103 protein-coding genes and 3 pseudogenes (2 of these 106 cut by a window edge) are annotated in these 115,343 nt (G+C 39.5%); 30 read left to right on the top strand and 76 right to left on the bottom strand.

The window, feature by feature from the left end; translation table 11 throughout:
- Both HXT57_RS02590 and HXT57_RS02585 read right to left on the bottom strand, forming a co-directional pair.
- A protein-coding gene (locus HXT57_RS02590) for an MFS transporter (protein WP_012914034.1) crosses the window boundary here: on the bottom strand, positions 1 to 774 show its 5' portion. The gene continues 630 nt to the left of window position 1, outside the view; 774 of the gene's 1,404 nt are visible here — the first part of the coding sequence; it begins with the start codon at positions 772 to 774; its stop codon lies beyond the left edge, outside the window.
- Positions 775 to 904: 130 nt separating this feature from the next.
- Complete coding sequence (locus HXT57_RS02585) at positions 905 to 1,861, bottom strand: nucleoside hydrolase (RefSeq protein WP_012914033.1); 957 nt, start codon at positions 1,859 to 1,861, stop codon at positions 905 to 907.
- Positions 1,862 to 2,202: 341 nt separating this feature from the next.
- Between HXT57_RS02585 and HXT57_RS02580 the strand changes: the two genes are divergently transcribed.
- Entirely contained in the window at positions 2,203 to 4,479 is a 2,277-nt protein-coding gene (locus HXT57_RS02580) for a HelD family protein (protein WP_076002773.1), read from the top strand.
- Positions 4,480 to 4,540: 61 nt separating this feature from the next.
- Here HXT57_RS02580 and nrdR read toward each other — a convergent pair whose 3' ends face one another.
- Positions 4,541 to 4,996 (bottom strand): transcriptional regulator NrdR, encoded by a 456-nt coding sequence (nrdR, locus tag HXT57_RS02575; protein WP_012914031.1) that lies wholly within the window; start codon positions 4,994 to 4,996, stop codon positions 4,541 to 4,543.
- Positions 4,997 to 5,228: 232 nt separating this feature from the next.
- Positions 5,229 to 5,606: a LysM peptidoglycan-binding domain-containing protein gene (locus tag HXT57_RS02570; protein WP_012914030.1), complete on the bottom strand. Its 378-nt coding sequence runs from the start codon at positions 5,604 to 5,606 to the stop codon at positions 5,229 to 5,231.
- A 217-nt stretch (positions 5,607 to 5,823) separates the two neighbouring features.
- Between HXT57_RS02570 and lexA the strand changes: the two genes are divergently transcribed.
- Complete coding sequence (gene lexA, locus HXT57_RS02565; RefSeq protein ID WP_102155756.1) at positions 5,824 to 6,498, top strand: transcriptional repressor LexA; 675 nt, start codon at positions 5,824 to 5,826, stop codon at positions 6,496 to 6,498.
- 127 nt (positions 6,499 to 6,625) lie between these two features.
- Here the strand turns inward: lexA and HXT57_RS02560 are convergent, their stop codons facing one another.
- The 5 genes from HXT57_RS02560 to HXT57_RS02540 all read right to left on the bottom strand — a co-directional run bounded on the left by HXT57_RS02560 (position 6,626) and on the right by HXT57_RS02540 (position 12,810).
- A complete protein-coding gene (locus HXT57_RS02560) occupies positions 6,626 to 7,105 on the bottom strand; it encodes a GreA/GreB family elongation factor (RefSeq protein ID WP_004110818.1) in 480 nt (159 codons plus the stop codon).
- A 71-nt stretch (positions 7,106 to 7,176) separates the two neighbouring features.
- The gene (locus HXT57_RS02555) at positions 7,177 to 7,584 is read right to left on the bottom strand and encodes an FKBP-type peptidyl-prolyl cis-trans isomerase (protein ID WP_004107148.1); all 408 of its coding nucleotides are present in this window, start codon (positions 7,582 to 7,584) and stop codon (positions 7,177 to 7,179) included.
- 280 nt (positions 7,585 to 7,864) lie between these two features.
- A complete protein-coding gene (locus tag HXT57_RS02550; RefSeq protein ID WP_004110820.1) occupies positions 7,865 to 9,373 on the bottom strand; it encodes an L-serine ammonia-lyase in 1,509 nt (502 codons plus the stop codon).
- An 85-nt stretch (positions 9,374 to 9,458) separates the two neighbouring features.
- Positions 9,459 to 12,083, bottom strand: a complete 2,625-nt coding sequence (locus tag HXT57_RS02545) for an HAD-IC family P-type ATPase (protein ID WP_004110823.1) — start codon at positions 12,081 to 12,083, stop codon at positions 9,459 to 9,461.
- Positions 12,073 to 12,810: a hypothetical protein gene (locus HXT57_RS02540; protein ID WP_004110825.1), complete on the bottom strand. Its 738-nt coding sequence runs from the start codon at positions 12,808 to 12,810 to the stop codon at positions 12,073 to 12,075. The genes HXT57_RS02545 and HXT57_RS02540 overlap by 11 nt, the downstream gene beginning before the upstream one ends.
- A 284-nt stretch (positions 12,811 to 13,094) precedes the next feature.
- Between HXT57_RS02540 and nox the strand changes: the two genes are divergently transcribed.
- Both nox and HXT57_RS02530 read left to right on the top strand, forming a co-directional pair.
- Positions 13,095 to 14,435 (top strand): H2O-forming NADH oxidase, encoded by a 1,341-nt coding sequence (nox, locus tag HXT57_RS02535; protein ID WP_033888677.1) that lies wholly within the window; start codon positions 13,095 to 13,097, stop codon positions 14,433 to 14,435.
- A gap of 186 nt (positions 14,436 to 14,621) precedes the next feature.
- Positions 14,622 to 15,746, top strand: a complete 1,125-nt coding sequence (locus HXT57_RS02530) for a 4-hydroxybutyrate dehydrogenase (RefSeq protein WP_004110831.1) — start codon at positions 14,622 to 14,624, stop codon at positions 15,744 to 15,746.
- A 185-nt stretch (positions 15,747 to 15,931) separates the two neighbouring features.
- On the opposite strand, the gene HXT57_RS02525 is transcribed toward HXT57_RS02530, so the two are convergent.
- The 3 genes from HXT57_RS02525 to HXT57_RS02515 all read right to left on the bottom strand — a co-directional run bounded on the left by HXT57_RS02525 (position 15,932) and on the right by HXT57_RS02515 (position 20,160).
- A complete protein-coding gene (locus tag HXT57_RS02525; protein ID WP_033888676.1) occupies positions 15,932 to 17,152 on the bottom strand; it encodes a hypothetical protein in 1,221 nt (406 codons plus the stop codon).
- A gap of 163 nt (positions 17,153 to 17,315) precedes the next feature.
- Complete coding sequence (locus HXT57_RS02520; protein ID WP_421783680.1) at positions 17,316 to 19,394, bottom strand: YhgE/Pip family protein; 2,079 nt, start codon at positions 19,392 to 19,394, stop codon at positions 17,316 to 17,318.
- Positions 19,384 to 20,160, bottom strand: a complete 777-nt coding sequence (locus HXT57_RS02515) for an ATP-binding cassette domain-containing protein (protein WP_004110838.1) — start codon at positions 20,158 to 20,160, stop codon at positions 19,384 to 19,386. Before HXT57_RS02515 ends, HXT57_RS02520 begins: the two co-directional genes overlap by 11 nt.
- 533 nt (positions 20,161 to 20,693) lie before the next feature.
- Between HXT57_RS02515 and HXT57_RS02510 the strand changes: the two genes are divergently transcribed.
- Together HXT57_RS02510 and HXT57_RS02505 are read left to right on the top strand one after the other, a co-directional pair.
- A complete protein-coding gene (locus tag HXT57_RS02510; protein WP_033888675.1) occupies positions 20,694 to 22,034 on the top strand; it encodes a Na+/H+ antiporter NhaC family protein in 1,341 nt (446 codons plus the stop codon).
- A gap of 592 nt (positions 22,035 to 22,626) precedes the next feature.
- Positions 22,627 to 24,693, top strand: a complete 2,067-nt coding sequence (locus tag HXT57_RS02505; RefSeq protein ID WP_421783678.1) for a hypothetical protein — start codon at positions 22,627 to 22,629, stop codon at positions 24,691 to 24,693.
- A gap of 219 nt (positions 24,694 to 24,912) precedes the next feature.
- Here HXT57_RS02505 and HXT57_RS02500 read toward each other — a convergent pair whose 3' ends face one another.
- Complete coding sequence (locus HXT57_RS02500) at positions 24,913 to 25,662, bottom strand: nucleotidyl transferase AbiEii/AbiGii toxin family protein (protein ID WP_410310485.1); 750 nt, start codon at positions 25,660 to 25,662, stop codon at positions 24,913 to 24,915.
- 90 nt (positions 25,663 to 25,752) lie between these two features.
- Positions 25,753 to 26,301, bottom strand: coding sequence for a type IV toxin-antitoxin system AbiEi family antitoxin domain-containing protein (locus HXT57_RS02495; RefSeq protein WP_415697767.1), 549 nt, complete (start codon positions 26,299 to 26,301; stop codon positions 25,753 to 25,755).
- A gap of 538 nt (positions 26,302 to 26,839) precedes the next feature.
- On the opposite strand from HXT57_RS02495, the gene HXT57_RS02490 reads away from it, so the two are divergent.
- On the top strand, positions 26,840 to 27,112 hold the full coding sequence (locus HXT57_RS02490) for a type II toxin-antitoxin system Phd/YefM family antitoxin (RefSeq protein ID WP_410310487.1): 273 nt from the start codon (positions 26,840 to 26,842) through the stop codon (positions 27,110 to 27,112).
- Positions 27,099 to 27,425 (top strand): type II toxin-antitoxin system RelE/ParE family toxin, encoded by a 327-nt coding sequence (locus tag HXT57_RS02485; protein WP_410310488.1) that lies wholly within the window; start codon positions 27,099 to 27,101, stop codon positions 27,423 to 27,425. The genes HXT57_RS02490 and HXT57_RS02485 overlap by 14 nt, the downstream gene beginning before the upstream one ends.
- A gap of 271 nt (positions 27,426 to 27,696) precedes the next feature.
- Here the strand turns inward: HXT57_RS02485 and HXT57_RS02480 are convergent, their stop codons facing one another.
- The 3 genes from HXT57_RS02480 to HXT57_RS02470 all read right to left on the bottom strand — a co-directional run bounded on the left by HXT57_RS02480 (position 27,697) and on the right by HXT57_RS02470 (position 31,090).
- Complete coding sequence (locus tag HXT57_RS02480; protein WP_410311164.1) at positions 27,697 to 29,463, bottom strand: ABC transporter ATP-binding protein; 1,767 nt, start codon at positions 29,461 to 29,463, stop codon at positions 27,697 to 27,699.
- A 248-nt stretch (positions 29,464 to 29,711) separates the two neighbouring features.
- On the bottom strand, positions 29,712 to 30,521 hold the full coding sequence (locus HXT57_RS02475) for a nucleoside phosphorylase (RefSeq protein ID WP_421783675.1): 810 nt from the start codon (positions 30,519 to 30,521) through the stop codon (positions 29,712 to 29,714).
- A 146-nt stretch (positions 30,522 to 30,667) separates the two neighbouring features.
- Positions 30,668 to 31,090 carry a GNAT family N-acetyltransferase gene (locus HXT57_RS02470; RefSeq protein WP_064621771.1) on the bottom strand — a complete coding sequence of 141 codons (423 nt, stop codon included), beginning with the start codon at positions 31,088 to 31,090 and terminating at the stop codon, positions 30,668 to 30,670.
- A gap of 646 nt (positions 31,091 to 31,736) precedes the next feature.
- Between HXT57_RS02470 and cysK the strand changes: the two genes are divergently transcribed.
- Positions 31,737 to 32,669 (top strand): cysteine synthase A, encoded by a 933-nt coding sequence (cysK, locus tag HXT57_RS02465; RefSeq protein WP_415697766.1) that lies wholly within the window; start codon positions 31,737 to 31,739, stop codon positions 32,667 to 32,669.
- Positions 32,670 to 32,796: 127 nt separating this feature from the next.
- A complete protein-coding gene (epsC, locus tag HXT57_RS02460; RefSeq protein WP_421783673.1) occupies positions 32,797 to 33,636 on the top strand; it encodes a serine O-acetyltransferase EpsC in 840 nt (279 codons plus the stop codon).
- A 168-nt stretch (positions 33,637 to 33,804) separates the two neighbouring features.
- Here epsC and sstT read toward each other — a convergent pair whose 3' ends face one another.
- From sstT to HXT57_RS02440, 4 genes are all read right to left on the bottom strand, one after another.
- Positions 33,805 to 35,061, bottom strand: coding sequence for a serine/threonine transporter SstT (sstT, locus tag HXT57_RS02455; RefSeq protein ID WP_103013954.1), 1,257 nt, complete (start codon positions 35,059 to 35,061; stop codon positions 33,805 to 33,807).
- 427 nt (positions 35,062 to 35,488) lie between these two features.
- Positions 35,489 to 41,356: a sugar-binding protein gene (locus HXT57_RS02450; protein WP_415697765.1), complete on the bottom strand. Its 5,868-nt coding sequence runs from the start codon at positions 41,354 to 41,356 to the stop codon at positions 35,489 to 35,491.
- 185 nt (positions 41,357 to 41,541) lie between these two features.
- Positions 41,542 to 42,825: an MFS transporter gene (locus HXT57_RS02445; RefSeq protein WP_415697764.1), complete on the bottom strand. Its 1,284-nt coding sequence runs from the start codon at positions 42,823 to 42,825 to the stop codon at positions 41,542 to 41,544.
- Positions 42,826 to 42,847: 22 nt separating this feature from the next.
- Positions 42,848 to 44,110, bottom strand: coding sequence for a YcaO-like family protein (locus HXT57_RS02440; RefSeq protein WP_421783670.1), 1,263 nt, complete (start codon positions 44,108 to 44,110; stop codon positions 42,848 to 42,850).
- A 791-nt stretch (positions 44,111 to 44,901) separates the two neighbouring features.
- On the opposite strand from HXT57_RS02440, the pseudogene HXT57_RS02435 reads away from it, so the two are divergent.
- A pseudogene (locus HXT57_RS02435) lies at positions 44,902 to 45,544 on the top strand (relaxase/mobilization nuclease domain-containing protein); the annotation flags it as partial.
- Between the two features lie 141 nt (positions 45,545 to 45,685).
- Here the strand turns inward: HXT57_RS02435 and HXT57_RS02430 are convergent.
- From HXT57_RS02430 to HXT57_RS02390, 9 genes are all read right to left on the bottom strand, one after another.
- Positions 45,686 to 47,062, bottom strand: a complete 1,377-nt coding sequence (locus tag HXT57_RS02430; RefSeq protein ID WP_421783668.1) for an LlaJI family restriction endonuclease — start codon at positions 47,060 to 47,062, stop codon at positions 45,686 to 45,688.
- A gap of 13 nt (positions 47,063 to 47,075) precedes the next feature.
- Positions 47,076 to 49,037 (bottom strand): McrB family protein, encoded by a 1,962-nt coding sequence (locus HXT57_RS02425; RefSeq protein WP_288868296.1) that lies wholly within the window; start codon positions 49,035 to 49,037, stop codon positions 47,076 to 47,078.
- Positions 49,030 to 50,103, bottom strand: a complete 1,074-nt coding sequence (locus tag HXT57_RS02420) for a DNA cytosine methyltransferase (RefSeq protein WP_033888671.1) — start codon at positions 50,101 to 50,103, stop codon at positions 49,030 to 49,032. Before HXT57_RS02420 ends, HXT57_RS02425 begins: the two co-directional genes overlap by 8 nt.
- Entirely contained in the window at positions 50,104 to 50,823 is a 720-nt protein-coding gene (locus HXT57_RS02415) for a DNA-methyltransferase (RefSeq protein WP_004110918.1), read from the bottom strand.
- Positions 50,824 to 50,849: 26 nt separating this feature from the next.
- Positions 50,850 to 51,035 carry a helix-turn-helix domain-containing protein gene (locus HXT57_RS02410; RefSeq protein ID WP_004110921.1) on the bottom strand — a complete coding sequence of 62 codons (186 nt, stop codon included), beginning with the start codon at positions 51,033 to 51,035 and terminating at the stop codon, positions 50,850 to 50,852.
- A 1,050-nt stretch (positions 51,036 to 52,085) separates the two neighbouring features.
- Positions 52,086 to 52,265: a hypothetical protein gene (locus HXT57_RS02405; protein ID WP_421783666.1), complete on the bottom strand. Its 180-nt coding sequence runs from the start codon at positions 52,263 to 52,265 to the stop codon at positions 52,086 to 52,088.
- A 270-nt stretch (positions 52,266 to 52,535) separates the two neighbouring features.
- Positions 52,536 to 53,834: a hypothetical protein gene (locus HXT57_RS02400; protein WP_415697806.1), complete on the bottom strand. Its 1,299-nt coding sequence runs from the start codon at positions 53,832 to 53,834 to the stop codon at positions 52,536 to 52,538.
- Positions 53,835 to 54,146: 312 nt separating this feature from the next.
- Entirely contained in the window at positions 54,147 to 54,653 is a 507-nt protein-coding gene (locus HXT57_RS02395; RefSeq protein ID WP_415697807.1) for a GNAT family N-acetyltransferase, read from the bottom strand.
- A 413-nt stretch (positions 54,654 to 55,066) separates the two neighbouring features.
- Positions 55,067 to 55,384: an integrase gene (locus HXT57_RS02390; protein ID WP_415697810.1), complete on the bottom strand. Its 318-nt coding sequence runs from the start codon at positions 55,382 to 55,384 to the stop codon at positions 55,067 to 55,069.
- 288 nt (positions 55,385 to 55,672) lie between these two features.
- Here HXT57_RS02390 and HXT57_RS02385 point away from each other — a divergent pair, with 288 nt between their 5' ends.
- Positions 55,673 to 55,846 carry an IS3 family transposase gene (locus HXT57_RS02385; RefSeq protein ID WP_415697811.1) on the top strand — a complete coding sequence of 58 codons (174 nt, stop codon included), beginning with the start codon at positions 55,673 to 55,675 and terminating at the stop codon, positions 55,844 to 55,846.
- A gap of 128 nt (positions 55,847 to 55,974) precedes the next feature.
- Here the strand turns inward: HXT57_RS02385 and HXT57_RS02380 are convergent, their stop codons facing one another.
- The 8 genes from HXT57_RS02380 to HXT57_RS02345 all read right to left on the bottom strand — a co-directional run bounded on the left by HXT57_RS02380 (position 55,975) and on the right by HXT57_RS02345 (position 62,280).
- Positions 55,975 to 56,199, bottom strand: a complete 225-nt coding sequence (locus HXT57_RS02380) for a hypothetical protein (protein ID WP_410310504.1) — start codon at positions 56,197 to 56,199, stop codon at positions 55,975 to 55,977.
- Positions 56,200 to 56,212: 13 nt separating this feature from the next.
- Positions 56,213 to 56,776, bottom strand: coding sequence for a hypothetical protein (locus tag HXT57_RS02375; protein ID WP_410311171.1), 564 nt, complete (start codon positions 56,774 to 56,776; stop codon positions 56,213 to 56,215).
- A 543-nt stretch (positions 56,777 to 57,319) separates the two neighbouring features.
- Positions 57,320 to 58,258: an ABC transporter permease gene (locus tag HXT57_RS02370; protein WP_410311172.1), complete on the bottom strand. Its 939-nt coding sequence runs from the start codon at positions 58,256 to 58,258 to the stop codon at positions 57,320 to 57,322.
- Positions 58,255 to 59,034, bottom strand: coding sequence for an ABC transporter (locus HXT57_RS02365; protein ID WP_410311173.1), 780 nt, complete (start codon positions 59,032 to 59,034; stop codon positions 58,255 to 58,257). The genes HXT57_RS02370 and HXT57_RS02365 overlap by 4 nt, the downstream gene beginning before the upstream one ends.
- 10 nt (positions 59,035 to 59,044) lie before the next feature.
- Positions 59,045 to 60,145, bottom strand: a complete 1,101-nt coding sequence (locus HXT57_RS02360) for an ABC transporter ATP-binding protein (RefSeq protein WP_410311174.1) — start codon at positions 60,143 to 60,145, stop codon at positions 59,045 to 59,047.
- Positions 60,146 to 60,653: 508 nt separating this feature from the next.
- Positions 60,654 to 60,812 carry a hypothetical protein gene (locus HXT57_RS02355; protein ID WP_415697808.1) on the bottom strand — a complete coding sequence of 53 codons (159 nt, stop codon included), beginning with the start codon at positions 60,810 to 60,812 and terminating at the stop codon, positions 60,654 to 60,656.
- A 175-nt stretch (positions 60,813 to 60,987) separates the two neighbouring features.
- The gene (locus HXT57_RS02350; protein WP_119504692.1) at positions 60,988 to 61,560 is read right to left on the bottom strand and encodes a hypothetical protein; all 573 of its coding nucleotides are present in this window, start codon (positions 61,558 to 61,560) and stop codon (positions 60,988 to 60,990) included.
- Between the two features lie 423 nt (positions 61,561 to 61,983).
- Entirely contained in the window at positions 61,984 to 62,280 is a 297-nt protein-coding gene (locus HXT57_RS02345; protein WP_004110949.1) for a type II toxin-antitoxin system RelB/DinJ family antitoxin, read from the bottom strand.
- 199 nt (positions 62,281 to 62,479) lie between these two features.
- On the opposite strand from HXT57_RS02345, the gene HXT57_RS02340 reads away from it, so the two are divergent.
- Together HXT57_RS02340 and HXT57_RS02335 are read left to right on the top strand one after the other, a co-directional pair.
- Positions 62,480 to 62,683, top strand: coding sequence for a helix-turn-helix transcriptional regulator (locus tag HXT57_RS02340; protein ID WP_004110950.1), 204 nt, complete (start codon positions 62,480 to 62,482; stop codon positions 62,681 to 62,683).
- Positions 62,680 to 63,081 (top strand): hypothetical protein, encoded by a 402-nt coding sequence (locus tag HXT57_RS02335; protein WP_012913990.1) that lies wholly within the window; start codon positions 62,680 to 62,682, stop codon positions 63,079 to 63,081. Before HXT57_RS02340 ends, HXT57_RS02335 begins: the two co-directional genes overlap by 4 nt.
- Positions 63,082 to 63,329: 248 nt before the next feature.
- Here HXT57_RS02335 and HXT57_RS02330 read toward each other — a convergent pair.
- Together HXT57_RS02330 and HXT57_RS02325 are read right to left on the bottom strand one after the other, a co-directional pair.
- Positions 63,330 to 63,566 (bottom strand): annotated as a pseudogene (locus HXT57_RS02330) (hypothetical protein); the annotation flags it as partial.
- Between the two features lie 21 nt (positions 63,567 to 63,587).
- On the bottom strand, positions 63,588 to 64,574 hold the full coding sequence (locus tag HXT57_RS02325; protein WP_004110953.1) for a helix-turn-helix domain-containing protein: 987 nt from the start codon (positions 64,572 to 64,574) through the stop codon (positions 63,588 to 63,590).
- Positions 64,575 to 64,884: 310 nt separating this feature from the next.
- On the opposite strand from HXT57_RS02325, the gene HXT57_RS02320 reads away from it, so the two are divergent.
- A complete protein-coding gene (locus HXT57_RS02320; protein WP_004110957.1) occupies positions 64,885 to 65,139 on the top strand; it encodes a type II toxin-antitoxin system Phd/YefM family antitoxin in 255 nt (84 codons plus the stop codon).
- A 736-nt stretch (positions 65,140 to 65,875) separates the two neighbouring features.
- On the opposite strand, the gene HXT57_RS02315 is transcribed toward HXT57_RS02320, so the two are convergent.
- The 3 genes from HXT57_RS02315 to HXT57_RS02305 all read right to left on the bottom strand — a co-directional run bounded on the left by HXT57_RS02315 (position 65,876) and on the right by HXT57_RS02305 (position 68,036).
- Positions 65,876 to 66,508, bottom strand: a complete 633-nt coding sequence (locus tag HXT57_RS02315) for a helix-turn-helix domain-containing protein (RefSeq protein WP_012913988.1) — start codon at positions 66,506 to 66,508, stop codon at positions 65,876 to 65,878.
- Between the two features lie 510 nt (positions 66,509 to 67,018).
- Positions 67,019 to 67,504 (bottom strand): NUDIX hydrolase, encoded by a 486-nt coding sequence (locus tag HXT57_RS02310; RefSeq protein WP_076002746.1) that lies wholly within the window; start codon positions 67,502 to 67,504, stop codon positions 67,019 to 67,021.
- Positions 67,505 to 67,796: 292 nt separating this feature from the next.
- Positions 67,797 to 68,036: a hypothetical protein gene (locus HXT57_RS02305; protein WP_240613487.1), complete on the bottom strand. Its 240-nt coding sequence runs from the start codon at positions 68,034 to 68,036 to the stop codon at positions 67,797 to 67,799.
- A gap of 750 nt (positions 68,037 to 68,786) precedes the next feature.
- Between HXT57_RS02305 and HXT57_RS02300 the strand changes: the two are divergent.
- The 3 genes and pseudogenes from HXT57_RS02300 to HXT57_RS02290 form a co-directional block, all read left to right on the top strand.
- Positions 68,787 to 68,987: pseudogene (locus HXT57_RS02300) on the top strand (IS3 family transposase); the annotation flags it as partial.
- An 18-nt stretch (positions 68,988 to 69,005) separates the two neighbouring features.
- Positions 69,006 to 69,299, top strand: coding sequence for a DDE-type integrase/transposase/recombinase (locus HXT57_RS02295; RefSeq protein WP_421783736.1), 294 nt, complete (start codon positions 69,006 to 69,008; stop codon positions 69,297 to 69,299).
- 103 nt (positions 69,300 to 69,402) lie between these two features.
- Positions 69,403 to 69,693, top strand: coding sequence for an IS3 family transposase (locus tag HXT57_RS02290; protein WP_165845970.1), 291 nt, complete (start codon positions 69,403 to 69,405; stop codon positions 69,691 to 69,693).
- A 120-nt stretch (positions 69,694 to 69,813) separates the two neighbouring features.
- On the opposite strand, the gene HXT57_RS02285 is transcribed toward HXT57_RS02290, so the two are convergent.
- From HXT57_RS02285 to HXT57_RS02235, 11 genes are all read right to left on the bottom strand, one after another.
- Positions 69,814 to 70,089 (bottom strand): type II toxin-antitoxin system YafQ family toxin, encoded by a 276-nt coding sequence (locus HXT57_RS02285; RefSeq protein WP_102703433.1) that lies wholly within the window; start codon positions 70,087 to 70,089, stop codon positions 69,814 to 69,816.
- Entirely contained in the window at positions 70,082 to 70,351 is a 270-nt protein-coding gene (locus HXT57_RS02280; RefSeq protein ID WP_004110348.1) for a type II toxin-antitoxin system RelB/DinJ family antitoxin, read from the bottom strand. The genes HXT57_RS02285 and HXT57_RS02280 overlap by 8 nt, the downstream gene beginning before the upstream one ends.
- Before the next feature lie 302 nt (positions 70,352 to 70,653).
- The gene (locus HXT57_RS02275; protein ID WP_012913983.1) at positions 70,654 to 71,826 is read right to left on the bottom strand and encodes an exodeoxyribonuclease V; all 1,173 of its coding nucleotides are present in this window, start codon (positions 71,824 to 71,826) and stop codon (positions 70,654 to 70,656) included.
- Between the two features lie 34 nt (positions 71,827 to 71,860).
- A complete protein-coding gene (locus tag HXT57_RS02270; protein WP_004110353.1) occupies positions 71,861 to 72,514 on the bottom strand; it encodes a response regulator transcription factor in 654 nt (217 codons plus the stop codon).
- 187 nt (positions 72,515 to 72,701) lie between these two features.
- Positions 72,702 to 73,253 carry a hypothetical protein gene (locus tag HXT57_RS02265; RefSeq protein ID WP_076002703.1) on the bottom strand — a complete coding sequence of 184 codons (552 nt, stop codon included), beginning with the start codon at positions 73,251 to 73,253 and terminating at the stop codon, positions 72,702 to 72,704.
- Between the two features lie 12 nt (positions 73,254 to 73,265).
- A complete protein-coding gene (locus tag HXT57_RS02260) occupies positions 73,266 to 73,727 on the bottom strand; it encodes a hypothetical protein (RefSeq protein ID WP_004110362.1) in 462 nt (153 codons plus the stop codon).
- Positions 73,728 to 74,006: 279 nt separating this feature from the next.
- A complete protein-coding gene (locus HXT57_RS02255; protein ID WP_004110365.1) occupies positions 74,007 to 74,180 on the bottom strand; it encodes a hypothetical protein in 174 nt (57 codons plus the stop codon).
- Positions 74,177 to 74,470, bottom strand: a complete 294-nt coding sequence (locus HXT57_RS02250) for a DUF2089 family protein (protein WP_004110367.1) — start codon at positions 74,468 to 74,470, stop codon at positions 74,177 to 74,179. Before HXT57_RS02250 ends, HXT57_RS02255 begins: the two co-directional genes overlap by 4 nt.
- A 738-nt stretch (positions 74,471 to 75,208) precedes the next feature.
- Positions 75,209 to 76,675: an RNA-binding domain-containing protein gene (locus HXT57_RS02245; protein ID WP_421783661.1), complete on the bottom strand. Its 1,467-nt coding sequence runs from the start codon at positions 76,673 to 76,675 to the stop codon at positions 75,209 to 75,211.
- A 297-nt stretch (positions 76,676 to 76,972) separates the two neighbouring features.
- Positions 76,973 to 77,878 (bottom strand): exonuclease domain-containing protein, encoded by a 906-nt coding sequence (locus HXT57_RS02240; protein WP_415697708.1) that lies wholly within the window; start codon positions 77,876 to 77,878, stop codon positions 76,973 to 76,975.
- A 205-nt stretch (positions 77,879 to 78,083) separates the two neighbouring features.
- On the bottom strand, positions 78,084 to 78,641 hold the full coding sequence (locus tag HXT57_RS02235) for a TetR/AcrR family transcriptional regulator (protein WP_004132025.1): 558 nt from the start codon (positions 78,639 to 78,641) through the stop codon (positions 78,084 to 78,086).
- A 129-nt stretch (positions 78,642 to 78,770) separates the two neighbouring features.
- Between HXT57_RS02235 and HXT57_RS02230 the strand changes: the two genes are divergently transcribed.
- A complete protein-coding gene (locus HXT57_RS02230; protein WP_274980780.1) occupies positions 78,771 to 79,292 on the top strand; it encodes an HXXEE domain-containing protein in 522 nt (173 codons plus the stop codon).
- 37 nt (positions 79,293 to 79,329) lie between these two features.
- Positions 79,330 to 80,511 (top strand): alpha/beta fold hydrolase, encoded by a 1,182-nt coding sequence (locus HXT57_RS02225; protein ID WP_415697709.1) that lies wholly within the window; start codon positions 79,330 to 79,332, stop codon positions 80,509 to 80,511.
- Positions 80,512 to 80,636: 125 nt separating this feature from the next.
- Here HXT57_RS02225 and HXT57_RS02220 read toward each other — a convergent pair whose 3' ends face one another.
- The 10 genes from HXT57_RS02220 to HXT57_RS02175 form a co-directional block, all read right to left on the bottom strand.
- Positions 80,637 to 80,900: a hypothetical protein gene (locus HXT57_RS02220; protein WP_415697711.1), complete on the bottom strand. Its 264-nt coding sequence runs from the start codon at positions 80,898 to 80,900 to the stop codon at positions 80,637 to 80,639.
- A gap of 335 nt (positions 80,901 to 81,235) precedes the next feature.
- Entirely contained in the window at positions 81,236 to 82,660 is a 1,425-nt protein-coding gene (locus HXT57_RS02215; RefSeq protein WP_421783658.1) for a class I SAM-dependent RNA methyltransferase, read from the bottom strand.
- A gap of 80 nt (positions 82,661 to 82,740) precedes the next feature.
- Positions 82,741 to 83,592 (bottom strand): DUF3159 domain-containing protein, encoded by an 852-nt coding sequence (locus HXT57_RS02210; protein WP_240318290.1) that lies wholly within the window; start codon positions 83,590 to 83,592, stop codon positions 82,741 to 82,743.
- A 24-nt stretch (positions 83,593 to 83,616) separates the two neighbouring features.
- Positions 83,617 to 84,381, bottom strand: coding sequence for a DUF3710 domain-containing protein (locus HXT57_RS02205; protein WP_102703420.1), 765 nt, complete (start codon positions 84,379 to 84,381; stop codon positions 83,617 to 83,619).
- 156 nt (positions 84,382 to 84,537) lie between these two features.
- Positions 84,538 to 85,404: an exodeoxyribonuclease III gene (locus tag HXT57_RS02200; protein WP_116440551.1), complete on the bottom strand. Its 867-nt coding sequence runs from the start codon at positions 85,402 to 85,404 to the stop codon at positions 84,538 to 84,540.
- Between the two features lie 179 nt (positions 85,405 to 85,583).
- Complete coding sequence (locus tag HXT57_RS02195) at positions 85,584 to 87,608, bottom strand: dipeptide ABC transporter ATP-binding protein (protein WP_033888614.1); 2,025 nt, start codon at positions 87,606 to 87,608, stop codon at positions 85,584 to 85,586.
- 24 nt (positions 87,609 to 87,632) lie between these two features.
- On the bottom strand, positions 87,633 to 88,625 hold the full coding sequence (locus HXT57_RS02190) for an ABC transporter permease (protein WP_064621766.1): 993 nt from the start codon (positions 88,623 to 88,625) through the stop codon (positions 87,633 to 87,635).
- A 12-nt stretch (positions 88,626 to 88,637) separates the two neighbouring features.
- On the bottom strand, positions 88,638 to 89,564 hold the full coding sequence (locus HXT57_RS02185) for an ABC transporter permease (RefSeq protein ID WP_004105077.1): 927 nt from the start codon (positions 89,562 to 89,564) through the stop codon (positions 88,638 to 88,640).
- A gap of 201 nt (positions 89,565 to 89,765) precedes the next feature.
- On the bottom strand, positions 89,766 to 91,394 hold the full coding sequence (locus HXT57_RS02180; protein ID WP_004110383.1) for a peptide ABC transporter substrate-binding protein: 1,629 nt from the start codon (positions 91,392 to 91,394) through the stop codon (positions 89,766 to 89,768).
- A gap of 386 nt (positions 91,395 to 91,780) precedes the next feature.
- Positions 91,781 to 92,749: a tyrosine recombinase XerC gene (locus HXT57_RS02175; protein WP_116440549.1), complete on the bottom strand. Its 969-nt coding sequence runs from the start codon at positions 92,747 to 92,749 to the stop codon at positions 91,781 to 91,783.
- Positions 92,750 to 92,834: 85 nt separating this feature from the next.
- Between HXT57_RS02175 and HXT57_RS02170 the strand changes: the two genes are divergently transcribed.
- Complete coding sequence (locus HXT57_RS02170) at positions 92,835 to 93,128, top strand: DUF6725 family protein (protein WP_012913969.1); 294 nt, start codon at positions 92,835 to 92,837, stop codon at positions 93,126 to 93,128.
- Between the two features lie 23 nt (positions 93,129 to 93,151).
- Here HXT57_RS02170 and HXT57_RS02165 read toward each other — a convergent pair whose 3' ends face one another.
- The 10 genes from HXT57_RS02165 to asnB all read right to left on the bottom strand — a co-directional run bounded on the left by HXT57_RS02165 (position 93,152) and on the right by asnB (position 103,376).
- The gene (locus HXT57_RS02165; RefSeq protein ID WP_116440548.1) at positions 93,152 to 94,237 is read right to left on the bottom strand and encodes a prephenate dehydrogenase; all 1,086 of its coding nucleotides are present in this window, start codon (positions 94,235 to 94,237) and stop codon (positions 93,152 to 93,154) included.
- Positions 94,231 to 95,226 carry a prephenate dehydratase domain-containing protein gene (locus HXT57_RS02160; protein ID WP_116440547.1) on the bottom strand — a complete coding sequence of 332 codons (996 nt, stop codon included), beginning with the start codon at positions 95,224 to 95,226 and terminating at the stop codon, positions 94,231 to 94,233. The genes HXT57_RS02165 and HXT57_RS02160 overlap by 7 nt, the downstream gene beginning before the upstream one ends.
- A 137-nt stretch (positions 95,227 to 95,363) precedes the next feature.
- On the bottom strand, positions 95,364 to 95,771 hold the full coding sequence (locus HXT57_RS02155) for a hypothetical protein (RefSeq protein WP_041160476.1): 408 nt from the start codon (positions 95,769 to 95,771) through the stop codon (positions 95,364 to 95,366).
- A 43-nt stretch (positions 95,772 to 95,814) separates the two neighbouring features.
- The gene (typA, locus tag HXT57_RS02150; RefSeq protein ID WP_064621387.1) at positions 95,815 to 97,740 is read right to left on the bottom strand and encodes a translational GTPase TypA; all 1,926 of its coding nucleotides are present in this window, start codon (positions 97,738 to 97,740) and stop codon (positions 95,815 to 95,817) included.
- A 190-nt stretch (positions 97,741 to 97,930) separates the two neighbouring features.
- Positions 97,931 to 98,770 carry a ParA family protein gene (locus tag HXT57_RS02145; protein ID WP_004110398.1) on the bottom strand — a complete coding sequence of 280 codons (840 nt, stop codon included), beginning with the start codon at positions 98,768 to 98,770 and terminating at the stop codon, positions 97,931 to 97,933.
- 48 nt (positions 98,771 to 98,818) lie between these two features.
- Positions 98,819 to 99,778, bottom strand: a complete 960-nt coding sequence (xerD, locus tag HXT57_RS02140; RefSeq protein ID WP_116440631.1) for a site-specific tyrosine recombinase XerD — start codon at positions 99,776 to 99,778, stop codon at positions 98,819 to 98,821.
- A 94-nt stretch (positions 99,779 to 99,872) separates the two neighbouring features.
- Entirely contained in the window at positions 99,873 to 100,256 is a 384-nt protein-coding gene (rplT, locus tag HXT57_RS02135; protein WP_004105106.1) for a 50S ribosomal protein L20, read from the bottom strand.
- Positions 100,257 to 100,324: 68 nt separating this feature from the next.
- A complete protein-coding gene (gene rpmI, locus HXT57_RS02130; protein WP_004128670.1) occupies positions 100,325 to 100,519 on the bottom strand; it encodes a 50S ribosomal protein L35 in 195 nt (64 codons plus the stop codon).
- Entirely contained in the window at positions 100,500 to 101,237 is a 738-nt protein-coding gene (infC, locus tag HXT57_RS02125) for a translation initiation factor IF-3 (protein ID WP_064621401.1), read from the bottom strand. Before infC ends, rpmI begins: the two co-directional genes overlap by 20 nt.
- 252 nt (positions 101,238 to 101,489) lie before the next feature.
- A complete protein-coding gene (gene asnB / locus HXT57_RS02120; protein WP_119504674.1) occupies positions 101,490 to 103,376 on the bottom strand; it encodes an asparagine synthase (glutamine-hydrolyzing) in 1,887 nt (628 codons plus the stop codon).
- Positions 103,377 to 103,675: 299 nt separating this feature from the next.
- Between asnB and HXT57_RS02115 the strand changes: the two genes are divergently transcribed.
- The 4 genes from HXT57_RS02115 to HXT57_RS02100 all read left to right on the top strand — a co-directional run bounded on the left by HXT57_RS02115 (position 103,676) and on the right by HXT57_RS02100 (position 106,780).
- Positions 103,676 to 104,473 carry a thiamine diphosphokinase gene (locus HXT57_RS02115; RefSeq protein ID WP_033888660.1) on the top strand — a complete coding sequence of 266 codons (798 nt, stop codon included), beginning with the start codon at positions 103,676 to 103,678 and terminating at the stop codon, positions 104,471 to 104,473.
- 370 nt (positions 104,474 to 104,843) lie between these two features.
- Positions 104,844 to 105,899 carry a type I glyceraldehyde-3-phosphate dehydrogenase gene (gap, locus tag HXT57_RS02110; protein WP_004573912.1) on the top strand — a complete coding sequence of 352 codons (1,056 nt, stop codon included), beginning with the start codon at positions 104,844 to 104,846 and terminating at the stop codon, positions 105,897 to 105,899.
- Between the two features lie 168 nt (positions 105,900 to 106,067).
- On the top strand, positions 106,068 to 106,568 hold the full coding sequence (gene ybaK, locus HXT57_RS02105) for a Cys-tRNA(Pro) deacylase (RefSeq protein WP_004105119.1): 501 nt from the start codon (positions 106,068 to 106,070) through the stop codon (positions 106,566 to 106,568).
- A gap of 137 nt (positions 106,569 to 106,705) precedes the next feature.
- Positions 106,706 to 106,780, top strand: coding sequence for a 50S ribosomal protein bL37 (locus HXT57_RS02100; RefSeq protein ID WP_369803150.1), 75 nt, complete (start codon positions 106,706 to 106,708; stop codon positions 106,778 to 106,780).
- 68 nt (positions 106,781 to 106,848) lie between these two features.
- On the opposite strand, the gene HXT57_RS02095 is transcribed toward HXT57_RS02100, so the two are convergent.
- Positions 106,849 to 107,526: a sigma-70 family RNA polymerase sigma factor gene (locus HXT57_RS02095; RefSeq protein ID WP_119504673.1), complete on the bottom strand. Its 678-nt coding sequence runs from the start codon at positions 107,524 to 107,526 to the stop codon at positions 106,849 to 106,851.
- A 149-nt stretch (positions 107,527 to 107,675) separates the two neighbouring features.
- Between HXT57_RS02095 and HXT57_RS02090 the strand changes: the two genes are divergently transcribed.
- The 4 genes from HXT57_RS02090 (at position 107,676) to HXT57_RS02075 (ending at position 112,426) form a co-directional block, all read left to right on the top strand.
- Entirely contained in the window at positions 107,676 to 108,455 is a 780-nt protein-coding gene (locus HXT57_RS02090) for an exonuclease domain-containing protein (protein ID WP_119504672.1), read from the top strand.
- A gap of 25 nt (positions 108,456 to 108,480) precedes the next feature.
- On the top strand, positions 108,481 to 110,286 hold the full coding sequence (locus tag HXT57_RS02085) for a UDP-N-acetylmuramoyl-L-alanyl-D-glutamate--2,6-diaminopimelate ligase (protein ID WP_116440545.1): 1,806 nt from the start codon (positions 108,481 to 108,483) through the stop codon (positions 110,284 to 110,286).
- Positions 110,287 to 110,420: 134 nt separating this feature from the next.
- Complete coding sequence (locus HXT57_RS02080; protein ID WP_081378923.1) at positions 110,421 to 111,662, top strand: carboxylate--amine ligase; 1,242 nt, start codon at positions 110,421 to 110,423, stop codon at positions 111,660 to 111,662.
- Between the two features lie 35 nt (positions 111,663 to 111,697).
- Positions 111,698 to 112,426: an aspartate/glutamate racemase family protein gene (locus HXT57_RS02075; protein ID WP_103013942.1), complete on the top strand. Its 729-nt coding sequence runs from the start codon at positions 111,698 to 111,700 to the stop codon at positions 112,424 to 112,426.
- A 17-nt stretch (positions 112,427 to 112,443) separates the two neighbouring features.
- Here HXT57_RS02075 and HXT57_RS02070 read toward each other — a convergent pair whose 3' ends face one another.
- The gene (locus tag HXT57_RS02070) at positions 112,444 to 113,901 is read right to left on the bottom strand and encodes a bifunctional folylpolyglutamate synthase/dihydrofolate synthase (RefSeq protein ID WP_103013941.1); all 1,458 of its coding nucleotides are present in this window, start codon (positions 113,899 to 113,901) and stop codon (positions 112,444 to 112,446) included.
- A 278-nt stretch (positions 113,902 to 114,179) separates the two neighbouring features.
- Here HXT57_RS02070 and HXT57_RS02065 point away from each other — a divergent pair, with 278 nt between their 5' ends.
- A protein-coding gene (locus HXT57_RS02065) for an aminopeptidase P family protein (RefSeq protein WP_076002692.1) crosses the window boundary here: on the top strand, positions 114,180 to 115,343 show its 5' portion. Its footprint extends 432 nt past the window's final position; the window shows 1,164 of its 1,596 coding nt (coding positions 1-1,164); the start codon lies at positions 114,180 to 114,182; the stop codon falls past the right edge of the window.

Genomic DNA, 115,343 nt, shown 5'->3' with positions numbered 1-115,343 from the left:
GTTCTTTGCCTTCATAATATAGCCAGCAAACACAACAAACAGCACGATGGATCCAAGCAACAATCCCCATGCCTTGTACGAGAAGAACAAAGTCAGCAATGCAACAGCAATACCAAACACTGTAAAGCCAAGCTTATCTATCTTCCCACCAATACCGTTCTTTGTAGGCAAGCACTTAACAAGAACTGGCAAGAACAGAATAGTAATTGCAGGAATCAAGAACAAATACTGCCAAGCAATAGAGCTAAGAGCACCAGCAGCAAAAACGCCAATAGAAGCAGAAAGCTGATAAGCTGCAGTAAAGAGTCCAAAGAAAATTACCTTAAGATCGTTGCGCAAATACTTAGTTGCAATAACAAGGAAGGAAGAACCTGCTACCTGCTCGCCAGCGGTTTGTAAAATACGCGCAATAATAACAGTCCACAAGTTTGGAGTGAAGAAGAAGTTTGCAATAAAACCGAACAAGGATCCAACAAACAGTGTTACAAGTCCGATTGTTATGAGTCTACGAAGCGACACAAAGTCACCCAAAGAACCGTAAATAAAGCACACAATGCCTAAAACAATAATTGGCAAACTCGTAATAAGAGAAGCTTGATTAGGAGCACCAACAGCTTTACCAATCTGATCGAATACCAGATTAAATCCTTGCAAACACAATGTTCCAAGAATAAAGGTTATAAGAAGTAAAATTAGCGAGTAAATCGCCACTTTGTCGCGGGTTTTTGGATCCTCGTATGGGTCTACCGCGCTAAATTTTGCAATCTCAGTCATAATAATCCAATCAATTAATATTTTTAGTTTCTACATTGGTAAATAAGGCACGTCGTATATTGCGGAAAATGTTGCGATTTACGGCGTGTCGAACAACAAAAAGCGGAGCTAAAACTCGTAAAATCCACACTCATCCAGCGATTTTTGCCAAGCCAGAAATGCGCGTCATAAACTCGTTCAAGAATCGTGGAACATCAACACCAACAGCAACTTGCATTGTTTTAACAGGGTCATTCAAGCGCGTAACATCACCAATTGTGCGTCCACGAGTTGGGCCTTCAACATCTACCTGCATGTTGATTGGTAGAGTTGTAACAAGCGTTGGGTCAACAGCAACTGCAACAGCCAACGGATCGTGCAAACCGCAGCCACCAAGGTGTGGAGCCGTTGTTTCATATGCCTTAATGTAAAAATCGGTCATATCTGCAAGGAACTTGCCAGCCTTTGTACCAAGGTCACGCCACTGTTGCGTTTCCTTATAGGTAAGCAAGGTTTGCAAAGTCACATCCAAACCGACCATTGTTACAGGGGCGCCAGAACGGAATAGGACGTCTGCTGCATCTGGATCTTGGGAAATATTTGCTTCCATCCAAGGAGTTACATTTCCATGAATTGTAAGAGCACCGCCCATAAGAACAATCTTACCAATTTCATCTTTGATTTCTGGAGCCTTATGCAATGCAGCAGCAATATTTGTCATAGGACCAGTTGGAACATAAATAAGATCCTTGCCATAAGTCTTAACTGAATCAATTATGAAATCAACAGCTGGCTCAGACTCAGCTTCACGCTTTGAATCTGGAATAACAACATCGCCAATACCATTGTCACCGTGAATGAATGCAGAAATAGACAGAACTTCAAACGAATCTTTCTTGCTCGCATGCGGCAAACCACGATACACTTTAACTTCTGGATGTCCAAATAAATCTGTTATAGCAAGAGCATTACGAACGCCCTGTTCCATTAAAACGTTGCCATACGTACCAGTAATACCGATCAGCTCAACCTCAGGGCTACCAAGAGCATAAGAAATTGCTAAGGTATCATCAACACCAGTATCCAAATCAAGAATAAGCTTCTTCATGTGAACTACCTTTCTGATTACAAACTCGCTACATCAACAGTGATGCAGTAAGCCATTCTGTTTATTTCTAAGTTGCAACAAACTAGTAGGCGTCAACCTCATCGTTTTATGCTTCACAACTCAAGAATTCTATCTCTCTATAATTCAAAATCAACCCTTATAAACATATGTTTAGATTATATTTTTGCGGCAAAATAAAACGCAATTATTCGCTAAGCTTTTAGCTTGTTTTAATTTAGATTACAACACGAAATAAATCAGTGGTTTATGCCTCGAGATACACTTAAATGCCTAAAAATTGGCTTTGATTTGGCTGCAGATTTTACGAAGAATGGAAGCGTATGTCTACCTATTCCTCACAACTTAGCGAAGAACAACAAGCTGTTGACCGAGCTTATAGCCGTCTAGATGATTTGCGTAATACTATTCGCGCGCGCTTAGACGCTGTGCGCGCGTCAGGTTCGCACGGTTCACCAACACAGCGCACAGAGCGCGACTCATTCGCAACCATGTACGAAGATCGTCTTACACAATTACGAGCTGTTGAAGATCGTCTTGTTTTTGGAAGACTTGATAACACAGAAGGCATTAGGCGATACATTGGTCGCATTGGTTTGCTTAGCGAAAACCATGATCCTATTCTTACAGATTGGCGCGCTGAAGCTGCACGACCTTTTTATGAGGCAACCCCTTCGCATCATGGCGATATTGTTATGCGTCGTCATATTACACTCCGTTTCAGAGACGTTATTGGTGTTGAAGATGAAGTACTTGACATACATTCTGATGAAATAGGAAAAGCTTCACAACAAGGTACTCTTACTGGTGAAGGAGCACTGCTCGCATCTTTAGGTTCTCGCAGAACCGGCAAAATGACTGATATTGTTGCCACTATTCAAGCAGAACAAGATCGAATTATTCGCGCTCCTCTTGATCACACTATTGTTGTACAGGGAGGTCCTGGCACAGGAAAAACAGCTGTTGCTTTGCACAGAGCAGCCTATTTGTTATACACTCACAGGCGCAAACTTGAGCGTTCAGGAGTTCTTATTGTTGGTCCAAGTTCGGCATTCTTGCGTTATATTGATCAAGTACTCCCTTCTCTTGGTGAAACAGGTGTAGTAAGTAGAACTATTTCCGACTTAATTCCTGGAATTTGTGCTACAGATGAAGATTCTCCATACGCAGCAAAATTAAAAGGAATGTATCGTATGCGAACAGTTATTGCGAATGCAATTGCCGCTCGTATTCGCGTTCCTAAAAATCTTCCAACAATTCATGTTGGAGGATTTAGTATTCCTCTTCTAAAAGAAGATATTGAGATAGCTCAATCAGATGCTCAACGGACTCACCAGCCGCATAACCAGGCACGAAATACTTTTATAAAAACCGTGCTCAGCATATTGAAAAATCGTTATTTGGAAAAACTTGATTATGTTCCAGATCAAGCTGAATTAAACGATATAACTTCTCAACTTCGTCTTGACGATAAACTGCGCATTACTTTAAATCTTGCATGGTTACCTATGACTGGAGAATGGCTCATTGACCAACTTTTTGCTAAACCTGACAAATTACGCACATACGCACCTTGGTTAAGCGACGAAGACATTAACTCACTTACTAGACCAAAGGGCAGCCCGCTTACTCGTTCTGATATTCCATTACTTGATGAAGCTATGGAATTGCTCGGTCCTGATCCAAAACTTGACGCTCAAAGATCTGCAGCACAAGCAAAAAAACTTGAAGAACAACAATTTGCAGCTGACACTTTAGCACAAGCTGGTATTGGAAATGGCATAGTAACTGCCGATATGCTTCTTGATAATCTGCAAGGCGACGATGCAGGAATGCTTGCCCGTAAAGCAGCTTCTGACCGCGAGTGGACATATGGTCACGTAGTTGTCGATGAAGCTCAAGAGCTTACAGCAATGGATTGGAGAATGCTTATTCGTCGTTGTCCTTCACGCTCCTTTACTATTGTTGGCGATGTTGCACAAACTTCTGCGCTCGGAGGAACTCACAGATGGCAGAAGAATATGAATTCTCTATTTGGAGAACCAAATTGGGATCTTTACGAGTTAACAATTAATTATCGAAATCCTAGTGAAGTTTCTGAAGCAGCAAGCAAAGTTGCAACAGATTCAGGATTATACATTTCTACTGTTCATGCAGTTCGCTCAGTACCTGATTCACTCGTATCACAAACGGTTGAATCACAAGATGAACTCGATACTGCACTTGCAGAATCTTGTACAAAACTATTCGAAAAATTTGTCTCTGATGATGGTAGTGGTCGTATTGCAATCATTACTCCTAACAGTATGGTTAGCCATGCTAAAAAGGTTGTAAATCAAGCATTAGAACATGCATTACCTGAAAAATTATGGAATCAGTTAAACAAACAAAATGCCGATGATTGCCAATGCAGCGTTTGCACAGCTGAGGAAGTAAAAGGTCTTGAATATGACGCTGTCATAGTGTTGCAACCTTCTCAGATTGAGCAGGAAGCAGCATCTAGACTAACTGCTGCAGCCAATCTATATGTTGCAATGACTAGACCAACTCAAAAATTGCATATAATACGCACTGCAGATGACGCAAATTTTGAGAAATAGAACTCAAAATAATGCAAAAGCGCAGGGAATAGATATTCTGTAACAATAATCGATAAAATTATTATTTTTCTGTTTTACTGCGCTTTAAATCTTCAATGGCATGTTCAAAATCTTCAAGACCTGCGAAGTTTTGGTACACACTTGCAAAACGAAGATATGCAACTTCATCTAATTCACGCAATGGCTTAAGAATAGCTTTGCCAACTTCTTCAGATGTAACTTGCGCTAAACCTCGTGCTCGCAAATCAGCTTCTACTCGCATACCAATTGTCTTTAACGCTTCAGCATTAATGGGACGTCCTTGACATGCTTTGCTAACACCGGCGACAACTTTTGCCCGATCAAAAGGTTCAATAGAGCCTGAACGCTTCATTACAAGCAACTGAGTTGTTTCCACCGTAGTAAATCGATTACCACAAACTTGGCATTCACGTCTACGGCGAATAGAGTAACCATCTTCACTGATACGAGTATCTATAACTTTCGTATCAGAATTCTTACAAAAAGGACAATGCATATATTCAGCATACTAAAAAATAGCGAAAAACTACATAATATTATTCACTTTATTCAAATATTTCCGAATATTATACGATTTTATTGTCCATAATCCGAAATACTCCATAAAACACACTGAATATTACATCATCATTTTCAGTAAAACTTAGCTCATCAGTTTCAATTTCAAATATAGTAATATTTTCCCTTCTCATATTTCCCCCATTTTCATACTATTTGCACTCAATCAACTATTGAGCATCATTTAATGGAACATTAATAGACTGTCCGATAACCAAATCTTCAGAAGAAAGATGATTTAAAGCCATTAAACGCTCTACATTATCTGATATATCACCGTTTTTAGGAGTAATAGTAGCAGCATAATTCCATAACGTATCTCCAGGACGAACTGTATATGTAACAACTCTTTCAGGTATTGCAGAAACAGCAGTCTTTGGCATAAACAATGTACAGAATGTTATTGCTGTCATCAAAAGTACAGTTACACGAAAAACTCTAGTTTTGCGCGCATGCTTATTAGAAACGCAGCGTTTACGAATCAAATAAGTATTTTCTTGCATACCTACTCTAACTTCCCTGCCACTTCTAATTAATGACGTACTCATAATTATCCTTTCTCCTTCCTTAATCGACTGTACATTTGTTCTATCGAACAGATGTATTAATAATGACACATTTGTTCGATAGTTGCAACGGCGTGTCGAACAGATGTTTGATTTTTTTAAGAAAGTGCGTTAAAATAGTAAAAGCGAAAGGAGCACCATGAATAACGATGGCACAAATAACGATAACAATGGCATTAATGCTAGCGATATTAGCGCAATGTCACTTACTGACCGCCAACGCAATATTATCAATGCCATCCAAAACAATATAAAAATTCATGGATTCCCTCCTTCTTTCCGCGAAATCGGAGAAGCAGTTGGACTTAGAAGCCCATCTTCTGTGAAACATCAATTGCGAACACTTGAAGATAAAGGGATTTTGCGAATTAATGCAAATAAAGGTCGCGCTATTGAAATTCTTGATAATTCAATTGTTGAAAAGAATTCAAATAACAAAATTAATAAAAATTCTTCAAGAGTTGCCAATATTAGCGCATACGAATCTGATTCTGTTATAAATTCTAGAGATGTTCCTCTAGTGGGAAGAATCGCAGCAGGAGCTCCAATAACAGCAGAACAGCATATTGAAGATGTAATGCGATTGCCAGAACGTCTTACAGGTACAGGAAATCTTTTTATGCTTGAAGTACACGGCGATTCGATGATTGACGCCGCTATTTGCGATGGCGATTATGTAGTAGTTAGAGAGCAGCATGAGGCTGTAAATGGAGACATTGTTGCAGCACTGTTAGATAACGAAGCAACTGTTAAAACTTTCAGAAATGACCACGGTCACGTATGGCTTATTCCACATAATCCGGCTTACTCTCCTATTGACGGATCACACGCAACTATTATGGGAAAAGTTGTTACAGTTTTGCGAAAAATATAATAGAACTTACCCACCAACCCCTCAAAAAATATTCTCCCCACTTATTTCAAAATATGGACTAAGTGGGGAGAATAATATTTATAAAATCAACTTATGCAGATTATGAAAATCATGTAACTTACGCAACTTACGCAAGTGGATGCGAATCCTTAATTGTCACTGAAATTTCACGTCCATTTGGAGCTGCATAGCTAACAGTATCACCAGCATGAGCACCCATAATAGCTGCCCCAATTGGAGATTCCGGGCTAATAACGTCATAATCCGTAGCTACAGCAATATCGCGAGAACCAAGAACATAAGTCATTTCTCGACCTGCAAGCTCAAGAGTAACCAAAGAACCATTGCCAACAGTGCCATCCTTCGGTGCTTCAAGAATCTTCGCATTACGAAGCTTTACAATAAGCTCATTAATGCGACCTTCATTCTTTCCTTGCTCTTCACGAGCAGCCTGATAACCACCATTTTCAGACAAATCACCTTCAGCACGAGCTGCAGCAATACGCTCAGTGATTTCTTCTCGATACTCACCTTCACGATGTGCTAACTCTTCTTTTAGTTTGTCATACGCTTCCTGCGTAAGTAAAATAGTTTTTTCTTCAGCCATTGCTACCTCCTTATACAACAATTTCTAAAAATAAAAACTATGCGCTCGTAAATAAAATTCACGCTCTTCTATCAACGAGTTGAAATAATATCAACAACAAATACCAACGTGTCTCCGCCGCCAATACCGGCTTGCGGTATGCCACGAGAGCCATAACCATACTCTGGAGGAATAGAAATCAACAAACGAGATCCAACATTATGACCTGGAACAGTACGATCCCAGCCCTGAATCACTTGACCGACACCAATACCAAAACTAGCTGGAGTATGACGAGCAAAGCTTGAATCAAATGGCTTGTCGCTACCCCAAACCACACCATGATAATTCACAGTTACAGTGTCACCTGCACGAACTACAGGACCATTACCTTCAACTAATTCAACAACTTTAAGGCCTGCTGGCGGTTCAGATTCAGGGAACGTCACCGTTGGCGTAGTGCCAAATTCTGCAATCACTTCTGGCATATCTTGTGCCATATTTCCTCCTTTACAAACTCCAAACAGTATAATCTGAACAGTATAACATCTACACAGACAGCTTTTAACCATCCTGCATTACTAAAGCAGCGCATTTTAAATAGTACATTTAAGTAAATGCACATTCGAATAAATGCAGTTTAGACTAACACTTCCTAGATTAACCTGTCCTAGATTAGCACTGAAACGTTACGTATGTACATGAAATATACGCATTGTGTATAACTTAGCAAAAATTAATCTCAAAACATCAACGAATTAATGCAAAAATATTAGCAAATTAGCACTCAACAACGTTTACAGCTAGCCCACCTTTTGAGGTTTCGCGATATTTAGACATCATGTCATGACCAGTTTCTTTCATAGTCTTAATCGCTTTGTCAAGGCTTACCATGTGCGAGCCATCTCCAAGCATTGCCATTCGAACAGCATTAATTGCTGTATTTGCAGCCATAGCATTGCGCTCAATACAAGGAATTTGTACCAAACCGCCTACAGGATCGCAAGTTAATCCCAAATGGTGTTCTATACCGATTTCTGCAGCATTTTCAACCTGTTCCGGGGTCCCTCCCAACACTTCGCACAATCCTGCAGCAGCCATCGAACAAGCAGAACCAACCTCTCCTTGACAACCAACTTCAGCTCCAGAAATTGAAGCATTTCGCTTAAATAAGTAACCAACAGCACCTGCAGCAAGCAAGAATCGCACAACTCCATCTTCATTAGCAGAATCAACAAATCGCCAATAATACTGCAATACTGCAGGAATAATTCCTGCAGAACCATTCGTTGGAGCAGTAACAATACGCCCACCACCAGCATTCTCTTCACTAACAGCGAGCGCAAAAAGATTAACCCACGCAGAGTCTGAACTTTCTAAAGCAGCATCCGAACGACGACGATTGTTGCGAAGCATGTCTGAATTTGCAGCTAAACGCTCATACATGTGAGGAGCTCTGCGAGGCACATCAAGACCTCCTGGCAAAATCGGTTGCTTTGAGTTGCATCCGTTTTCTACACATTTACTCATAACTTTCCAAACATGCAGCAAATAGTTGCGCACGTAGTCAGCATCACCTTCATGCAATGCAAGCTCGTTTTGCCACACAACATCGCTTATTGACATATGCTTTTCTCGGCAAATATTTATAAGCCCGTCGCATGAAGTAAAAGGATAAGGTACAGTGGAATCTTTTGTTTGATTTGAAGAGCTTGCAGCATTATCACTACTATTTCCGTTATTACTTTCGCTATTATTCTCGCTTACACCATTCTTATTGGCATTATTTTCATCTTGCTCGGTAACACGCTCATGCAAGCCAACCATTGCATCATCTGCACACCCTTGACGAATAAATCCGCCGCCAATTGAATACCAAACTTGCTCATCGATTTTATTTCCGTCAGAATCAATTGCAACAAAACGCATTCCATTAGGATGAACAACCATTCGCATCCATTTTTCAAAAATTACGTCCTTATCGTAATCAAAAGCAATAGTATGTTCACCTGCGAGCGTTAAAGTGCCAGTTTTTTTGCATTCCTGACGAATAGTAAGCATATGATCAGTGTCTACATTATCTGGAAGATTTCCTTCAAGACCTGCAACGCAAGCGCGATCAGTGCCATGACCAAGACCTGTTAAAGACAGTGATCCGTAAAGAGTCACACTTACGTGCGCAACGTTTGCAAGACTACCACTTTTTTTAAGCGATGAAACAAACGAACACGCAGCTCGCATAGGACCTACTGTATGTGATGAACTAGGACCAACGCCTACTGAAAACATCTCTAAAATACTAAACACGTATCTATTGTAAGCATCATTAAGCTCACGTCGACACACTAATTACATGAGAAATATGTTAGATTGTTCACTTCTTACTTTGTTTAGATAACAAGTTTGCTAAACTCACGCACACAAACCATAAGATTACAGCTAAAACAACAGCTATAAGCATTACAGTAAACGCGCTTCCTGCAGTCGGCACGTGAATTTCGAAGAATTTTGCAGTAAACGATATAAAAGCTCCAGCAACTCCAGCTGCAGCAAATAGCGCAACCATAATTCCTCTCCACGAGCGCAACGGCTTGGCAACGCTTGCAAGCACGAGTATGCCGAGAACAAATACGATTACGGAACAAATACTGCGAGTAGTTGCCAAAGCTTGCACGTTTGAGACAATAAAACGAGATGCTATCAAATTATTTGCAACAACATCGTCAAGATTTAATCCCAAAACTCGCGGAGCTATAACAGCAGTAGCGAGCACAGAAGCAGCTATAGCAAATCCGCTAGGAACAGCAAAACGAACAACTCGCTTCAAGAAACCTGGAATGTATCGACAAGTATTAGGCGCAAGAGCGAGCAAAAATGCTGGAATACCAATAGTTAAAGAACCAATATAAGTAATGTGACGAGGCAAATACGGGAAGTGCAACGCTAGAAGCACAACTCCTGCAGAAATAAGCGCAGAATAAACAGTTTTTACAAGGAATAAGCCAGCCACACGTTCCATATTTGCCATCACTTGCCTACCGCGAGCCACAACATCCGGCAAATGCGAGAATCGCGAATCAACAAGAACCACTTGAGCTACAGCTTTTGCAGCAGGAGCAGCATTGCCCATAGCAACGCCCAAATCAGCTTCTTTAAGAGCCAAAGTATCGTTCACGCCATCACCAGTCATAGCAACAACATGACCTTGAGTATGAAGCGCCTGAACAATCGCTTTCTTTTGATGAGGAAGCACGCGCCCAAGCACATCCACATTTTCAAGCACTTTAGCCAATTCGTTAATATCTTCTGGCAATTTTCTAGCGTCCATTGCAACAGGCTTGCGATCTCCTGTTAAGCCAACTTTTGCAGCAACAGCCGCAACTGTTGTAGGGTTATCTCCCGAAATTACGCGGCAACGCACACCCTGCTCACGGAACCATTTAAGCGTTTTGCGAGCATCGTCACGAATACGCTCAGAGCAGCGAACTAAAGCAATAGGATGAGCATTTACGCAAATAGTTGGAGAATCGCCAAAAGTTTTATCTGTTTCTGTTACGCTACTTAAGCTGCTACTATCGACGCTACTTACAGTACTACTTTCGCTACTTACTTTTGCAAGCAGCAGCACGCGCTCACCTTGCTCCGCATAAGAATTAACTTTCGCTAAAAGTTCATTAGAATTTGCATAATTAATCGCGCTTAGCAATACTTCCGGAGCACCCATATACCAAGTTTCATGTTCTCCGCTGCTTTTCGCATATTGCACCGCACTCCACTTTCTAGCAGAAGAGAATGGAAGACGGTTAGATACATGCTGGCTAGCTGCAACTCCTTTAGAGCCAAGCCCTTCCATAATCGCAACACCTGTTGCGTTCGGATTTTCTTCATTTGATAAGTCGAATAAAGCTTGATTGGTTTGCAAGTTGGTCTGCAAAGATATTTCGGCACCACTATTATCTAGATTTTCCACGCCAACGAATGCAATACCACCGTCGGTTATAGTGCCAGTTTTGTCCAGATTCAAGCAGTCTACGCGCGCTAAAGTTTCTACAGATTCCAACTCCTGAACTAACGTTTGCTTACGAGCAAGCCGCATAGCAGCCACCGCAAAATTAAGCGAAGTAAGAAGAACCAATCCTTCTGGAATCATGCCAACAACGCCTGCAACAGCAGAAACAACAGCTCCCCTCCAAGCACCAGTCTGCCAAGCTTCAACAAATCCGCCAACCTTGTGCATTTGCGACCACACAAGCAGCACACACAAAGGCACCACAACCATCGTCATATACTTCAAAATCGTGTTAATTCCACGGCTTAAGTCGGAAATTGTTTTGGTATAAACTTTCGCTTGCGCCGCCAATTTTGCCGCATAACTGTGCTCTCCTACGGCAGTAACACGCGTTAAAGCCATTCCAGAAACTGCAGTAGATCCGGAATAAACGTTATCACCTTTTGCTTTTCGAACTGTAGCAGACTCGCCCGTGAGCATGGACTCGTCCATTTCTAAGCCCCACGATTCCAGCACTTCTACATCTGCAGGAACTTGTTCACCAGCCCTAAGCCACAAAATATCTCCAAGCACAATATCTTTGTGCGCAATCTCAATATTTTCTCCGCCTCTACGAACCATTGCGTAAGACGCCACAAGTATAGAAAGCCTATCCAAAGTGCGCTTTGCTTTTAATTCAGTCACAATGCCAATTCCAGTATTTACCAGAATTACCACACCAAAAACAGCATCCTTCCACGAACCAGTGGCAAGCACAACAACCATTGCTGTGAAAATAATCGCGTTAAACAATGTAAACACGTTCGCGCGCACAATATCCATTAAAGAGCGAGAAGTCTGCTTAGAAGTAATATTCACATCTCCGCGAGAGACTGCCTCTGCAACTTCTTCTGTGCTCAAACCAGAAACTTCTACTTTAGGAAGCACCGCAATAGCGTTATTTTTGCTAATTTCTGTAGATGCCATTGCGTTTTGTTCGTTATTTGTCATTTATAATCACTTCCCTACTATGCGGTGTATTGTCGATTATTGCTCGAACGATGCTTAGCAAAGACGAACGCTCAAATTTTGATTTATTGCTTTTATTGTTTAAAGATTCGCTATTTTTTGATAAATAAGATTCATGAATATTTTTTCCAATTCCACTTCCATCGCTATCAAAATACAAAGTAGCTGCGTATAAAGTTGCGTCTTTTGGTGCTTTTACAGGATTTATTAACGCAACTGGCACTCCAGCGTAACGCACGTATTGCAGCGCAGAAATCCATGCTTTGCTTTCGTTTTGTTTATTGCGAGTGCTGTTATTAAGCTTGTTATTCTCTTTTATATTAGGTTGATTATTATCATTATGCAGGTCGTCAACGCCTGTCACGTCGAGCGCGTCTATAAGTATTAATGAAACAGGTTGCTCGCTTGCAGCGCGAATAGCTTGCTGAGCCGCTTCGTTAGGATTAACAACATTTGATAGCGGCACATAAGAAGCACTCAATTTTGACGTTTTACAATGCTTCATAACTTCGTCATCAAGCGCAGCTAATTTTGAACCAATGACCAGCAAATGGATGTCATTAATATCTATGCCGTCGTGAATTATGTCTCCAGCGCGACCAGTGCTACCAACGGCTTTACCCTGCGGCTCGCAAGCACTCAACGTACCCAACGTTAAAGCAGTTACGACAGCAGCCGCAAAAATGGTAATAGCGCGTTTAGAAAACATAAGACTTTTATACCACACCTTCAACATAAGTGGTTGTTTCGGGGGTAAACTCCTCCACAACACGCACAAAATCAAAATTGGTAAGACTCGCATTCGTGTAATAGTATTGTGCATTGGATGTGCATTCGCGCCGCAGCGTGAATTAAACAAAGCAGTTGAAGCACATACAATAATTTCAACAGAATTTAGCGGAATTAAATTAAACTAAATTAAATTAATTTCAGCAGAATTCAACAGAAATAAACAAAATTAAAACTAGATTCAACGACGAAAAGAGATTACCGATGACGAAGATCATTCAGATTGGCGCAAATCACGCCGGCACTGCCTGCGCTAACACCATTTTGAGCTACCCAGGAAACGAGCTTACAATTTACGATCAGAATAGTAATATTTCCTTCCTTGGTTGCGGCATGGCTTTGTGGATTGGCAAGCAAATTCAAAGCAGCGACGGACTGTTCTATCAGAAGCCAGAAGATTTCGTTAAAAAAGGCGCTAAGGTAAATCTTGAAAGCAAAGTTCTTGACATTGATTACGCAAAGAAAGAAGTAACAGTCGAACTTAAAGACGGCACTGTTATTCACGATTCTTACGACAAGCTGGTTCTTGCTACCGGCAGCCTTCCAAACAAGCCTCGCATTAAGGGCATTGACTTGGAAAACGTGCAAATGGTAAAGCTTTTCCAGAATGCTCAAACTGTTATCGCTAAGCTTCAAGAGCGCGATTTCCGTAACGTCGTTGTTCTTGGCGGAGGCTACATTGGCGTGGAACTTGCGGAAGCTTTTAAGCGCCTTGGCAAGAATGTAACTCTTATTGACATGGAAGACCATATTCTTAATGGATACTTTGACCCAGAGTTTTCCGATAATTTGAAGCAAATTATGGAGAATAAAGGCATTAAGTTTGAACTTGGTCAAACTGTTGAAGAAATTGTTGGAGACACTGAAGTCAAGGCTGTTAAAACAAGCAAAGGCACTTACGAAGCCGACATGGTGATTTGCGCTATTGGCTTCCACCCAAACGTTGCGCTCGGCAAAGATCACTTAAAGCAGTATGCTAACGGCGCTTTCCTTGTTGACAAGAAGCAGCAAACTTCCGATCCAGACGTGTACGCAATCGGCGACTGCGCTACAATCTACGACAATGCTCGAGACCGCGTGAACTACATTGCGCTCGCTACTAACGCCGTTCGAAGCGGCTTGATTGCAGGTCACAACGTTTGCGGAACTCCTGTAGAAACCGAGGGTGTGCAAGGCTCTAGCGCAATGATGATTTACGATTACAAGCTTGTTTGCACTGGCTTGAGCTTGACTGCCGCTCAAAAAGAGGGCATGGACGTTGATTACGTTGATTTTGAGGATACTCAAAAGCCTGCGTTTATGGAAGTTGAGAATCCAAAGGTGAAGATTCGCATCGTTTACAAGAAGGATACGAAGGTTATTGTTGGATGCCAGTTGGCTTCTAACTACGATATGTCTGCCGCAATTCACCTGTTCTCGCTGGCTATTCAAAAGAAGGTCACGATTAAAGAGCTTGCTTTGTGCGACATCTTCTTCATGCCTCACTTCAACCAGCCGTACAACTACATTACGATGGCTGCTTACACGGCTTTGTTGAAGGGATGATTAAACTTTGCTGATTAGCTTAGGCTGAATCACTTTTTCTGATTAGCTTAAATCGCATTTATTAAACCAAGCAATCTGTTCTATAATGGAGCAGTTGCTTGGTTTTTTAATCATCCGCGCACAAAAGAGCGCACAAAACGCGCACTATTAGCATAAGACATGCAGATTAAAACAAAGGAGTCTGGGATGAAGCAGCTTTCTATTAAACCAACTATTCATAAGTTCGAGAACGCACGCGACTTCGCGCAAGAATTCAAGCTCAGCAAGGGCGATTTGGTTATTACAAACCAGTACATTTGGGAGCCTTATTTTGGCGATTTGAATCTTGATTGCGACGTGATTTTCCAAGAAAAGTACGGCAAAGGCGAGCCGAGCGACGCAATGGTTGGTGCGATTGTTAGTGACATTCACACTACTCCAAAGCGCGTGATTGGCATTGGCGGCGGCACTGTTTTGGATATTTCGAAGGTTTGTGCATTGAAGCAAACAAGCCCGCTTGAAGACTTGGTTGACGGCAAGATTCCTGCACAAAAAGGCGCGGATCTTATTCTTGTTCCAACTACTTGCGGCACTGGCTCCGAAGTTACGAACGTTGCGGTGTTCTCGCTTACTAAGCGCAATACCAAGAAGGGTTTGGCGAACGATGCTTGCTATGCTACGGACGCTGTTCTTATTCCAGAATTGTTAAAGAGCCTGCCTGATTACGTTTTTGCAACCAGCTCTATTGACGCTCTTACGCATTCGATTGAGTCCACACTTTCTCCTATTGCAACCGAGCTTACAAAAATGTTTAGTTACAAGGCTTGCGGGCTTATTTTGCAAAGTTATATGCGAGTTGTTAAAGAAGGCAGCAGCACAAAAAGCCAAGTTGTAAGCGACTTGGTTTCGGCAAGTCTTTACGCTGGTATTGCGTTTGGTAACGCTGGCTGCGGTTGCGTTCACGCGATGGCTTATCCGCTTGGTGGAACTTTCCACGTGGCTCACGGCGAAACGAATGCAGCTCTTCTTACAAGCGTTTTGCGATACTATGCTAAGCACGACGAGAATAACGCAGAAAACACTGAGCTTTCTAAGCTTTTTGACTTTATGGCAAATATTCTTGAATGCCAGAAAACAGACGTATTAAATAAGCTTGACGAAGTTCTTAACACGATTCTTCCTAAGCACAAGCTTCACGAGTATGGCATGACCGAGGATATGATTCAAAGTTGGGCTGCAAGCGTTGTCAAAGAGCAGCAGCGACTTTTGAAGAATTCCTACATGCATATGAGCGAAGATGCTATTGCTGAAGTTTACGCATCTACTTTCTAAAAACAGATTTCTAGCAAACTTACTTTCTGGAATTTGTTGACTTTAATTATGTTTTACTAGTTTTTCAGAATAAAACGAAAGCAAAATAACAAAAGACCCCACAAATAAATGTGGGGTCTTTATTTTATTTATTTTATTTATTTTATTTATCGCAACTATTTCAACTATTTATAATTGAACAATAACTATTCAATAACTTTAATATTTTGAAAATGAGGCTCACCTAAAGGCAATCCAGCATCCGAAGGGAAGAATCCATCGTCTACCGTAAAACTCACATAAACTTTCTTATTCACATACTTCTCCATAATTTGTTTAGCTTGACTACCATCGTCAAACGCCAACATTCTCGCATCGCTAGGATAAGGTGGCTTGCGCATATCTCCGATTTGACGCAAAGTAACGCTGGTTTTATTATCCAGAATAAGAATCATGAAAGTTTGATTAGGATCTGAATATCCCGGACTAGGATCTGAATATCCCTGACTAGGATCTAGCATATTTTGCAATTCAAGAACCTTGTTGTATGACAAAACCTTCACAGTTCCAGAAACTACCTGCCTTCCGCTTGCTTTTTCAGCTTTAATTTTGCTATCTAAAGATTCACTACTAGCGGATTTCTTAGAATCAGCTTTCTTACTAGCCTTCTTGTCAGACTTCTTATCAGACTTCTTTTCGGCCTTCTTAGAATCCTTATCCTCTGAATTAGAGTCACTGCCTTTATTACTTACGGTTTTCTCATAAATATTATCTTCAGTTTTTGCCAAATTGTCGAGAAGTGTAGTGTCATCTGTACTGACAAAATTAATATCTTTTATATTCTGTTTAGGAAGATCAGTGATTATTCCAGACCAGTATTTTTCTTCTTTAATAGGATTGCTGTCAGCAATATTCATAGTCACCTTATAAGCCTCAGTATCCCCTGTTCCAGAAGACCACTCAACATATCTTAATGAATTGCTGTCTGCGTATTGCGATACTACAGCTCTAAAACCGCCAATGTCTCTAGCGCCATCGCAAATTAAATCATTTGAAGAAACAACGTCACTGTAATCTTTATTTGCAGCAAAAAACTTCAGCAGTGACAGACCTTCCAAATTTTTCCGCAAAACAAGCTCCGGAATATCCCTATCGCTCATATTTACTAACGCGTAAGAATACTTACTTTGGCTAGCATCAATTTCTGAATCAGCTTCATTAAAGTTATATTTATCAGCGTTTGCTAAAACTTTTTTATATAAAGCTGCTACTTTTGCATTAATAATGTTAACTTTTTTTGCATTATCAGCAGCTTTTGTATTCGCGCCCTTTTGGTTCGAGCATCCAGCACATAATGGTACGAAAAGAAATAGCGAGAGTACTAACGCAATAAATTTTTTTAGCTTCAACATAATTTCATTAGGCATAACCACCCCTTCTCAAGCTTTAACTAATTATTAGCAAGTAAGTTAAATATTCTAATACTAAATTGTAATATTTAAAAACTGCGTAAATTTAGGTTAATTAAATATAAAAAGCCTGCGCAAAAGCTATTCACTCTTACGCAGGCTAGTATTAGATAAGCAACGCTTATGCATCAAGCGTTATTACAGGATGCAAATCAAACATTTTTACAGTACGCTTCATGCGGAAGGCAATGCTTGTTATGGCAATCGCAATAACGCCGAAAAGCACAAGCATTCCAATGCCTGAAACTATTTCACCACTGTTCTTTCCAGACATTGCTTGACGCAACCCCATAATCGAGTACGTCATTGGCAAATATGGGTGAACAGCTCTAAAGAATGCCGGCGTCATTTGTACTGGGAACGTTCCTGCAGAGCTTGTGATTTGCAACATAAGTAGCACAATCGCAACTATTCGCCCTGGCATGCGGAACACCACCATAATCATTTGCATTATAGCCATAAAGACTATTGACGCTAGAATCCCCAGCGCGTAGAATGCAACAACATTATCGATTTGGAACTTCAACGCTCCTTGAACAACGCCCATAAGAATAATCGCTTGCGAAACGCCCATAATCACAAACGGCATCAAGCTAATAAGCGCGCTTTTAAGCGGATTCATGCCGTTTAGTATCGCTCGCCTATCCATAACTCTCAAAACGAATGTTGTCATAAGAGCACCAACCCAAAGGGCGATAGAAATAAAGTAAGGAGCAAAACCAGTTCCATAGTTTTCAACGTGCGAATACTCGTGCTCCTCCAAGGAAACTGGTGCGCTCATCATCTTACTTTTTTGAACAATACCGTTTACTTTTCCAGACTTTTGAGCATCTTTAAGCCCGTCATGCAATTTCTTAGTACCATCAACAAGCTTTGGAGTGTTATCAGATAGCTTCTTAGCGCCGGAATTAAGCTGATCAGAACCGTTCACTATTTTCGCAGAACCTTGTGCAGCTTCATTCACGCCACTATTTAGTTTCTCGCTACCGTTACTTACTTGAGCCAAACCGTCAGCAAGCTTATTTGTGCCAGCAACTAACTTATCTGAACCAACATTAACTTTCTCCATGCCTTGCATAAGAGCGTCAGCACCGCCCTTTATTTGCAAGCTCCCTGCAGAAAGCTTGTCTGCTCCAGCGCTTAAAGCAGAAAGATTTGTTTCTAGAAGATTAGAATTTTCACCTAATCCTTCTGCCAATCTTTGCAAATTAGCAAGCACGTCTTCCTTTGTTACTGCTGGGTTTTGCGCTTGCATAAGAAGACCAGTAATTTGTGCTTTTGTTTCAGCGTTTCCAGCTTTAACATGTTCTTCTAATTCGTTGCTTGAAGCTGCAAGCTTTTGAGCTCCTTCATAGAATTCGCTTGTCGCTGCCGATAGCCTTTGCGTTCCTTCGCTTAACTGTTGGGCTCCGTTTGCTAAATCTTGCGTTTTTTGTGCAAGATATTGAGCTCCTTCTTTGCTGCGAGCATTGGCTTCAGTTAGCGTATTCGCGCCTTTTTGAAGCTCCCCTAATCCGCCTTGAAGTTTTTGCAAAGATTGCGAAAGTTTATTCGACCCATCTGCAAGCTTATTTATTCCGCCTTGCAAAGACTTTGAACCTTCATGCAATGCTCCAGCACCGTTTGCAGCAGCACCAAGAGAATCGGAAGCTGAATTAACTTTCGCAAACATGTGCTCCCAATACTCTTGAGCAATCGCCTCGCTAATCTCAGTACGCATAGTGCGGAAAGCAGTTTTACCAATTTGTGAAGCCAGCATATTGCTTGCTTGATCGTACTTTACGTGAAGTTTTGCTTTAGTTGGAGTATCGTATTGCGCGGAAGCAATGCACTTACTAAAGGAAGCTGGAATAGTTGCTACCATAAAATAGTTGCCATTTTTAAGGCCCTTATTTGCTTCAGCACTATTTACAAAATTCCATTGGAAACCTTCACTACCGTCTTTTTGATTCTTTAAACGAGTTTTGATTTCGTTTCCAATGTTTCGCATTTTGCCGTTAATCATAGCGCCATTGTCTTCAACAACAACAGCCACAGGCACAGTATCCAAAGTCTTATAAGGATTTGTAAATGCCCATAAGTAAAGCGATCCGTATAAAAGTGGAATCAAAGCTACGGTTCCAATAACAAGCTTTCGAGCTTTTCCTTTCATCGTATTGTTAATCTCACGAAATGCAAGAGCAATAGTACTAACGTGCATTGTTTTCACCACCGTTTGCTTCACTTGTAGCAAGTTGAGAATCAGTATGAGAATTTTCTGTTTTCTCATTATTTGGCATAAGTCTTAAGACTTGATCCGCTTGCTTTTCTAACTCACTTTGCAAAACTCCAACAAGGCAGGAGCAGTAGTTTTTGCTAACATATTCGCGAATATCGGAAAGTAAGCATTCGCGTTGCTCACTAGTAAGCTCCGTCTCAATTCCATCAACAAATAGCAGCCACGGTTGCTTTAATAATGCCAACGCAATTGCCAAACGCATGCGCTCGCACGGAGTCAACTCTCCTATTGCTGTTTTGTGAGGAGAAAATACTTTCCATTGAGCAAGAAGATTGTACGCGTATTGGCGCAATGCTTCGCGATTTTTTACATCATTTTTATACTGTTCGCGAAATAGTGGCGAAGATGATGCGAGTTTTAGCTCACTCATCAAAGCTTCTTCTATTGTTTGCATTTTGTAGAATTCGTTAATTCCGTTGAATAATCCCAATCCCACATATTTACGTGATTTTTTAAAATCGTTAGGAAGAGTTGAGTCCGCAATAGTAAGAGTTCCGTTCGTAAATTTCATATAACCAGACAGTGCAAGCAGCAAAGCTGATTTTCCAGAGCCGTGTTCACCTGATATTGCAACGATTTGATGAGGCTCTACTTTTAACGATACGTCCCAAAATGGTGTTCTTCTAAATATTTGTAAGCCTAATTCTTTAGCTTCTAAAAGTGTTTTACTATCTTTCATAATTTGCATGTTTGACGCTTGTAATTAAGATATGTCGTAATATCCTTTTTACTTAGAGCGCCAGGCATTCCTCCTTACTCTAAATACTCTAAATAACTTATTTTCAGTTTTTTAGTTTTTCAGTTTGTTGTTTATTGTTTACTGCTTATTTTTAGATCTTCACAATTAGCAAAACAATTTTTAATTTTCGCATTGCTTTATCGCCACTTTTCAGCAGTAAACTCACGTTGCAATACTGCAATAAAACGGTGTAAAACCGAACATTTGGTGATTTATCAATTCTTCACCACTAATCATTTAGAATACTCTTTTGTGCAAACAATTGTTGAGTTACACTAATTTTTTTATTTAATTGTTTATATTTTATATTCACTCAAGAAACATGTTGTAAACACTTCCATGCTATATTGTCTTTAATTACTAAATGTAAGAAATACATATGTAAGAATACATATGCAAAAATACAAGCGTAAGCAATACGAAATAAAACGTATTGCTTCAAACAATACATTAACATTCAAGCATTTGAAGGGGTGAACGGCATGCTAGGTTTGCAAATTTTAAATATCATATTTAATCCGGTTATTGTGTCGGTTGTAGTGCTATGCGCGCTTAGTCTTGCAAAACTTAATGTTTTGCTAGCAATGATTATAGCTTGCATTGCAGGTGGCATTGCCGGTCATCTTCCTCTTTTTGGTGACGGAAATCACACAATTATGGCTTTGCTTTGCGACGGTTTCTCCACCAACTCACAAACCGCTTTAGCCTACATTCTTCTTGGAACTTTTGCGGAAGCAATTACCGCAACAGGCTTAGCTCAAATTATTTCTAAAAAAATTAGCTCAATTATTGGCATGAAAAAGTACGCTCTACTTGCGGTACTAACTATTATTGCATGCATGTCTCAAAATATTGTGCCGGTTCACATTGCTTATATTCCTATTCTTATTCCGCCTATTTTGAGAGTTATGAATAAGATGAAGCTTGACCGCCGAGCTGCAGCATGCTGCACTGCTTTCGGTCTTGAAGTTCCGTATATCGCTATTCCATTTGGCTTTGGTCTTATTTTCCAAACTGTTATTGCTACGAATCTTTCTAAAAATGGCATGAAGGTTAGTGTTGCAGACGTTAGTGCTGTGAACTGGTATTTAGGTCTTGCAATGTTTGCATCACTACTTTTTGCTGTATTTGTGCTTTACAGAAAACCTCGCGAATACAAAACTACAGAAACTGACACTCGCGCAGCCGATGCCGTTGTCGGACCTCTTAATCTACGCCATTATGTAACTATTCTCGCAATTATTGTTGTTGTAGTAGTGCAAGTTATCAGTAAGGATCTTTCGCTTTCGTCTATTGCAGGTCTTGCAACCATGATTATTTTTGGAGCAATAAAGTGGAATGACATTGACAATCAGCTTACTGGCGGCGTAAAACTCATGGGTCTTATTGCATTTGTGATGCTCATTGCGGGCGGATATGCTAACGTGATCCAAGCGACAGGCGGAGTTGAGGAGCTTGTAAACTTTGGCGTAGCTTCTATGGGACAGAACAAACTTGTTGCCGCATTTGTTATTACGCTTATTGGTTTGCTTGTGACTATGGGCATTGGCACTTCGTTTGGCACGGTTCCTATTCTTGCTGTTTTGTTCGTGCCACTGTGCCAGAGCATTGGTTTCAGCACTCCCGCAACGATTCTTCTTATGTCTTCCGCTGCAGCTCTCGGAGACGCAGGCTCCCCTGCTTCCGATACTACGCTTGGGCCTACTTCCGGCTTAAACGCGGACGGTCAGCATAGTCATATTTGGGATACTTGCGTTCCAACGTTCCTTATTTTCAATATTCCGCTTATGGCTGCCGGCATTGTAATATCGCAGTTTATTTAGCAGATTATTTCCGAGATTAGCTGCTAATATCTCAGATTATTTAGCTAAATTTTTAATCGAAAATAGAAGTATTTCGAAACACAAAAGTGTTTATTGATAAAATTATCGATAAACACTTTTATTTTTTATTAAGATTATTATAAAGTAATATACAATTGTATATTTGTTATATTTTTTAAACAAAATAACAAAAGTTTATTTAAGAAGCTAATTAGATAGCTGATTAGGTAGTTGATTAGAGAGTTGGGTGTTTTATGAATAAGGCAGCGAAAATTATTCTGACTTCAACCATGATGGGTATCGCCACAGCAGCTTGCGCAGTATGCATGAGCCAAACCGCTTACGCTGCTAGTACTGATGCAAGTAACATAAAAACAACTACCCCCCCCCTGCCAATCTCACTAATCAAAATGATTTAAACAATAATAAAGTAACTAAAAATAACAAAGCTGATAACAAAAATCGCGAAGCCACTGTTGATTCAGTAAACACGACTGTTGCAACAGCAGGTAAAACTGTCCAGCAAGATGCACAGTTCAGCACATTAGCATCTGGAACTGCAACTAAGGACGACAAGCAGATTCAGTGGCAAGTGACGGATAATAATGCAAGTGCTAAAGACGCGAATGCTACGTTGACGCGCGAATATGGCAAGCGATTGAACTATGACGCCGATAAGCAGCAATTAGTTGCAAACGAAAGTGGCACGTCAGTTAGTGGCGAAGCATCGAACGTTATGGCAAGGAAATACAATAACGTTACGCTGCAAGTTACAGACGGTAATGGCGCAAAAAGTACTGTAAGCAGTGTTAAAGAAACGCCATGGATTTATAAGGATCAACATTCAAGCGACCTTTGGAACGAAATCAATGATTATTCAATTGGTTCACATAGTTGGCCAAAACTCGGCCTGTCGCAAGTTATTGGTGGAGAAGGCTTAAGCGGTCTGACTTATGATTTTAATTCGCGTCAAGTTTTGGGTACACCAACAGTTATGGACTGGGAAGAAGGCGAAACAAGCCGTACGATTCCTGTATATATGGCTACGACACACAAGGGTACTGATTCGGACTATGTAACACTGAGTAAATTGAGGGAATTTACGGTAAATAAGCCGCAGACACCTGTTGTTCCACCAACGCCGAAACCGCCTGTTACACCAGAACCGCAGCCAAATCCATCTGAGACCGATGCCAATGTGTTGGTATCTGGAACTGCAAATAAGGACGGCGAGCAGATTCAGTGGCAAGTGATAAACAATAATAAAAATTCTGATACGTCACAAATGAGGATGTACGCTAAGTATCTTAGTTACAATCCAGATACGAACGCGTTGACAATGACAGATGCTGCGGCGTTTACAGAAAACGGTAAAGCCATTTCCGCAAGAAAATTCAGCAACATTACACTAAAAATCACGAATGGCAGAAAAACAACAGAAGAAAACATTAAAGAAACGCCTTGGTTCTTCAAAGATCAAAATTCGAAGGAGATGTGGGACTCAATTAATAAAACAACAATTGGAACGTATACCTTTGCAAAATATAACCTTGAACAAAAAGTCGGCGGCGTAGGACTGGACGGCTTGAGCTACGACTTTCTGAATAAGAATTTTGATGGCACGCCTACTTTTACTTGGAAGAACGATGAAAAAAGCCGCGAAATTCCTGTGTATATAGCAGCAATCCATAAAGGTAAAGATGGCTCAGACTATATGGCAGTAGGAGAATTGAAGAAATTCAAGGCTTATAAAAATAGGAATGATATTTTTGAAGGCACAGCTGGAACTAATCCTAAAACAAACCAGCAGTATAAATTTAGTGATCTTGGCGACAATAATGTTAGCAAGACAGTAACCGCCATGTATGCTGATGGTCCAATTTATCTCAAGCCGGGCGAAACAAAAACAATTCCACTCAAGTTTTATCTGGTAGATGAAAATCGTAAGCCAATTAAGGACATTACCGATGAGTTTATGAAGGTGCTGAATCCAGAGCCACACGAATCTACGATAACAAAGGTTCTTTTTACTCGAAATCGGCAGACGTCTTTTATGGATATGAATGTGTCGTATGTTTTGCATACGGATTATTCGATTACATTTACGGCTAACGCAGATGCTCAGGTTGGGGATTCTTATAACACTGATGGGTCTAAGTTGGATAACCTTCCAACGACTCTTAGCCTATTGGAAACACCAAATTATACCTATGAGCCGGGTATAACATTACATGAGAAGAACAATGCGAAGCACGTAGCTTTTATTAATGCTTTCTTTGATGTTATACAGCCTGATCCTAAACCAGCTCCGAAGCCGGAACCACCAAAACCGGAACCACCAAAACCGGAACCACCTAAACCAGAACCTCCAAAACCACCTGTTGTTCCACCAACACCAAAACCGGAACCAGAACCAACTCCTGTTACAACTCCAGAGCCGAAGCCTGAGCCTATCCCAGTGCCTATAATTTCGGAACCAGAACCGGAACCAGTGCAAGAAAAGATTGCTGAAGGAGTACCAGCTCCACAAACACACGAACCGCTCGCACGCACCGGTTCTGCAACCTCAACCATTGCAGGTACTGGATTAGCATTCTTGCTTTCTGCCTTCGGCGCGCTTTCGCTTAAACGCACGCGCATCGGCAAACACTGCAAGTAAAAAACGCAACTAGCGAATAATGCAAATAACTAATAAACGCCAGTAGAGTTGAAATAAACTCCCTGGCGTTTATTTTTAAACACCAATCAACCAATCAACCCAAAGTGGTCAATCACAAAGTGGCCAATCGCTGCAAATTTACAACGATTGGCCGCTATCTCACGTCTCCCAATGATTTAGAAAAGCCAGCAATCACTTCAAGTATTTTAATGCAAAATTCTATTCAACCAATTTCAACAATGCATCCAAATTTAGTAACACACTGCTAAAATCAATGTCTTTAGCATAAGAATATTTACTCTGATATGACAACCACAATAAAGAAAGTCTTTCATCACAAGCAATACTTTCATAAATAGATTTAAGATTATCTATAATATTTTCAGTTTTACGATTTTCACAAGTTGCATAAAAAGCACGCTTAAGAATCTCCCTATCTACCTCTCTTTTATGTGAAACAAGTAAAACGTGAACATCATAAAAATCTCTCATACGCGTATTAAGAATTCCGCGCGATAAAATGGTTTGTAGCTTTTCCGCAAACACTGTTTCAATGTTGTAAGAAAGAATAGAAATAGAACGGTCTTCCAACATCAACTTATAGTCATACTCAATTGCGCGTGGTGTAATAGTAGCTCCAGTAGAAACATCAATTTTTATTGGCGTTATCATTCTTCCAATACGCGAATCAAGCGCAAAACGAATACCTGGATATTCCATATCATCCATAATCTTCATTACGCTTTTAATAGTAAAATCAACACCATCGTCTATTTCTATACGTGATATATCTTCAATCATTCTTTTAGTATTTTCAATCGATAAATCATAATTTTGAATAGTCGTATCTATATCCATAGTGGATCGCATAGAAATACCAAGCAAAGATGTTACTAGAACACCGCCTTTTACAATAAAATTGTTGCGATATTTTGAAACTGACACACGCTCTAAGTAATGTTCCATCATATAAAGACGCATTAGCACGCGAGGATCTGCGCTATTTTGTTCGGCGAGGTTTTTGATTCTACCTCTTATTTGTGCATCCGTTAAACCTACTTATAGTAACACCTCAAAATACCTGCGAACAACATTGTTTACTCTAAAAAGTTTCGCATATTCCATCAACAAATTGAGATCTTTGTCTGGTCTAGCAATATAAGATTTTAAGATTGTATTAAATTCCTGAATCTCAATTAAATTTCTGCTTCTAAACGCGTCACAGACAGTTCTTTCAAGATTATACATTGGCACTTTATTACCGAGATTATCCGTAACTAAAATCTTTCCAACTTCAAGCAATTCCTTTTTTACGCTATAAACTTTCACATTGCACGACGCTTTCAGCCGATGAGCATTAAAACCACTATAAACAGTAATAGTGTGAGTAATTGGCTCCATATCAACCAATCCATGATAAAAGAAAGCTTCGTTGTGAGAAAAAATAGCAGATGGTGAACGCTTATGAATAAGAAGCAACTCATCTACCCAGGAGTCTTTAGACGCGTATATTCCACCGCTTAACTGTTCTAGTTCATTATCTTTAACAAATTTATAAAACTTATATTTTGACAGTCCGCAAGATTTCGCTTCTTTTAAAGTAATCATATTGCTGCCATTAGCGTTTAATATTGTAGCGATAACACTCACCGTCCTTTCGTGCATATATTGTAACTTATATTAGCACGATTGGATGAATTATATTAAATTTTACTATCCTATTACTATCACGATTTACGCTAATAGTGTTCTGTGATTACCGCCCACCTACTTAATGACACATTTACGCTGATTTCATATATTATATCAGCATAAACGTATCAAATACGCAAACAAATCTCAAAGTAACTAAACACAAATCAGCCAATAGAAAACTTCAAAGTTCCCAAACTCCAAAGTACCCAAACCCCAAAACTATACAATCGCTGCAATTTTGCACTTAATGGCTACTTGACTTACAAAAATCGAAATTATAAATGCAATAATCTAAAGAAATAATCATATAATATCTTTAGATTACATTAGACTGATTTAATAATTTATTTATGCACATAAAACAAAACTAGATATGATAATTCAAAAAAAAATAATAAAATAGACAACCACCGAAGCAATAAAATAACAATCATCTCAAAGGACTTGCACGATGCCAACTATTAAGTCAAGCACAGATTTACGCAATAACTACAACGAGATATCAACATTCTGCCACGAAACAAAAGAACCAGTTTTCATTACAAAAAACGGTCGCGGAGACTTAGCCGTAATGAGCATAGACTTATTCAACAAGTTCATGAGCAAATATGAACTATACAGGTCACTCTCTCAAAGCGAGTCTGATTTTAACAACAATCGCACATTATCTTTTGAAGAATCAATGCGAGACTTAAGAGAAGAACTCAACAATGGCGCAAAATAACCCAAAATACGCAATAATCGTTTCGCAAAGTTACCATAAAGATTTGCAAGACATAGTCCATTACATTGCGCACAATTTAGACTCCCCAATTACAGCATCCGAATTCCTCGATAACGTAGAAGCCACTGTTTCAAGCCTATCTACAATGCCATATCGATACCGATTGGTGAACGATGATTACCTGAGTAGCAAAAACTTTAGGAGATGCTTCGTTAAAAAATATGTAATCTTCTATAAAATTTGCGAAGAGAACAAAACAGTTATGGTGCATAGAATACTTCATGCTAGACAAAACTGGGTTGACATATTGTAAGTTAAAGTTATTGAGATACGCACCTGTTACTTGGGAATATACCTATTTATCGAGATACGCATTTAATAAGCGTCAGTGAATATTTTTGCCATTTACGGCAATTTTCTTCACCGACACAAATAGCCAACCCAAAATCAGACAATCGCTGCAAATGCCTAAACCAACAAAGTAGCCAGCCACTGCAAATTCGCACTTAATGGCTACTAACACGGGCTCAGAATCTATTGCGCTAAATTGCACAGCGCATTGAAAGCAAACCAGCTCCACAGCCTCACATAGACACAGTGTAAAGCGAGTAGAAGTAAGCCTTCTGATTCATAAGCTCCTCAAAGCTTCCGCGCTCAATAAGCTCGCCGCTTTTCATCACAAGAATCTCATCATATTGCTTAAGCGAATTGGCATCCAAGCGGTGAGTTACAACAAGTCGAAGAATTCCTTGCAAATCCAAAATAGACTGCGTTACGTTAACGCTCGTCTCGTTATCTAGCGCGCTCGTTGCCTCGTCAACCAGCAGAATCTCGGACTTTTTAAGCAAGCTTCGCGCAATAGCAATACGCTGCTTTTCGCCGCCAGAAAGATGACTACCGTTCTCGCCACACTGATAATCCTTGCCTTTAGCAGCAATCAAATCATCCAAACCAGCCAAGTGAATCACGCGATTCACCTCCGCATTCGGGAACGGCTTAAAAAGCGTAATATTATCTAAAATCGAAGCATCAAACATAAACACAGACTGCTGCATAAGAGTAGTCTTATCGTAAAGCGAACTCTTGCTCACATTGCTAAGCTCGTGATTATTCAGCTGCACACTACCCTCATAATCCTTGTAGTAGCCCATAAGCAGATTAATCAAACTACTCTTACCAGCTCCAGAAGGTCCTACTATTGCATAAGATTTTCCAGCTTGCAAAGTTAGATTTACATTTTTCAAGACTTTATGATCCGCGTCATAAGCGTACGAAACATCGCGCAAAACAACGCTTTTAATAGAATCGTCAATGATCTCGCCAGAATCTTCCTTAGCATTACTCATATAATCAGCCATCTTGCTAATAAGCTTCTTAGCACCCTTCATCTCGCCAAGCATTTGAGGAAGACTTGCAATAGGCTGAAGCACGCCATTCATCAAATTAGTGAAAGCTAACACCATTCCAGCAGTAATAACGCCCACGTGAGCGTTAACCATCCAAGCGCCAACAAGCATCACGCCAAGCTGAGTTCCAAGACTTGAAATAGTACCAAGAGCAGAAACAGTAGTCATCGTTTTTTCGCGAAGATTCTTAGTATGCTCAAGCTCCATCGACTGATTCTGATAACGGTTAATAACCTCCTGCTCCGCCTTAAAACTCTTAATAACCGAAACGCCGTTCAAAACATCCTTCGTTAAGGCTGTATAAGACTCGTTCGACTTGGAAACCTGCTCCTCGCGAGTGGCAATTCCGTTAGCTGTAAGAATCGAGCACGCCATTGGAAGCACAGAAATAATAAGAGCAATAACAGTGAGCAATGGACTATAATAAATCATAAGAGCCAGAGAGCTTACAAGCATAAGAACGTCTTGAACAAAATCAAAAATCTTCTTCAAATACTTTTCTTGAATACGCTCACAATCATTAGTAAGTACAGAAAGATACGTGCCGGAATTCGCGAGCGAAAAATCACTATAACTCTTCTGTAAAAGCTTCTTGATAACAGACTCTTTATACTGATTCATTGCTTTTTCAAGAAAGCGAGGGTACGAGCTGCGCTTCAACGCGAAAATCAGGGAGATTGCCAGCATAAAGGAAACAACAAGCAGCAAAATAGTAGTTAAAGAGAAAGCTCCTTTACCTGCCATATAGTCGAAAATAATTTGCAAAATCCAAGAAATAGCAGTGTAAATCATGGACAAGGAAATAAAAACTATCATCGAAAGAAAAGCTACAAGCTTGTTTTCCTTGAAAAATAGTTTTACGTAATTTTTTACGTCGGGATGTAGTTTGGATGATTGCTGATTCGCGGGCGATTGCTGATTTGCTGTATTGTCAGTTTTGTTCATTCTCGCTACCTCTCACTTCCTTTATATCTATTTGCTATTTTTGCTATTTTTCGCTAATAGCATTTTCGCAGCTAGCATTTTCGCTTTCGAATTGCTAATCCACTCTCTACTAAGTATTGAAAGACACACTATCATACTTATCCTGATTGGTCATGCTTATCTGCTTGATAACACCTATAAATGCTTAAACACACTTATACGTAATGCTTGCTAGAAATAATAAGCATAGAGTTAAAAAAAAAATCAAATCAAATACGCAACACCGCTTCAACACAAAGCTCAAGCGCATACGCTTTAGAATCCCCGCCCCAATTGCGCTCATCATAATTTTCAACATCGTGCAAAGTATCTGCAGTGTAAAGAATCTCACCCCAAACAATCTCACGCATTTGCGCACAAGCCACTAAAGCAGAACACTCCATTTCAACAACCGCGCATCCCTCCTGCTTACGATTAGCAACTTTCGTCTTAGTCTCACGGAAGAACCCATCCGTAGTCCACGTTTTAACTTCATGATAAGGCAAATTATGCGCCTGCAAAGTTTGCAAAATAGCGCGCCTCGAACGCTCTGAAACATCAACATAACGACTTGGAGGCAAATAATGATAAGAAGTCCCCTCATCCCTTAAAGCTTTATACGGAACCAGAAAAACGTTTTCCGCATAATCAACTAGCGACCCACAAGAACCAGCACTAACAACTTCCCTAACGCCGTAAGAAATCAACCAATCTAAGATCTGAACAGCAGCAGGAGCGCCAACTGGAGCTTGTACTAAGCAGATTTTTTGAGTTTCTTCTTCTACTTCGCTGTTTGCGTCTTCCTTTACTTTTTTCTCTACTTTTTCTTCCAAAACATATATTGGATATACTTTAGTTGCAGATTCAAAATTTGCTACAATCGTAGCTTTCCTACTTAAAGCATACTGATCGATTTCATCGCCTAAAAAAGCAAAAACCGCTTTAGATGGAAGCTGAACAGAAATATTATCGTGATTGGGCATTAAAACTGCACTTTTATCGGAATCATACTCTAAAATCGGCAAATCATATTCTGCCATACAATCAGCTCCTTCATAAGATCAGCTCCATCCTACAAGCAACTCAATCCTATATACAAATACACGCATTAGTACACGAAAATCACAAAGTGGCCAATCTATGCAAATTCGCACTTAATGGCTACTAGAGAATCATATTTTCTGCATCATGTCCTGTCTTTTATAAAACCGCAGCAATCGATTTCTGCTAACTCAATAAAACCAGCTGACTTATAAAAAGCAATAGTTTTTTCAGTACAATCCGTAGTCAATTGAATTTGACGAACATTAGGATAATAATCCACAATCGCCTTTAACAAAGCAGACCCTATCCCCTGCCTTTGATACTCAGGCAAAACAAGAATATCCTGAATAAGAACAACCGTATATCCGTCACCAACAGCTCTAGCAATTCCAACTAGCTCATCATTTTTATAGGCAGCTAAAACCTTGAGCGAATTGTTAAAACCATTTTCCAAAGCAACTAAATCATCTGTGTACGCAGACCAACCAACGGAATCATACAACCTTAAAATATCTTTGCTATTATACTTTTCATACTCTTTTATTTGAACATCTGCTAAATTCATTGACAATAACACCTCCGAATACTGTGCAATCAACGTTGAAACCCTGAATTTTCTAGCGTAATCGCTCAGTATATCAAGTCGCCTATCTCTTCTTTTAACATAGGCCTTTAATGCGCCAACTGCACCAGTGCCCAAAAACAGGCAAAATCAGACACTCGCGCAGAAAAAGGAGTACGTATCAAGGTATGCCAAACACAAATCAAGTTTGACAAACGCAAATCCATTCGCTATAGTTTCCACTTATCACCATTTCGACGAGTAAAGGAGTGCACATGTATCATACAAATATGATGACAAATTGTTGTTGTAACGTATGCTGTTGCGCATTTCTTAATCGAAATGATGTTTGCAAGCACTAAATATGCATAACATCTAGCCTGTGTTAAAAGCATTTACGTTAAAACGCAGCAAATTACGATTCAAGAAACAGCGCGCTGTTTCTTTTTTTATGCCAAAATTCGAATATAAAACGTTAAAAAGATAACAATTTAACGCGAATTAAATATTAAAACGAATAAATGGCATCTTTAGAAACAACTAATAAGCAGCAGTCGCTTTATTAATAAAAAATTATTTTTTAAAAATTAAAAATAAACAAAATTAAACAAATTAAATTAAACAAAACAAACAAGTAAGGGGAAATATTATGTCCAACATCTACAAGTCCGTGCAAGAACTCGTAGGCCACACTCCACTTCTGGAGCTTACGCACATTGAAAAAGAGTACAATCTAGCAGCAAAAATCCTTGTAAAACTCGAATACTTCAACCCAGCAGGTTCCGTAAAAGACCGCATCGCAAAGCAAATGATTGAAGAAGCAGAAGCTGCAGGCACACTTAAACCAGGCTCAGTAATTGTTGAGCCAACTTCTGGAAATACTGGCATTGGTCTTTCAATGATTGCGCAAACAAAAGGATACAAAAGCATTATTGTAATGCCAGAAAGCATGTCTATTGAACGCCGAAAACTTATGAAAGCTTACGGCTCCGAACTCGTGCTCACACCTGCTGCAGAAGGAATGAAAGGCGCAATCGCCAAAGCGAAGGAAATCGTTGAAAGCACGCCAAATGCGTGGACTCCAGGACAGTTTACCAATCAAGCAAATGTGCACGCACACTACAACACAACAGGTCCAGAAATTTGGCAAGACACTGACGGAAACGTGGATATGCTTATTGCAGGCGTTGGAACAGGCGGCACAATCACTGGTACTGGCACATACTTAAAAGAGCAAAATCCGCATCTTGAAGTAATCGCAGTAGAACCAGCCGACTCCCCTGTGCTCGCAGGCGGAAAACCAGGAGCGCACAAGATTCAAGGAATCGGCGCAGGATTCGTGCCAGATGTGCTCAACAAAAACATTTATAATCGCATTGTTCACGTAACAAATGAAGACGCAATCGAAAACGGCAAGCTTATAAGCAAAAAAGAAGGCGCCCTCGTTGGTATTTCTTCCGGAGCTGCGATTTGGACAGCAATCCAAGAAGCAAAAAGAGAAGAAAACAGGGGCAAAACCATCGTTGCAATACTGCCAGATTCAGGAGATCGATACTTGTCTACCGCATTATTTGAAGACTAACTGTATTTAGTAGCACTATTATAAACACGCAAGTTTTGATTAAATAATATGTGCAAATATTAATTAGTAATTAAAACGAGAAAATAAAGAAGACAAAGAAGACAAGAAAAATACTGGAGATTAATGTATGAATGAGCATCTTGACCTTATAAACAAACTCAACTCAATTCATGATTCTGACATAAGGCAAGCTACATTCATACCTAATTACCGCAATATTATTGCACTCATACATGCGACTCAGGCTCTACTTTTGCCTGAGTTGCATGTGCGCAATGAAAGCAACGAGACTACGCAACTCAACGCTAGTTTGAATACCGTTACTTCAAACGCATTAGACACTATAGAACGCATTATATTTCACGAACTTCAATGCTACACAAGCAACACAATTAAAATTCGAGAAACTTGCAATCAATTTATAAATACTCTTCCTGCAATTAAAAAGTTACTTTTAACAGATATTCAAGCCATGTATGAAGGCGATCCTGCTTGCACAAGCAAAGTAGAAGTCACGCTCGCATACCCTGGTTTTTATGCAATGCTTATTCACCGCACAGCTCACGCACTCTACGAACTTAACGTACCGCTAATTCCTAGACTTATGAGCGAATACGCGCACAGAAAAACTGGAATTGACATTCATCCAGGAGCAAAAATTGGCGCATATTTTTGCATTGATCACGGAACTGGCATTGTAATCGGCGAAACAACTGTGATCGGCGAGCATGTTAAGCTTTACCAAGGAGTAACGCTGGGTGCAAAAAGTTTTGCGCTAGACGAGAATGGAAATCCTGTAAAAAGCGGAAAGCGGCATCCAAATATTGGAGATAATGTTGTAATCTACGCAAACGCAACAATCTTAGGCGGAGAAACCAGAATTGGCAGCGGAAGTATAATCGCAGCAAATGCGTGGATAAACCGCAGCATTCCTGCAAACACAACCTACCACTTCCCTAAAGTCTAATGCGCGCTAAAATACTGATTCCACTTCTACTATTTTATTTGAACATCTGTTAGATTCATTTACAATAAACATCCAAATATAATAAAAGTGCGCGCTCATAAAAACGTAAAAACGTAAGAACGCGCACTAGCAAGAATACTTAGCAAAAACTAGCAACAGCTAGAACAGCTACTTTTTAAGTTGCACAGTCTCGTGATCCCTGCCCATCTTAAACTTAATACCTGCACGCTGCCACATGCGATATTCGCCAACCGCAGTAAAGAGAACATCCGTGGAAGAGTTAAGTGCAGTTTCGCAAGAATCCTGAATAACGCCAATAATAAGACCAATAGCAACTACTTGCATAGCGATATCGTTTGAAATGCCAAATGACGAGCATGCAAGAGGTATAAGCAAAAGCGAACCACCTGCTACACCAGATGCGCCTGCAGCAGAAACTGCAGAAAGTACAGAAAGAATCACAGCCGTTGGAATATCGACGCGAATACCAAGCGTGTGAGCAGCACACAAAGACATGATAGAAATAGTTATAGCAGCTCCGCTCATATTAATAGTTGAACCAAGCGGTATTGAAACAGAATAATTGTCTTTGTTAAAGCCAAGTTTTTCACACAAATTCATATTTACAGGAATATTCGCAGCAGAAGAACGCATGAAGAACGCTGTAACACCCGAATCGCGCAAAGTTCTAAAAACAAGAGGATACGGATTCTTGCCAGTAAGCATGAAAACCAAAATAGGATTAAGAATCAAAGCAACAACAGCCATAGTGCCTACTAACAAAGCAATAACGAAACCATACTCGCTAAAAATACGAAGACCATTACTTGCAACTGTTGTATAAACAAGACCCATAATGCCAAAAGGTGCTGCGTTAATAATCCAGTGGACAATTTTTCCAATAGCAGACGAAATGTTATCGAAAAATGCTTTGGTGGAAGGCTCAGCTAAGCGTAACGCAACACCGAAAGCAATTGCCCAGAAAAGGATACCAATAAAGTTACCTTTAACGAGAGCATCTACAGGATTAACAACAATATTTAGCACAAGCGAATTAAGCACCTCACCAATTCCTTGAGGAGACGGCGAAGACGCTGCTGCAACATGAGCAAAAGTAAAATCAACAGGGAAAATCATAGCCGCACATACAGCTACAAGGCTTGCAGTAAACGTAGATAGCGCGTACAGCCCTATTACCAATTTCATGTTGCCAACACTTTTTGCTTGCGCAAGTGCACCAATAACTAGGCAAAATACCAAAATTGGCGCAACAGATTTAAGCGCGCTGACAAAAAGCTTTCCCATAAGATCTAGCACATAGACGTGAGCTGGCACAAAAATACCAAGCGCAGCACCGAGAAAAAGACCAATTACAATGCGTAAAATAAGGTCAATGTTATTCCATTTTTGAACAATCTTGTGCATGAGAGTCTCCTGTATAGTAATTTGTGCAGAATATTTTATACTCTTTTACGTGTATTAGCACTTGCAAGATTTTATTTTTTAAAGATTATACATAAGGATGCATATATATGCAAATCGTTAAGGTTTAATGTTTCGATGTTTCAATAACTTAGCAGCTCAGTGACTAAACGCTTCAATAAGTGCTTTGTAAGCAAGATAACTCTTAAAATATAGTAAGCAACAATAACTTCCCGTGTAATCGCAAATTAAAATAGCAAAATGCCTCACTTTGCGTAGTAAAGAAAGACGCAAAGTGAGACACATTTTACATTAACTTCATTATGCTGATTAACTCAATACTCAGCAAACTTACTGAATACAATTAAGCAAACATTAAGCAGTTCTAAAACTAGCTGATCTGCAATAACCAGACCAGCTAGCAAATATTTTACTTACTACTGTGACGAGAAGTACCACGACGCTTAGTTGAGAAAAGCGCAGCACCAGCAGCACTAAGAGTTGCAGCAAACAAGCCAAACACAGACACGTCACTACCAGTCTTACTAAGCTGAGCAACACTACCACTCTTCAACACCTGAGCGCGCACAGAAGCACGAACATCAGCCGCATGAGCCTTAGCAGCAGCCAAAGCCTTACGAGCAGCAGAAAGATTCTTAACCGCAGCATCAACTTGAGCCTGGGTAGCATTCGGATCAGCAAGCACACGTTTAGCTTTAGCCAACGCCTTCTTATACACATCCAAATCAGGAGCTTCACCAAGCAAGTAGGCAAACGACTTGCTAAAGTGAGAATCATCATCAACTTCAGCTTGCAATACCGTCTTATTAACACCATTCAAAGCATCTTTAGCATTCTTAAGATTCTTTAACGCAGTATTAACAAGAGCTTGACGATCTGCTTGAGACTTAGCAGCAAGATCCACACCTTTACCAGCAGGATCAGCTAGCTTAGATATAAGCTCCTTAGCATCTTGCAAAGCCTTATTATATGTTTGCTGCTTTTCAGCAGTATCATACGCGTATTTTACAGATTCTTTCACACTGTTCTCAAGAGCAATCTCAGCTTGCAAATCAGTAATATCAACACCATTTAGTGCAGCAGCTGCGGTTTGAAGCTGTTTAAGTGCATCATCAACCGCAGTCTGCTGCTGCTCAGGAGTATTCGCTGATTGAGCATTATTTGCATCAGCAAGAGCAGACTCAGCAGCCGTAAGAGCAGCATCATACGCAGATTTCTTATCCTGAACAGCATTCGTATACTGTACGGACTTCTTCAAAGAATCGGCTTTGTTAACTTCAGCCTGCAACTTAGACGTATCTACAGTTCCATTAAGAGCGCTAGAAGCAGTTTCAAGCTTAGTCTTAGCATCGTTGATTTCTTGCTCAGTCTTGCCCTGAGGATTCTTCAAGATATCTTGAGCAGCTTGCAAAGCCTGATCAAACACAGTCTTCGTTGCATCAGAAGCATTCGTGTAAGCAACAGTCTTCTTCTTCGACTCAGCAGCAGTCACAGCCGCCTGCAAAGCAGAGGTATCGTGACCATCCAAACCAGTAACAGCATTATTAAGCGCAGAAGTAGCATCAGAAATTTCTTTCTCTGTTGCACCAGCTTTCTTTACAATGCTTTCTGCAGAGTCTATAGCATTGTTAAGAGCATCTTGCTTCTCAGCAGAAGCATTCTTATAAGAAACATCATTCTTCTTATCTTTTGCTTCTGCAAGCTTTGCCACCAATTCAGTCTTGTCGTTACCGTCAAGAGCGTTAATGGCATTAGTAAGTTGAGTTAATGCAGTATCAACAGCTTGCTGCTTCTGCTCAGGAGTCTTAGTAGACTTAACATTCTTAGCTTCAGTAATAGCAGACTCAGCCTGTTGCAAAGCCTTATCGAACGCAGACTTCTTTGCTTCAGAAGCATTCTCATACTTATATGCGTCCTGAGACTTAGGAGTAGTAACACCGGTCAACTTCTTAGCATTATCAACCGCTGTCTGAAGCTCATCAGTCTTAACTTTGCCATCAAGACCATTAATCGCATTATCCAACTCGTCTTTTGCATTACTGATCTCAGTATCTAATGCGCCAGCCTTCTTTTCAATTGACTCGGCATTGCTTAAGGCTTTATCAAAATCATTCTTCTTTTCTGTAGAAGCATTCTTGTAAGCAATTTCAGATTTCTTTGACTTTGCTTTCTTTATGGCATCATTCAAATCAGATTTATTATGACCATCAAGAGCATCAATCGCTTTGCTTAACTTAGATTCAGCATCATTAATAGACTGCTGTGAAGCATCTTTTTGGTCATAAACTTTCTTTGCCTCAGACAGAGCAGTATCAAAATCATTCTTCTTTTCTGTAGAAGCATTCTCATACTTTGGATTCTTCTTCTTAGAAGAATCATCCTGACCCTGCTTATTCTTGCCTTGCAATTCATAAGCTGTCTCAATTTCAGTCTGAAGCTTTGACTTGTCAATAGTATTGCCACCGAGATCCTTAACAGCTTTCTCAAGAGTTTTACTAATCTCGTCAACTTCATCAGCAGTTTTGTTCTCAGCAGAATCAGTCTTAACAAGATCTTCCGCAGCCTTTAACGCACTATCAAAAGCAGTCTTCTTATTATCCTTATAATCAGACTTTGCTGTAAGAGTAGACTTCTGACCATTAACAAGAGTTACAAGATCCTTGAGTGACTTCATTTTGCCGTCAAGATCTTTAGCCTTAGTAACAACATTATTGATAGCAGTTTTCACCTTATCAACAGTATCTAAATCACTCTTAGGGTCAGTTTCAGGATTTGCAACTTCTTCCTTAAGAGCCTTCTTCTGTGCATTATTAAGATTCTGAAGATTATCTATTGCAGTATTCGCATCTTTTCTAGTCTTTGCAAGCTCAGCTTCCTGAAGAATAGAATCAATGTCTTGTATAGAATCGGTATTTTTATCATCCAACTTTGCATTGAAGTTCGTAGCTTCTTGATCAGTAAGATCACCATGCTTCTTCAGATCAGCAATCTTCTTCTTAGCTGCAGCTTTAGCATCCTCAAACTCAGCATTGTTGAGAATCTCTGCAACTTTATCAAGACTATCGGTCTTACCTACCTCGTCTTGATACTTCTGCTTATCTTGTTCGTTGAGATTAGTCAACTCACCAATCTTCTTCTTAGCATCAGCCTTAGCCTTATCAAGACCTTCTTTATTACTGTTATCAGCAGCAGTCTGATTCTTATTAGCCTTTTCTTTAGCCTCTTGCTTTATATCATTTATAGCATTTGCATCAGTTGCCTTCTGAATCTTCTCAATAAACTGCTGCTTATCTTCAGGCGTAAGATTTTTATAATCTTCACCATTGCTAATTTCATCAATAGCAGCCTGCTTTTGCTTCTCAAGCTCAGCTTTCTTCTTAGCTTCTTCAGCTTGCTGATTAGAAGTATTCTCCTCCTGAATAGCTTGCTGCTGCTTTTGGTCGACAGCAGTATTATCAGCATTCTGCTGAGTTTGAACAGCCTGCTTTTGCTTTTGGTCAACCTCTTCCTGCTTGTCATCAGACTCAGTCTGCTTCTGCTGATCCTGCTTCTTCTGGAATTCGTTTATCTTCTCACGAATCTTTTCAGGATCAGTTACACCTTTCAGCTGTTCATCAAGCTCTTTTTTCTGCTTATCATCAAGACCAAGATCCTTCTTAGCCTTATCAATCTGCTTTTTATTATCAGATTCTTCTTTCTTCTTATCAACAAGCTCGTCTATTTTCTTCAGAAGCTTATCAACGTCATCTTGTTTTTTAATACCGTTTTTATCCGATAAAACATCTTTATCTTTAGATATTTCATTCTTAAGTTTATTAAGCTCATCTCCAGAGAATCCCTTATCTTTCAAAGCTTTCTCTATTGCATCATCAATCTTTTTCTTTTCGTCTTCTGGATTAAACGCTGGTCCATCGGCATAGAAAAGATCATCTTTGGATAATGTGAAGTACAAATCATCATTATTCCAAGTACTACTAGCACCTCTAATCTCAATACCACTACTTCCATGCACAATGTTAGTTATACCAGGTTTACCCCAAACATTAATTTCTAATCCGCTAGTGTCACTCTTTGGAGTGAATATACTTGCCTGTTTTTCCAAATCCCATTTATTATTGCTAGCTATATTGCTACCACCAGTTGCAAGCGGTTCAGTATGATTAATTTTATTAAATTCTGTTCCTTTATTTTTCCAATTATAATTATCAAACATGAAACGCCGAGCTGCATCAGCCCAATTATTTCCATCGATATTATTAATATTGGTCACCTTAATAGGAGTTATATTGTACGTATACTTTCCAGTAGTAACTTTATGAGTTCCTTGCGCAGTGCTTTTACCTTGCGTATAAACTAGACGCTCGCCGCGAATTTTTACAGTACTATCATCGCTGAACGTTATTGTTGTAGTACCATCTTTTCCTACATTAATAGCATTAGCGTCTTTCTTAAGATTTTGATTGAGATCTTTATTAGCTTTTTTGATATTATCTTTAATTGCATTTTGTTCTTGAGAAGATAAATCTTCAGCATTCTTTACACCAAGTCTGCTTGGCATAGCAATTTTCACTCGCTCAGATAAAGATGGTATCTTATAAACTAATAACGTGTGAGAAATAGTATCTTTTGAGGGGAAGCTATTTTCGTTATCCTTGTAAGTAATTGTTGCATCACCATTAGCTGCAATCGAAATGTTATTTTTATTATTATTTATAGCATCAAGGAATCCATTTACATTTTTATTAGCATCGTATATAGAATCCTGAACTTTTTTGATGTCATCAGGCGAAAGGCTACTTGTATTCTTCACACCAATAGGTAACCCGTATAACGGCGTAAACTTATCCGCAAGTAAGCGCTGCTTCTTTACAAGATACTTGCCTTCAAGCTTTTTAGTTGAATGAGTACCAGTTGCATCCTTGAATGTGATTGTTGCATCACCATTAGCAGCAACATCAACCTTTTCTATAAGATCCTTAATCTTACTATTAGCATTCTTAATAGCATTTTCAACTTGTTTCTTCTCTGTTAAATCAAGAGAAGACGGATTCTTCACAGGAGTCAAATCCGGATACGTAATTTTTGTGCGCTCTGACAATGGCACGTAGCGTTTAGTCAGATTCTCCTTAGAAATAGTATCCGTAGAGTTATCCTTGTATCTTACCGTTGCGCTACCATCGTTATTGACTTTTACAGCCTTTTTGAAAGCCTCTTCAGTTTGAGTCTGTTCCATACCTTTAAGCTTTTTCAGCACATCGGTATTACTCTTATTAGCATTCCACAGCTTTGTAAGAACAGCCTTTTTCTCATCTTCTGAAAGATTATTTCCATATGTCGAAGAATCAACTTCTACTTTATCTGTAGGATAAGTAAGTTCCAATTCTTGTGAGTATTTTGGCAACGTCGGCGCAAGCGCAACCTTACCAGCAGTGTAATGCCAGTTGCCCATCACCTGGTACACACCTGCAGCAAATTTCAAAGGCTTCGTTTTATCATTCAGTTTAATAACGAAGCTAATCTTAGACTTTCTATTGCCTCTACTCTCCCAGTTAATAATCAAGGCACTAGTAGCGTCCTTATATTCCCTAGAAGTACCGAGAGTATTACCAGATTCGTCATAACCACCGGCTTCACCGGTCATTCTTTCCCAGTTATTCTTAAATTCAGTGCCTTGCTCTTTATTATTATCAAACCAGAAACGGCTGGCAGACTGATTCCAAGACTCCTTTGTATATGTTGCACCTGTTTGTTGAGAAGACGAATCACCAGTCAACTGTTCATCTTTGTACAAAGTAATTTTATTATCTACAATGTCAACACCCTTAGGCACACTCGCCCACCAGAATGGTCGACCACCCCACCATTCACCCTGAGAATTAAACTGGTACTCAACCTTATAATATTGTCCGTAAGTTTTTCTGTCTGCTGTTTCCTTATTATCGTTTTGTTTTTCATCGCATGGCACTAGTTTAATATCCACATACCTCTGCGCCTTTGTAGAAGAATCGCGATTCGCATACCTATAGCTACCATCAGGAAGATTAAAACCATTAGCCCAAGCTTGATGAGTTGGCAAACCAGCACCACAAGCAAGCAAGCTTGCCAATGTTGCAGTCACAGCAATTTTCGGTAAACGTGAAACCGCATACGACTTACATGCTTCTAAACGAGTTCCACTTATCTCTTTCGCCATTGAACGAAGTGTACTCGGCTTCAAATACGCGTAATTCTTAGACACATGTAAAGCATTTTTAGCAGCTTGTGTTTTCTTAACCATTAACAGTCCTCACTTATATATTTTCTCTTCAACTCGCTCTGCAGACGTAAACTCACATCTTGTAAAAGAGCTTGTTAATAGAGCAAAGGATACCCCCCCCCCCGCGTAATAATTCAAGTAATATAGGCAAAAACTACCATGCGATTAAGGTAACAACTATATTCAATATTAAATATTACAAATAATCATGCGAGCGCCGCATAGCTAGTGTTTGGCAACTGCGGCAAAACAACAATCAAACCGGCAGTAAAAATCAGCGCGAGTATAGGCAAAAGCTGCCATTGGCACGTAGATGAGAATGCAAATCCAATCCAAGAACCAGTAGTAGCACCAATCGCAAACGCAAGGCGCGCCCAACCAGAAAACTTAGCGAGCGCACTTCCTTTAAACAGAATCTGACGCGCAACAATAATCGGCTCTACTAGTAACATTCCACCAATCGCTTGAAGGAAGAATGCGAAGCACATCATTGGCAAAAGATTAATAAACATAAGGCAATAAGCGAGCAAGCTCACAGCAATACCTAAAATCGCTACTTTTCTTAAACCGAGTTTTTGAGAAGAGTGCGCATATAAAACGGACGCGAGCACGCTTCCTACACCAGTGAAAATATACAGTATTGTTAAAGATTGAGAGCTATATTGTTTACCGATACCGAGAAGAATATAGGAAACAGAGCATGCAGGAATAAAAGCAACCAAAAGAGATCCGGCAAGAAGCATGATTTTACTCTTGAGTGATGGATTCGTAGATTGCTTATCTGTAGATTTGGAATCTATGCTATTTACTTGAGTTGCTTGCGATTCTTGCGATACTTCCTCTGCGTCTTGCGGCACTTCCTCTTCTACGCAAGACGCTTGCGCAATGTCTTGTTTCATAATAAATCGCGTAGCACAAGCCGCAAAAGAAGTCACGGACGAGAAAATCAAAACCGCAGGAATCGACCAGCTCGCAATCCACGATCCTAATGGAGAGCCAAGTAATGTTCCTGTAATACTTGCCAAAATGCTCACAATGCCGCTGTAGTTTACAATCATGCTGTCGTCGCCGCCTGCAGCATCAACCTCGAAAACTTCGCTAGCAATATCAATCACTTGACCTGTAATCAACAATGCACAAGAAAGAGCTACAAGCGACCACTTCCACGCAGGAGAGCCAAACATAAGAAGCGGCAGCAAACCGAGCACGCCTTCTACGCCCTCAGTCATAGCAAGAGCGCGAAAACCGCCAAGCTTATCAACAATCCAACCAGAGCATGGCGAAAGAAAATCGGCAACCGTCATAAAAGTCTTACGAAAACCAATCACCCAAGCCGGCAAACCCACAATAATAATAGAAGGCAAAACCGATCCTTCATACGCTTGATTACCAAGCATAGAAAAACAGAAGCCAACCAAAGCCCATCGCAATGCTGGACTAATAGATCTCATACGAATAAAAATATTATTCCGCTTACCAATAGCCTTCATAATAAGCCCCTTATAAATTACATTAATTGTGTTGACGAATCGACATTATTGATCTACGTTTTCTTAGACGACCTATAAGTTCAGCAGGAAAACCATGACGAATAACATGAAAACGTTCCAATCCTGGTGCGACAATTTGCACAACACTAGGATTGCATTTCATCGATTTACGCTCATAGTGGAATGCGTCACGTTTCCATATATCTATTCCGTACTTATGAAGATCATTTACTATATTATTTATCTGAATTTCTATGTTAGGAATAGATAAAGTGTCACGTATATCATATGACACTAATTTTTGTGAAAATTTCCCACTATCCTGTCTAATTTTTTCTAAGAATAAAGCTTTCTTAATATTTGGATATGAATGTACAAGATGTTTTAGTCTTTTGGATCTATCACGTTCTTCAGGATTAGAATAATCTTTATCTGCACATAACTCTTGCCATAACTCAAGAAGCGAACGATATGTTGCGTATCCTAAAAATTGCGATGCGCCGCATCCAAAAGTAGGAATTTCTTCTCTATCTGTCTTATAACATATAGATAGCACCACTGAGCCAGACAAAGCTGGAATCGATACAATATACACCTTGTTACCAGTTGCGCTCTCAATAGCCTGTTTTATTTCTTTCAATAATTCACAATTAGGAATTAAAAACTCTACGCATACATCATCAAATATATTAGAAAGAAGAATATTAGATGTTGCATCTCGTTCAATAAGTTCATTAAGCGCATGCAAAGTCGCTTCTTGGATAGAAGCACCTGCGGCCCATCCATTATTTGTATAGTAGCAACGAATTAAATTTTCATCAATAGAAGAAAACTCACCAGTAGACTTTCCACCGCAGTATTCTGGTGGTAACGAAGCAATAGCATTATCACTCATACTATAAAAAGTATAATCAGTATTTTTGCTTGCTGAATTAGAAAGATTAAGAATCGCATCTCCTTTTATTCGAAGAGATGATGAACAAGAATACAAAACAGACTGATTCGAATATACTATATGTTCCAATAATTCATATAAACCGCTAGTTAGAGATTCAAGCCCAAGACCTTTACCTCTAGCGGATTCTAAAACAATATCTGCACAATCAGCCTCATCTAAATAAACACACGAATCCAAAATACAAGTAGTGTCTAATGCTGATACTTCAACACTCCATTGCGATACTTCAACACTCCATTGCCACTTCTTTAAGGCAAATACCTCAATAATTGATGACAAAGAATCCATCAATGTAAATTCTCGTTCAGGTGAAACAAAATTAACCATAACATATCTTTTCACAAAATAATGCTGGCAATTGTATTACAAAATAACAAAACCGCCAGCATATTTATTTCAATTTTCATCATCGTCTGGTATTTCACCAACAAAGAAATCACTCATACTAGTAAGATGTGGAGTGCTGTGTTCAGTTCCAGTACGTCCCATAATATTCACCTTTCAATAAAAAATAATAACTCATTTAATTTCCTTTTAAGTTCATTTAAGAACTCATTTAAGAACTTTGGTAAAAGATACTATTACTTCTTACAAAAAAATACAATACAGTTATAAGTCATGAATACAAAACAGTAACAAATAATAAATTTTATTAATTATTTTAAGAAAGACTTATAGTAAATTATTGTATACTATTCTTGTAATACTGTATATCTTGCCTAATCGTTTCTAGCGAACTTTGTGTGCCCACATGTCTTGCGTAGGTTTTAAGTAGTCTTTTTTGCATGTTTTGACCGCTTAATTATGAATGGTTTTACCTAAGATCGTAAGGAGATAGTAGCCATATGTGTCTAATTTGCACTTTATTAGCTATGCTTGGAGTCCTGGAACACAGATTAATACCGTCGCTACAATTTTGGCCGGTGCTGTGGTGACGCTTCTAGTGTTCTGGAAACAACACAAGACAAGGTAGCAGTAAAACTATACTTTTCATACACAGAAGTAGCAGCGGCAACAACCGCAAAAGCAGACAACACCATCATGCGCATTTAATGTCGCCAACAATATTCCCTCATAAACGAAGCAATTACCTGCAAATCTTTGCCTTCATAATATTCAACAAGCAACTTTTACTACGCACTCATAAATGCCACGAATCAACTGCCCACACTCAGTTTTTAAGGACACGAAAGACGCGAGAGCAAAAACCGTTTTTGCAAGACATCTCATTCAATCATTTTTACCGGGAGAAACAAGTCCTGAAATGGCTCACCAGATTGGTATAAAGCTGTATAAGAATATACTTAAAGACAAGTACGAATTTGTCTTATCTACTTACGTAGATAAGGGCATATCCACAATCACATCATCTTCAACAATGTAAATATGATAACGGGTAGATGCCACCAGTCTAATAAGAAAAGCTGTCATCAAATCAGGTATCAAAGCGACAAGTTATGCAAAGAAAACAACCTACCTGTCATTGATGAGTTTTACGAAAGTTACAAGAAGAAATATAAGACTAACGGTAAATCTTGGTATGAGAATAAACAGACAAAGCGTGGTACTTCTTGGAAAAGCAGGCTGCAATTTGATATTGACAGAATGGTAAAACAGTTTAAGGATTGGGATGATTTTTTAAAGAAAATGGCTAATCTTGGCTATGAAATTAAGTATAGCAAACACATTGCTTTTAAACCGAAAGATAAGCCGAGATTTACAAGATCTAGAACAATCGGAGAAGATTATACTGAAGAAAGGTAAAAGGAAGCAAAGGCTATGAATATTGGGCAATGATATGTACCCCTTTTCTGGACTGCTAGTGAAAGGAGTACATATCATAAAATAAAGTCTCTGTCTGTAGTACTACAAACAGAGATTCTGCAATAGTATTTTTTATATTTAATCTATATCGTACGTGCCACGGTCTTCGGCAACCATAGAATCAGTAGGCTTACGCGCATAAGATACTGTTTTAGGAAGAGATGATTCCTTTGTAAATTTTATTTCCTTCCTCCACCGAACAGACTCTATAGATTCCGCAAGTGCAGCCTTTTCCTTTATCGGCTTACCTGAATAATGGTACATTAGGTACCTTGTATCAATCACAATTCCTTGGATTCGTTCATAGTATTTTTTGTTGCATCTCCAGTCGCCAATTGCCTCACCAATGTTTCCAACAAAAGACGTCAGACTAAAATAGTTCTTTGCCATATTGTACGGCATGATGAAAGCATTAAATAGAGATTTCGCATCTACATTCTTATTCTTTTCCAAATATTCGCCATATGTAATTTGCTTATTGATTGACAAACCGTTAGGCAGATGGTTAGGAATCCCAGTCAAACCGTATTTATAGTACTTAGCGTCAAGAACGTAATATTTATCGTTATATACCATGATTGTATCCGGAATCAAAGGCTTCTTTTCTTTGTATTTGCCGCAATCAAGCAACCATCTTGAACGAGGAAAATATTTATTTTTGTCCTTCTCTCCAAATGCTCGATCAATTAATTTTTCCCACACATGATCAAAGTCATCTGTACCAAAGTAGAATTGCTTATCTGAAGTCTTCTCATACATATACTCAAGCATGTCATTCATGCTACGAAATAAGGATTTCTTCCTATCGTCATTTGTAGTAGCAAGCTTGTTTTGGACAATTCTTATTGACGTCTTAATATCCGGATGTGACCCTGATTCCTCTGGCATATAGGGAACATACAGCCATCCAAGTCTCTTAAACGCTTCATACACACAGAATCTATTGATCTGCGTTATTTCTTTCGTGTCATTTGGAGTTGAAGATCGAACTTCAAACTGTGTAAACACAAAAGAACTCACACCATTTCTGCTTTGAACAAGAGGCATTTGCTTTCGTGCAGTTCTTGCCCAATCCTGCTTACCAGTTGAAGCAGTAGTATATACTTGCTCTTTCTCAACATAATAGGCGCCACCAATTGAAAAATAATATTCTATAACATTTTTATACGCATTGATAGGGAAGCCTACTAATTGTGGTGCTGTAAACTTATTAATTGCCAATAATCTGTCATCTTTTGTTGTAAATTCAGATAACACTTGTATTAAATGCTTTATGTCTGTTCTAATTTCAGCATCGGTTTTTGGCAACTCATATCCGATTGGAAAATAGACCATAGCATTATCAGAATCAGCTTTGATACCAACAAAACGATCACCATCTTCATTTGTGTTAACATGGCAGTGTTTTTTAATATCAAATTCCTTGATTGACTTTGATGCTGAGTCTAAATCCATATAAATCACCGACTTAATCTTCTTCTACATTAGCAAATGCATCCCTGACATTATCTTTAAACACCTTAAAGCGCTCAGTACCACTGGCATACATAAAAGCATGTATTACTTGTTCAAGACTTTGATATTCATTAACCTCAAAAATAATTTCACGGTTGAATTTAAATGCATCATCCCAAAGATACTTTATTACCTTTTCAGGGAACTTCCTATTTTGTCGCATTGCATCACGAATCACTGCAATTCTGGACTTCTCATCATCGGTAAGAGAGCCACTGGTTTCTTTAACACGAAGAGTGTCATATTCTTTCAGATCTCCCATAGTATCATCGTATTTAAGGTCATGAACATGAACAAAATATGCTCCAAGTCTCTTATCCTCCGCAGAAGTCATCCTTGTACTATTCCCAACAACAATCTTATTGATTTCAACGCAGAAATTTTTCCATGTTATTCCAGTGTCAAGGATTTCTGCATCAGCAAGCGAACTGTCGACACTGGCAAAATCGTTCTCGATAAGACGCATATCCCATCTGCGCTGAAAAGCTGTATCTAACGTGAAAACATTTTGATCTGATGTGTTCATCGTACCTATGATGGAAAGGTTTGAAGGAATACGAACCTTTTCTGTTTTTCTATCCTTGCCGTACATCTCCTCAGCAATATTCATATTTGTAATACCGTACTCACTTGTACCGATGGGATATCCGTTGTCATCAATATCACGAATTTCTACTTTACGGTCAAGCAACTGGAACACTTCTCCGAAGATAGCAGGAGCGTTACCACGATTAATCTCTTCAATAATAAGGATGTACTCCTTGCTCGGATTGTTATATGATTCACGAAGGATATTCGTAAAAGGTCCAGGAGTAAACTTATAACTTACTTGTCCATCATCTGAAACTGCTGGAAGAATCTGTCCAATGAAATCTGAATAAGTGTAGTCAGGATGAAATACAAGTCTTTCTACAACACTTCCAGGTTTGCAATATTCATGCTCAATAGTCCAACTCTTACCAGAACCCGGAACACCATATAGAAGAATATTACGCCCACTTGCAACGCGATTATTTTCAAGCGAATCTTGTCTATCGGTCTCTTTATCTATATTTGCATCCTCGAAGCCTATTATTTTTGTGGCTGATAGCTGCAGAAAGGTTTCTACCCTTTTTTGATATTCCTCTAGATTATTAAACTGACCTTTTAATATCTGAACATCTCCATTATGGCCCTCAAGGTATGGGTTTAGTCCATCCGAAAGCAGAGATTTAAGTATTCTTAAAGAACCTTTAGCTTCTTCATCTCCATTTAAGTCTACATTATTTTTAGTTTGCATTAGTTTCTTATACACGTCGTTTTGATTAAAAATAACATCATTAGTACCATCAACTAATTTAAAGATTGCGCCTTCAGATATTGCAGTTAACAAGCGACTCAATCGAGTCTCTATCTGCTTATCATAATTAATATCAACACCAATCCACAAAATCAAAATACGTACATAAGCATCCCAATCATTGTCAATTAGAGTATCGATAATGTCAGCATTGACCGTATAGATTAATTTTTTGGGATACCTTATTCCACCTGTCCTTTCTGCACCAGCAGTTTTATCTTCATCAATAAAGCTGATTTTTGCTAACTTCCAAATTAGCTCAAAGGCTACTATTAGCGATTCCATTTGAGACTTAAATAGTGAATTATTATTTATAGCATCTATTACTGTATCAATGTTAATACCATCTTGTTTACAAATTTGTGCTAGTTTATTTTTAATAGCAGTTTTCAAATTTGGATTAATTACTATTTTGTCTCCACTTTGCACGGAATACTGAAGCTCAGCAGACTTAATAGAGCACTCCCAAAACAAAAGTATTAGCGCGACAGCACTCTTAACATGTGGGAGCGAAGATTTAATACCAAGCTTTAAATCCAATGCATTATAAACGGACATATTATCTGGTCTATTCATCAGTGTTTCCCTCCATAATATCATTTTTAATTACTCTAGCGATTGCTGATGCCAATAGTGGCGGAACAGCATTACCAACTTGTCTCATTTGAGAACTCTTACTACCAATGAATATGAATTCATCTGGGAATGACTGTATCCTGGCCGCTTCTCTTACTGTTAATGCCCGATTTAAAAAAGGATGAGTAAATTTGCCTGAAGAAGGTGTATCAAATCTTGTTGTTATCGTGACGGATATATCATCTTTTTTCATTCTGGTCCACGTACCACTATATATGGATTTAGTCAGATGCTCTTTTGGTAAAACTTCTTTACCGGCATTAGGAGGAATCATTCTCAATCTTTTTAATGAAAGTGGAGAGTGTTTTGTTGCCTTATGATTATACAAAAGGTTAGCATGTCCACGTAATTTTTTTTCATACTCGCTTTGAGGCGCATATCTGTATTCTTGCACCTCATCGCCTTCTCCTGATTCTAAAAATGCCAAGTCGCTAATTGCGTCCCATATAGTTACTTTCTCATTCAGCGAAGATGGTAAAGACGGAGCAACCCCATTCATTTTGCCAATAATAACTGCTCTTTTTCTATTTTGTGGTACTCCAAAATCCGCGGCATTAAGTACTCCATGCTGCAAAAAGTACCCCATAGCATTAAATAGCGTCTCAATTTCATTAAAAAAATAACCTTTTTCAGCAGTAAGCAGGTTTGGGACATTCTCCATTACAAAATACTTAGGTTTTACAAGCTCAACTACCTTTACATAATATTCAAATAAAAAATTTCTTTTATCGTAGATTGTTTTCCGCTGACCTTTTTGCGAAAAGCCTTGGCAAGGTGGCCCTCCTATAATGACGTCAATCTTATTTTTATATGTTCCAAAAACAGCATCCAAATCAAGAGAGGTAATATCACCAACGACCATTTTTGTTGTTTTATGATTTTTCATATAAGCGTTTGCAATGGATTCATCATACTCATTAGCTAAAAGAACACTGAATCCTTCTTCTTCAAAGCCTAACGATAATCCTCCTACGCCTGAAAATAAATCTATTACCGTTGGTTGCATTTATTTGCCCTCTATCCTAGATTTAGCAATGTTGTAGTATTCTGAGTTTAATTCTATACCTATAAAATTGCGACCAGCTCGTTTTGAAACAACTCCCGTTGTTCCAGAGCCCATAAATGGATCTAGAATATTATCACCAGGGTTGGAAAGTATTTCTACAAAGTGCTGCATCAAACTTTCTGGCTTTTGCGTTGGATGTTTTCCATATTTTCTTTCGCTATTCGGAGTGACGGATGTTTCTATAAAATCATGAAACATAGCTCCACCATTGTTAAATGTTCCAGTCTTTGTTTTATAAGTGAAATACACCCATGCTTCTGTAGAATTTACAAAATGTAAATTCATATTTCTGGGCATAGGGTTAGTTTTATGCCAAATCCCTGTTGTCTTATAGTAAAATCCATATTCCTCAGCTAACTTTATAATCGTTTCAACTTTTATAATAGCCATAAACACAATCATAGAGCCACCCTTTTTCATGACTCTAGAAGATAGTTCAAAAAAAGACTCCATGGATTTCTTCCATTCCTCAAAACCCATGTCATCCCAACCTGCGGCAGCAAAAAAATTGTCTCTCATCTTTTTTAGATTAGTATCTCTAGTTTTCATAAAACTACCAAGATTATATGGCGGATCTGTAACAATTAAATCTATTGATTTTGCCCTAAGATTATCCATAGCAACAATACAGTCATCGTTGTAAAGTTCTATTTTAGACAATATGAATCACCCTCCTAACTTAACAGCTACTCTGCACTTTCTCCACTGGCAATCCATTTATCTAATTCCGAGCGTTTAAATTTCCAAAGTTTTCCTATTTTATATACTGGCATATCTGGTTTTTTTCTTATCCAGGTTCTCAGAGTGACAGTTTTTATCCCCAAGTATTCTGCCGCTTCATCAATGCTGATATAGCTTTCTTCATTTTTCATCTGTGTTATACCGCCTCTAAATTTTCATCACTACAGACCTAATTACCATTATATCTGCTTTTTATAAAAGGTCAATGTATTTGGTTGCATTTGGATATATTTCATTATATTTGTATATATTACTAGATATTTTACATTATAAGAAATTGCCTATCTTTGACGTTGTAGCCTGTGAGCAAGTCGTGTGTACCTTTTACCGTTAGTATCCTGTGCACTCGACCCTAGAGCGTCGACATGTTCCCTCATACAGCCAAAACACACCCAAAAACCGCGAGAACCCAGCTTAAATCCACCGCACGCTAAACCTTTTAACGATAGTCCTCGCTAAGCCTTTCTACACAAGGGCAAATTTGCACCCACCTAATCAGCCTTTGACATCAAAACAACAGTCTCAACGTGAGATTGAGAGACAAATATGAATAAAAGTTAATAGTTTTCAAAAGCTCGCGCTCGGGAATATCTGTGGGAATATAAGCATAACTAATACGTTAAGCTATTCACTACAAATCTAAACTATTCCTATCCAATAGGAAGTCGAATAAACTAATAGTAAGTATTCCATCATCCAAAAAGGTTTTATTCTATCTTTTACGATAATTATTTTTTCTTAAATGAATCATCAATATATAACAAGGACGCTTTTTCTTGATGTATCTTTTCGATTGAAGGAAGGCTATAGGCAGATTGAATATAATATCTTTTACTTCCAAGATTAGCTATGAAATCAACTTCTAACTGTTTCTTGATGCCTTTATTATTAATATTAAACGTATATTATATCTGTGAACAACATCTCGTAAACGTACGCCTCTTCCTATTTAGAATTATTTCCATTTCGGAATTTAATCTAAATACATTATGAAGAATAAGCTCATGGAACTCAACGCTATTTAGAAATCTATCGCAAAAAAGTCTCTAACCTCACCCAAGCTAGCCGTGGACACTCTTTAGAATCAATACATCGCGTCCACTCCACTTAGGAGTTGCAAAACACGTACATGTATGATGTCATCCATCTAATTAGTCTCGCTGTCTAGTCGGAAAATTGTTTTACTTGCTTGACTTAATAAGCACGATTGCCCAAGCGATAAGAATCAGTTCCATTGCAATGGCTACTCCAAGCAGATGATATAACTCCATAATAGCGAAAGCTGCAATAACTGGAACCATTACGTTTGTTAGAATAGAAACTAGCTGCATTTGCTTACGACCGTTTGAACATTTACTCATTTAGATGCCTTCCTAGTAAGCTGGTGCATTTAGAATCACCAGGGTCTCAAGTGGACGATAATATAATAATAATGCTAACGTCCACTGATGAAATTCAACTATTTGAAACTAACGGTGCTAAAGTACCTCTCTCACTAATTAACAAATTATCATAGTTGGCGTAAATGGCATTCTGAGTGACGGTGGCACCATTCACGTCAAGAGGACGAATACTGTCATACTTTTTTGTTACAACGTACCTGTCACCTTATCATTCTTCTTTTTTCACATTCATTCTGCCTTACCCATTGGTAAGTAGTAGATTTTACCGTCTTTAGAAATCAATTGCACATCCTCGGCATACAGGTCAGAGGTGTCCTGCGGATGTTTAATGGATTTGACTGATGCTTGAGCCGTTATCATATCTACTGTTTTTTTGTTAATCGCCCTAAAATTAAGGTCATCATCAAATAATCCAGGAATAAAATGAATGACGCGATCGATTCCATCTCTTTTACGCTTGATCTCATCTGTATCAATGCTTAAACGATTTACGGATGTCTGATGCCAGCCAGTCAATAATGCTTGAGTATCTTCCACCTGCTTTGTGTATGTCGGCAAAAGCGCTAGGCACTGCTTTCTTGAGACAGCCCCCAGATGAAGCGTATACCTCAAGTCGGAAATCTTATACAGCACATCAAGCAATGCTTTTTGGCATGTATACCAGTTTTGCGCTTCTTTTAATTCCTTTTCATAAGATGCATAATCCAGGTCATTTTTCTTTGTAAAGCCCGCTAAAGTTAAATTAACCTGACCAAGTAACTGAGTACATTCTTCTTCTAGATTATCGAGCTGCGCAATCTTTGACAGTCTCAATTCATCATTCTCAAGGATCTCTACTTGAAAGTCGGCAATTTTCTTAACATGAGCAACAAGTGAAAAAACCCGACTTCGAAATTCGTTATCTTGGAAATCAGATATTTTTGAAATTCCATCACGGATTGATCCAAGCTCTGCATTTATCTGCGTCATGTAATACTGCCCAACAACAATTGATGCCAATCCCATGGCTACACCCACATTATTCGCTACTACATTTTTAGCTTTAACCGCTACAAGGTTTGCATGACCCTTGATTCCATTAGCACCAAAATAGAGTCCTCGAACCGCTCCTTTCATAGCCTTAGAATTGGTAAGTTTAGCACCAGCCGGGATTATAGCGCGATACAAAACCTCGCTTCCCGCTTTTGCAGTTTGGACTGCATTGGAACCTGCTATACTAGCCTGCACCAATCCGGAAAACAAATTGTTCACACGCCCCAGAATTTTACTATCAGTTATCTCCACCAGCTTACTATCATCAGATATTGCTTCTACCGGAAGCATTTCCATCTGAATGACAAGTTCATCGAGCTTTTGATTTGGCTGAGATAATTTACTTGTTTTCTTTACTATCATCGCACTATTATTCAAATCAGAGCTATTCTCGTCTTCGGGAATATTTGTTTTCTTTAGCCTATTAATTAGGAAAGCAGCAATCATCACCACTGCCACAATACATATGCCAACTACAACATACTCTATATTCAAAGTTCCTCCTTTTAACGTTCTATAATAGGAATAGTAAATTTTGCGAATAAATCAAGTCTCACCAATCTTGATATCTATCTCACAATCACAACTACCCGACATCTAACCCGGCAACTCCATTTATTGACATCTATCTTGGCAACTCTACCATCACACTCTTGGTTGGTTCTCCTTTAGATAAATTTCCGCAGAGTGTTTTGTCTGCCCGATTCCGAAATCCCCCGATTGCCAGAAAACCGCAGCGTTACCGAGCTTTTGCGGCTATTTTCCTGTCACTCTCACATTCACATTCGCTGTTTTTAATCTTTTTTCCTATATATTAATCCAATACCTTCTTGTTGTAACATTTCCTCTTGATAAGCTATTTTTCACTTTATTTTCCAAAATTCCACCATTATTTTCTATAACTTTTATCGACCCAATATTGTCATCATCACACGTAATCAAAACCTTATGTAGATTCAAAGTCTCTTTACAATATGTAAGTGCCATAGAAAGCATTTTTGTTCCATAGCCCTTCATACATTCAGACTGTCTAATTTCGTATCCTATGTGACCACCATAGTTAATTAAAAAAGAATTTAATTCATGCCTAATATTAATTTCACCAATAAATTTTTCATTATCTATCAACCAAAATGTAGTAGCTCTAACATAATTTTCAGGCAAATTTATACCATGCTCATAGTTATAAGAACTCTCTATAATTGTCTCAGGGTGTATAAAACGTCTTTCTGCATTCGGCCTAAAAATTTCATCTTCTTCATTTGCTTCTATATAACTTTGGATATATTTACTATCTGGTCTAATTAATTTCATAAGTTCTCCTTATTCTCAATATGCAATTCTAATAAGAATACAATTCTATTAAAATTAGAATCCATAATAGTCTGTTTAGCTTTAATAGTATTACTATTAAAAAAACCACGCATACAAGCTTTATTAAAGAAAAATTTTTTAATTTTTTCTTTCAATTAGTGCGAGCTATTCGCATCCATAAAATTTTTCTTTTCCATAACGCACAGCTTCTACTAGAAAAATAATGTATGATACAACCAAATATACAAACAAAAAGTGGGTGCACTTTTTAACGATAGGAAAAGCTATCGTTAAAAGGTTTAAGATTGGCTTAATAGCTTGATTCTTGAGCATAAAAAACAGCCTAGAGAGGATTTCCCCCCCCCCTAGTCTGACTTTTGTAACATTTCAAACGCTCACATTCTTTTTGGCTTTTACGATGCCCTTTCAATATACACACTAATCTCTGATTTAAAAGTTATACTGAACCTGTCCTCGTAAACTTTTATTTTCTTGATGTACTTTCTTACCAGCTCCTCATCATACTCACTAAGCTCGTGACGCTCACTTTTCAGAAAATCTTCCATTTCTCTGATTCGCCTTTTAGCATCTTCTTGACCTGCTTTTTCTATAAGAATCTGCTGTTTCTTAACCTTAAGCTCATCAATCTCATCAGCTATTTTCGTGTAGTCTTTTTTAGCTTTGAGCAAGGTTAATGAAACCTGTCGTGATGGTTTTTTGTAAAAGCGCATCACCTGCTAGCCTTGGAAACTACAAGCTTCAAGGTCTGCTTAACATTCTTTTGCATTTCCATCACCTCGCTTTCTGTTTCATCTTTTACAAAAAACGAAAGATTCTCTTTTAAGAGCAATTTGTGTAAAATAAAGACGTTATGTACGAAGGCAACTCTCCTTGAAGGCAGCTCTCCTTTTAAGCAACGTATTGGACTTTTAGAGCGCAAGATTAGAGTAGTTAAAGAGAATAGTTATAATGAAACAGATTGTCTCAAATGGTCTAAACATGCATTTTTGAATCTATTTATGGTTTTTAATATCAAGAAGATAGCCTGCTTCTGGCAAGAGAAAACCTTCTTGCAACATAACTGGGATAGTACAGAAGAATTACGTCAAACTATTCATACTTATATTGATTTTTACAACAACCACAGAATTAAAATGGGGCTTAAAAGACAATTAGGGAACATCGTGCTATGATTGCACAAAATGTCTAAAAAATTGTCCTAAGCCCCTTTTGTTTTCAATGTCAAGTAATACTAAATGTTAAGCTTTTTTAGCTTAACTACAGCAAGTTTTCCTTGGTATTTCAACGAAAACTCGGGTTTTTAGACACACTTTTGCCGCTTACCCTCAAAAATAGTTCCTTCATTAGGCAACGACATCGTTGTCATCAAAGCAAGCACAAACATAAGCGGACCGAGCGCATTCCCATACGTTTTGAACATCGCACCAAAATCATGGCCGAATACCACCATCGACAAGTAAAGGAACATAAAATTCACAGCTGTAAACATAACCAACTTCAGCACGAACATAAGAACTTTGTACATGAGAATATCCTCCTCACTCACTCCACGGAGTCGCACACCAAATAGCAGAAGCTGCTAAACATGCAGCTAGGCCCACAGCTCCACCTCTAAATGCGGCTGAACCAGCTACCTTTAAAATATACATAGCAGCTTGCTTCCAAAGCTGCTTTTCAAGTAACTTTGTGAAAGCACCATGAAATACTCCAGCAAGGGTGCCTAGCCCAGTAGCATTAATTATACATTTAGCATAATCCTTCGAACGCACTGCATGATTATCATTAGACGAAATCTCACCAACAGATGCATTTGCATTGAGCTTATGAATTAAATTCTCAAGCACTTCTTTAGGAACATGAGAAAACTCCCCTGCTTGTGTTATATTCCATTTTTTATTAATTTCATTAAACTTGAGATACCTTGAAAAAATAATTTCAAGACGCTTAGCATAATTATCTATATTCGCATCACTGACATTGCTTTCTACAACACTTGGTCCGTTATCCACTATCTCACTAGCTTGAGCAGTTGATACCAGAGAAATACAGGTTGATAATGCTGCAACAACTACAGCAATAGACTTAAAAATATGACATTTCATAGAAATTCTCCTTTGTAATTACAATATATAAAAGACCTATCATTAGGTTTAGTACTCATCTTATTACATGATTTTTTGCCATACAATTGTTGTTGTTATTTTTGATAACACATAAAATGTATAAGGTGTTCTCAGTTTTACTTATAACAAATAGAAATAGGGTTATTACCCCAAATACTAAATTATGCAAATAGACTACAATTAGAATACTCTAATGAAACTAACCTAATCTACTGTTGTAATTAAATGATGAACTCTTGCAATAATCCCATTGGTAGTGTATGTAGCAACAAGATGGTTAAGAATGGTAAAACCAGTGCAAAGAAAACACGATGGATTGAGAGAACTACTATATGGCTACACTTTTTTTGAGTGCACACTATTGATAGTGGGTGCACTTTTTAACGATAGGAAAAGCTATCGTTAAAAAGTTTAAGATAGCTAAACAACCTTACTCAATAATCAATATGCTTTTAGTATTACCCACCCCTATACCCGCTAATAAAATCCTTATTTAATTAACTAAATTCACATATTTATTACTTAAAACCCTATAGTTGTTAAAGTACCTTTACGTCGTTGAATCACCACACCAACATTCCATATGATCACACCAACAATTGCCCACAACACACCAACAATAAGAATCACAAGTAGCGATACGCCAACATTTACAGAACCATCAACTATACTACGCAATACTTGCGTAACATGAGTTACTGGAATCACATATAACACGTATTGCATCATCTTAGGAAATACGCTAATTGGAGCAATCACACCACAAACAATAGAAAGCATTGCACTAAGCGCGTTAGAAATAGTATAAACATCATTCATCATCATGCTTATAGCAGCTATAGCAATACCAAATCCCGTAGAAGCAACAGGAACAATAAGGAACAACAGCATCAACGCACTCATATTAATCACAAAGAAAGCACTCGGGCTTACTACAAGCATTGTTATAAACAAAGTCACAGCATCACTCACCAAAGAAATAGCCACGAGCGCAATAATACGACCGAACCATAATGGTAATGCAACTTTTGCGCTTGTAAGCACGAATGGTGTTGTTCCTTCAAAACGATCCCATGCTAGTGCTTCTGACACAGTCATACTTGTGGAAATAGAACACGCACCCATCACAGCAGCAAGAGTTGATGCAATCAAACTATGATTAAAACCCGCGCTAGTCGCATAACTAGCTGCTCTATTGAAGCCTCCGCTTACAGCTCCAGCTAGAAAAACGTATAAGAACGTGGATAAAAGAGGCTCAACAATCATACGAATAACAGCAGTATTCCAACTATTTAAGCTAGGTATACTCTGTATACTCACTCTTGCGCCAGTTCGTATACTAGATAAAACGCTTACGTGACCATACTGAGAATATTGATTATATTGATGCAATCTAGCGTACTTACTATTTTGAATAATTTTATTTCGCATAGTTTCAACCTGATTATTATTTCGTGTCATATTATGTTCAAACTTCCATTAAGCGTTGCAAGTCGAATAGCATGACGTAACATAAAACCTGCAATAACAAGCAAAACGCTGGATAATACAACGCATAACACAATTGCTAACACAGTAGTAGCATTAAACGCTTGCGCATGAGACACCCACACTGCAGACGTAAGCGGATGAATAAACGCAATAATGCGAGCTGGCAATGGCATTGATTCTACAGGGATCACTATTCCACAAAGCATCCATACAGGAATTAAAATCAAACCTTCATAAACTGTAGCTTTACGGCATAATACAAAAATTCCAGATAATAATGCAGCAGAAGCTACGCAAGCGAGCATAGAAAGTAAGTATCCAACTAACTGCGCGAATGTTATCATAAAGAACCCATGGCAGAAAACAGCAACGGTAATAATCGCAAGCGGCATACCAATACAACCAAGTAAAGCTGCGGATCCTACAATAGGAAGAAACACTGCAGAAGGTGAGATAACACTTAAAGTTAAATATTGCAATGTTCCTAAATAACGCTGGTATCCAATAATTCCAACAGCAGTAGTTGTAGCAGACCATAATCCAGCTATAGAAGAATCAACCCAAATATTATTAAGACAATTAGCGCAATCATGAGAAAAACCATAGTATGCAACAATTTTCATCAACGCAAAACATACTGGAGCAAGTATCGCATTTTGCAAGAAAAACGTTGTTTTCGCTAAACTTTTAAGCTGAAACCACAAGCCACGAACCACAAAAGCATATGAACGAGTAGAAGTATTCATATTAAACCTCCTACTTACTTAATGGGAGTAAGGACGGCGAAGAAGACGGCGTAACAGAAGAAGAAATATTTGATGCAGAAATATTATCATTTTGCACAATAGCAAGATACGTTTCTTCCAAACTTGCAGCGCGATCACCTAAACGTTTAATCCCATCAACAGGAATCTTAATATTTCGTTCTTGAGATACTGTTTTACTCCACGCGATAGTAATATTTAACACTCCATGCGATTCAAAAACATCACACCACAACACTCCATCAAGTTTTTGCAATTCTTCCTTAACACTAGTAGTTCCGCTTGATACTTCACCGTCATACGCGTACATTGTTACATGATCAATATGCTGCAAAGAAGCCAACTGCTGCACACTTCCCTGAGCGATAATATTACCGTGATTTATTACAGCAACAGTATCAGCTAATTTTTCAGCCTCACTCATCTCATGCGTAGTTAGCAAAATCGCTATTCCTTGATCTCGTAAAGCATGAATAATTTCACGTACTTTCCTAGCATTTTCAGGATCCAAACCAGTGGTAGGCTCATCTAAAAGCATAAGATCCGTTCTAGCAACCAGCGATCGAGCAATATGCAATCGCTGCCACATTCCCCTTGAAAAAGTTTGAACAGCATCATGAGCTTTATCAAGTAAATCAACTTGCTCAAGAGCATCGTGAATACGCTTTCCTTGCTCCCTATATGGAACAGCGGAAAGATCCGCAAAATAACGAAGATTATCTAATGCACTTAACCTTTGATAAAATCCTCGCTCACCTCCAAGAAGTAACGACACGTGCTTACGTGCTTCTCGAGGATTACTCACAGCATCAATACTGGCAACATGAACACTACCACTATCAGGAGCTAACAACGTACCAACAATTTTCACGGTAGTTGTTTTACCTGCACCATTCGGGCCAAGCAAGCAAAATATTTCACCAGAATGAATATCAAAAGATACGTTATGTAAAACTTGACGAGTTGTTTTCTTATGACCGAATCCACGAGAATAAGATCTTGTTATATTATCAATACGCAATATTAAGTTGCTAGTTGACTGCTTATTATTGTTATCGCGACTATTAGTCGCGTCTTCTATATTATTATTCATTATTATTGCTTCGTTCTTACTTGTTATTAAAGCTTAATTTTTACTGTTATTAAACCTTAATTCTTACTGTTATTGAATAAATTTCAACAATGAAAATTAGTTAGATAAAAAGATACCGCTTGCTTACAAGAACGATAAGAACGCGCAAAAACATGCAAAAACGTGCAAAAACCACAGAAAAACCAGCGCGCATGTGCAAACATAATGACAAAACACCATGTGCAATGCGTGTTTAATACTGCTAAAGAATATGTATCTTAAGCTGTTTTATGTGCTTTTATATGCCTTTCAAACCGTTCTTAAGACTAGCGATCATTTGGGCAGTCATAGCGCAACACCTCATAAACTTAAATGTGCTTTACGTGGAAAATTATATATGTTTTGGTGAATTTAATCAAATAATTATACGTATTGAGCAATGCTGAGCATAAAACATGAAAAAGACACGCAGCAAAAGAATTGCTGCACGCACTAAATATTTTGCCTTTATGAATTGATGACATGTATTTCACGCACACCGCACTTTCCAATCATCCTCACTAACACAAGCAAGCGCATCCGTTACAGATTGCAAATCTTCACCCTCGTAATATTCAACAAGCAACTTCTTAAACTCAGGAACCCTATTTTCTGGAATAACCAACAAGCCATTACCATGAGAAATCAAACAGTGTAGGGAACTTTTTTACAATTATTTAACCGATTTGATCCCCAAAACATAAACAACTAAATTAATAATCACTCGACAGCAAAATAGTCTTAATGCTCATTGCAGAATGGAAGTTAATATTGGGAATATTGTAGGAGTGTAAACATCCAAGACAATTGTAAACAGAGAGTTGTTAATTTTTTTGTTCAATAATTTTATCGGTAAATGCCTTTAAAAATTCTCTAGAATTACTCCAGCCTGCGCCATTGTTTAATCCCGAGAAATCAAAACCAGATATTTCATCTAACGCTTTACTACAAACCCATTCATACATTCCAGCCTCTTTGCTTTTATATATTATTAGGAACAATGGTTTCATTGCTTTTTTACCCAACGACACAACACTCTTGTATTGCTTAGAATATACTACATCGTTATACCACCCTGTCAGCCGATAGTATTTATCTTTGACCCCCTTTTCACCAATCTCGTCGCATAGATTTTGTAACTGTTTAGCAACATACGTGAGAACCTTTTCATCTATGTTTTTTATGAGCAAAGTTTCATCAACACCATTTTTACTTACCTCTTTCCAGTCAACATCTTCATTATTTTCTGAGTGTCTTTCATTCCTTGCAGACTTTTGATTTTCTGTTTTTACTTCTCTATTATCATCACTAAAATTATTCTGACTCTTACAACCTGAAATAAGTGACATAAGGCAAACTACCATAGTCAAAAAAGCATAATGCTTGATATTCTTCATTTATGCCTCCTCTACAACTTAATCTTTACCTAATTGCAGCTACGATTCTCATGTTCAATCTTCACTTTGTTCTTCACCATCATCTGCCAAATATTTATTCATCTCGGAGTACAAATCATCTTTGAGTTTAATAAAACTGACGGGATGTAAATTATGGACAAAGAATGCAGATATACAGCCTACAAAATAACTATAGCTAAAAATCATCCGATAATCTACAGGATTTTATTTCCATACATAAACAAATGTGTGGCAAAATGAGTACACGCTTTAACGATAGAAGCGAGATATTGCAAAAGGTTTAATTGCCATTTATAACTTTCTCAATATCTCTTTTCCCATAAAGCACACGAGAAACCACAACTTCATACTTTTCTTCAAAAACAAAATAAAAAATAAGAAAATTATCACACGACACGAACCCTATGCCTTATGCAAGGACTCAAAAACCTTATCCGCAGGCTTCACATCACCAGATAAAACTGACTTATAACCCTTTTCCAACTCATCATTCAACTCACCTTGAGTCATAGAACTCACATCACGCGGCTCTCTATAACCCAATTTCACATCAAAAGGAAGCCCCTGCTGCAAAACAACCTGCTTATAAAACATGGTAATAGCACTCGAAGGAGGAAGACCCAAAGAATTCAATATATACTCTGCCTGCTCTTTTAACTCTGGATCAATACGAGTATACAAGTTAGCTGTTTTCGCCATACAATCACCCCTTGTTTCTTACAATGATTATATGACATTGCATTGGCATTGCATTAACATCAGCATTAGCAAAGCAAAACTCACGGCAGGTGCTCCACCACATCTTTATTAAATACACTGGAAAGCTAACTTGAAATTTGCTTTCGAAATAATTATCTTATATGTAAAGCTAGCTTTCCATTAGGAAGGAGAATGTAATGTGAAAAATAGACTTGAACAAATTAGAAGAGAAAAAGGCATAACACAAGAAGAACTTGCAGATGCACTTGAAGTATCAAGACAGACAGTCGGTTCTTTGGAAAATGGAAGATACAATCCATCAATCATATTGGCATACAAAATTGCTAAGTACTTTAATTTAACAATCGAAGAAATATTTATCTACGAGGAAGATAAAAAATGAAAAAACAAAAAACACAGAATTTTTGGTACATAGGTTATGTAATAGGAATTTGCGGACTAATTCTTGCGCTGACTCTTAAACTGAACGAATCCGTAGGAATTGTACTGTCAGTTGTTTTTGTTGCAATTATCTCACTTTCACACGTAAAAATCATGCACTATAAGATGATAGAAAAAGACCACAACTACAAAATAAATGTGAACGATGAAAGAAATGAGAAAATCAAAGATAAAGTAAATGCAACAATGGCATTCATACTGATGCACCTAATGGGAATAATTGCCATAATTGCATTTATCACGAAAGCATATTTGCCAGCTGCTCTTTTAGCTATTTCGATTGCCTTTTCTCCATTAATCATGTTTTTTATCAACAAATATTATGAGAAAAAATATTAAAACCAGACATAACCCGCTCATTTACTACTTATTACAAGGCTGACCAACCTTCATAAATTCCTTATCCCTAATACGAAACTTTTTTATTCTCAAAGTTGCATCAGGCAAGGCAAATGAAAATGACCTTTACACTTGGATTAAAAAACCACCAAGCCTAATACTCCAACATTCCTAAGCATTTTTAGAATATGCCAAACTATATTTCGTGCGACTAGTCACAGTGACAGACATAAAACACCGCAACAGTATTACTTCACTACAGCTTTCCCATTCAAGCAATGCACAGCATAGTGAGCACATCCATCTGTTTTGCGCCCAAAATTATTACAACTAAGATTGACCTTATTCTTATCAGAAACCTCGCTAATACCATTTTCACAAACTACTTCAAGACATACATCCTTAGGTATTTCTCCTTCTAAAACATTCGTACCATTTAACGTATCCACCATGCAAGAAGCAACAGCCTTAACATTATTCGCCACAAAATCGGCTCCGAAAGTCACTTATTTCTTTCCGAGCCTCCACGCTTTGAGCACTACTTCTATTACTCCGTAAGTCAATGCGGCCAACGGCCAAACAATCCAACTTTTTCCCCAATCGGACGTGATGAAACTGTAGGCTAAATAAATGCAGATAATTATAAGCCAGTAAGCTTGGAGGAATAAGCTAATCTTTGCAGGATAGACAGTTTTTTTCTTCGGTTGCAGCAAACGGCAATAGGACGAGCGGACAATATTCGCCTGTACGAATAAATAGACAGCTGCTGCCACCAGGGCAATAGCGATAACTACAAAAAAGCCGGATGAAAGTTGATAAAATTTCGGTGCTATATCCGAAATTATAAGAAAAATAAAGGCAACCATACATAAAACGACACCGCTGACCGTCCGCAGCACATACGACGGCATGAACCGTTCCAAGCGTTCTTTGAGCACACTGTCAACGCCGTAAGCCGTTTCAAAGTCCTCTTTTTCCAAATATTGATAACGCTTTCCGTGGAAACTCTGAATAATAAAAATAGCTACAGCTACGGTAATAATCGCAACACTGAATGCTAAGCCCATAGTTTTACCGACTTGTGCATTTACTGTGTGAGAAAGCAAAAGATCACTGCCGACCAACGGTATTGCCGCCAGAATACAAAGAAGAACGCCTAGAGCAACATAGGCGGCAAATGATATTCTGTGAGCAATATAAGCGGAGGCTTCTTCCAGCTCAATTACCCGCATGCGAACGCCGGCTTCTTCCTGGCAGGCATTTTCACCTGCGTTGACGTTCTTCCCCATAACATCAATTTCATCTTTTACCAGAAGATCTGTACTAACACCAAACAAACGGCTCAATGCAATTATCCGTTCCATATCCGGGATACTTTGTGCGCCTTCCCATTTGGAAACAGCTTGGCGACTGACGCCCAATTTGTCCGCCAATTCTTCCTGCGACCAACCGTTTTGTTTACGCAGTTCCAATATTTTATCTGCTAAAATCATAAAAACATCTCCATTTCAAACTAGAATTCATCATGATTATGGTGAAATTATAGCTGAAACAGCAGTTGCGTAGTAGCAAGTGCGATTGACAATTACCGTTAAAAGCGCAATTTCTGCCGACAAATGAGCGCAACCGACCACCAATTCGTTTTCTCTCATGTTTGCACCGCACTTTCCAATCATCTTCACTGATGCCGCCAAACATTGGAATAATATCTCGCCAAACGTCGGAATAAAAGTTCGATAGCGCGCTAACTATTGTAATCTTGATAATATTATGATACTTTTTTGATAAAAGGAGGTTGATACTATGATTAATATTCGCCCAGTTTCCGATTTAAGAAATAAATTCCCAGAAGTAGAAGAAACAGTTATAAATTCAAATACACCAGTATTCCTTACAAAAAACGGTTATGGAACTATGGTTCTCATGAGCATCAAACAATACTCTGCCCTCACTGACGACATTGAAAGAAAACTCGACGAAGCAGATACTTTTGCCGCAAATACTTCTACGCGTCTTTCTAAAGACGACGTCTTTGATAGTGTAAGGAGAAGGGATTAATCAACACGAGAACACCCTTACTACAGGATTAGTGTACGCAACTTTTCTATTTTTTACGTTGTCATCGACGACACTATGGAAGTGCGAAGACTTCTATACTCAAAACGAAATATTGACGCACTACTGGAATAACTATTCCTAATAACAATCATTATTATGCTAACGGTTATTAAAAAAGCTATCGTTAAAGGTTTAAAATTGACTTTATAGCCTGATTTCAGGCATGATATCCATTCTACTAACACCATGCCCATGCAATACTAGATTGTTGGCTGGGAGCCTTGGTGTTCTATGGAAATACACAGGGTTCCCATAGATAGCTACACAGCTTTTTACCTCTTAGATGAAGATAAATGTAGCGTGACGATTGTTCGTATCTTTTATACAGGCAGAAACATTGAAAATATTATCAACAACAAATAATGGAAATTCGACAATATGTGACATATCTTTCTAAAAGCCCAATGTAACGTTTTATATAGTCAAAATCATGACTTGGTGCCAATGAACTTTTTTGACGCACAGGTCAAATAATTTCAGTAGACTAGCCAGATGCAAAGAATATGCATTTTTATATGTGTGCAAAAATCGAATTTCATTTCTTATGATCAACTGTCATGTAAAACACTAAAAGCATGTACAAAACCCGGAAACTAAAAATCAGAAGAATGCGGAAATCAAAACTGAAAAACACATTCTTCTGACCAATTCCCAACCAACTACCGGTTCCCGGTTCTTACTTATCACGCAACTTACCAACTTGCGTAAATTCCTTATCCCCAACACACATCTTCTTATCAGTGAACTTTACTCGCATCATTCTGCTAATAATATACTCATCCGTTATCAGCACAAAAAATTGCTTTTCTTTTTTATTCACCAAGTAATACTGTTCACTGCCAATACTCTCTACCGCTTTACCGAATGCAAACGTATCAAACAAAGGAATATCACCGAACAAAGTAGTAATACACCCGATAAAATTATCCATAAACTTTTCAGACGAATTTGGAATAAACTTCGTCACCGTGAGCATAATAATTTCAGCGTCTGCATATTCATCACGAATAATTTGTTCCTTCATCTTGATTTTCTTACGAACACTCAATTTTTCATTAAGACCATACTTCGCTAAATCAATAGGCTTCTTAATGATTGACAAATCAATAGCATTGTCTTTATCCAACAAATGGTCGACAGTAACACCCAGCGCATCCGCAATCACCTTCAAATTTGCAACATCCGGCAGACCGCGACCACCTTCCCACTTCGCTACCGCAGCACGCGAAACCATAATCATTTCAGCAAGTTCTTCCTGAGTTAAACCCGCTTCCACGCGCGCATTTCTGATTTTTTCTCCCAACAACATCGTATAACTCCTTTCATTGGCTATGAGCTTTCGTTCTTAACGATTATTTGTTTTGCTCGTAATGCAATTAATAACCGCACTGCGTAATTACATGCTAACGAGCAACATATGAATAGAAAAGGAACTAACTAGAACACAAGCGTTACGAATCGTAACATGGCATTTTCTTAGCACACGCGCACATAATTATGTGAAAATAGCTGTTTCAAAAGAAATTTATACAAAACTAACAGAGAATGTACAAAATCCAAGGTGCACGAGCCATACAACACAACGCGCCGAAGACCGATATCCACCTCATTGCTCTGCTCTCATTCATGCCAATCCCCAACAACAAACGTACGGAATAAGGCAACAGAAACATAAGTTTGTTGTCAAGAGCATGCTGAGATATATAACATAGAAAGCAACAGTTTCAGAGTATAAAAGGAAAAGTTTCATTGCATACAAGAGTTAAGAAACTAGAACTAATGTTTATGTAACGATCTCTTGCCATAATAGCGGAATTCATTAATATCTTTCATCTGAAATTATATGCTCTATTCCACTATGCTCCGATTTAAGATATTCTTTCATAAATGTCGGGTAAGCCTTGAACTTATCAAGCTCATCTATAGGTAACCAATGCATTGTCTCTTTAGCATCTGACTCTGTAGTGCTTTGGCTCGTAAAATCTCTTTTGCCCATGGGCTTCATCATGTAGTAGAATGTCAGCTCATGGAAGTCTACTCCTTTTAAGCCAGAGCTGCCGATGAATAAGTTCTCGTGTATGACAGCAAGGTGATCTACTTCATAATTAAGACCTGTCTCTTCAAATACTTCTCTCTTAACGGCTTCTTCTGATGTCTCGCCCATGTGAACCGCTCCGCCAACTGAGTAGTAATAGTCGTCCTCATCATTTCCTGCAAATAGCACACAACCTTCTTCTACTATGATGGCTGCTGCTCTATATCTAAATGCTTTTTTATCGTTAATAAATCCGCAATTATGTTCCATAGTTTACTCCTTTATTTTTTATCTAATGACTGTGACTTATGGTTCAAATGCAAACAAGTTCCCAATCTGAATTGAAAATCCAAGTGATTGATACATTTGTATATCACACTGTGCACAAGCAACAATCATTGAACTTATTGCACTCGACCCTAGAGCGTTGATATCTTCCCCCAAACAGCCAAACTGCACTCAAAAACCGCGAGAACCCAGCTTAAAGCCGCCCCGCATTAAACCTTTTAACGATAGTCCTCGCTAACCCCTGCTACACAAGGGCAAAAATGCACCCACCTAATCAGCTTTTGACATCAATACGACACTCTCGACGTGCATCAAAGTCAAGTGAAAGATTATAGTTACGTGGAAAATGCTCTTCAGTAGCATACTCCACATCATCTTTATTCGGCTCATAACCATGCTTAAGATTAAAATGCTGGATATATTCTTCTTTCCAAGCTTCAATTTCAGCTTTTTCTTCAACAGTTCTAGTAGGACGCAGGTTCTTATTGTTGTAGTAAACCTCACTGTCATCCATTGAGTGAAGCATCTTAATATCAGCTTGAGTGACACCATTTTCGCCTGGCTTGATTTCGATAGTTTCTTCACTATAACTACCATCTTCATTACGAACACAACTTGTATACTTATATGTTGCTCAATCATTGATATTAGTTTTGCGAGTCCTCATGCTCACCCTTCCCGCCTGCAGCGGTAGGGTGAAGACACATACAAAAAAGAGCCGATACTTTATGAAGTACCGACTCTAATACCTGAAAAACAGCCATAGTAGAATAGAGGTACTTCATAGGAGTCATGAAAAAACCATGAGGATCCTATTGACGTATCTCATCGCCCTATAGCTAATCAGGCTTTAACTGTTTATTAGTAGTGTCTTATTGATTAATCATTAACCACAATCTTGTTAATTGTTCCAAAAATTCTTATAACATTTACCCGCTCTTTCTTAAAACCCGTATCATGAGTGTAAAAAAGAGTGGAATAATCTCGTTTTTATAACAGTTTGACATGTAAAAACCACACTTGCCTTGAAAGCTACGTGCTTTGAGGTTTAAGCGTTAACAATGTTTTCACCCCCCTTCTCGTTAAACAACACTCGTTTTAGAAAACAAAACGAGCATTAGCCACGCTCTAATAGAGTCCCAACCGCGGCTAATAAAGTCCCAACTGTATTTAATACAATCCCAACAAATCTAATATAATCCCAACCGTATTAATATCAGAAATCCTCACTCCGCAAAAAGTGTTATAGGCCTAACTACTTTTAGTGTTACCGTTAGAGCTTCTGATTAAAACACTTCAGATAAAACGTTCAAGTTATTACTATGCTAAAAATGCTCTTCAAAAACCTGACAAATACGCACATATACGAGGTTGCATACACAAGATTGCAGAAGAAAACTTCTTTACTTATGGCTCTCCTAGAATATGGTTAGTATTGAGAACTAAAGGTATTAAAGTATCTGAAAAAGTAGTAAGACGGCTCATGAAAGAAGAGTTAATTGAGGTTAGATATGCCAGGCGTAAAAGACGCTATTCAAGTTACATAGGAGAAATTACTCCCGCATGTAGTAACATCGTTAATAATAATTTTCATGCAGATTCACCTAATAAGATTTGGCTTACAGACATTACTGAGTTTTCAGCAAAAGAGTCAAAACTCTATTTAAGCCCTATGATTGACTGTTTTGATAGTAAAGTGGCCTCTTACGCTCTTTCAAACCACCCAGATCAGTGTCTTGTAGATGAAATGTTAGAAGGGTGCTTTAACTACCCTTGACACTACAGAATGTAAAAGCTTAGTTATTCATACCGATAGAGGAGGTCACTATAGAGATGGCAGGTGGATTGAGAAATTAGAAGGTCTTGGTATTACACGCTCCATGTCAAGAAAAGGAAACAGTGGAGATAATGCTGCCTGTGAAGGCTTTTTTAGACGAATGAAAACAGAAATGTATTATCCACTTAACTGGGATAGTACAGAAGAACTACGTCAAGCTATTCATACTTATATTGATTCTTACAACAACCACAGAATTAAAATGGGGATTAAAAGACAATTATGGAACATCGTGCTATGGTTGCACAAAATGTCTAAAAATTGTCCTAAGCCCCAAGCGACATTTTTATGTCGCCAAAATTGTCGCTTTGTCGCCAATGGATACAAAATTTAGTCATTTTGCTTAGAGTTAAGAACGTTCAATAAGTTTATAATTTCATCAAGTACGCTTGAAAATGTGATTCCTTTTGTATAACTATATTTTTAAGCAAGTTATCGTGGTAGATTTTGCTAGCTAGAATAAGTCGTCGTGAGATCCTAAGCGTAGAAATATAATGCAATCTTCTTTAACTTGATACAACAGTAGAACATCTGCTGACACATGCAATTCATGCACGCCTTTATATGAGCCTTTAAGAATATGATCTCTATAAGTTGCAAGTTCGCGAGAATCTGCACTATTGCAAATAAGTCTTACAATATTGATTACTTGCTCAATATCGTAATGCTTCTGCTTATATTTCTTAACATCTCGCAGATAGATTGGACTATAAAATGGCGGTTTAGGCATTGCGCATCAGCTCAGCAAAATCGTCTACAGTACCTGCAGCTATTGGTTTTTCTTTCATAGCTTCATCAATAGCATGCTCATATGGAGAACTTTCAAGTGAAAATGGGAAACGTTGCGTATTTACAATCTGATATAAAAATAGGTTGACTGCTGAACTCATATCAAGACCATAATGTTCAAGAACTTGCGATGCGCTATCCCGTATTTCTGGATTAACTCTTACACTTAATCTGCCTGTTCTAGCTGTTTTTGTAGAAGTCATGTCGTTTCCTTTAAGCTCAAAATCATGAATTTGTTATTCATGCTTTGCTTTATTATAACAGACCTACAGCACCCAACGTAATACCAAAGTAGCACCATTGTGCACACAATTATTACTAAATCGCGCGTTATCGTGGCAAAAATTGCAAAATTAGCAAAAACTGCCACGATAACTGGTATAACATAGCAACGAAGCAGCATTCTGCATTGCAAATTAACCACCTACTTGCATCTGCTGCACAAAGGTTCGTCCAAATACTCGATTGAAGCGCAAGAAAGCACAATAAGCATCTTGCGCAATGGCTATTTCTCTGCATGAAGCGGAACATGTACATTAATAATCCACGAATCGTCATCTTCAATAACTTTAAAAGTTCCACCAACGCATTCCGCAAGCATCTTATGAAAACGCAGTCCATATCCTAATTGCAAGTTAGCAAGAATACCTCGTTGCGCACTATTTATACACGTAATATGACATTCATGGTCATTAAGCATTACATTCATGGCGTATTCTTTAGGCTTTGCAGCATGCTTTTTTACGTTCGCAAGCAGTTCTCGGCAAATATACTCAATTTGAGCACATTCTTCAAAAGGCAAATGGATTGATTGAGAATCTTCAGTAGCTAAATCACTACTCAAGTCAATGGAACCAATATAGCCAAGCTTTTCAAATGACTTTTGTTCACAGTCAAATAAAACGCGTAAGCCTGTACAAAAATCTTTATAACATGTAGTCGATTGCATAACATCGCCAGTGCTTGCAGTTGTAGCATTGTCAAGAAGAGAAATGATATTACGTGCTCTATGAACAGTTGTAGTAGCACGTTGAAGAATCTCTCGCGAATTTTCATGCTCTTGCTCATGAGTTGTTTGAGGTTCAATAGATTGTTGAGCCATCATCATAATGCTGGAAAGCTCATTAGTTACTTCATCATGCATGCGAATTGCTGCAATAGTGGCATATTTTTGAAAAACGTTGTAACGCTGCGCAAATAACTGTTCCTGCTGTTGGTGAATAGTAGAAATATAGTATTTTACGATTGCACTAGAAATAAGAGTGATAAGAAGCCACCACGCTAACACATAGGCGTTTTGAAAATCGCAGATAATAAAGAACCATGAAGATACTCCGCAAGAAGAAAGCACGGTGTACCAAGGTTGAGTAATTACAGCAATTGCCAAACAAATCAATATGGTAAGCATCATAGATGAGTAGTTGATATTTGGCGCAATAATTACCAACGGCATCCAAATAAGTACAATAAAAGATGCTTTACGTGGCCATATTGCAATACATAAGCAGATTACAATCCATACTATTTCAACTGTAATTGCATGCCAATTAGAGTAGTAATGAAGATTATTATAGGAACAAATCTCAAGAATCAAAGTACAACTTATGATTACACCAATTCCAATTTTCTGCCAGGCATCATGCGGCAAAAAATTGATCATACGCGTTAATAATTTCATAACTACCTACTTTTACACGTTAATTTCTTACACGTTATATGTCATGTGAATATTTTGCGAGCACAGCAAGCGCCTGCATGCGACTTTTAACTTGAAGTTTTCCATAAATACGCCGTAAATGCGTGTTGACTGTTGAAACTTTCACATTAAGCTGATCTGCAATCTCTTTTGACGAATACCCCTGTTTACACAAGCGCATAATTTCCGATTCTTGAGGAGACAAAACTGAAGTCTTCGGAAGTTGAGAAATCATATTAAATGATTCTTGCGGAGTGTGAAAATAGTCAATATATTGTGGCAATTCTGGACACCCGTAGCTCGTTGCGCGCGATTGGATAGCTGCAACTACGTCTGCTAAATTGTCTTTATGCACTAGCGCTTGACCACCCGACTTAGCAACTTGCAATACGTATTCATCCAGCATGTAGGAAGTAATGCCAATTAAAACAATATTGCTATTGCGCTCGCGAATTGCTTTAATTACATCAACACCACTCATTTCTCTCATTGACATATCTACTAAAAGTACGTCAGGAGTATTTTCTGTAACGCAACGATGAATAGCTTGTTTTGCAGAAGAACACATCCATGCACAAACAAAGTTTTCAGGCAAACGACTTTTTAAAAGAAGTTGCATATATCGCAATACAAACGTGTCATTATCAACAATTGCATAAGTAGTGTTCATACAATATATGATATCTTGTTTTGGAATTTGCTTGTCAATAGATGTTTAGAATGATGATTAAAATGCTTCGGCTCTGTCGCAAAGTAATTGTGCGATAAAGCCAAAGCATTATTTTCATATTTTGCAATACAAAATTGCAATACATGCATCATAAATCTATGACAAAAGTGAACAATTTATTACTATTTCATCCAAAAATGAGACATTTCCCAGCGCCAATTGCGATTGATGCTACGATACCTGCAACATTCACCTTCAATCCAAATTTAGCGATTTGTTTTGCAAGGAATTTAGCAAGCTTATCCCAAGCATGCCCTTCAATATAAGCTTTAAAATCACCACTGGAAAGCAGTTGAGCAATATCCATCCCAGGAATTAAACCTATAAGTTCGCCGCCCATGCAAGACCAAAAATCCTTATCTTGGCTATTCGCGCGGATTGCGTCCAACAGGTTATCATTTGTATATACTTGTCGAATACCTTCAGCAATGTATGCGGCCATTACTTTTCCATATTTCATCTTAAGGAGCTCATCTTTAACAGAAACCACGCCATTCTTATAACTGCTAGCTTCTTCAAAAATAAAACGAACTTCTTGTTCAATTTTCTTAACATCCTGTTGTACAATAGCTGTAGACTTATTTTCAGTCGCTTCCGCAGCTGGAATTGTTGTTGACAAGAATCCGAAAGACAAAACAGTCACAATCAGTGATGTTACAATCTTTTTTACCTTTAACATAACCGTATCTCCTTACTTAATGTGCGATTGTATTGTTTTTCTCAAATTATCAAGATTGTACACATTAAAGTGCCATACGCTAGCACTTTCCGTTGGTACACTCCATTCTTCGGTTTTACTATTGACAGTAAAGCGAATTATTTGAGTTGTTGGCTTATTTATAACTTCAAAATTAGTGAGTTGATTCCACGGAATGCGACGAAGATGCTTATCGTCTAATTTAGCTAGATTACCCGAGCCTAAAATGGCATTCGGATTAACCACAATAAACTCATTATTAGTGGCAGCGACAATACGCGCATCAACGCCTTGCGCTACATAGAATAATTTAGGTAACAAAAATAGTTTGATTAAATCTTTCCACCAAGGGTCGTATTTCATTGTAAATACATACGTCTTATCAACTGAAAGATTGTGATCTTTAAAATACTTGACGATATCTTCTTCTCGTATACCGCGCAAAGGATTAGTCATAATAAGCACCTCCTCGTGATTCTCGTTTCGTAAATTACCAACATACTAACGTGCAGATTTTATCTACACAAATAGGTGTACCTATTTTTAACGATAGTGCTTTTAGAAAACTTTTTAAAAAAACTTTTACTATTAGTAGTTTGTATGTTCCCAACAACCAACATTTAAAAATATTTACATTTTGGAACCATTCTTAAATAAAGACATATTTATGGAGCTATCGTGGCAGTTTTTGCTAATTTTGCAATTTCTGCCACGATAACTTGTTATTTTTGTGTTTTATAAGTCCTGTAATGCAATTCTTTTATCTTCTGCAGACTGCTTAGATGACTTATCGTCTTTCTTAAGAGAATGCGCATATCGAATAAGACTTCTTGCAATAAAGAACACTAAAGCACATATAGCAAGTGCGATAAGAATGTCAATTATCGGACCAAATAATGCATAGCTCATGATTCATCCTTCCTTTTTCTATATTCGTTTATGAGTGTTCGAGCTGTGTCAACATCGTATTTATCGTCAATAGCAAGACTCTTTACCAAAAGAACGAACGGATCTTCTGGTTCATTGTCGCTTATGCGCAGTTTTTCAATGAGCCTGTTAAGTCTGATTCTCATCGTTGGGTAAGAGACTTGATACATTTGCGACATTTCTTTTAACGATCCAGACGATAATACAAAGTTCTTTATAAACGACATATCTTCATCTGTGAGATTAGCCATCCATTTTGGAATATGATCCATATCACCCCTTTCTTCAACCTACAAAACTTTAATTAAATTAAACTTTTATTAAAAATATTAAAGTTGTTGTATGGGTTTGTCAAGAATGAGCATGAGAGATATGACGTAAAGGGGGCTTAGGACAATTTTAACCTATAACTCCAATCCTTATTTTTGTTTTACGCCTTCGATTCGCTGAGCTTGCTCAAAGTTGAAAGCACAGTGTGCTTTCAACGCGAGCGAAGTACGTTAACATCCTGTGCACTCAACCCTAGAGCGTCGACATCTTCCCTCATACAGCAAAATCACACTCAAAAACCGCGAGAACCCAGCTTGAAGCCACTTCGCATTAAACCTTTTAACGATAGCCCTCGCTAAACCCTGCTACATAAGGGCAAAAATGCACCCACCTATTAAGCCTTTGACATCAATACGACACTCTCGACGTGGCACGACTGCTTCATCTTAATGTCGAGTGTGTAGCCAAATTCGTGCTCGTTCGCTGGAATTGGTCAAAGCATGTTTTTGCTCGGAAACACACCGATTTTTGCCCTTATACGTTCTCGGAAAAGTTCAAAGGACATGTTCCTACCTATGATATGCAAATCCGTAGATTTGACATTCGTTTCAAGACTCACTCTGAGGAAATAAGTCCGAAATCCCATCGTCTCGACATACCTATTTGTGAAACCAAAACTATACATTGAATGTCCGTTTTCCTCTATTCGATATATGGTTTCTGTCTCCAATGGTCGCTTTTTAATCTTCAATGTTCACTTTTTTATATTTCTGGTTCCTGCTGTTTGGCTTATCTGGTATCGTCATTTCTATTTTTCCTGAACTAAGCAAAGGAACAAGATACCTTTCTCTGAAATTCTTGCTATCCGTAAGGCCAAGGTAATCCATCATCTCACGCTTACTTCGCGGTGTACTGCAAAAATCAATTAATCTCAATAACCTTTGTTCCAGATCTTGGGGGGTGACTTGATGGGTATCTTGAGGGACGACTTGTGGGGTACCTTGGGTAATCGGCCCGACCGTGGCAGTTGCAGCCTCAGAAAGAGGAATCACTGTCGTAAAAACATCTGCCTCTGTAAAGACAGGCTCTCCACCAGAATACATCTTCGTGTATTTATAGCTGTTGCGCATACCGCTTCCCAGTTCGTCAGCAAGACCGATCTCACGGAACACTTTTGCTATCGGCGGATTCTTTGCAAATGGCTTGAATGTTTTCAGATTCAAGTTTCCGTGCCCATGCGCAAGGTTCGCATTCTCTGTTGTAATCTTATCCCGTTCAATGACAAGCTTTGGTACATATCCACTGGAAAAATCACGGTGCATGAGCAGGTTGGAAATAATCTCACGCAGGATTTTATCTCTGGCGCTTATCCGCTGGACACCATCCAATGTAAAAACATCATTCAGATGCTTCTTTCCAAATTCCATCAGACGATCATAGCTTTCAATCAGGTTTGTGATCACCACATCCCTGTCATCATAACGATCAACATTGAACACTCTGAAAATAGCGTCTGTCTTATGCTGAGGTAACACGGACATGATACGGTTATTCGTACCAAAGAGCAAGACTGCCGCAAGTGTTATACCTTCTTTGTTCGTTTCCGGATCCTCAAGTATAAGCCCACAGCTTCTGAGCATCTCCTCATCCGTCATGTCAATCCACGGATGGTGCTCAGTATTCACTCTCGTCATTCTCCTTGCTCGATCCATAAGATCATGGCGAAGGCTTGAAACCGGGATGGCAGGGTAGACCTTATTCACAAAATAGGTGCTTTGCTTACGGGCATAAAGGTTGAAAACCATGTCCGCATTATCTGTAATATCGATGTCCGACTCATTATTGCGATCAAATATTCTGCCCGCATTACGGTAAACGGTTTTCCCAACCGGGACATAGACATAAAGAACAATACGCCCATCGATCTCATATTCCTCTGTAGTCAAATAGAGTGGCGGATACATTTTTCTCTCATTGTTGATCGTTGTAACAAAATTTTTCTTCATCTGTTCAACGCAGTCTTTATCAACACCGAGAATCGTCCCGTTATCCTTCACGCCAAAGAATATATGACCGCCATCTCGATTAGAAAAAGAGCAAACAGTATCATAGACATCCTTCGTAATATCTGTTGTTGATTTTTTGAATTCGACCGTCAGCCCCTCGCCCTGACGAATCAAGTTCATCAAATTTTCAGGGAGTATCATATAACTCACCCCTTTCATATCTTTGATGCGTATAATTTATGCTGGCTACAGCATAAGCTCATAGGACTAATCCTCGTCCTTTGGTACTGGAATATAAACCATCCTCAGCGGGATCTTAGTTTCATTATGTGTTGGATACAATGAAACCTTGCCCTTGAACTCTGAAACTTTGCCTTTATAACTCTGAAACTATTGTTCTGCACTCTGAAACTTTGACTTTCCATTCTGAGTTTTAACCTAACGCTTTTAAATCTAATACTTGGTATTCCTTTTACTATTTACGGCTTATATCTGAGACTATACTTCCAGCAAATCATAGAAAGTACGCTCATCAATAATTTCTATATCTTGCCCCTCAAGCTTGAGCTTTTCTGCTTTCTTATGCTTTGATGACTTTTCACCTTTAAGAATTGCATTGTAATCATTATCCCCAAGTATTAGATAGTTAGTCTGCTTAGTCACACTATTATCTAAGACACCGCCGAGATTCACTACAATCTGCATCGCATCCTTGCGAAGCATTTTCTCAAGCTTACCAGTAAAAACCACGTGCCGATTATAGAAAAATCCATCTTTATCAACAACCACTTCATCAGGCTTAATTGCTTTGATATCTATCCCTTTACCACCGTGACTTCCGCTAGCAGGCCATAAATCTTCAATGACTAGATTCTTCTCAACCATGCGTGTTTTAACAGCATCATATAATTCTTTCGTCGCAATACAATCAGCTAAAGCACGATGCTCATTATTATGCAAACCCAAATAATCAGTTAAATCAGAAAGACTGTAATGCTTCAACTCAGGATACAGTTTACGAGCAAATTGCATCGTATCCATATACTGATTAGACAATTGAGTCTTAAAACCCTCATTCAAAAAACGCATATCAAAAGAGGTGTTATGACCAAGGATAATGTCATCACCAATAAATGAAAGCACAGCCGTTTTCACATCAGCGATAGACGGCATACCTTCCAGCATGTCATTAGTTATTCCTGTTAATGCTGTAATAAAACCGTCTATGTCAAAGTTTGGTTTAATCAACTGGTCATAACGATCTACAATTTCATTGTTCCTGACCCTTAAAATACCAATTTCAATAATTTCATCGTAATACGCAGATAAGCCGGTCGTTTCGGTATCTAGCACACAGTAATCATCAATGAGTTGCTTAGTGTAATTTGAGCTTGAATTGGACATAAAAGCACCTCCTTCATCTATTGAAATGAGCTTTTACAAATTTATCTTCTAATACTCATTATATTTTGAAAGCTAAGTGCCTTAAACATAAAAACAGGTCGATTGTAATAATTGACCGGCTGTTTTAACTATTTTTTATAAAGATTTTGTCAGCCTTTTTCGCGCAATTACTACCGTTAGTGTATCAGATTAACTATTAAAAAACTCAAGAATTAGATGCAATTATTTGTAGCATCATTTTAGATATTTCTTTTGGAGACGGGCGATTTTCCATTTGCATCCATTCGGAAAGAAGATTCCAAAGTGCACCGGCACTGACAAGCAGTGCAGCTTTCTTTTCAAAGATGCTATCGTACAAATTTTGATTTCCACGAACGGTGTCATAAATCACAGGTAAGGCCCGATTGAATTCTTCCAGCAGATAATAGAACAGATGATTCCGCTGCAAAAGACGCAAAAAGTTGATCTGTTTCTCCCAAAAGGTAAAAAACACTTCCACAATCTGCTCCAGTGTATAGTGCCTGTTTTTTTGAAAATAAGTAATGTAGTCCTCACATCTTTCTAAGAAGCATTGCTGTAATACCTGCTCCTTCGAATCAAAGATCCGATAAAAAGTTCTCCTTGATAAAAGCGCATGTTCGGCGATTTCTGTTACGGTAATACGAGCGTAGTCTTTTTGGCTCATGAGATCCAACAAGGACTGCATCAACCATTGACGGGATTGCTCAGCGATGGGATTCTTTTCCTTTTCTACCAAACTCATTTTGGTCCTCCTGTCACACTTTTTCGGGATTGTAGCACTTGAACTTCTTCCATTAACAATCATGTCTTTTTGAATATAATATAAATTAGAAAGTGACACAAGTGAGACAGATAAAGGAGGCTCAATTTTATGAATACAATAAATACGATTGTTTGGCTGTTCCCGGTTATTTTTATGCTGCATGACTTCGAGGAGATTATTTTTGTGGAGGCATGGAAACGGAAATATAAAAGAAAAATACAAGCAACAAAAATGAAGAAGATTCCATTTGCCGATTTGGGAAGCACCCCGTCATTTTCCATTGGTGTATTGATTGAATTTTTCATTATTTCAGCTTTATCGCTCTCTGCTTGTATCTTTGATTGGTACTTTTTGTGGCTGGGATTATTTTTTGGATTTACCATTCACCTGATTGTGCATTGTATGTTGGCGTCGCAATTTAAAGGCTATGTACCCGGAGTGGTCACCGCAGTCCCGTTACTTCCGTTTTGCTTTTATATCCTTTGGATTTCAAATAAATTCCTTTCTTTTACCACAGCTCAATTATGGATCAGTTGTGTAGTAGGCGCTATTTTGATGCTCTTAATGGTGGCTGTTTTGCATAGATGTATGAAATCGTTTGAAACTTTTATCAAGAAGTGGGAAGTTTAATTACCCACAAATAGCAAATTTTAAGGAGGTCTTTTGCATGGAGTTGGAATTTAAACAAGGTATGTATCACCTAAATCCTGATCCTAATTTTAACTTTCAGCTTAACCGTGTCATTCTTTGGGATGGAGGGGATTTAAACGATGTGATGCAGGCTGCCAAAAGGATTACAGACAGCACAAGCTGGAAACAGGAAATGATTTACCTTGGGGATCATGCACTCTCTCAAAACAGAATCCCTCAGGCAATTGCATATTACCAGATGAGCGAATTTTTTGATGGAAATCCTGGCAACAAGGAATACTATATAAAAGCAACGGAACTGTTTTATGAGTATTACCATTCTTATTTCGATGAGGGACGTGTCCAGATAATTCAAGTTCCATATGAAGATGTTATGCTGCCAATCATGGTTGCAAAAACTCAAAAACAATGTAAGGGCACCATTCTTTTACACGGTGGTAACGATTCATGCTTTGAGGAAATGTTTTTGCTGATGTTATATCTTTCTGAACACGGGTATGATGTATATCTATTTGAAGGTCCTGGACAAGGCAACGTTCTTCGTGTTCAAGGGAAACACTTTACATATGCTTGGGAACGTCCGGTCAAAGCAATATTAGATTTCTTTCACTTGAATGACGTCATTATTATTGGTGTTTCTTTGGGAGCTATGCTGGCCCTGCGTGCTGCTGCACTTGATAAGAGAATTACAAGGGTTGTATCTTGGTCTGTTTTTCCGGACTTTCTTGACGTGGTTCTCGACCAAATACCAAAAAAGGTAGCCGTTATCGTTCGGTTTATGTTGAAACATAATCTTCGCATCGTTCTCAGCCCTATTCTTTGCATGATGAAATTGATACGGAAGAATGACCCATTATTTCAATGGGGTGTCAATCATGGAATGTACGCCTATGGAGCTGACAGCATTTATGATTATCTGAAGAAAGTGAGTAAATATCAGATTATGGATGTGGCCTCCATGATTGAACAAGATGTATTGATTCTTGGTGCCAACCAAGACCACCTCGTTGATTACCGAATGATCGGCAAAGAAATCAACGCACTTACCAATGCGAACTCTCTCACATTTCGCCTTTTTACTGAAAAAGAAAATGCGGGAAATCATTGCAATTTAGGAAACGCCAAACTGGCTTTAGATGTGATACTGCAATGGTTGACATTTTTAAAACAGCGTGATTTAGAAGTTAGGAAGAATTGAATTCATTTCAAGAATCTCATGTACATCTATCCTATTATACTCAACATGTAACTCTTTTAACAGAAAAAGCACGTCAGCGACTTGCTGATGTGCCTTTATTTTGCCCTGTAACATTTCCTACAAGCTTAACACTTTAGTTCTGTTTTGTTCCCATCAAGGAAGCTAAACTCAACCTTTCCATCTTGATGCACGGTTAGATAATCAACCATGCTCAGCCAGACGTTTTCATCGAACGCTGTTAACAAGTCCTGCTTTTTCAAGTCCTCGATAAAATATTCAACCTCATCACGTCTTGCTTGCTTATCAACAATAATAGCTTTGACTTCTTTAAGCCTTGATTCTACAGTATTAAACCTGTTCACTAGACTCGTATATTTTTTCTCCCACATATGATACAGTACATTCCCTTCTGCATAAATTTTTCCCACTTCACACCCTGGGTGCAAAGTGGCGAATCGACTTGCATGAGCGATTAAAACATAATTCGCGAATGCACTTCGATTCGCTGAGCTTGCTCAAAGTTGAAAGCACAGTGTGCTTTCAACGCAAGCGAAGTACGTTATCCATCCTGTGCACTCAACCCTAGAGCGTAGACATGTTCCCTCAAACAGCCAAACTGCGCTCAAAAATCACAAGAACCCAGCTTAAAGCTGCCACGCATTAAACCTTTTAACGATAGCCCTCGCTAAACCCTGCTACATAAGAGCAAAAATGCACCCACCTATTAAGCCCTAGACATCAATACGACACTCTCAACGTGGTGAGTGTTGGGATATATATCGAACACACGCAAAGACTGAACGCTGTAGCCAAGCTCACTAAACGTTCCAACATCGCGAGCAAGACTAGTCGGATCGCAAGCAACATACACAACGCTTCTTGCTCCAGACTTCGCAATCTGCTTACAAACTTGAGCTTTAGCACCAGCGCGCGGAGGATCTAACACAACAACATCAGGATGCGCAAATCGGCGAACAATCTTAGACGACTTACTCGCCTTAAACACCTGCGATTCAAGCGTTTGCGCAACATCGCCTTCAAGCGCTTCAACAACATCCCTGCTAAGACCAGCACGCCCAATGTTTCGCCTTGCATTCTTTACAGCAATCGGCGCACCCTCAATGCTAAGCACGCGAGCTGGTTCAGCAGCACCAAAAGCGCCTACAGCATCATAAGCACCATAAGAATCTCCGCCAACATTAGCCAAAGTCGCAAGAGGAATCGTAAACAAACCCGAACCAGAATACAAATCCCACAAAACAGTATTCTTAGTGCGCCCACCAAGTGCAGAACGAACTAATCCCAAAACGTAGTTCACCAAATGCTCTGGAGCTGCGCGATGAATCTGCCAAAAACCGCGCCCATCAACATCGTAATCAAAAGTACGCGCACGAGATAAATCTTCATTAACAGCAACTCGCACGCGCTCGCGCAACAATGCCGATCCTGCAACCAACTCATCATTTACTATAAGCGCATAATTTTCGCCAATCGCACTAAGAAGCGCAGCCTTATCGCCAGAAACACCAAAATCCAAACCATCAACCCTAGGCTCTGGAACAGCAAGACGAATTTGCGCATTTGGCGAAAAAGAACGATTCCACAAGTCCAAAGAATCCGCAACAGCCAAAACTGCGCGCGACGCAAGCGGCATAGTATCAATCGCAATGCGATCATGCGACTCGCGCTTACGCATAGACAATCGCCCTTCATCATCCGCAACCAACTCCATGCGCGTACGCCAATTAAACCCGTTAAGCTCCTCGTCCCCTGGCATGCGCTCAACACTAACATCGCTTTCCGCAACATCCATATGCGCTAAACGCTGGAATTGATTGGCAATTACGGAAGCCTTCCAACGAATCTGACCAGGCAAAGAAACGTGAATTAAATCCGCGCCGCCAACTCCGCCGCCCTGAGCCAAAGGACCAGCGAGCTTCCATTGCGGCTCCACACGATCCGCACTAGGCTCCAAAACTTCTACAACTTCGCCAGTAAAAAAGTGCGCTTTTGCACGCATCGGCTCATCCATGCGCACAACAACCAGCTCACCAGGAAGGGCAAATCGCACGAATACAACGCGTCCTTCGAGATGACCTACGCATCTACCTTGATCCGCATATCGCTCGATTCGCATCGTTACTTGCATGTACTACCCCTTAGTTTTGCGTTTTGTTAAGCTGATTCTCTAACGCTGATTTTCTAACGCTGATTTTTGTTAAGATGATTTTACTTCACTGAATTTACATCGTTTTCATCTTCGTCAATCTGCTTTTCTTCGCGATAATTTTCTTCGCGATTTTTATGGTGAAGACGCATAAACGGCGTTGCGATAATCAAGTAAGAAACCCAAATTGCGAGTGCCCAGAACGGCAATCCCATAATCAAGCGAACGGTACCAAGCCACACAACGTGATTCGTCAAATATAATGGCACTTGCAAAACGAGCCTCAGCACAAAAACAGCAATCCACAATCCTGTCACATACATATACGCTCGCTTAAGCGGCTTATAATCGAGCCATTCGTGAAGCCACGAGCCAAAGTTTTCCGTAGGCATTTTGCGAATTGACTCAATCACAAGCCCTAAAGCAGGCACGCGCACAATCAGCGAAATAGCAAGAAGCACACCATAAACAGCGTTCGTAATAAAGCCCATCATATAGTAGTCGCGCGCTTGGTGACTCGTCCACACCCAAACAAGGCAGATTCCAATGGAAACAAGCCCACTAATTGCTCCCATAAGCGATTGCCTTTGAATAAGACGAATCACAACTTGCAAAACAGCAATCACAGCTGCAACAATAACCGTTGTTTGCACATTTCGTGTTACAACGAAGCAAATAACAAACAGCAAGCCTGGAAGCATGGATTCGATTACGCCTCGAACGCCACCCATTGAATCAATTACAGAAAATGTAGATCCTTCGGCTCCAATTGAAGCCAATGTCGCTAGTCCTGAGCGTTTTTTGGTTTGCGCAGAATCGTTGGTTTGCGCAGAATCGTTGAGTTTTACTGCATTTGAAAACTCTTGCGAAGAAAACTCTTCTTCGGATTTCTGTAAAGATTCTTGTGAATCCATTCAATTAACTTTCTACTATTTGCATTATCTAATTTCAGCAAACATTGGACCGCGTGTAAGCGTAGTTTTTACTTCTACTTGTTGGTCGTAACCTAATGGTTTATCGTCTTTTTTTAGTGCATTATTAGCATCTTCATCAGACGTATTATTTTCCCCATCTTTACCGCTATTTTCTGCATTTAAAGCAGCTTCTTTTTCTTCTCTAGTTACTGGATCATGCATAGGAATAAAATCGCGAGGCGCAAGCGGCTCTTCACCACGATTTACAACAATCCCCTTAAACCATTCGTCTAATTGTTTTGTTTCGTTATTATTATCTGCAAGCTCTGTTGCTGCAGGTCCAGAGAATACTCCGCGAAGCATCCACCTAGGACCATCAACGCCAACAATACGCGTTGTAATGGTTTTTTCTCCAACTTTTACAGGTAACAGTAGCTCAGTACCAAATTCGCCTTGTACTGTACACGCTTGACTATTACCATCAAGCAAATCTTTGCACACTTCTAGCCAAATACCAGATGTTTTAGGCGCAGCAAAAGCTTCAACTTCTACGCTTGAAGAACCATAAGTTACTGTCATACCAAGAACTTGCGATGTTTCATGCTGCTTTTTTACTCGCAACTCAATGCCTTGAAAATATGGGATATAGATTGAACCAAAATCTAGATAATCGCTAAAATCAGGAGCATCTTCATCATTGAAATCCCATGGACCAGTTTTTACCTCTACGATTTTGTCTTCAACTTTTGAAGATTTTTCTTCTTCATGTCGGCCAAATAACCAACCCATTATTCCTCATTTCTTAAAACAACAAGCACAACAATAAGCATAATGCTAATCGTCGTAAATTGCTCAACTTCACCAGATTATCATAAACAAAGCACTGAAAATATGCATATGAGCAAATGCTATTACTTTATTTATTTCAGTTAATGTGATTAATAATCACACACCGTATTTTATGGTTAAAGGCGCGTGATCCGACCATCTTGCCTCATAACTTTCAGCACGATCGATCACAAATCCGCGAGCGCTTTCCGCAATTTCAGGAGTTGCGAACTGGTAGTCTAATCTCCAGCCAACGTTATTGTCGAAAGCTTTACCGCGCTGACTCCACCAAGTGTATGGTCCTTGAATATCTCCTGCAAGCATGCGCATAACGTCCACAAATTCATATTCGTTAATCCAGCGATCAATATAAGCGCGTTCCTCTGGCAAGAATCCTGCACTTTTTTCATTAGCCTTAGCGTTTTTAATATCAAGTGAAGTATGCGCAATATTAAAGTCACCGCACAAAATCGCTTGATTTCCGCCACTTGCTGCAATATTTCGAAGCTCCCCCAAGCGTATAAGCATTGTGTCTAAAAAGCGGAATTTTTGTTGCATTTTTTGCGGATCGTCCACATTTCCAGCATGAACATACACAGAAGCAATAGTAATTTCATACCCTTCAGGGGTACGCACGTCAGTTTCAACCCATCGCCCAGAATCAACATCCTCACTTAAACCAGGCAAACCGTAGCGTTTTTCAACTACAGGAAGAGACGTAACTAGAGCTACTCCAGCTCGACCTTTTACACGGCAAACTTCATTTGTATAAGTAAAATTATCGTTTTTTATAGAATTTACGATATTTTCAGACGTACAATATCCCATTTCAATTTTTGTCATAATTGGGTCGATTGCATCCTGCGGAGCGCGCACTTCTTGCATACACCACACGTCTGGAGTATGCGCGTCAGACCAGTTAAGCATACCTTTGCGCTCAGCTGCACGAATACCGTTTAAATTCGAAGTCGTAATTGTAATCATGTAATCAACTCTAATATGTACACAACACAAACAGCTCCACCACTAAGCAACAGACATAAATCACGCAACCAACACAGATTACAAGTTATGGATTACTCAACCAATAAACACGGAATTAATAGAAAAATAAAAAGGTGCAGATTCTATAAAACCTGCACCTTTTTATCAGCTTGTACTATTTAGTCTAAACCAAGTTCCAAATTTCCTCCTGGAATTGCATCAAGCAAATCGCGAGTGTATTCCATCTGTGGATGATCGAATACCTCATCTGTAGTTGCATGCTCAACAAGCTTTCCATGCTGCATAACAACAACTTCGTCTGCAATCTGACGAACGACAGCCAAATCGTGTGTGATGAACAAATAGCTCAAACCACGCTCCGCCTGCAAATCGTTAAGCAAGTGCAAAACCTGATCTTGCACAAGCACATCCAAAGCAGATACAGCTTCATCGCAAACTATAACATCTGGGTCCAAAGCCATAGCACGAGCAATCGCAATTCGTTGACGCTGTCCTCCAGAAAGTTCGTTCGGGAATCGAGTCATAACTGAAGCAGGCATACGAACCATGTCTAGAAGCTCTACCACACGGTTTTTACGACTCTTTTTATCACCAATCTTATGAATACGCAAAGGTTCTTCAATTGAACGATAAATTGAGTACATAGGATCCAAAGAACCATACGGATTCTGGAAAACTGGCTGCACATGGCGACGGAAGTCAAGCAAATCCGAACCCTTTAAATCGGAAATATTCTTACCTTCGTAAGTAACAGTTCCACTTGTTGGCTTAAGAAGTCGCAAAACCATATTCGCAACAGTAGATTTACCTGAACCAGATTCACCAACGATAGCTAACGTCGTACCACGCTTAATAGAGAATGAAACGTCGTCAACAGCCTTAAAAAGCTCTTTCTTGCGAGGAAGCTTAAACTCACGAGTTAAGTGATCCACAGTAATAATATGCTCACTTTTTTCGAGAGTTTGCTCACCTACTACATGATGCTCAAGCAAGTTATCAGCGTTACCACCGTGTTCTTTAACAGAAATAATGCGCTGAGAAGCTAAGCTTGGAGCGGCAGCAACAAGTCTCTTTGTATACGGATGCTGAGGATGCTGCAAAACTTCCAACGATGGGCCAGACTCAACAACACGACCCTTATACATAACAACAACATGCTGCGCGCGAGAGGCAGCCAAACCTAAATCGTGTGTAATGAAGAGAACAGAAGTTCCGAGCGAATCAGTTAGTGTATGCAAATGGTCAAGAATACGCTTTTGCACAGTAACATCCAAAGCGGAAGTTGGCTCATCTGCAATAAGCAAGTCCGGTCGGCAAGCCAAACCAATAGCAATCAAAGCGCGCTGACGCATACCACCGGAAAACTCATGTGGGAACTGACGTGCACGAGTTGCAGCATCTGGCAAACCAGCTTCATCGAGCAAACCAGCAATACGATCTTCAACGCTTGCACCTACAACATACTTTTTGGCAATTTCCCAAGCTTTGTCGTCATTTACACCATATTTGATTAAATCGTCTGCTACGCGCCAACGAGTTTCAGAGCCTGGAACCCACTCTTTCTTGTAGTAATCAATAGCTTCATTGAACTTTTCAGCATCGTTATGCTCATCAAGCCCAACTTCTTTCAAAGCTTTCTTAGCAACTTCAATCAAATCTGGTAATTCTTTAGAGCCAAGGAATGTTTCATCCTCATTGCTTTTGACTTGAACAGAATCGCCTGCAAGAGCCTCAGCTAATGAAGAACGCTTCTCGTGATCAACGTCAACACCATTTGCGATTAATGCTTCTTTAACTTGTTCGCCAATACGCCACACAGGGTTCAAGTTGCTCATAGGATCCTGCGGAACTAGGCCCATTGCAGTACCACGCAAGGCAGCAATCTCTTTTGGCTTCAAACTGCTAATTTCTTTACCCTTGAGCTTAATAGATCCACCTGTAACATGACCGGTTCCAGGAAGAAGACCAAGAACAGCCATTGCAGAAGTGGACTTTCCTGAACCAGATTCACCTACAATTGCAACCCACTGACCAGGATAAACACAGAAGCTAGCATCTCTAACAGCATGAACAGCTTTTTTTGAGTCTGTTGTGAAATCAACCTGGAGATTTTTTACTTCCAACAATGGCCCTTGCTCTAGCTGCATGGCGCGAATGTCTATATCTTTACGTGTTGTATTCATAAGTTTTATTCCTCCACGCTAAATTCACGCCTTACGGCTCTTCGGATCTAATGCATCCTTTACAGCATCACCCATCATAATAAAGGCGAGCACAGTAATTGCGAGTGCAATAGACGGATAGAACAAGACTTCTGGGTTCGTAGTAAGAACATTTCTAGCGGTAGAAATATCTCCACCCCAGCTGACAGTAGTACTTGGTAAACCAATTCCAAGGAAGCTTAATGTTGCTTCCAACACAATATAAGTTCCAAGCGAAGTTGTTCCAACAACAATGATTGGAGCCAAAGAGTTCGGGATAATGTGTTTGAAAAGATTACGTATTGGAGTAGATCCTAAAGCAGTAGATGCGGTATTGAATTCAAGATTTTTTGATTCCATAACAGCGCTTCGTGCAATACGAGCAACGCTAACCCATCCAAAAAGCACCATAACAAGCACAATTTTCCAAATTGATTTAGATGTACGGAACATTTGTAAAACTACGATTGCACCAAGAAGCATTGGTAAAGCCAAGAAGATATCAGTTATTCGGCTGAGAATAGTATCAACCCAGCCTCCGAAGAATCCTGCTAACGCACCAATTAAAGAACCAACAAGTACAACCAAAATAGTTGCAAGCAAACCAACACTTAGCGATGTACGAGTACCATAAACAACTCGAGCATAAATATCGCAACCTTGCATATCAAAACCAAATGGATGCGCGGCTGAAGCTGGCTCAAGAGAGTGTTCCAAAACGCAATAATTAGGATTGTGCTTTGTAAGAATGCTTGGGAAGAACGCAACAAAAATAATTGCAATAATCAAAATTGCAGAAACAATAAACAATGGATTCCTGCGCAAAGTTCTCCAAGTATCTGCCCACATACTCGTTGCAGCAGCGGATTCGTCTACGGAATCCACTTCTTGAATAGGCGTATCGTCTAATGGTGCAACGTAGCGTTCTTGCCCCGGTAATATATCGCAATTTGAAGCATTATTTGCAATCAAATCATTTTTCATCAAATTATCTTCCATAGTGTACTCCCCTCACGCGTAACGAATGCGCGGATCAAGAGCCGCGTACAACATATCAACAAGAAAATTGCTAAATACAAATATCAATGTCAAAAGCGTGACAATGGAAACAACAAGGTTTCCTTCTCCTTTTAGAATCCCTTGATATGTGAGGAATCCAACGCCATGAATGTTGAAGATCGTTTCCGAAATCATTGCACCGCCCATAAGAGCACCCAAATCCTGACCTAAGAAGGTGACGACAGGTATAAGCGAGTTGCGCAAAACGTGACGAACAATAACAGAGCCTTCTTTTAAGCCCTTTGCACGAGCTGTACGCACATAATCGAGCGAAATATTTGAAGAAATTTCAGATCTTGTAAGTCGAATGATATACGCCATAGACACAGAACCAAGAACCATTGCAGGAAGAAGCAAATCGAAGAATCCAGGATCGTTACTAGCTGTAACTGGTAATATGCGCCATTTAACACCAAATAAGTATTGTCCTACGAAACCTGTCACAAATGTTGGAACAGAAATAAGAAGAAGAGATACAACCAGAATCACACTGTCATACCACTTGCCTTTCTTCAAACCTGAAATTATGCCAAATATGACACCAAATATTGCCTCGAAAGCGAATGCCATAATTGCTAGTTGAACAGTAACCGGGAATGCACGACCAATTTCATCGATAACTGGTTGACCTGCAAAAGTATGACCAAAATCGAGGGTAAGAGCATTCTTTAAGAAAAGTAAATATTGAATAATAAATGGTTTATCTAAGTTATACTCGGCTCGTATTTGTGCAGCCACTGCAGGATTAACAGGTTTTTCTCCAAACATTGCTTTTACTGGGTCTCCAGGCAAAGCAAATACTAAAGCATAAACTAATAATGTTGTGCCGAGAACAACAGGAATCATCTGCAAAATACGACGCAGAATGTACTTACCCATCGAATTCTCCTTGAATTGTTAAAACTTACTCAAAAAACAACAAAGTGCCGCTCCAGCTCAATAGTTTTATTTAACTAGTTTAGCTGGAGCAGCAATTTCGCAATAAGCGATATTAAATTATTAAGAGGAACCAACTAGTGTTACCTACTAACTTTCTAAAAAGTATGTAACACTATGCTGTTTTCTTAATTAGCTACCAGCTTATTTGTGAAGCTGATAGTACAGCGGCATATTCTGCCAATCCATTGTGAAGCCCTTCAAAGTTGGAACCATCACAGCCTTAGCGTTCGAGTAGAACAATGGGACAGATGGAAGATCCTCAAGAAGGATTTCGTTTGCTTGCTGATAGAGCTTAATAGCCTCTTCTGGCTTAGCAGATGCAGCTTTCTTAAGTAAATCGTCGAACTTTGGATTCTTATAATCACCTTCGTTGGAACCATTGCCATCAGCTGCAACGGAAGCAAATTCCTGAGTCAAGTAATTTTCTGCACTTGGATAATCTGGCATCCAACCTGCACGCCATGCACCCTTAATCTGACGCTTAGCGCAAGCATTACGGAATTCCTGGAATGTAGGAATTGGAGTGGTCTCAGCCTTGATTCCAAGATTATTCTTGAGGGAATTCACAACAGCATCAAACACAGACTTTGCATTTCCATCGGCATTGTAGGAGAAAGTAAGAGATCCATCATACTTAGAAATCTTATCTGCCTTAGCCCAAAGTTCCTTAGCTTTCTTTGCATTAAATTCTACGTTCTCATGACCCTTAAGATCAGCCTTATAGCCTGGAGTCAATGGAGAAGTAAATTCGTTCGCAGGAGAAGCAGTGCCATTGAGAATCTTGTTGATAATCACCTTACGGTCTATAGCCATAGAAATAGCTTGACGACGAAGCTTACCTTCTTCAGTCTTTACATCAAAGTGCGGGAGACTTGAAGGAATAGTGAACTGTTGGATTACAGAACCTGGACGGTTGTAAGCCTTAACAGTTGTATCTTTCTGGAAAGTCTTAGTTTGGGTATCTGGAATATTATCAGTCATATCGAGGTTTCCAGCCTGCACATCGCGGTATGCAGCGTTACCATCTGTATAAACCTTGAAAGTTACGCCATCATTCTGAGCCTTACGTGGACCATCGTAATCTGGGTTCTTCACAACTTCAATCTGCTTGTTGTGATCCCAAGACTTGAACAAGTATGGACCAGAAGAAACAGGCTTTTCGCCATAAGCCTTTGGATCCTTGTAGAAGGATTCCGGAAGTGGAGCAAATGCCAAGTAGCCAACCTTAATTGGGAATACAGAATCTGGCTGTTCCAAATCAACGGTAAAAGTATTTTCATCAACAACCTTCAAACCAGAAAGCTGTTCGTCACCCTTAGTACCATCCTTCTGCAAATCAGCATAACCCTTAATGGTTTGGAAGAAGGAAGCACACTTCTGAGCATTCTTAGCGTTAGCGACGAAGCTCCAAGCTTTCACAAAGCTTTCGGCTGTAATAGGAGTGCCATCGCTGAACTTCTTTCCTTTCTTAACCTTCACGGTGTACTGGGTAGCATCAGCATTTGGAGTGATGCTTTCAGCATCCTCATTCACAGGATTACCTTTTTCATCGAAAGTTACCAACGTGGAATTAACCAACATGGCAGGACGAGCGCCAGCATTTTCGTTAATATTTCCAGGGACTAATTCGTTTTGTGGCTCAGAGTTTGAAACGGTAATAATAACCTTGCCACCGTTTGTTTGTGCATTCTTAGCGGAAGAGCCACAGCCACCAAGTAACATTGCCAGCGAGCAGGCAGCAGCAGCGAAAGCCAAAGCCTTATTCTTCATATATTTTTCTCCTAACGTCTGGTAGGCAGGATTGTCATATCACAAAAAAGCCAAACATCAGCTAAAACATAAAAATCCATCCGGTTTTTATTGCCAGATGGATTCTCGCAAGCCAATGACGAGGCCTCTTCGTTGATTAAAATTCAATGATACGTATTTTTACAAACAATGCAATAGTAAAAGAAAATTGAAAAAAATATTGTATATTAGTAATAATTAATTATTTAAGTCTAGATTTAATTATAAATACCGAAAATTTTATTATTTATATAGTAAAATTTATTGTTTTTTATAGATATATGTATATTACAAAAATGTAAATTAACATATTTATTATGTAAAAAACATGTTAAATATGAATAATTGAATGTTTAAAACATTTACTATCATGCACGCGGAAAAGCTTGAGAATACTTACGTTTTAAAGATTCAATAGAAACATGAGTGTAACGCTGAGTAGTATTAAGCGATGAATGACCCAATAATTCCTGCACTTCGCGTAAATCTGCCCCTCCATTCAACATATGCGTAGCAGCACTATGCCGCAAAGCATGAGGAGAAATATCCGGAACATGCGCACTTTTAGCCTCGTCATGCACAATCTGCCTTACCAAACGCTGATCAATACGCTTTCCGCGAGTACCAAGAAATACTGCCTCTTCAACAGAATTTCGCAATAAAATTTCTCGTCCATCTTTAGAAATCCAAGCAGATAAAGCTTTATAAGCAGGAACCCCAAAAGGCACAACACGCTGCTTATTTCCCTTACCAGTAACTTTTATAGTGTGCGAGGAAAAATTAATATCCTGAATATTTAAACTAGTAAGCTCACCAACACGAATACCAGTCGCATATAAAAGCTCCAGAATTGCAGCATTGCGAAGTCCTATAGCTTTCTGATTTTTGGGACACGAAGTTGAAACATTAGCTTTAGAATCAACATTATTCATTAATGATTCTGCTTGATATTCATCCAAAACAGATGGCAGCATATTTTTAATTTTTGGCGTCATTAAAATTTCTGCAGGATTACCGCTTATGTATTCAACATGCTGACACCACGCAAAAAAACCACGCACCGCAACTACTTTGCGAGCCAAACTTGAACGCGCATGACTTCGCGACTCATCAGCCATCCACGAACGCAAATCATCCGTAGTAAGCTCCGAAATATTATTAAATCCGTGCCGATTACACCATGCTAAACATTGCAAAATATCACTGGCATAAGCTTTCTGCGTGCGTTCACCCAAGCCTTTATTAGCACGAACATAATCAATATAATCATCTATTAAACTCATATATTTAGAAGGTAAGCCTAAGAAATTTTCAGAAACAAATTTATTGTTGCTCATACTTAACTCACCCTTCCATAAAAGTTTAAAACAAAACGTTTGCCATATACTTCAGTCACATGCATAATACAACAAGGAGCATGTTATGAACACACAAACACGGAATTTAACTACACTACCACAGCAAATACCTGCAGGCTCGCGCATAGTAGTAAGAACTTACAAAATTATAGAAGACAATAACAATGGAACACAAAAAATCGAGTATCATGATGCAATTGGGCACGTACTCGAGTGGGACGGGGTAATGCTTCATTTACTTCGAGATCCTGCAGCAAACGGCACTAGAGCTGCCGAAGAAATGTTCATTGATGCCAAAACTATTTACCGTTTAAAGCCAATCCCAGAACGCAAATTCCAAAAGCCGCTTAGTCTGTAGAATTGTCTGATAAGGAGCAAGTTTTACACATTTCTCAAGGAAGCATCTGAGCGCAATAGCAGTTGCGAAGATTCGTTGATGTTAAATCCGGAAAGTTCAACAATGGATTCTCCTAAGCGCGCGGATTCTAATAATTCCTGCTGCCAATTGATTTGAGAATCATACTTCCACAATCTGCTATTTGCAGCATCGCTTTGTTGCATACTAGTTTTAGACGAGTTGCGCTGCAAGTATTTATATTCTCTCCAAGATTGAGCTTTAGCAAAAAACTCTTGCTCTAAAGCATCCGCGGTTTCAACATCATTATCTAACATATTTGCAGCAAAAGTTAGCTCAGAAATTACGGAACGCAATAATTTCGCAGTATTATGCCGATTTTCACTTACCATAGCACGAGTGCGTTGAGGATCAGTAAGAGCAACTCGTGTCATATCTCGCCAGGAACCTGCAGATAGTTGTAAAGCAATAGCACGATTAGATTGTTCACATAATACGTTTGCAAGAGCTGTTGCAACAACATGAGGCATATGAGAAATAAGAGCTGCAGAATTATCGTGCGTTGCATCATCCAAAACTATTGCGCGATTCTTGCATAGCGAAACAATCATTTGCAAAATATTTCTAACTCGCCAAAACTCAGTAGAATCATCAACAGTTAAAGCCCACAAAGCACCATTTAAAAGCTCACCACTAGAAGCTTTCCAACCAGTAAATTCACTACCAGCCATCGGATGCGCACCAACGTAGCAATCTTGCAAACCTGCTGCAGCAACCTGATTTCTAACTAAAGTTTTTACGCTACCAACATCGCTAATAGTTGTGCAAGATTTGTCAATATAAGGTGCAACTTCATGCAAAATACTTGGCATAGCGGCTAAAGCATTGCATAAAATCAAAACATTTGGACGAAGTTTAGCTAAATCTTGCACATTGTCTACGCAAGTAATTCCTAAACTTTTAGCTTCGTCATAAGGCTCATTATGACGATTCCATGCATATACGTTGCAATTTGCCAGTTTAGCAAGTCGTTTTGCAAGAGATCCACCAATAAGACCAAGACCTACAATACCAACAGAAAAATTTTGAGAAAATTCAGCATCGTCTACCATAATAATTCTCTTTCTGCACGCATTACGTTCAAATTACGTAAAGCATCAACTGAAGGTTCAACGCACACTCCACCATGAGGTAGCATCCAATCATCCATCACCGGATTCTTGCGTTTATCAGAAGAATACACTGCTAAAACTCGAACCCAATCACCATGTTCAACAACCTCTTGAATCATATCTTTACACATAGAATCCCAAGGAGCAGAATCAACAGTTGCAATAAAACTGTATAAACCGCCTCGCCCTTTAATCGGTCTAGACATAAAGGAAGTCATATTAAGACCATGATCACGCACAACATCAAGCAAATTTGCTAACACGCCAGCACCTGTGCAACGCGGAATAAATGCAATAATTGAGGAAAATGATGAAAAGTTTTCTCGCTGCACATTAACAAAATCTAAAGCCTGATCTCGAGGAGCTAGCACTAAAAACTCAGTTCGCGCGCCAGAAAAATCTTCAACTGCTTCACTCACAATCTGCCTATTGTATAAATCAGCACAAATTTTAGGGCATAAAGCAACTTCTCCAGGAACTAAATCCCTACAAGCAGCAGCATTTGAAGACGCAGTTTTTTCTTTCAATCCACGCTCTTGAGCAAACTTACGACATTGTGCCAACGCATGCGGATGAGCAACAATAGTAGAACAGTTATCGATTGAATCTGACTTGCAAATAACAGCATCAAAACTAATATCGACTCCTACGCGAGCAATACCAACCATATTCTTTGCATCAATTAGTAAATCTAAATTAGGTATTACAACGCCCTCAATATTGTTTTCCCACGCAATAACACCCCAATTGTTATGCTCTTCAATTTCACTAGCAATACTAAGAACATTCTCGCAAGCAATTGGAATAAGTCGCAAATTCTCAAATGATTGTAACTGCTGCTGAACTTTTAAAGCTGCTTGATGAGTAAAAGAACCTTCCGGCCCTAAATAGCATAATTTACGTGAGAACTTACTGTTACTACTATTCATAAGTATTCCTTAAAAACTGTTGCAGTTAAGAATATTGTAATCAAGACTACTGTAAAAAATACTGCTTAATACTTCTTTGTATGCAAAATTCACAGCGAAGTCACGCTTAAATTATTGCAAATTCTTTGCTCATTTCACTATTCAATAACAAACCAACGCTGAGGCATACAAAGCAAGACTAAGTGAGCAACAAGAACGCCGTAAAGCCAAAAATATCCAACATATTGCGAACACCATGGCAACGGTATTGTGAAACCAACAGGTACTAGAATTGCACTGCCAATAAAATCTAATGCGAGAATCCAAGCAAACGCGGAGAAAACTATTGCGTGAATAAGTAATCCACTCCAACCACTACGAGATCTTGCACACCAAGCAGACAAAAACAGCAAAAGCATAGATAATACGAATCCGTAAGGAATGTTATCCATTGCACCGCAGCGATGAGCAAAAGTACCAATCAACGCGCATATTACTGCAGAAACACACGTGGTCGCATACCTGCCCCACGAAGGCAAGCGATGCGACCACGGTTTCGACGACATAATAAAACCTAACGTTCCATTACTAATTGGTATATTGCGATTATCATGCAGCGTTGTTGTTTTGACGACGCTGCTTAGCACGCCACTTATACCATTCGTCACGGCTCAAAATAATCTTGCGCACGCGAATTGCTTCAGGTGTAACTTCCACGCATTCGTCTTCGTTAGCAAAGTCAAGAGACTCTTCCAAGCTCATCTTGATTGGCGGAGTCAAGGTCTCGAGAACATCAGCGGTTGAAGAACGCATGTTAGTCATGTGCTTAGCAAGCGTAATGTTTACATCCAGCTCATCTGGCTTGTTGTTAATACCAACGATTTGTCCTTCGTAAACTGGGCTTTGTGGATCAACGAAGAATACGCCACGAGCTTGCAAACGCTGCATAGCATAAGGAGTTGCAACACCCTTGCGGTCACAAACCATGGAACCATTCTGACGAGTCACAATCTGACCAGCCCATGGAGCATAACCGGCGGAAATAGAGCTTGCAATACCAGTTCCGCGAGTAGCAGAAAGCAAAGCAGTGCGGAAACCGATAAGACCACGCGAAGGAACAGTAAATTGCAAACGAACCCAACCAGAACCGTGGTTGCTCATAGAATCCATGCGACCCTTGCGATCAGCCATAAGCTGAGTGACGGTACCCATGTACTCTTCTGGGACGTCAATCGTAGTGCTTTCCATAGGCTCATTAATTTGACCATCAATAGTCTTGGTAACAACCTGAGGACGACCAACTGTAAGCTCGTAGCCTTCGCGACGCATCTGCTCAGCTAGCACAGCCAAAGCAAGCTCGCCACGACCTTGAACTTCCCAAGCATCTGGACGCTCAGTTGGAATAACCTTAATAGAAACGTTACCAATAAGCTCGCGATCCAAACGATCCTTAATCATACGAGCAGTAAGCTTATGATCCTTGCCTTCAGTTCCAGCAAGAGGAGAATCGTTTACTCCGAAAGTCATAGAAATTGCAGGATCGTCGACATGAATTAATGGAAGCGGCTTTGGATCGTTTTGGTCAACGATAGTTTCGCCAATCATAATGTCGTTTACGCCAGCAACAGCAACAATGTCGCCAGGACCTGCAGAAGCTACAGGAGTGCGCTCCAAACCTTGAGTGCGAAGAAGCTCAGAAACACGGAAGTTTTCAATGGAACCGTCGACGCGAGAAAGACCGTAAGTCTTGCCCTTTTCCAAAGTTCCGTTGTAAATTCGCACTAAACCGAGACGACCCAAGAAGTCAGAGGAATCAATGTTTGCAACATGAGCTTGAAGAGGAGCACCTTCTTCGTATTCAGGAGCTGGAATGTTCGAAATAATAGAATCAAACAATGGCTCCAAATTATCGTTATCTGGCAAACCACCATTTTCAGGCTGATTAACAGAAGCATAACCAGCTTTAGCAGCGCAATAAATTACTGGCAAATCAAGCAAAGCGTCGAGATCGAGGTCAATACCTTCCTCGACAACATCCTGAGCCAAGCCAAGAAGCAAATCTGTAGATTCGCCAACAACTTCTTCAATACGAGCATCTGGACGATCTACCTTATTTACGCACAAAATAACAGGAAGCTTAGCTTCCAAAGCTTTACGAAGCACAAAGCGAGTCTGTGGAAGAGGACCTTCAGAAGCGTCAACCAACAAAACAACGCCGTCAACCATAGAGATACCACGCTCGACCTCACCACCGAAATCAGCGTGACCTGGAGTATCAATAACGTTAATAGTGATACCTTCTGGATGACCATACTTTTCAGCTAATGGACCTGTGTACTGCACAGCAGTGTTCTTAGCAAGAATAGTAATGCCCTTTTCGCGTTCCAAATCATTGGAATCCATAACGCGATCTGGAACTTCTTCACGCTCAGAAAATACGTGCGACTGCTGAAGCATGGCGTTTACCAGAGTGGTCTTACCGTGGTCTACGTGCGCCACAATTGCCACATTTCGAATATCACCGCGAACAGTCATCACAAACCTCTTCCATTCTTCGCGTTTAAGTAATTATTAACATGCAACCGCTTAAGCTATAAATATCGGCTGAAACAGTAGCTATATACATTATTGACAAGCACCCAAATAGGTAAACTGCCAAACCGCACCGATTTTACTAGTGAGCGCAGACAGCTTTTAATCCACACTAACGCAGAACAACAAGAACTTACGCAACAACACCTTTAGCAATAAGCTCACGCGCAACTTCGCGGTACTCTTTTGCAGTCTTGTGTTCAGGAGCAAAAATAGTGATAGGAACTGCAGCAACTGTAGAATCTGGCAGCTTAATAGAACGCGAAATCACAGAGTGCAAAACGCGATCTTGGAAAGCTTCATAAATGCGCTGCAACACTTCCTCACTATGAAGTGTGCGAGTGTACATAGTGACAAGAACTCCAAATACTTTAAGATTTGGATTAATACGAGATTGTACCTTCTCAATTGATTGCATAAGAAGAGCCACGCCTCGAAGAGCAAAAAACTCTGCAGCAAGTGGAATAATCACACCATCAGCTGCCGTTAACGCGTTTACAGTAAGCAAGCCGAGAGAAGGCTGACAATCGACTATAATAACATCGTATTCGTCGCGCACTTTGCGCAATACACCTGCTAATATTTGCTCTCGTCCTACTTCAGTTACTAACTGAACTTCAGCTGCAGATAAATCAATATTTGCAGGAATAATATCAATATTTTCTGTTTCAGTATGACGAATTACGTCGTGAACATCTACAGACGAATCAAATAATGCCGTATAAACTGTATTATCAAGCGCATTTGCGTTAATTCCAAGTCCAACTGTTGCCGCACCTTGCGGATCGAAATCAACAATCAAAACGCGACGACCATACTGACTTAGTGCGCCAGCAATATTAATGGAACTTGTAGTTTTACCAACTCCACCTTTCTGGTTGCACATTGCAATAATGCGAGCAGGACCATGTGAAGTTAACGGCTCTGGTGCATGAAAAGTTTCGTATTCGCGTCCAAGTAAATCAGTAGGCATGTTCCCCACTTTATCAACAGGTATACTCACGAAACTCTGAGCATAAAATTATTTAGCTCGAGGATGACTCATTACGTAAGCTTCAACTAATGCGTCGGGACTAATATGCGTATAAATTTGCGTAGTTGTTACGGAAGCGTGACCAAGAAGCTCTTGAACTGTGCGCACATCAGCACCACCTGCAATAAGATGCGTGGCAAGAGAATGACGCAGCGTATGCGGATGCAATGGTTTGTCAAGTTTTGCACGCTCGCCAGCTTGCGTTACTATTGCCCATGCTGATTGACGAGAAAGTGCATTACCTCTCTTATTTAAGAAAATTGTGTGCAATTCACGTTTGCCCTTTAACGCTAATTCTGGGCGAGATTTCTCCATATAGTTACGAAGAGCACGAACAGCACAACCACCAATCGGAACTAAACGCTGCTTAGAGCCTTTACCTGTAAGTTTTACAACAGATTCGTTTAAATCAATATCTTCGAATTTTACGCCAACTGCTTCCGAAATTCGCGCTCCAGTAGCGTATAAAAACTCGAGAAGAGCAGTATCTCTAATCGAAATAGCATCGGAACTTCCAAAATTCCCTGCAGCTTCAATAACTCTATTTACTTCTTCAATACTTAAAACATCCGGCAAGTAGTCTGCTTGTTTTGGAGCTTTTACTTGCGCTGAAACGTCAGCTTGTATGTCACCATGAGCAAGCATAAAGCGATGCCACTCGTGAATACTTGCAAGTCGACGCGCAACTGTCCTAGTCCCCAACCCTAATTCATTCAAAGTTCGAATGTATGATTCAATATCTAATTGAGAAATAGTAGCAATATCTTTTATTTTTCGTTCGTCGCAAAGCCAGCATGTGTAATCTTGCAAATCTGAAGCGTACGCAGATACTGTTTTTTTAGAAAGACCACGCTCAATATCAATATGCGCAATAAAGCGTTGAATATGAAGTGCAAACTCTTCAGGAATATTATTTTCCCTATTGTCAGAATCAAGATTTGAGCGCATAAAAATAATTATAGCTAATAAGTAAATTTGTTGATTTAAAAGAAAAAGCCCACCTAAATTGGTGGGCTTAAAATAGAACTCTATTAAAGCAAAATCAGGCTTCAACTGGAGCGTTTACATCAGCTGGCAATGCAGCCTTAGCAGCTTCGACAACAGCCTTGAAAGCTTCAATATCGGAAACTGCGAGCTCAGCAAGAGCGCGACGATCCAATTCGATGCCTGCCAAGTGCAAGCCCTGAATGAAGCGATTGTAAGTGATGCCTTCAGCGCGAACTGCTGCGTTAATGCGCTGAATCCACAACTTGCGGAAATCACCCTTGCGAGCCTTGCGGTCGCGGAAGTTATAAGTAAATGAGTGGAGCAGCTGTTCCTTTGCCTTGCGATAAAGACGGGAGCGCTGACCGCGGTAACCAGAAGCCCTCTCAAGAACAACGCGACGCTTCTTGTGAGCGTTTACTGCGCGCTTTACTCGTGCCATAAGTATTCCTCAGCTTTCTTAAAAATTTTCGATTGCGTATTCGTTTACAAGCAATTCTTACTTGTTACTTACTTAACGAGCAAGCCCTTAAGCTTCTTGCTCTGCGCAGTAGCCAATACTTTATCTTCAGAAAGAGCACGACGCTTACGAGCCGACTTGTGCTCCAAGTTGTGGCGCATGGCGCTACCATCGTGCATCACCTTACCGGTACCGGTAAGACGAACGCGCTTGGACGCTGCGGAATTAGTTTTCATCTTCGGCATTGCTGCCCTCCTTGTGATGTTGATCGGATTGCATAGCATTTACTGCAGCTGCAGCTTGTGACTGAACCTCTTGCTTAGCTGCAAGACGAGCAGCCTGACGAGCTTGACGCTCAGCGCGAGATTCAGCGCCACGACGACGTTGCTCAGACTGTGTATGAATTTTCTTGCCTTTTGGAGCAAGAGTCATAATAATATTTCGACCTTCTTGCTTTGGCGCAAACTCTACTGTGCCACTTTCAGAGACCTCATCTGCAAGTCGGCGCAACAATTCAACGCCACCAACCGGACGAGATTGCTCACGGCCACGCAACATAATAGTTACTTTTACCTTGTCTCCGCCGTTCAAGAAACGAAGCACATGACCTTTCTTCACATCGAAATCATGATCGTCGATCTTGAGACGGAAACGAATTTCCTTAACCTCTGCGACGGTCTGATTACGACGTGCTTCACGAGCCTTAATCTTTTCGTTGTACTTGTACTTACCGTAGTCAATAAGCTTGGCTACTGGAGGCTTAGCAGTAGGTGCAACTTCGACAAGATCGAGGTTAGCTTCCCTTGCAAGGTTTAACGCGACAGAGGTTGCGATAACTCCCACTTGCTCGCCCTTTGGACCAATAAGGCGCACCTGAGGGACTCGAATTTCCTCGTTAATGCGTGGTTCGTCGCTAATGATGACTCCAATCCTTCTAAATACTTGTAAGATGTAATACACCAAGAAGTCCAAGAGCTTAAGATTCACCACTTCATATCAATAAAACGCTATATAACAGCGCAGCAAGCAGCACAAGAGCTAACTTGCGTGACCGAAGTCATGAACCCGAAACCACAGTAGGCTTCCAGGTGGGGACATCCCACTTTCTTGATTACTCAAGCCGAATATTCATTTTACTAGAAGCCTTGACAAAAAGCAGCCAACACACGAAACGCGTTTTGACTGCCACAAATCAAAGCTAGAACTATGCGATTTCTACGCTAACTGCATTGGCTCAGGCTTCAATCCATCATGATTAAAGTACACATCATACCAAGTCAGGAATGTGTAAACTGTCCAAATCTTACGACGATCGTCATTTTTCTTTGCATAATTATCGTCAATCATACGAAGTAAAGCATCTCTATCGAAGAATTTAGCAGCATCGTCACTTTCAAACGTCTTACGGACAATCTTATAAAAACGTTCCTCACGCAACCAATCCTTAACTGGCACAGGGAAACCAAGCTTTTCTCTGTCATACCAAGCTTTTGGCAAATGACGGGACGCAGCTTTTCGGAAAGCAAACTTCGTATTTTCATCAGTAATTAAATATTTAGTAGGAACTTTTTCTGCAACATCCATAAGAACACGATCAAGCAAAGGCACGCGAAGCTCCAAAGAATGTGCCATAGTCATTTTATCTGCCTTAAGCAAAATATCTCCTGGCATCCATTGATGCATATCAAGATATTGCTTTTTCTTCACTTCAGAAAGTCCCTTACCAGCAATTCTATTGTAAATAGCATCAACAATGCTGCGAACGCTAGGACCCTTGCGATACTCAGGCTTCAAAAGTTTTACAGCATCTTCCTCATTGAAAACCTTTGACTGACCGATAAAATGCTCCTCAGCTGGAGCCAAATTAGCGTACAAATGCCACGCTCCATGGAAATGCTTACCCTTTGCAGCTCGACCAATCGCGTAACGCAACTTTTTTGGCAACTTTGCAAGCATGCGAGTCACAACTTTAATAAGTTTAGAACGCGTATGAACACCATAATCAATGTATCCTGCAAATAATTCATCTGCTCCCTCACCGCTTAGCACAACGCGTAAATCTTGCGAAGCTAATTTTGCAAGGAAGAATAATGGGACGCAAGAGAAATTAGAATCAGGTTCGTCCAAATACCACTGAATTTGTGGGAAATAACGGAATGCGTCAGCAGCGTCAATAATTTCAGATTTATTGTTTAAGCCAATAATTTTTGCCAATTCGCTTGCTTGTTTGGATTCATTGTATCTTCCACCAGCAAAACCAATAGAATATGTGTGTTCAGGGCGCGCAACAGCGGCAACATAACTTGAATCAACTCCAGAAGAAAGGAACGAACCAACTTCAACATCCGCAATTTGGTGAGCTTGAACAGAATCACAAACTGTTTTATCAATAGAATCAACTAATTCATTCAAGCGTTGCTTTGTTTCTTTGAAATTAGGATCGTAATATTGCTCAATCTTCATTTCGCCATTCTTATACGTAAAGCAATTACCTTCACGCAGCTTAAAAACGCCCTTGAAGAAAGTTTCGTTAATTGCAGGATATTGGAATGTCATAAACGGCTTAAGCGCATTTTCGTTAAGTTCCTTCTTAAAATCTGGATGGCGCAGTAAAGATTTAATTTCGGATCCGTACATAAAAGTACCATTCATTTGCGCATAATAAAAAGGCTTAATACCGAAATGGTCGCGAGCGCCAAACAATTCTTGAGTACTCTTGTTCCAAATAACAAATGCAAACATTCCGCGTAAACGATTAAGTAAGCCTTTACCCCACTCTTCGTATCCGTGCACTAATACTTCTGTATCGCAATCAGTATGGAAAGTGTGACCAGCTTTAATAAGTTCTTCGCGAAGTGGCTTGTAGTTATAAATCTCACCATTAAAAGTAACTGCAAGATTCCCATCCTCGTTGTACATAGGTTGGGATCCACCGTGAAGATCTATAATGCTAAGTCGACGAAAACCAAGTGCTGCGTGTTCGTCAATCATAGTTCCATACTCGTCAGGACCACGATGCGCAATCACATCTGTCATATCTTTTACAATTTGGCTTTTGACGTTAATTGGGGTGTCATTAATGAACCCTGCAATTCCGCACATTTATTTCTCCTCGTAGAATATACAACACAGCATTACGTTAGTCTACTAGCAAATAATTAACGAAAATCCATAATAACTTGGAAAATCTAACTTGCCATGCAATATTACACCAAGCACTTTATGTTAAGCGAGTATTAGTCTAAAAATTCCTGTATTTGCCGGAATAAAAGCAATAAAATACGCTAAAACCAAATCCAAAAAATGGCATAAAACATAGTCAAATGTTGGTTAACACTACGCTTATAAACTCTTGTTATAAATGTATGTCATCAGTACAAATGCAGCGTTATTATGTTGCTATGGAACCTTTGCAACGCTGCGTAGTATTAGCAGCAGGAGATTATTACGATCATACGCGTGAGCATGTGCCAGATCGCGCTTTAACAATTGCAGCTGATGGAGGCTGGGATCATGCATGTAAATTAGGTTTGCATGTGGATGCGCTCATCGGCGATTTTGACTCTGTTAGATTAAAGCTCCCTACTGATGCAGTTATTACTAGATTGCCTGCAGAAAAAGATGATCCGGACTTACTTTCTGCGTTGAAAGTCGGTTGGGCTAAAGGCTCTCGAGAATTTCATATTTTCGGAGGATTAGGTGGTCGAGTTGACCATACTATTTCTAATATTCAACTTATGGTTCGTTTAGCGCGTCGCGGTGGAATTGGATTCTTGTACGGCGACGGTCAAATTGTTACAGCAATACATGATGGATCTCTTGATTTTCCAGCATCATCTGGAAATGATTTGCGCATAGTTTCCGTTTTTTCTCATACTCCAGTTTCTAATGATGTAAATGAAGTTGGATTAAAGTATCAGCTTAAACACGCAACCATGCATGGAGATGCAGTACAAGGTTTAAGTAACGAATTATTAAATGATACGCCGGCTCATATTGATGTTCATGAAGGAACACTTATTGTAACCTTCCCTATTAACGCTCCATTGCCACAAGTGAGCTGGTTTAAAAGACCAATTGGAGATTTAGGCGAAGTTGATGCTTCTATATCGGAAGCATTAGCAGTTCCTCTTGAAAGTGAGACTACTCCAACATATTCGACTACTGCAGCTGCTGAAGCAATGACGTATAACGAATAGCGCAAACTTTAGTTTGCACAAATGGCTGACGAGGATCTTTTACTTGAAAACTCGTCAGCCTTTTTCTTTTTAAAATTACACGCGTTGTTCAATTGAACAATATTGATTCGTAAAATGTTATACAAAAACGCAACTGGAAACTATCAAAAAATTCACAAAAACACTCATAAAACACAGCATGTTAACGCTCACTGTTCTCACAATGCACAATTGCAATAAAAGTGAGCTATATTACAACTCTTCGTACATACCGCACACTAAAATGAACACCGTTAATTCAAATAACGATGACCTAAATGCGTGAGTTTTCATCGCGAAAATAGCGCGGCTTAAAACGTTGCGCACGAGGTCTCACTCAAGGGAGAACCACATGACAGTCAAGATTGGTATTAATGGTTTCGGTCGTATCGGTCGTCTCGCATTCCGTCGTATTTTTGAGCTTCAAGCTCGCGGCGGTCAAGCAGGTGACATCGAAGTCGCAGCCATCAACGATCTGACCACCCCTTCGATGCTCGCCTACTTGCTCAAGTATGACAGCACCCACGGCACATTCCGCCACGATGACGGCACCCCAGTTGAGGTAACCTCCACCGAAGACGCAATCGTTGTAGATGGCAAGACTTATAAGGTTTACGCCGAAAAAGACGCAAATAACATTCCATGGGTTAAGAACGATGGCGTTGAATTCGTTCTCGAATGCACCGGTTTCTACACTTCTGCAGAAAAGTCCCAGGCTCACTTGAACGCAGGCGCTAAGAAGGTTCTTATTTCTGCTCCTGCTAAGGACGAAACCACTCCAACAGTTGTGTTCGGTGTTAACCACGAAATCTTGAAAGCTTCTGACAACATTGTTTCCGCTGGTTCTTGCACCACCAACTCCATGGCCGCAATGGTGAAGTTGCTTCAAGATAACTGGGGAATCAAGTCCGGCTTCATGACCACAATTCACGCCTACACCGGCACTCAGATGATTCTCGACGGTCCACGCGGCTCCAAGCCACGCAACAACCGTTCCGCAGCTTGCAACACCATTGAGCACTCCACCGGCGCTGCTAAGGCAATCGGCAAGGTTGTGCCAGAAGTTAACGGCAAGCTCCAGGGTCACGCACAGCGCATTCAAGTTCCAGACGGCTCTGTTACCGAGTTGACTACTGTTCTTGAGAAGCCAGCAACCACTGAAGAAATTAACGACGCTTTCAAGAAGGCTTTCGAAAACTGCGAGTACTTCGGTTACAATGCAGACAGCATCGTGTCTTCTGACATCATCGGCGACACCCACGGTGGCGTTTTCGATCCAACTCAGACCGACGTGAACACTGTTGACGGTGTAACTTTGGCTCGTACCGTTACCTTCTACGACAACGAGTACGGCTTCACCTCCAACATGATTCGCACCCTTCTTTACTTCGCTGAAATCTCCGAGTAATTTCGCTAAGCATCAATCAGCAATAGCTGGTTGTGCGAATATTTAATATATCAAAAACCCCTTGTGCTGCTTTCTAAGCTACACAAGGGGTTTATATGTTAAGTCAACAGTCGGTATAGCATATCATGTAACAGAATTTGATGGCTGAGTATAAGGCACGGTAACAAAATGAGTAAAAAACATGCAGAAACCGGAAAAGCAACTCCTGCTATTGCGCAACTCGAAAACGCAGGCATCACCTTCCGCATAGCGCAATACGAGCATGACGCTGATCACATGGACGACGGCTACGGAATTGAGGCTGCTGAAAAGCTAGGCGTAAGCGCAGCTCAAGTTTGCAAAACTCTCATGGTTGACACTGGTGAAAAGCGAGTAGTTGGAATTGTTCCAGTAAACGGACGTCTCAATATGAAAGCAATTGCAGGAGCCGTACACGCAAAGAAAGCAAGTATGACAAGCCCAGAAGTTGCGCAACGAGAAAGCGGCTACGTAGTTGGCGGAATTTCACCATTCGGACAAAAAACGCACCATGAAACAGTACTAGATAGTAGCGTAATGCAATTTGATGAGATTCTTGTTTCTGGAGGAAAACGAGGATTGGACGTAGTTCTTAATCCTCAAGATATCGTAACATTATTAAACGCAACTGTAGCTGATATAGCAGCATAAGCAACATAAGCTTTATCACTGCAAATATTGCTACCAACAAGTGATTACTCGCACGGGATTAGTACGTTGGCAAATATAACGTCTTGGCAACGTGCGATAATCCCTAAGGTTGTTCATTAATCGTTAAGGAGTGCATTATGGGTATGCGTGGCCGCAAGCGCAAGGCGCGTCGTAAAAAAGCAGCGAATCATGGTAAAAGACCAAATGCTTAAACTATAAATTCGCTTATACATACTGTAAAGCCCACGTCAATCGTGGGCTTTTTCGTTTTAACATACTTTTATTCACTAGAATAATCAGAAAGCTCACGTTTGAGTTGCATGCGAGCGCGGTTAAGTCTGCTCATAACAGTTCCTATTTTTACGCCTTCTTCTTGGGCAATTTGTTTATAAGATTTACCTCGAATAGCGACTTCAATAAAAACTTTTCTACGCTCAGGCGGCAACTTACTAAGCGCAGCAATAATCTCTTGTGGAGCAAACCCTTCTAAATATTCTTGTTCAGCAGAAAGCATTCCTTTTGCGCAATGATTAGAAGCCTCATAGATATCCCAATCATTGTAGTCACCAGTTTCATCGTTAGCACGTTTAGGGCTTCGTTTTGCTTTCGCGTACTGATTAAAATACAAATTTCGTTCAATCCTGTTAATCCAGGCAGCAAAATTCGTGCCAGGCTGAAAAGTTTCAAAAGATTTAAGAGCGCGCTCAAAAGTATCTTGCACTAAATCTTGCGCATCCTGCGCATTTTGCGTAAGACGCATAGCTTGAGTGTACAAAGGATCAACGCAAGTAGATACAAGTTGTTCAAATCTTTTGCGTCGACTTTCCATTGCAGAACTTTGCTTAGTATCTACTAAACGATCACTAAATAAGCGAGCATTACAATTTTTTGCATTTTGTTTTTTAACTCTTACGCTTTTAGAGCACATAACATTTGTCTTCTCGATTTGCTCACTCATATAGTCAATAATACTTTTACTTTGCACATATCGCTACTGATTTATCGTATTGCATAGTGTAGCGCAGCGCGAGATGATAACACATCGCAGCACAATAATGCAGCGCGGCATAGTGTGACATTGCGTGACATTGCGGTAGTATTGTGACTATGCCAACTCATATTCAAGAATTGTTAAATGCTTTAGATTTAGCACCTAAGCAAGCTGAGAATACATTACTTGCTGAATCATGGTTACTTGGTTTCGACACTGAAACTACAGGTGCAAATATTGGTAAAGATGCCATTGTTTCTGCAACTCTAGTATTACGCAATCCTGAACTAGCTCACGATGGAGATGTGGTATCAACTTGGTTAATTAACCCTCATCAGCCTATGAATCCTAAGGCAAGCGAAGTAAATGGTTTCACAGACGAATACCTTCAAGAACACGGCGGAGAGCCTGAAGAAGAACTTGAATTCCTTGCACGCGCAGTAAGCATGGCTCAAGCTAAGAATATTCCACTACTTGCTTATAACGCTCCATTTGATATTGCAATGTTACGTCACGACTTGAAGCATTGGCATCTTACTGCGCTAGAAGAACGCGCAACTTGTTCAATACATGCACTAAACGCTAATGACATTCTTACTGTTGACCCTCTTGTTATCGATAGGGCTGTTTCTAGAAGATCCGGCAAGCGTACTCTCACTATTACATCTCAGTTTTACGGGGTTGAACCAATCGGAGATTTCCACGATGCTACAGCAGACACAGTTGCAGCTCTTGATTTGATTGCTCCAATGAGCAAACTATATGAGTCAGTAAGTTGCATGAGGCTGAATACTATGATGGATTGGCAGCGCGAAGCTTATATTAATTGGCGAGATAGCTTCAATCAATGGCTGCAATCTCACGGACGTGAGCCTATTACTGGAACATGGCTATAAAACATTTGGTGAAAAGAAGTAAATTATGATCATGCATAACACGTTGTCACTAGCAAACGCAAGTGAAATTTTGCAACACTATGGATTGTTACGCGAAATGATTCAATATGGTAAAGCAGAAGATACTAATACTGCTAATGGTGCTAATACTAAAGAAAAAACTATAGACTCTACTCATTCTCGCAATGAAATATGGTCTTTAAATCCGTATTATTTCCCAAATATTGATGCAGATAAGTGCTTTACTAACGCAACTTACGATACTCGCGATATTAAATCTGGAACACTTCTGTTTATTAAAGGCAATTTTAAGTCGGAATATCTTTTAGATGCAGACAACAAAGGACTTACTGCATATGTTGCTGAACAAAGCTACGCACAATACACAAAAGCTGTTGGTTTAATTGTTACGGATGCTAAAAAAGCAATGAGCGTGCTTGCAGCAGCATTCTTTGGAAATCCACAAGAAAAACTCACTATTGTTGGAATTACTGGAACTAAAGGCAAAACAACTACAGCCTACTTTACTCACGCTATCCTAAACTCCCATTCGCACGGTAAAGCAGCACTGTTTTCTTCAGTAGATAATTGCGTAGACGGAAAAAATTACGTTGAATCTAATTTAACTACTCCTGAAAGTTTTGATGCTTTCAAAATGATGCGCGAAGCTGTAGATAACGGCATGAAGTATCTTGTTATGGAAGTTTCTTCGCAAGCTTATAAGGTGAATCGCGTATACGGTCTTAAATTCGATGTTGCAGCATTCTTAAACATTAGCCCAGACCACATTAGCCCTATTGAGCACCCAACTTTTGAAGATTACTTGTATTGCAAACGACAAATTATTGCAAATACTAAGCGTTTAGTACTAAATTCTGATACAGATCACGCAGATCTTCTTTTACAAGATGCGGAACGCAACAATGTGCTCGTAACAACTTTTGCTCGCATTAAAAAAGATGAAATAGAAGGCGATGCTTGCGAAAATGACAATTTCGATGATCTTGACGACGATCGCATAAATTATTGCGCGCCTGCTAACGATGACGATTACACGGAATTACTTACTCCTGACTACATTGCAATGCCAGTAGAAAATAGTGAATCACATTGCATCGCTATGCGAGACTCAAGCGAAGACGACGACTATGAAGATAACGACTACGAAGAAGACGTGCACTACTGCCCTATTGACGAATTCGCATTGTCTATTGCAGGAGATTTTAACTACGAAAATGCTTTAGCTGCAATCGCTATTGCAGGAGAATTGGGAATTAATCAGGATACTGATTTACACGCACTACACGCTATTGAGAATGTGAAAATTTCTGGACGCATGGAAGTTTTCAAAGACACGCACTCAAACATGATTGCGGTTGTCGACTATGCGCATAACTACATTTCTACAAAATCAGTTCTTGACTTTGTAGAAGAACGCTACGGCAAATTTAATCCTCGAATTACGCTAATAACTGGTTCCACAGGAGATAAAGCTGTCGACCGTCGTAAAGAAATTGTTGAAGCCGCGCAAAACCGCATAGAACAGTTTATTTTCACTACTGAAGATACTGATACTGAAGACGTAATGCATATTTGCGAGGATATGCAAAGTTATGTTACGAACCCAAATGTTTCTTCACGCATTATTATCGACAGAGCTGAAGCAATAGAATGCGCTTACAACGATGCAGCAAGTAGCGAACAAAAAAATGGAAGATTAAACATTCTTCTTGCTATCGGTAAGGGCGATGAACGTTGGATTAAAAACAAACGAAAGCATGTGCCGTATGAGGGTGATTCATTCGTAATAAAGCGTCTTTTTGGTCTGTAATACGCTTATGCGAAAGTATGAAAATATACGAATAAAATAAACGCAATTACTACATAAACTAACTAACAAGCTAGCTAACAAACTAAATAACAAACAAGTTAAATAACAAATTAAAACAAATGAAGAAGATACAAATGAAGAATCAACGATTTCAACCTGTGTTACTCGGTAGCGATATAAACGCATACGGCATGGCTCGAGCATTCCATGAAGAATATGGCATTACTTCAATTGCTTTTGCGCACTTCCAACTTTCACCTACGAAATTTAGCAAAATTGTCGATGTGAGAATTGTTCCAGGCTTTGGAGAACTTCCTACATTCCGCAATACAATGCTTAATTTTGCTAAATCATGGCATCAAGAGCATCCTAATACCAAACTTCTGCTTATTCCTTGCGGCGACGTATATGCGAACCTTCTAAGCCAATGCGGTGATGAATTGCACGAATATTTTGCTTTCCACACATTGCCAAATTCGCTCAATCGCCAGCTTAGCCTTAAAAGCTCATTCTATAAAACTTGTGAAAAATACAATCTTCCTCATCCAAAAACTAAAGTTGTAAACGCTCAAGAAGTAGCAGCGCACGCTTATGAAGATTTGCCATTCAGCTTCCCTATTGCTATGAAACCAGCGAATAGCACTAAATGGCTTGATATTGATTTTGAGGGACGTAAAAAAGCTTTTATTATCAATACTCCGCAAGAACTTGATACTCTTATTCAACGCTCGTACAAAGCTGGCTACGATGACGAAATGATTTTGCAAGACTTTATTCCTGGAGACGACAGCCGCATGCGTGTGCTAAACGCTTACGTTGATAGCAATCATCATGTGCGCATGATGTTTCTAGGACACCCTCTGCTGGAGGATCCAACTCCAGAAGCGATTGGCAATTATGCAGCTATTATTCCAGACTACAATGAAGAAGTTTTCCAAAATATTAAAGCATTTTTGGAAGATATACATTACGTTGGCGTAGCTAATTTTGATATGAAATACGATGAGAGAGACGGAAAATATAAGCTTTTTGAAATCAATTTACGCCAAGGCCGTTCAAGCTATTTCGTCACTTTAAACGGATTTAATATTGCTAAATATTTTGTTGAAGATTTAATTGACCATAAGCCTTTTGACGGAAATACTGTGTTCGGTCGTGGAGAAAAGTTGTGGATGGAGATTCCGCGATCGATATTTTGCAATTATGTAGCAGAAGGCGATGAAAAGAAGCGCGGTCTTAATATGATTCGTCGCGGCGATTGGGGCACTACGCTAGAATATAAAAAAGATATGAATCTGCTACGCTGGTTGATGATTCGTCATATGTTTTCAATTTACACAAGGCGTTACGCAGAATTTTTCCGCAATAAAGCGTGAAAATTATTACGTAACTTTGAAGGGAATATGAGACAATGAAACGTCCGTTTTTTGCTGTACTTGGCGGCATGGGCACACTTGCAACAGAAAGCTATATTCGTTTACTTAATAAAGAAACGCATGCACATAACGATCAAGAGTTTTTAGATTATGTGGTATTCAATGATGCTTCTGTGCCAGATAGAACAGCATATATTGTTGGCGAATCATCCGAAAGCCCATTCCCTACTCTTGCAGACGACATAGCTAAAGCAACTGCGATGGGTGCTTCATTTATTGTGCTCACGTGCAATACTGCGCATTACTTTTACGATAAGTTCCAAGCACTTACCGACGTGCCAATTATACATATGCCGCGTGGTGCTGTAGCTGAAGTTTCTAAACGTTACCCAAAGTCTAAATGTAACCGTATTGGATTCTTAGGTACTGCAGGGTCGCGTAAAGCTGGAGTGTATCAGCGCGCTATAGAAGAAGCAGGATACACATTCGTAGCACCCGACGACGATTTACAAAAACGCATTACATCACTTATTTATGATGATGTAAAAGGCACAGGTAATCTTAATTTACGCCGTTACGAGTCCGTTTTAAGCGACATGCTTGACCCTGCAGGAGCGTGCCGTTGCGACGCACTTATTTTGGGTTGCACAGAATTAAGCGTACTTAATGAAGCTTTTCCTCTTCCGCAAATACCGTTAGTTGACGCTCAAGCAGTACTTGTAAAAAATACTGTAGAAAAAGCTAAATCTTTGCGAATGAAGTAGCAGAAATAGCTTAATTTTCAGGACTCGTCAATATTCGGGTGAATTGCAACGCGCTGATCTTTAGGCTTTTTTAAATCCGGATTCACATGCTCAACAAGCATTGTGCGAGCATCTCCTGCCGTAACAAAGCTTCCGCAAATAAGCACGCCGTGACCGTAGCCCACGCCAAGCTCATCGTCTTCATCAACAAGATTCACAGCCGTTTGAATAGCATCCGGAAGCTCGTCAACGCGAATCACACGATCCCTGCCAAACACGCCTACAGCAACCTTTTCAAGATCTTCCGGATCCATTACACGGTCCCGCCAAGAATTACGCGTAACAATAATCTTCGTCAAAATAGGTTCAAGAACACCCAAGTATTCTTCAACTTGCTTATCTGCCATCATTGCCACAACGCCAATAAGCTGCTCAAAATGATAGTTTTCTTCAATAGTTTCACGAAGAGACTCGGCAGCATTCACGTTATGTCCACCATCAATAATGATTGTCGGCGAAGTACGAACCTGCTCAATACGCCCAGGAACCTTAACCTGACTTAAAGCCTCTGCAACTAAATCGCCATCCAAAGCACCACTTACAGGCAGCACAACCTCTGCAGCGGCAAGAGCTGCCAAAGCATTATGAGCCTGATGCTTGCCAAACTTGTCAACCGGAACATCCTCATAAGTGCCAAGAGGTGTACGCAAAGTAACAACCTGTCCACCAACTGCAGGAGTACGAGACACAACTTCAAGTTCGCCATCGCCATAAGAAGAATCGCGCAATAATGTAGCATGGTTGCGCTCTGCAACTTCCTTAATAATTGGCAAAACCTTAGCTTCATGCGGCTGAGGACCCAAAATAACAGTGCAATTTGGCTTAATAATACCAGCCTTCGTGCGAGCAATCTCTTCAACAGTGTTTCCAAGCCATTGCATGTGATCCATATCAACCGGCCCAATAATTGCAGCATCAGCATTCATAACATTAGTGGCATCCCATTCGCCACCCATGCCAACTTCCATAACAGCAACATCAACAGGAGCGTCCGCAAAAGCCCAAATTGCCATGGCTGTAAGCACTTCAAAAAAGCTCATTTTTGGCTTACCGTCAGCTTCCATGCGAGCGTCAACCATGTCGATAATGTCTTTCATTTGATCCCACACATCAACGAACTGATTGTCACTAATTTCCTGTCCGTCAATCATAATGCGCTCGTTTACGCGCTCCAAATGTGGAGAAGTATATAATCCGGTTCGCAAACCGTATGCTCGACAAATTGACTCAGCCATTCGAGCAGTAGAACCTTTGCCGTTCGTACCAGTTATGTGAATAACACGCATAGACTGCTCTGGATGACCTAAAATATCGAGAATAAGACGCATGCGATCCAAGTCGAGATTAGTTTTATTGTGTTCTGGAGCTCGACTCATAATATTGCGTTCGATATCAACAATTCGCTCATTATTGCGATTTGGATTTTCAATAGACATAACTACTCCCCCTAATTTTTACGCTCGCTTACTCATTTTCCAACAATCTAGATTAGTTGATACCAACAACACACGCATATAAATATGTTGTGACAATATTCACATAGCAAAAGCGTTTTATACGCACTTTGTAAATTGCGTATAAAATCTTGCTATTTTGCACTAAAAAACTCGCATAAAACACTAAATAAGACTATGTTAGTTTATTGACTGTTTATTTACTATTTGTATAATTTGCGCAAGCAAAAATTAACAAGCAAAAATTAAGGAGTCTCATAATGGCAGAATATACGCCAACTGAGCACGGCGAAGAGCTAAAAGCTGACGGCACGCAAAAGGCAGAAGATCGCGTAAATAACCGTTCACTTCGTCCAAACAGTGATTCTTTTAAAGATTTTATGACGAATAACTGGGATAACCAGGAGCCAGAAGTTAAAGCTCTTGAATCTAGCAAGTACATTCCAGCTCGTTTAGAGGCTCTTTCAAAGCGTTTCCCAGGTGAACGTTTAGTTATTCCTGCAGGACAACCAAAGGTGCGTAATAACGACTGCGATTATGCTTTCCGTCCAGACACTACATTTGCTTACTACACTGGCTTAGGTCAAGACTATGAGGCTGGTGCTGTGCTTGTTATGGAGCCAGTCAGCGAAGACAGCGAAGAAGCTAAGGCTGGAAAAACGCATGTACCTGAGCTTTTTGTAGCTCCACGCGCAGATAACAGCACTTCAGCATTTTACAAGGATCCTCACTACGGAGAATATTGGGTTGGTCCTCGCGCAGGCTTAAAAGAACTTAAAGCAATGACTGGCATTGAAACGCGCGATATTGCAGAACTTGATGACGCTATTGCAAAGAACGTAAGCGACGATGCTAATGGTGAAGGCATTCGCGTGCGAATTGTTCGAGAAACCGATCCTGAGCTTACTGCAAAAGTTGAAACAATGCGAGAAGCAAGTGGATTTACTGATGAAGATGCAAACACTTGCGCAGACGACAAATTGCACGAATTCGCTGCAGAAGCACGAATGCTTAAGGACGACTACGAAATTCGCGAAATGCGCAAAGCTATTGCCGCCACAAAACTTGGTTTTGACCGCATGCTTACGCGTTTGCCTAATGCTTTGGGTCATGAGCATTCCGAGCGCATGATTGAGGGTGCTTTTAATTCTGTTGCTCGCGAAGAAGGCAACGAAGTTGGCTACGACACGATTGTTGCTTCCGGCAAGCACGCGCCAATTTTGCACTGGATGCGCAATACTGGCGTTGTTTCCAGCGGAGAATTGCTACTTATTGATGCCGGCGTTGAAGTTAACAGCCTCTACACTGCTGACATTACACGAACTTTCCCAACGAACGGCAAATTCACTGACTTGCAAAAGAAGCTTTACCAGTGCGTTCTTGACGCTCAGCAAGCCGGTTTTGAGGCTGCTAAGCCAGGTGCA

Source organism: Gardnerella sp. KA00771 (assembly GCF_049244045.1).
GTDB lineage: Bacteria > Actinomycetota > Actinomycetes > Actinomycetales > Bifidobacteriaceae > Bifidobacterium > Bifidobacterium swidsinskii.
This window is presented reverse-complemented; position numbering and strand designations above follow the sequence as displayed.

Bases quoted from the DNA above. Each gene is read 5' to 3' on its own strand.
- HXT57_RS02585 (WP_012914033.1), bottom strand. From the start codon at position 1,861: ATGAAGAAGCTTATTCTTGATTTGGATACTGGTGTTGATGATACCTTA.
- HXT57_RS02580 (WP_076002773.1), top strand. From the start codon at position 2,203: ATGTCTACCTATTCCTCACAACTTAGCGAAGAACAACAAGCTGTTGAC.
- nrdR (WP_012914031.1), bottom strand. From the start codon at position 4,996: ATGCATTGTCCTTTTTGTAAGAATTCTGATACGAAAGTTATAGATACT.
- HXT57_RS02570 (WP_012914030.1), bottom strand. From the start codon at position 5,606: ATGAGTACGTCATTAATTAGAAGTGGCAGGGAAGTTAGAGTAGGTATG.
- lexA (WP_102155756.1), top strand. From the start codon at position 5,824: ATGTCACTTACTGACCGCCAACGCAATATTATCAATGCCATCCAAAAC.
- HXT57_RS02560 (WP_004110818.1), bottom strand. From the start codon at position 7,105: ATGGCTGAAGAAAAAACTATTTTACTTACGCAGGAAGCGTATGACAAA.
- HXT57_RS02555 (WP_004107148.1), bottom strand. From the start codon at position 7,584: ATGGCACAAGATATGCCAGAAGTGATTGCAGAATTTGGCACTACGCCA.
- HXT57_RS02550 (WP_004110820.1), bottom strand. From the start codon at position 9,373: ATGTTTTCAGTAGGCGTTGGTCCTAGTTCATCACATACAGTAGGTCCT.
- HXT57_RS02545 (WP_004110823.1), bottom strand. From the start codon at position 12,083: ATGACAAATAACGAACAAAACGCAATGGCATCTACAGAAATTAGCAAA.
- HXT57_RS02540 (WP_004110825.1), bottom strand. From the start codon at position 12,810: ATGTTTTCTAAACGCGCTATTACCATTTTTGCGGCTGCTGTCGTAACT.
- nox (WP_033888677.1), top strand. From the start codon at position 13,095: ATGACGAAGATCATTCAGATTGGCGCAAATCACGCCGGCACTGCCTGC.
- HXT57_RS02530 (WP_004110831.1), top strand. From the start codon at position 14,622: ATGAAGCAGCTTTCTATTAAACCAACTATTCATAAGTTCGAGAACGCA.
- HXT57_RS02525 (WP_033888676.1), bottom strand. From the start codon at position 17,152: ATGCCTAATGAAATTATGTTGAAGCTAAAAAAATTTATTGCGTTAGTA.
- HXT57_RS02520 (WP_421783680.1), bottom strand. From the start codon at position 19,394: ATGCACGTTAGTACTATTGCTCTTGCATTTCGTGAGATTAACAATACG.
- HXT57_RS02515 (WP_004110838.1), bottom strand. From the start codon at position 20,160: ATGCAAATTATGAAAGATAGTAAAACACTTTTAGAAGCTAAAGAATTA.
- HXT57_RS02510 (WP_033888675.1), top strand. From the start codon at position 20,694: ATGCTAGGTTTGCAAATTTTAAATATCATATTTAATCCGGTTATTGTG.
- HXT57_RS02500 (WP_410310485.1), bottom strand. From the start codon at position 25,662: ATGATGGAACATTACTTAGAGCGTGTGTCAGTTTCAAAATATCGCAAC.
- HXT57_RS02495 (WP_415697767.1), bottom strand. From the start codon at position 26,301: ATGATTACTTTAAAAGAAGCGAAATCTTGCGGACTGTCAAAATATAAG.
- HXT57_RS02490 (WP_410310487.1), top strand. From the start codon at position 26,840: ATGCCAACTATTAAGTCAAGCACAGATTTACGCAATAACTACAACGAG.
- HXT57_RS02485 (WP_410310488.1), top strand. From the start codon at position 27,099: ATGGCGCAAAATAACCCAAAATACGCAATAATCGTTTCGCAAAGTTAC.
- HXT57_RS02480 (WP_410311164.1), bottom strand. From the start codon at position 29,463: ATGAACAAAACTGACAATACAGCAAATCAGCAATCGCCCGCGAATCAG.
- HXT57_RS02475 (WP_421783675.1), bottom strand. From the start codon at position 30,521: ATGGCAGAATATGATTTGCCGATTTTAGAGTATGATTCCGATAAAAGT.
- HXT57_RS02470 (WP_064621771.1), bottom strand. From the start codon at position 31,090: ATGAATTTAGCAGATGTTCAAATAAAAGAGTATGAAAAGTATAATAGC.
- cysK (WP_415697766.1), top strand. From the start codon at position 31,737: ATGTCCAACATCTACAAGTCCGTGCAAGAACTCGTAGGCCACACTCCA.
- epsC (WP_421783673.1), top strand. From the start codon at position 32,797: ATGAATGAGCATCTTGACCTTATAAACAAACTCAACTCAATTCATGAT.
- sstT (WP_103013954.1), bottom strand. From the start codon at position 35,061: ATGCACAAGATTGTTCAAAAATGGAATAACATTGACCTTATTTTACGC.
- HXT57_RS02450 (WP_415697765.1), bottom strand. From the start codon at position 41,356: ATGGTTAAGAAAACACAAGCTGCTAAAAATGCTTTACATGTGTCTAAG.
- HXT57_RS02445 (WP_415697764.1), bottom strand. From the start codon at position 42,825: ATGAAGGCTATTGGTAAGCGGAATAATATTTTTATTCGTATGAGATCT.
- HXT57_RS02440 (WP_421783670.1), bottom strand. From the start codon at position 44,110: ATGGTTAATTTTGTTTCACCTGAACGAGAATTTACATTGATGGATTCT.
- HXT57_RS02430 (WP_421783668.1), bottom strand. From the start codon at position 47,062: ATGGATTTAGACTCAGCATCAAAGTCAATCAAGGAATTTGATATTAAA.
- HXT57_RS02425 (WP_288868296.1), bottom strand. From the start codon at position 49,037: ATGAATAGACCAGATAATATGTCCGTTTATAATGCATTGGATTTAAAG.
- HXT57_RS02420 (WP_033888671.1), bottom strand. From the start codon at position 50,103: ATGCAACCAACGGTAATAGATTTATTTTCAGGCGTAGGAGGATTATCG.
- HXT57_RS02410 (WP_004110921.1), bottom strand. From the start codon at position 51,035: ATGAAAAATGAAGAAAGCTATATCAGCATTGATGAAGCGGCAGAATAC.
- HXT57_RS02405 (WP_421783666.1), bottom strand. From the start codon at position 52,265: ATGAGTAAATGTTCAAACGGTCGTAAGCAAATGCAGCTAGTTTCTATT.
- HXT57_RS02395 (WP_415697807.1), bottom strand. From the start codon at position 54,653: ATGAAATTAATTAGACCAGATAGTAAATATATCCAAAGTTATATAGAA.
- HXT57_RS02390 (WP_415697810.1), bottom strand. From the start codon at position 55,384: ATGCGCTTTTACAAAAAACCATCACGACAGGTTTCATTAACCTTGCTC.
- HXT57_RS02385 (WP_415697811.1), top strand. From the start codon at position 55,673: ATGGTTTTTAATATCAAGAAGATAGCCTGCTTCTGGCAAGAGAAAACC.
- HXT57_RS02380 (WP_410310504.1), bottom strand. From the start codon at position 56,199: ATGTACAAAGTTCTTATGTTCGTGCTGAAGTTGGTTATGTTTACAGCT.
- HXT57_RS02375 (WP_410311171.1), bottom strand. From the start codon at position 56,776: ATGAAATGTCATATTTTTAAGTCTATTGCTGTAGTTGTTGCAGCATTA.
- HXT57_RS02370 (WP_410311172.1), bottom strand. From the start codon at position 58,258: ATGACACGAAATAATAATCAGGTTGAAACTATGCGAAATAAAATTATT.
- HXT57_RS02365 (WP_410311173.1), bottom strand. From the start codon at position 59,034: ATGAATACTTCTACTCGTTCATATGCTTTTGTGGTTCGTGGCTTGTGG.
- HXT57_RS02360 (WP_410311174.1), bottom strand. From the start codon at position 60,145: ATGAATAATAATATAGAAGACGCGACTAATAGTCGCGATAACAATAAT.
- HXT57_RS02350 (WP_119504692.1), bottom strand. From the start codon at position 61,560: ATGAAGAATATCAAGCATTATGCTTTTTTGACTATGGTAGTTTGCCTT.
- HXT57_RS02345 (WP_004110949.1), bottom strand. From the start codon at position 62,280: ATGGCGAAAACAGCTAACTTGTATACTCGTATTGATCCAGAGTTAAAA.
- HXT57_RS02335 (WP_012913990.1), top strand. From the start codon at position 62,680: ATGAAAAAACAAAAAACACAGAATTTTTGGTACATAGGTTATGTAATA.
- HXT57_RS02325 (WP_004110953.1), bottom strand. From the start codon at position 64,574: ATGATTTTAGCAGATAAAATATTGGAACTGCGTAAACAAAACGGTTGG.
- HXT57_RS02320 (WP_004110957.1), top strand. From the start codon at position 64,885: ATGATTAATATTCGCCCAGTTTCCGATTTAAGAAATAAATTCCCAGAA.
- HXT57_RS02315 (WP_012913988.1), bottom strand. From the start codon at position 66,508: ATGTTGTTGGGAGAAAAAATCAGAAATGCGCGCGTGGAAGCGGGTTTA.
- HXT57_RS02310 (WP_076002746.1), bottom strand. From the start codon at position 67,504: ATGGAACATAATTGCGGATTTATTAACGATAAAAAAGCATTTAGATAT.
- HXT57_RS02305 (WP_240613487.1), bottom strand. From the start codon at position 68,036: ATGGATGACAGTGAGGTTTACTACAACAATAAGAACCTGCGTCCTACT.
- HXT57_RS02295 (WP_421783736.1), top strand. From the start codon at position 69,006: ATGAAAGAAGAGTTAATTGAGGTTAGATATGCCAGGCGTAAAAGACGC.
- HXT57_RS02290 (WP_165845970.1), top strand. From the start codon at position 69,403: ATGTCAAGAAAAGGAAACAGTGGAGATAATGCTGCCTGTGAAGGCTTT.
- HXT57_RS02285 (WP_102703433.1), bottom strand. From the start codon at position 70,089: ATGCCTAAACCGCCATTTTATAGTCCAATCTATCTGCGAGATGTTAAG.
- HXT57_RS02280 (WP_004110348.1), bottom strand. From the start codon at position 70,351: ATGACTTCTACAAAAACAGCTAGAACAGGCAGATTAAGTGTAAGAGTT.
- HXT57_RS02275 (WP_012913983.1), bottom strand. From the start codon at position 71,826: ATGAAATTATTAACGCGTATGATCAATTTTTTGCCGCATGATGCCTGG.
- HXT57_RS02270 (WP_004110353.1), bottom strand. From the start codon at position 72,514: ATGAACACTACTTATGCAATTGTTGATAATGACACGTTTGTATTGCGA.
- HXT57_RS02265 (WP_076002703.1), bottom strand. From the start codon at position 73,253: ATGTTAAAGGTAAAAAAGATTGTAACATCACTGATTGTGACTGTTTTG.
- HXT57_RS02260 (WP_004110362.1), bottom strand. From the start codon at position 73,727: ATGACTAATCCTTTGCGCGGTATACGAGAAGAAGATATCGTCAAGTAT.
- HXT57_RS02255 (WP_004110365.1), bottom strand. From the start codon at position 74,180: ATGAGCTATGCATTATTTGGTCCGATAATTGACATTCTTATCGCACTT.
- HXT57_RS02250 (WP_004110367.1), bottom strand. From the start codon at position 74,470: ATGGATCATATTCCAAAATGGATGGCTAATCTCACAGATGAAGATATG.
- HXT57_RS02245 (WP_421783661.1), bottom strand. From the start codon at position 76,675: ATGATACTCCCTGAAAATTTGATGAACTTGATTCGTCAGGGCGAGGGG.
- HXT57_RS02240 (WP_415697708.1), bottom strand. From the start codon at position 77,878: ATGTCCAATTCAAGCTCAAATTACACTAAGCAACTCATTGATGATTAC.
- HXT57_RS02235 (WP_004132025.1), bottom strand. From the start codon at position 78,641: ATGAGTTTGGTAGAAAAGGAAAAGAATCCCATCGCTGAGCAATCCCGT.
- HXT57_RS02230 (WP_274980780.1), top strand. From the start codon at position 78,771: ATGAATACAATAAATACGATTGTTTGGCTGTTCCCGGTTATTTTTATG.
- HXT57_RS02225 (WP_415697709.1), top strand. From the start codon at position 79,330: ATGGAGTTGGAATTTAAACAAGGTATGTATCACCTAAATCCTGATCCT.
- HXT57_RS02220 (WP_415697711.1), bottom strand. From the start codon at position 80,900: ATGTGGGAGAAAAAATATACGAGTCTAGTGAACAGGTTTAATACTGTA.
- HXT57_RS02215 (WP_421783658.1), bottom strand. From the start codon at position 82,660: ATGCAAGTAACGATGCGAATCGAGCGATATGCGGATCAAGGTAGATGC.
- HXT57_RS02210 (WP_240318290.1), bottom strand. From the start codon at position 83,592: ATGGATTCACAAGAATCTTTACAGAAATCCGAAGAAGAGTTTTCTTCG.
- HXT57_RS02205 (WP_102703420.1), bottom strand. From the start codon at position 84,381: ATGGGTTGGTTATTTGGCCGACATGAAGAAGAAAAATCTTCAAAAGTT.
- HXT57_RS02200 (WP_116440551.1), bottom strand. From the start codon at position 85,404: ATGATTACAATTACGACTTCGAATTTAAACGGTATTCGTGCAGCTGAG.
- HXT57_RS02195 (WP_033888614.1), bottom strand. From the start codon at position 87,608: ATGAATACAACACGTAAAGATATAGACATTCGCGCCATGCAGCTAGAG.
- HXT57_RS02190 (WP_064621766.1), bottom strand. From the start codon at position 88,625: ATGGAAGATAATTTGATGAAAAATGATTTGATTGCAAATAATGCTTCA.
- HXT57_RS02185 (WP_004105077.1), bottom strand. From the start codon at position 89,564: ATGGGTAAGTACATTCTGCGTCGTATTTTGCAGATGATTCCTGTTGTT.
- HXT57_RS02180 (WP_004110383.1), bottom strand. From the start codon at position 91,394: ATGAAGAATAAGGCTTTGGCTTTCGCTGCTGCTGCCTGCTCGCTGGCA.
- HXT57_RS02175 (WP_116440549.1), bottom strand. From the start codon at position 92,749: ATGAGCAACAATAAATTTGTTTCTGAAAATTTCTTAGGCTTACCTTCT.
- HXT57_RS02170 (WP_012913969.1), top strand. From the start codon at position 92,835: ATGAACACACAAACACGGAATTTAACTACACTACCACAGCAAATACCT.
- HXT57_RS02165 (WP_116440548.1), bottom strand. From the start codon at position 94,237: ATGGTAGACGATGCTGAATTTTCTCAAAATTTTTCTGTTGGTATTGTA.
- HXT57_RS02160 (WP_116440547.1), bottom strand. From the start codon at position 95,226: ATGAATAGTAGTAACAGTAAGTTCTCACGTAAATTATGCTATTTAGGG.
- HXT57_RS02155 (WP_041160476.1), bottom strand. From the start codon at position 95,771: ATGTCGTCGAAACCGTGGTCGCATCGCTTGCCTTCGTGGGGCAGGTAT.
- typA (WP_064621387.1), bottom strand. From the start codon at position 97,740: ATGACTGTTCGCGGTGATATTCGAAATGTGGCAATTGTGGCGCACGTA.
- HXT57_RS02145 (WP_004110398.1), bottom strand. From the start codon at position 98,770: ATGCCTACTGATTTACTTGGACGCGAATACGAAACTTTTCATGCACCA.
- xerD (WP_116440631.1), bottom strand. From the start codon at position 99,778: ATGCGCTCAAATCTTGATTCTGACAATAGGGAAAATAATATTCCTGAA.
- rplT (WP_004105106.1), bottom strand. From the start codon at position 100,256: ATGGCACGAGTAAAGCGCGCAGTAAACGCTCACAAGAAGCGTCGCGTT.
- rpmI (WP_004128670.1), bottom strand. From the start codon at position 100,519: ATGCCGAAGATGAAAACTAATTCCGCAGCGTCCAAGCGCGTTCGTCTT.
- asnB (WP_119504674.1), bottom strand. From the start codon at position 103,376: ATGTGCGGAATTGCAGGGTTCATTAATGACACCCCAATTAACGTCAAA.
- HXT57_RS02115 (WP_033888660.1), top strand. From the start codon at position 103,676: ATGGAACCTTTGCAACGCTGCGTAGTATTAGCAGCAGGAGATTATTAC.
- gap (WP_004573912.1), top strand. From the start codon at position 104,844: ATGACAGTCAAGATTGGTATTAATGGTTTCGGTCGTATCGGTCGTCTC.
- ybaK (WP_004105119.1), top strand. From the start codon at position 106,068: ATGAGTAAAAAACATGCAGAAACCGGAAAAGCAACTCCTGCTATTGCG.
- HXT57_RS02095 (WP_119504673.1), bottom strand. From the start codon at position 107,526: ATGAGTGAGCAAATCGAGAAGACAAATGTTATGTGCTCTAAAAGCGTA.
- HXT57_RS02090 (WP_119504672.1), top strand. From the start codon at position 107,676: ATGCCAACTCATATTCAAGAATTGTTAAATGCTTTAGATTTAGCACCT.
- HXT57_RS02085 (WP_116440545.1), top strand. From the start codon at position 108,481: ATGATCATGCATAACACGTTGTCACTAGCAAACGCAAGTGAAATTTTG.
- HXT57_RS02080 (WP_081378923.1), top strand. From the start codon at position 110,421: ATGAAGAATCAACGATTTCAACCTGTGTTACTCGGTAGCGATATAAAC.
- HXT57_RS02075 (WP_103013942.1), top strand. From the start codon at position 111,698: ATGAAACGTCCGTTTTTTGCTGTACTTGGCGGCATGGGCACACTTGCA.
- HXT57_RS02070 (WP_103013941.1), bottom strand. From the start codon at position 113,901: ATGTCTATTGAAAATCCAAATCGCAATAATGAGCGAATTGTTGATATC.